This window comes from Kluyvera sp. NPDC087067 (assembly GCF_044745165.1).
GTDB lineage: Bacteria > Pseudomonadota > Gammaproteobacteria > Enterobacterales > Enterobacteriaceae > Kluyvera.
In genome coordinates, this window is sequence record NZ_JBIUZS010000008.1 from 113,971 (window position 1) to 229,313 (window position 115,343).

The 115,343-nt window shown below is 53.4% G+C and carries 91 protein-coding genes and 2 pseudogenes (2 of these 93 only partly in view); 25 read left to right on the forward strand and 68 right to left on the reverse strand.

Features of this window, described 5'->3' with window-relative positions; translation table 11 throughout:
• Positions 1–640: the 3' end of a leucyl aminopeptidase family protein gene (locus ACIPDS_RS18825; protein ID WP_400739051.1), read on the forward strand. 809 nt of this gene lie to the left of the window's left edge; only the last 640 of its 1,449 coding nucleotides appear in the window; the start codon falls outside the window, past its left edge; its stop codon occupies positions 638–640.
• A 97-nt stretch (positions 641–737) separates the two neighbouring features.
• Here ACIPDS_RS18825 and ACIPDS_RS18830 read toward each other — a convergent pair whose 3' ends face one another.
• From ACIPDS_RS18830 to bglK, 5 genes are all read right to left on the reverse strand, one after another.
• On the reverse strand, positions 738–1,439 hold the full coding sequence (locus ACIPDS_RS18830; RefSeq protein WP_166516218.1) for a DnaA inactivator Hda: 702 nt from the start codon (positions 1,437–1,439) through the stop codon (positions 738–740).
• Between the two features lie 95 nt (positions 1,440–1,534).
• Positions 1,535–2,824: a uracil permease gene (gene uraA, locus ACIPDS_RS18835; RefSeq protein ID WP_166516018.1), complete on the reverse strand. Its 1,290-nt coding sequence runs from the start codon at positions 2,822–2,824 to the stop codon at positions 1,535–1,537.
• 85 nt (positions 2,825–2,909) lie between these two features.
• Positions 2,910–3,536, reverse strand: a complete 627-nt coding sequence (gene upp / locus ACIPDS_RS18840; RefSeq protein ID WP_400739055.1) for a uracil phosphoribosyltransferase — start codon at positions 3,534–3,536, stop codon at positions 2,910–2,912.
• A gap of 186 nt (positions 3,537–3,722) precedes the next feature.
• Positions 3,723–5,153, reverse strand: coding sequence for a 6-phospho-beta-glucosidase (locus tag ACIPDS_RS18845; protein ID WP_400739058.1), 1,431 nt, complete (start codon positions 5,151–5,153; stop codon positions 3,723–3,725).
• A 24-nt stretch (positions 5,154–5,177) separates the two neighbouring features.
• Positions 5,178–6,059, reverse strand: a complete 882-nt coding sequence (bglK, locus tag ACIPDS_RS18850; protein ID WP_400739061.1) for a beta-glucoside kinase BglK — start codon at positions 6,057–6,059, stop codon at positions 5,178–5,180.
• Between the two features lie 285 nt (positions 6,060–6,344).
• Here bglK and purM point away from each other — a divergent pair, with 285 nt between their 5' ends.
• The 4 genes from purM to ppx all read left to right on the forward strand — a co-directional run bounded on the left by purM (position 6,345) and on the right by ppx (position 11,886).
• Positions 6,345–7,382: a phosphoribosylformylglycinamidine cyclo-ligase gene (purM, locus tag ACIPDS_RS18855; RefSeq protein ID WP_400739064.1), complete on the forward strand. Its 1,038-nt coding sequence runs from the start codon at positions 6,345–6,347 to the stop codon at positions 7,380–7,382.
• Positions 7,383–8,024: a phosphoribosylglycinamide formyltransferase gene (gene purN / locus ACIPDS_RS18860; RefSeq protein ID WP_400739067.1), complete on the forward strand. Its 642-nt coding sequence runs from the start codon at positions 7,383–7,385 to the stop codon at positions 8,022–8,024.
• Between the two features lie 250 nt (positions 8,025–8,274).
• A complete protein-coding gene (gene ppk1, locus ACIPDS_RS18865) occupies positions 8,275–10,335 on the forward strand; it encodes a polyphosphate kinase 1 (protein WP_166516012.1) in 2,061 nt (686 codons plus the stop codon).
• Positions 10,336–10,338: 3 nt separating this feature from the next.
• Entirely contained in the window at positions 10,339–11,886 is a 1,548-nt protein-coding gene (ppx, locus tag ACIPDS_RS18870) for an exopolyphosphatase (protein WP_400739071.1), read from the forward strand.
• On the opposite strand, the gene ACIPDS_RS18875 is transcribed toward ppx, so the two are convergent.
• Positions 11,839–14,121, reverse strand: coding sequence for an EAL domain-containing protein (locus tag ACIPDS_RS18875; protein WP_400739074.1), 2,283 nt, complete (start codon positions 14,119–14,121; stop codon positions 11,839–11,841). The two genes, ppx and ACIPDS_RS18875, sit on opposite strands and share 48 nt — an antisense overlap.
• A 352-nt stretch (positions 14,122–14,473) precedes the next feature.
• Here ACIPDS_RS18875 and ACIPDS_RS18880 point away from each other — a divergent pair, with 352 nt between their 5' ends.
• The 4 genes from ACIPDS_RS18880 to ACIPDS_RS18895 all read left to right on the forward strand — a co-directional run bounded on the left by ACIPDS_RS18880 (position 14,474) and on the right by ACIPDS_RS18895 (position 17,259).
• Positions 14,474–14,674: a DUF2633 family protein gene (locus ACIPDS_RS18880; protein ID WP_166516009.1), complete on the forward strand. Its 201-nt coding sequence runs from the start codon at positions 14,474–14,476 to the stop codon at positions 14,672–14,674.
• Between the two features lie 353 nt (positions 14,675–15,027).
• Positions 15,028–15,906, forward strand: a complete 879-nt coding sequence (gene mscS / locus ACIPDS_RS18885) for a small-conductance mechanosensitive channel MscS (protein ID WP_400739078.1) — start codon at positions 15,028–15,030, stop codon at positions 15,904–15,906.
• 282 nt (positions 15,907–16,188) lie between these two features.
• On the forward strand, positions 16,189–16,704 hold the full coding sequence (locus tag ACIPDS_RS18890; protein ID WP_400739081.1) for a glycine zipper 2TM domain-containing protein: 516 nt from the start codon (positions 16,189–16,191) through the stop codon (positions 16,702–16,704).
• 15 nt (positions 16,705–16,719) lie between these two features.
• A complete protein-coding gene (locus ACIPDS_RS18895) occupies positions 16,720–17,259 on the forward strand; it encodes a DUF5384 family protein (protein WP_400739085.1) in 540 nt (179 codons plus the stop codon).
• 95 nt (positions 17,260–17,354) lie between these two features.
• On the opposite strand, the gene guaA is transcribed toward ACIPDS_RS18895, so the two are convergent.
• Positions 17,355–18,932: a glutamine-hydrolyzing GMP synthase gene (gene guaA / locus ACIPDS_RS18900; RefSeq protein ID WP_166516005.1), complete on the reverse strand. Its 1,578-nt coding sequence runs from the start codon at positions 18,930–18,932 to the stop codon at positions 17,355–17,357.
• A gap of 68 nt (positions 18,933–19,000) precedes the next feature.
• Complete coding sequence (gene guaB, locus ACIPDS_RS18905) at positions 19,001–20,467, reverse strand: IMP dehydrogenase (RefSeq protein WP_400739089.1); 1,467 nt, start codon at positions 20,465–20,467, stop codon at positions 19,001–19,003.
• A gap of 160 nt (positions 20,468–20,627) precedes the next feature.
• Here guaB and xseA point away from each other — a divergent pair, with 160 nt between their 5' ends.
• Positions 20,628–22,001 carry an exodeoxyribonuclease VII large subunit gene (gene xseA / locus ACIPDS_RS18910; protein WP_400739092.1) on the forward strand — a complete coding sequence of 458 codons (1,374 nt, stop codon included), beginning with the start codon at positions 20,628–20,630 and terminating at the stop codon, positions 21,999–22,001.
• 7 nt (positions 22,002–22,008) lie between these two features.
• Here xseA and ACIPDS_RS18915 read toward each other — a convergent pair whose 3' ends face one another.
• From ACIPDS_RS18915 to ACIPDS_RS19020, 22 genes and pseudogenes are all read right to left on the reverse strand, one after another.
• Positions 22,009–30,153: an adhesion domain-containing protein gene (locus ACIPDS_RS18915; protein WP_400739284.1), complete on the reverse strand. Its 8,145-nt coding sequence runs from the start codon at positions 30,151–30,153 to the stop codon at positions 22,009–22,011.
• A gap of 120 nt (positions 30,154–30,273) precedes the next feature.
• Positions 30,274–31,239 carry a SinI family autotransporter-associated protein gene (locus ACIPDS_RS18920; protein WP_400739095.1) on the reverse strand — a complete coding sequence of 322 codons (966 nt, stop codon included), beginning with the start codon at positions 31,237–31,239 and terminating at the stop codon, positions 30,274–30,276.
• Between the two features lie 57 nt (positions 31,240–31,296).
• A complete protein-coding gene (gene sinH, locus ACIPDS_RS18925; protein ID WP_400739098.1) occupies positions 31,297–33,498 on the reverse strand; it encodes an intimin-like inverse autotransporter SinH in 2,202 nt (733 codons plus the stop codon).
• A 194-nt stretch (positions 33,499–33,692) separates the two neighbouring features.
• Positions 33,693–33,911 carry a zinc ribbon domain-containing protein gene (locus tag ACIPDS_RS18930; protein WP_400739101.1) on the reverse strand — a complete coding sequence of 73 codons (219 nt, stop codon included), beginning with the start codon at positions 33,909–33,911 and terminating at the stop codon, positions 33,693–33,695.
• A gap of 51 nt (positions 33,912–33,962) precedes the next feature.
• On the reverse strand, positions 33,963–35,051 hold the full coding sequence (locus ACIPDS_RS18935; protein ID WP_400739287.1) for a Gfo/Idh/MocA family oxidoreductase: 1,089 nt from the start codon (positions 35,049–35,051) through the stop codon (positions 33,963–33,965).
• An 89-nt stretch (positions 35,052–35,140) separates the two neighbouring features.
• Positions 35,141–36,322: a cystathionine beta-lyase gene (gene metC, locus ACIPDS_RS18940; RefSeq protein WP_400739104.1), complete on the reverse strand. Its 1,182-nt coding sequence runs from the start codon at positions 36,320–36,322 to the stop codon at positions 35,141–35,143.
• An 18-nt stretch (positions 36,323–36,340) separates the two neighbouring features.
• Positions 36,341–36,586 (reverse strand): YmjA family protein, encoded by a 246-nt coding sequence (locus tag ACIPDS_RS18945; RefSeq protein ID WP_166515998.1) that lies wholly within the window; start codon positions 36,584–36,586, stop codon positions 36,341–36,343.
• Positions 36,587–36,693: 107 nt separating this feature from the next.
• Positions 36,694–38,172, reverse strand: a complete 1,479-nt coding sequence (gene der / locus ACIPDS_RS18950; RefSeq protein WP_166515997.1) for a ribosome biogenesis GTPase Der — start codon at positions 38,170–38,172, stop codon at positions 36,694–36,696.
• Positions 38,173–38,268: 96 nt separating this feature from the next.
• Positions 38,269–39,447 (reverse strand): outer membrane protein assembly factor BamB, encoded by a 1,179-nt coding sequence (gene bamB / locus ACIPDS_RS18955; protein ID WP_400739109.1) that lies wholly within the window; start codon positions 39,445–39,447, stop codon positions 38,269–38,271.
• A gap of 10 nt (positions 39,448–39,457) precedes the next feature.
• Positions 39,458–40,078 carry a YfgM family protein gene (locus ACIPDS_RS18960; RefSeq protein ID WP_166515995.1) on the reverse strand — a complete coding sequence of 207 codons (621 nt, stop codon included), beginning with the start codon at positions 40,076–40,078 and terminating at the stop codon, positions 39,458–39,460.
• A 33-nt stretch (positions 40,079–40,111) separates the two neighbouring features.
• Positions 40,112–41,386: a histidine--tRNA ligase gene (hisS, locus tag ACIPDS_RS18965; protein WP_400739113.1), complete on the reverse strand. Its 1,275-nt coding sequence runs from the start codon at positions 41,384–41,386 to the stop codon at positions 40,112–40,114.
• Between the two features lie 91 nt (positions 41,387–41,477).
• On the reverse strand, positions 41,478–42,596 hold the full coding sequence (gene ispG, locus ACIPDS_RS18970) for a flavodoxin-dependent (E)-4-hydroxy-3-methylbut-2-enyl-diphosphate synthase (protein ID WP_166515993.1): 1,119 nt from the start codon (positions 42,594–42,596) through the stop codon (positions 41,478–41,480).
• A gap of 26 nt (positions 42,597–42,622) precedes the next feature.
• Entirely contained in the window at positions 42,623–43,627 is a 1,005-nt protein-coding gene (rodZ, locus tag ACIPDS_RS18975) for a cytoskeleton protein RodZ (RefSeq protein ID WP_400739117.1), read from the reverse strand.
• A 274-nt stretch (positions 43,628–43,901) separates the two neighbouring features.
• Entirely contained in the window at positions 43,902–45,071 is a 1,170-nt protein-coding gene (locus ACIPDS_RS18980; RefSeq protein WP_166515991.1) for a bifunctional tRNA (adenosine(37)-C2)-methyltransferase TrmG/ribosomal RNA large subunit methyltransferase RlmN, read from the reverse strand.
• Between the two features lie 172 nt (positions 45,072–45,243).
• Positions 45,244–45,675: a nucleoside-diphosphate kinase gene (ndk, locus tag ACIPDS_RS18985; RefSeq protein ID WP_166515990.1), complete on the reverse strand. Its 432-nt coding sequence runs from the start codon at positions 45,673–45,675 to the stop codon at positions 45,244–45,246.
• A 1,337-nt stretch (positions 45,676–47,012) separates the two neighbouring features.
• Positions 47,013–47,318 (reverse strand): annotated as a pseudogene (locus tag ACIPDS_RS18990) (RHS repeat-associated core domain-containing protein); the annotation flags it as partial.
• Positions 47,319–47,374: 56 nt separating this feature from the next.
• On the reverse strand, positions 47,375–47,686 hold the full coding sequence (locus ACIPDS_RS18995) for an ankyrin repeat domain-containing protein (RefSeq protein ID WP_400739122.1): 312 nt from the start codon (positions 47,684–47,686) through the stop codon (positions 47,375–47,377).
• 421 nt (positions 47,687–48,107) lie between these two features.
• Positions 48,108–49,067, reverse strand: coding sequence for a tetratricopeptide repeat protein (locus tag ACIPDS_RS19000; protein ID WP_400739125.1), 960 nt, complete (start codon positions 49,065–49,067; stop codon positions 48,108–48,110).
• A 16-nt stretch (positions 49,068–49,083) separates the two neighbouring features.
• Positions 49,084–53,220: an RHS repeat-associated core domain-containing protein gene (locus ACIPDS_RS19005; RefSeq protein WP_400739128.1), complete on the reverse strand. Its 4,137-nt coding sequence runs from the start codon at positions 53,218–53,220 to the stop codon at positions 49,084–49,086.
• A gap of 46 nt (positions 53,221–53,266) precedes the next feature.
• Positions 53,267–55,375, reverse strand: coding sequence for a type VI secretion system tip protein TssI/VgrG (gene tssI / locus ACIPDS_RS19010; protein ID WP_400739131.1), 2,109 nt, complete (start codon positions 55,373–55,375; stop codon positions 53,267–53,269).
• 391 nt (positions 55,376–55,766) lie between these two features.
• Positions 55,767–58,085: a peptidoglycan glycosyltransferase PbpC gene (gene pbpC, locus ACIPDS_RS19015; RefSeq protein WP_400739134.1), complete on the reverse strand. Its 2,319-nt coding sequence runs from the start codon at positions 58,083–58,085 to the stop codon at positions 55,767–55,769.
• A gap of 1 nt (position 58,086) precedes the next feature.
• On the reverse strand, positions 58,087–63,033 hold the full coding sequence (locus tag ACIPDS_RS19020) for an alpha-2-macroglobulin family protein (protein WP_400739137.1): 4,947 nt from the start codon (positions 63,031–63,033) through the stop codon (positions 58,087–58,089).
• Between the two features lie 241 nt (positions 63,034–63,274).
• Here ACIPDS_RS19020 and sseA point away from each other — a divergent pair, with 241 nt between their 5' ends.
• Positions 63,275–64,120, forward strand: coding sequence for a 3-mercaptopyruvate sulfurtransferase (sseA, locus tag ACIPDS_RS19025; protein WP_400739140.1), 846 nt, complete (start codon positions 63,275–63,277; stop codon positions 64,118–64,120).
• Between the two features lie 115 nt (positions 64,121–64,235).
• On the opposite strand, the gene sseB is transcribed toward sseA, so the two are convergent.
• The 11 genes from sseB to trmJ all read right to left on the reverse strand — a co-directional run bounded on the left by sseB (position 64,236) and on the right by trmJ (position 73,154).
• Complete coding sequence (sseB, locus tag ACIPDS_RS19030) at positions 64,236–65,012, reverse strand: enhanced serine sensitivity protein SseB (protein ID WP_400739142.1); 777 nt, start codon at positions 65,010–65,012, stop codon at positions 64,236–64,238.
• 153 nt (positions 65,013–65,165) lie between these two features.
• Complete coding sequence (gene pepB, locus ACIPDS_RS19035) at positions 65,166–66,452, reverse strand: aminopeptidase PepB (protein ID WP_400739145.1); 1,287 nt, start codon at positions 66,450–66,452, stop codon at positions 65,166–65,168.
• A gap of 106 nt (positions 66,453–66,558) precedes the next feature.
• Positions 66,559–66,759, reverse strand: coding sequence for a Fe-S cluster assembly protein IscX (iscX, locus tag ACIPDS_RS19040; RefSeq protein ID WP_400739149.1), 201 nt, complete (start codon positions 66,757–66,759; stop codon positions 66,559–66,561).
• An 11-nt stretch (positions 66,760–66,770) separates the two neighbouring features.
• Entirely contained in the window at positions 66,771–67,106 is a 336-nt protein-coding gene (fdx, locus tag ACIPDS_RS19045) for an ISC system 2Fe-2S type ferredoxin (protein WP_166515984.1), read from the reverse strand.
• 1 nt (position 67,107) lies between these two features.
• On the reverse strand, positions 67,108–68,958 hold the full coding sequence (gene hscA / locus ACIPDS_RS19050; RefSeq protein ID WP_400739154.1) for a Fe-S protein assembly chaperone HscA: 1,851 nt from the start codon (positions 68,956–68,958) through the stop codon (positions 67,108–67,110).
• 15 nt (positions 68,959–68,973) lie between these two features.
• On the reverse strand, positions 68,974–69,489 hold the full coding sequence (gene hscB / locus ACIPDS_RS19055) for a co-chaperone HscB (RefSeq protein WP_400739157.1): 516 nt from the start codon (positions 69,487–69,489) through the stop codon (positions 68,974–68,976).
• Positions 69,490–69,567: 78 nt separating this feature from the next.
• Positions 69,568–69,891 carry an iron-sulfur cluster assembly protein IscA gene (iscA, locus tag ACIPDS_RS19060; protein ID WP_166515981.1) on the reverse strand — a complete coding sequence of 108 codons (324 nt, stop codon included), beginning with the start codon at positions 69,889–69,891 and terminating at the stop codon, positions 69,568–69,570.
• 18 nt (positions 69,892–69,909) lie between these two features.
• Positions 69,910–70,296 (reverse strand): Fe-S cluster assembly scaffold IscU, encoded by a 387-nt coding sequence (gene iscU / locus ACIPDS_RS19065; RefSeq protein ID WP_005120408.1) that lies wholly within the window; start codon positions 70,294–70,296, stop codon positions 69,910–69,912.
• 26 nt (positions 70,297–70,322) lie between these two features.
• Complete coding sequence (gene iscS / locus ACIPDS_RS19070) at positions 70,323–71,537, reverse strand: cysteine desulfurase (protein ID WP_166515980.1); 1,215 nt, start codon at positions 71,535–71,537, stop codon at positions 70,323–70,325.
• 149 nt (positions 71,538–71,686) lie between these two features.
• Entirely contained in the window at positions 71,687–72,178 is a 492-nt protein-coding gene (gene iscR, locus ACIPDS_RS19075; protein ID WP_062774545.1) for a Fe-S cluster assembly transcriptional regulator IscR, read from the reverse strand.
• A 241-nt stretch (positions 72,179–72,419) separates the two neighbouring features.
• Positions 72,420–73,154 (reverse strand): tRNA (cytosine(32)/uridine(32)-2'-O)-methyltransferase TrmJ, encoded by a 735-nt coding sequence (gene trmJ, locus ACIPDS_RS19080; protein WP_279216204.1) that lies wholly within the window; start codon positions 73,152–73,154, stop codon positions 72,420–72,422.
• A 118-nt stretch (positions 73,155–73,272) separates the two neighbouring features.
• Between trmJ and suhB the strand changes: the two genes are divergently transcribed.
• A complete protein-coding gene (gene suhB / locus ACIPDS_RS19085; RefSeq protein WP_400739164.1) occupies positions 73,273–74,076 on the forward strand; it encodes an inositol-1-monophosphatase in 804 nt (267 codons plus the stop codon).
• A 136-nt stretch (positions 74,077–74,212) separates the two neighbouring features.
• The gene (locus ACIPDS_RS19090; protein ID WP_400739167.1) at positions 74,213–74,641 is read left to right on the forward strand and encodes an OsmC family protein; all 429 of its coding nucleotides are present in this window, start codon (positions 74,213–74,215) and stop codon (positions 74,639–74,641) included.
• A 62-nt stretch (positions 74,642–74,703) separates the two neighbouring features.
• On the opposite strand, the gene ACIPDS_RS19095 is transcribed toward ACIPDS_RS19090, so the two are convergent.
• A complete protein-coding gene (locus ACIPDS_RS19095; protein ID WP_400739170.1) occupies positions 74,704–75,684 on the reverse strand; it encodes a nickel/cobalt transporter in 981 nt (326 codons plus the stop codon).
• A complete protein-coding gene (locus tag ACIPDS_RS19100; protein ID WP_400739173.1) occupies positions 75,675–76,313 on the reverse strand; it encodes a DUF1007 family protein in 639 nt (212 codons plus the stop codon). Before ACIPDS_RS19100 ends, ACIPDS_RS19095 begins: the two co-directional genes overlap by 10 nt.
• 116 nt (positions 76,314–76,429) lie before the next feature.
• Here ACIPDS_RS19100 and csiE point away from each other — a divergent pair, with 116 nt between their 5' ends.
• Positions 76,430–77,707, forward strand: coding sequence for a stationary phase inducible protein CsiE (csiE, locus tag ACIPDS_RS19105; protein ID WP_400739175.1), 1,278 nt, complete (start codon positions 76,430–76,432; stop codon positions 77,705–77,707).
• On the opposite strand, the gene ACIPDS_RS19110 is transcribed toward csiE, so the two are convergent.
• Entirely contained in the window at positions 77,704–78,840 is a 1,137-nt protein-coding gene (locus ACIPDS_RS19110; protein ID WP_400739178.1) for a 3-phenylpropionate MFS transporter, read from the reverse strand. The two genes, csiE and ACIPDS_RS19110, sit on opposite strands and share 4 nt — an antisense overlap.
• A 201-nt stretch (positions 78,841–79,041) precedes the next feature.
• Between ACIPDS_RS19110 and chiQ the strand changes: the two genes are divergently transcribed.
• Positions 79,042–79,236 (forward strand): ChiQ/YbfN family lipoprotein, encoded by a 195-nt coding sequence (gene chiQ, locus ACIPDS_RS19115; RefSeq protein ID WP_166515973.1) that lies wholly within the window; start codon positions 79,042–79,044, stop codon positions 79,234–79,236.
• On the opposite strand, the pseudogene ACIPDS_RS19120 reads toward chiQ, so the two are convergent.
• Positions 79,236–79,316, reverse strand: a pseudogene (locus tag ACIPDS_RS19120) (hypothetical protein); the annotation flags it as partial. The gene chiQ and the pseudogene ACIPDS_RS19120 sit on opposite strands and share 1 nt — an antisense overlap.
• 86 nt (positions 79,317–79,402) lie before the next feature.
• Here ACIPDS_RS19120 and ACIPDS_RS19125 point away from each other — a divergent pair.
• Positions 79,403–79,825: a DoxX family protein gene (locus ACIPDS_RS19125; RefSeq protein WP_400739182.1), complete on the forward strand. Its 423-nt coding sequence runs from the start codon at positions 79,403–79,405 to the stop codon at positions 79,823–79,825.
• A gap of 137 nt (positions 79,826–79,962) precedes the next feature.
• Here ACIPDS_RS19125 and glyA read toward each other — a convergent pair whose 3' ends face one another.
• Positions 79,963–81,216, reverse strand: a complete 1,254-nt coding sequence (gene glyA / locus ACIPDS_RS19130) for a serine hydroxymethyltransferase (protein ID WP_166515971.1) — start codon at positions 81,214–81,216, stop codon at positions 79,963–79,965.
• Positions 81,217–81,541: 325 nt separating this feature from the next.
• Between glyA and hmpA the strand changes: the two genes are divergently transcribed.
• Complete coding sequence (gene hmpA, locus ACIPDS_RS19135) at positions 81,542–82,732, forward strand: NO-inducible flavohemoprotein (protein ID WP_400739186.1); 1,191 nt, start codon at positions 81,542–81,544, stop codon at positions 82,730–82,732.
• A gap of 53 nt (positions 82,733–82,785) precedes the next feature.
• Here hmpA and glnB read toward each other — a convergent pair whose 3' ends face one another.
• The 5 genes from glnB to purL form a co-directional block, all read right to left on the reverse strand.
• Positions 82,786–83,124: a nitrogen regulatory protein P-II gene (gene glnB / locus ACIPDS_RS19140; protein WP_058913214.1), complete on the reverse strand. Its 339-nt coding sequence runs from the start codon at positions 83,122–83,124 to the stop codon at positions 82,786–82,788.
• A gap of 69 nt (positions 83,125–83,193) precedes the next feature.
• Positions 83,194–84,531, reverse strand: coding sequence for a two-component system response regulator GlrR (glrR, locus tag ACIPDS_RS19145; RefSeq protein WP_166515969.1), 1,338 nt, complete (start codon positions 84,529–84,531; stop codon positions 83,194–83,196).
• A complete protein-coding gene (gene qseG / locus ACIPDS_RS19150) occupies positions 84,518–85,216 on the reverse strand; it encodes a two-component system QseEF-associated lipoprotein QseG (protein WP_400739190.1) in 699 nt (232 codons plus the stop codon). Before qseG ends, glrR begins: the two co-directional genes overlap by 14 nt.
• Before the next feature lie 17 nt (positions 85,217–85,233).
• Positions 85,234–86,670 carry a sensor histidine kinase gene (locus ACIPDS_RS19155; protein WP_400739193.1) on the reverse strand — a complete coding sequence of 479 codons (1,437 nt, stop codon included), beginning with the start codon at positions 86,668–86,670 and terminating at the stop codon, positions 85,234–85,236.
• Positions 86,671–87,340: 670 nt separating this feature from the next.
• On the reverse strand, positions 87,341–91,228 hold the full coding sequence (gene purL / locus ACIPDS_RS19160; protein ID WP_400739196.1) for a phosphoribosylformylglycinamidine synthase: 3,888 nt from the start codon (positions 91,226–91,228) through the stop codon (positions 87,341–87,343).
• A gap of 246 nt (positions 91,229–91,474) precedes the next feature.
• Here purL and mltF point away from each other — a divergent pair, with 246 nt between their 5' ends.
• On the forward strand, positions 91,475–93,013 hold the full coding sequence (gene mltF, locus ACIPDS_RS19165) for a membrane-bound lytic murein transglycosylase MltF (RefSeq protein ID WP_400739199.1): 1,539 nt from the start codon (positions 91,475–91,477) through the stop codon (positions 93,011–93,013).
• Positions 93,014–93,202: 189 nt separating this feature from the next.
• On the opposite strand, the gene tadA is transcribed toward mltF, so the two are convergent.
• A complete protein-coding gene (gene tadA, locus ACIPDS_RS19170) occupies positions 93,203–93,703 on the reverse strand; it encodes a tRNA adenosine(34) deaminase TadA (protein ID WP_400739202.1) in 501 nt (166 codons plus the stop codon).
• 66 nt (positions 93,704–93,769) lie between these two features.
• Positions 93,770–94,405 (reverse strand): phosphatidylglycerophosphatase C, encoded by a 636-nt coding sequence (yfhb, locus tag ACIPDS_RS19175; RefSeq protein WP_400739205.1) that lies wholly within the window; start codon positions 94,403–94,405, stop codon positions 93,770–93,772.
• A 224-nt stretch (positions 94,406–94,629) separates the two neighbouring features.
• On the opposite strand from yfhb, the gene ACIPDS_RS19180 reads away from it, so the two are divergent.
• Together ACIPDS_RS19180 and ACIPDS_RS19185 are read left to right on the forward strand one after the other, a co-directional pair.
• Positions 94,630–95,478, forward strand: a complete 849-nt coding sequence (locus tag ACIPDS_RS19180; protein ID WP_400739208.1) for a MurR/RpiR family transcriptional regulator — start codon at positions 94,630–94,632, stop codon at positions 95,476–95,478.
• Between the two features lie 94 nt (positions 95,479–95,572).
• The gene (locus ACIPDS_RS19185) at positions 95,573–95,833 is read left to right on the forward strand and encodes a YfhL family 4Fe-4S dicluster ferredoxin (RefSeq protein ID WP_153742357.1); all 261 of its coding nucleotides are present in this window, start codon (positions 95,573–95,575) and stop codon (positions 95,831–95,833) included.
• On the opposite strand, the gene acpS is transcribed toward ACIPDS_RS19185, so the two are convergent.
• The 11 genes from acpS to rpoE form a co-directional block, all read right to left on the reverse strand.
• Positions 95,830–96,210 (reverse strand): holo-ACP synthase, encoded by a 381-nt coding sequence (gene acpS, locus ACIPDS_RS19190; RefSeq protein WP_400739211.1) that lies wholly within the window; start codon positions 96,208–96,210, stop codon positions 95,830–95,832. The genes ACIPDS_RS19185 and acpS overlap by 4 nt on opposite strands.
• The gene (gene pdxJ / locus ACIPDS_RS19195) at positions 96,210–96,941 is read right to left on the reverse strand and encodes a pyridoxine 5'-phosphate synthase (RefSeq protein ID WP_400739214.1); all 732 of its coding nucleotides are present in this window, start codon (positions 96,939–96,941) and stop codon (positions 96,210–96,212) included. The genes acpS and pdxJ overlap by 1 nt, the downstream gene beginning before the upstream one ends.
• Positions 96,942–97,029: 88 nt before the next feature.
• On the reverse strand, positions 97,030–97,737 hold the full coding sequence (recO, locus tag ACIPDS_RS19200) for a DNA repair protein RecO (protein WP_400739217.1): 708 nt from the start codon (positions 97,735–97,737) through the stop codon (positions 97,030–97,032).
• An 11-nt stretch (positions 97,738–97,748) separates the two neighbouring features.
• Positions 97,749–98,654, reverse strand: coding sequence for a GTPase Era (gene era / locus ACIPDS_RS19205; protein ID WP_166515956.1), 906 nt, complete (start codon positions 98,652–98,654; stop codon positions 97,749–97,751).
• Positions 98,651–99,331 (reverse strand): ribonuclease III, encoded by a 681-nt coding sequence (rnc, locus tag ACIPDS_RS19210; protein ID WP_062774586.1) that lies wholly within the window; start codon positions 99,329–99,331, stop codon positions 98,651–98,653. Before rnc ends, era begins: the two co-directional genes overlap by 4 nt.
• 221 nt (positions 99,332–99,552) lie before the next feature.
• On the reverse strand, positions 99,553–100,527 hold the full coding sequence (gene lepB / locus ACIPDS_RS19215; protein ID WP_400739222.1) for a signal peptidase I: 975 nt from the start codon (positions 100,525–100,527) through the stop codon (positions 99,553–99,555).
• A gap of 15 nt (positions 100,528–100,542) precedes the next feature.
• Positions 100,543–102,342 (reverse strand): translation elongation factor 4, encoded by a 1,800-nt coding sequence (gene lepA, locus ACIPDS_RS19220; RefSeq protein ID WP_400739225.1) that lies wholly within the window; start codon positions 102,340–102,342, stop codon positions 100,543–100,545.
• Between the two features lie 174 nt (positions 102,343–102,516).
• Entirely contained in the window at positions 102,517–102,993 is a 477-nt protein-coding gene (gene rseC / locus ACIPDS_RS19225; protein ID WP_400739228.1) for a SoxR-reducing system protein RseC, read from the reverse strand.
• The gene (rseB, locus tag ACIPDS_RS19230; RefSeq protein WP_166515952.1) at positions 102,990–103,943 is read right to left on the reverse strand and encodes a sigma-E factor regulatory protein RseB; all 954 of its coding nucleotides are present in this window, start codon (positions 103,941–103,943) and stop codon (positions 102,990–102,992) included. Before rseB ends, rseC begins: the two co-directional genes overlap by 4 nt.
• Positions 103,943–104,590 (reverse strand): anti-sigma-E factor RseA, encoded by a 648-nt coding sequence (gene rseA / locus ACIPDS_RS19235; RefSeq protein WP_166515951.1) that lies wholly within the window; start codon positions 104,588–104,590, stop codon positions 103,943–103,945. Before rseA ends, rseB begins: the two co-directional genes overlap by 1 nt.
• Positions 104,591–104,621: 31 nt before the next feature.
• A complete protein-coding gene (rpoE, locus tag ACIPDS_RS19240; protein WP_052282240.1) occupies positions 104,622–105,197 on the reverse strand; it encodes an RNA polymerase sigma factor RpoE in 576 nt (191 codons plus the stop codon).
• Positions 105,198–105,605: 408 nt separating this feature from the next.
• Between rpoE and nadB the strand changes: the two genes are divergently transcribed.
• The gene (nadB, locus tag ACIPDS_RS19245) at positions 105,606–107,225 is read left to right on the forward strand and encodes an L-aspartate oxidase (protein ID WP_400739292.1); all 1,620 of its coding nucleotides are present in this window, start codon (positions 105,606–105,608) and stop codon (positions 107,223–107,225) included.
• Here nadB and trmN read toward each other — a convergent pair.
• Positions 107,210–107,950 (reverse strand): tRNA(1)(Val) (adenine(37)-N(6))-methyltransferase TrmN, encoded by a 741-nt coding sequence (trmN, locus tag ACIPDS_RS19250; RefSeq protein ID WP_400739233.1) that lies wholly within the window; start codon positions 107,948–107,950, stop codon positions 107,210–107,212. The two genes, nadB and trmN, sit on opposite strands and share 16 nt — an antisense overlap.
• 127 nt (positions 107,951–108,077) lie before the next feature.
• On the opposite strand from trmN, the gene srmB reads away from it, so the two are divergent.
• The gene (gene srmB, locus ACIPDS_RS19255) at positions 108,078–109,409 is read left to right on the forward strand and encodes an ATP-dependent RNA helicase SrmB (RefSeq protein ID WP_400739235.1); all 1,332 of its coding nucleotides are present in this window, start codon (positions 108,078–108,080) and stop codon (positions 109,407–109,409) included.
• Positions 109,410–109,467: 58 nt separating this feature from the next.
• Positions 109,468–110,187, forward strand: a complete 720-nt coding sequence (locus tag ACIPDS_RS19260) for a GntR family transcriptional regulator (RefSeq protein ID WP_400739237.1) — start codon at positions 109,468–109,470, stop codon at positions 110,185–110,187.
• A 1-nt stretch (position 110,188) separates the two neighbouring features.
• On the opposite strand, the gene ACIPDS_RS19265 is transcribed toward ACIPDS_RS19260, so the two are convergent.
• Positions 110,189–111,388 carry an enolase C-terminal domain-like protein gene (locus tag ACIPDS_RS19265; protein WP_400739240.1) on the reverse strand — a complete coding sequence of 400 codons (1,200 nt, stop codon included), beginning with the start codon at positions 111,386–111,388 and terminating at the stop codon, positions 110,189–110,191.
• A 273-nt stretch (positions 111,389–111,661) separates the two neighbouring features.
• Between ACIPDS_RS19265 and ACIPDS_RS19270 the strand changes: the two genes are divergently transcribed.
• Positions 111,662–113,029 carry a PTS transporter subunit EIIC gene (locus ACIPDS_RS19270; protein ID WP_400739243.1) on the forward strand — a complete coding sequence of 456 codons (1,368 nt, stop codon included), beginning with the start codon at positions 111,662–111,664 and terminating at the stop codon, positions 113,027–113,029.
• 86 nt (positions 113,030–113,115) lie between these two features.
• Here ACIPDS_RS19270 and grcA read toward each other — a convergent pair whose 3' ends face one another.
• Positions 113,116–113,499 (reverse strand): autonomous glycyl radical cofactor GrcA, encoded by a 384-nt coding sequence (gene grcA / locus ACIPDS_RS19275; RefSeq protein ID WP_166515944.1) that lies wholly within the window; start codon positions 113,497–113,499, stop codon positions 113,116–113,118.
• A 318-nt stretch (positions 113,500–113,817) separates the two neighbouring features.
• Here grcA and ung point away from each other — a divergent pair, with 318 nt between their 5' ends.
• Positions 113,818–114,498, forward strand: a complete 681-nt coding sequence (gene ung / locus ACIPDS_RS19280; RefSeq protein ID WP_400739247.1) for a uracil-DNA glycosylase — start codon at positions 113,818–113,820, stop codon at positions 114,496–114,498.
• A 172-nt stretch (positions 114,499–114,670) separates the two neighbouring features.
• On the opposite strand, the gene ACIPDS_RS19285 is transcribed toward ung, so the two are convergent.
• Positions 114,671–115,343, reverse strand: partial view of a tRNA/rRNA methyltransferase gene (locus ACIPDS_RS19285; protein WP_400739250.1) — the 3' portion only. The gene runs 428 nt beyond the window's last position; the window shows 673 of its 1,101 coding nt (coding positions 429–1,101); its start codon lies beyond the right edge, outside the window; its stop codon occupies positions 114,671–114,673.

The following is a 115,343-nucleotide window of genomic DNA, read 5'->3' on the forward strand; positions in this document are numbered from 1 at the left end:
ATATGACATGTGCGGCGCGGCAAACGTTTTGGGGTTAATGCTCAGCATTGCCGAGCTTGACCTGCCGGTACGCGTGATGGGCGTACTGGCGCTGGCGGAAAATGCCATCGGCCCCGAAGCCATGCAGCCCGGCAGCGTGGCGCGCGCCTGTAACGGTATGACGGTGGAAATCAATAATACCGATGCCGAAGGTCGCCTGGTGCTCTCCGACGCTATCGCCTGGGCCAGCCAGCGCCACCCGGAAACCCGCTATATCATTGATTTGGCGACGCTGACCGGTGCAGTAGTGAAAGCGCTGGGCTATGAATTGAGCGGGTTAATGACCCAGGATACGCCTCTGCGTCACGCATTGACTGCCGCAGGCGAGCAAAGCGGTGATGAGGTGTGGTCGCTACCGCTGGATGCGCGTTTCACCAAACAGACGGAAAGCGCGATTGCCGATTTATGTAACACGCCGACCAATAATGCCGCCATCAGTGCGTCTGCGGCATGGCTGCTGCATCATTTTTGTCCGGCGAACATTCCCTGGGCGCATCTCGACGTGAGCGGTACGGCATTGTGGCGTGAAGGTGGCAAAAGCGTGGCATCGGGAAGGCCGATTCCGCTGCTGATGCAGCATCTGTTAAACGATTTGGGTTAGCGCCGGAGATTTCCCGGAGTCGGTGCTTCGCACCTCGTCCGGGCTACATTTATACAGGTAGCCCGGCCAAGCGCAGCGCCGCCGGGAGAGAGAGGCCCTAAAGCTTGAGGATTTCTTTCACAAACGGAATGGTCAACTTGCGCTGAGCGGTGATCGAGGCGTGATCAAGCTGATCGAGCGTTAAAAACAGCGTACGCATTTCGCGATCCAGGCGCTTTAGCAAGAAGCGGCAAACATCTTCCGGCATCTCGAACCCGCGCAGGCGCGCGCGCAGCTGTAACGCCAGCAGCTTATCTTCGTCGGACAGTGGCTGAAGCTTGTAGATTTGTCCCCAATCCAGCCGCGAGGCCAGATCCGGCAGCCCCAGATTAAGCTGGCGTGGCGGACGATCGCCGGTTATCAGCAGCCGCGTATTGCCTGACTCCAGAATGCGGTTATAGAGATTAAAGATCGCCATTTCCCACTCTTCATCACCGGCCACGCACTCGATATTGTCGATGCAGACCAGCGAAAGTTGCTCCATCCCTTCCAGCACATCCGGCACAAACCAGGTGCGCTTATCCAGCGGAACGTAACCTACCGCGTCACCGCGCTGGGAAAGCTCAGCACAGGCAGCATGCAGTAAATGACTGCGCCCGGCGCCTTCACGTGACCAGATATAGATGTATCCGCTGTGATCCTGCCGCAGTACGTTTTGCACCGCTGCAAGTAAAGAAGGGTTATCACCCGGCCAGAAACTCGCGAAAGTTTCATCATCGGGAAGATACAGTGGCAAAGAGAGCTGTGCCGGTGCGTTCAGAGAGACCTCAACATGGGCTTACGAAAAATCGAAAAGAGTTTACCACAGAAATTAGCGAGGAGAGAACCGGGCGGCGATCCCGCCCGGTGAGAGGATCAATGGGAAGTTTGATCGCTTTCTTCAGCGTCCAGAACGTCCTCTTCAGGGCGCAGCACGCTTATCAGTTTAAACACCAGAGACAAACAGATACCGACGATCGTCGCTAATGCCATCCCTTTAAGTTCAGCAGCACCAATGTGCACTTTCGCGCCGCTCACGCCGATAATCAGGATAACGGATGTCAGGATCAGGTTCTGCGCTTTGCTGTAATCCACTTTCGATTCGATCAGCACGCGAATACCGGATGCGCCAATGACGCCGTACAGCAGCAGAGAAACACCGCCCATTACCGGCAATGGGATAATCTGGATCGCCGCTGCCAGCTTGCCGACGCAAGACAAAAGGATCGCGATAATTGCCGCACCGCCGATAACCCAGGTGCTGTACACGCGGGTAATCGCCATGACGCCGATGTTTTCACCATAGGTGGTGTTTGGCGTTGAACCAAAGAACCCGGAAATCACGGTAGAAAGACCGTTGGCAAACATTGAACGATGCAGGCCCGGGTCGCGAATCAAATCTTTCTTCACGATGTTGGCCGTCACCACCAGGTGACCTACGTGCTCGGCAATCACCACCAGCGCCGCAGGCAGGATGGTGAAGATAGCAAACCATTCAAAACGCGGCGTGTAGAAGGTTGGCAGCGCGAACCAGTGCGCCTCGGCAATTGGCGAGGTATCAACAACGCCCATCACGAAGGAAAGCGCATAGCCAACCAGCACACCGATAAGAATCGGGATAATGGCCAGGAAGCCGCGGAACAGTACGGAACCGAAGACGGTAACGCCCAGCGTAACCAGCGAAATGATGATGGTCTTGGTATCCGCAGACTGACCGTCAGGTGGTAGCAGACCGGCCATATTCGCCGCTACGCCCGCCAGTTCCAGACCAATAACGGCAACGATTGCGCCCATTGCCGCCGGTGGGAACATCACGTCAAGCCAGCCGGTACCCGCTTTCTTCACAATGAAAGAGACTAGGCAGAACAGTACGCCGCACATAATAAAACCGCCCAGCGCCACTTCATAGCCTAACGGCAGCAGCAGCAGAACCGGGGAGATAAAAGCAAAGCTTGAGCCCAGATAAGCGGGGATTTTACCTTTACAGATGAAGAGGTACAGCAGCGTTCCCAAGCCGTTAAACAGCAGAACGGTTGCCGGGTTAATATGGAACAGAACCGGTACCAGCACGGTTGCGCCAAACATGGCGAATAAATGCTGCAAGCTAAGCGGGATAGTCTGTAAAAGCGGCGGTCTTTCACTGACCCCAATGGCACGGCGCGTCATGTTGTTTTCCTCTATGGTGTTGTTAGCCCAGTTTTTATTCAAAAAAAAGCCGACTTCTCAAAGTCGGCTCTTTTTATTTTTTCGTTTACTTGGTACCAAAAATCTTATCGCCAGCATCGCCGAGGCCCGGAATAATGTATCCGTGCTCGTTCAGGCCCTGGTCAATTGACGCCGTGTACAGCTCAATGTCAGGGTGCGCTTTTTCCAGCGCCGCGATACCTTCCGGTGCCGCCACCAGAACCAGCACCTTAATGCTGGTGCAGCCCGCTTTTTTCAGCAGGTCGATGGTTGCGATAACGGAGCCGCCGGTAGCCAGCATCGGGTCGACGATAAGCGCCATGCGCTCATCAATGTTGGAAACCAGTTTCTGGAAGTACGGTACCGGCTCAAATGTTTCTTCGTCACGGTACATACCGACGACGCTGATACGCGCGCTTGGCACGTTTTCCAGTACGCCGTCCATCATGCCCAGGCCCGCACGCAGGATTGGCACAACGGTAATTTTCTTGCCTTTGATCTGGTCGATTTCTACCGGGCCGTTCCAGCCTTCGATAGTGACTTTTTCGGTTTCCAGATCGGCGGTGGCTTCATACGTCAGCAAGCTGCCAACTTCGGAGGCGAGTTCACGGAAGCGTTTGGTGCTGATGTCATTTTCGCGCATCAGGCCCAGCTTGTGTTTGACGAGTGGGTGCTTAACTTCCACAATCTTCATTCTCTTTCTCCTTTGAATGGGGCAGCCACAAAAAAAATCGCCGGATTATACCGCTTTTTTTCGGCTGCGCCATACCCATGTTGATTGACCAGGATCAAGCAAAGCGGTGAACGGCACTGCAATCAGTATAAGTCAGTATAAAAATAAACCCCGGCAAGCGGGGTTTTATTTTAACTATTCAGCGAGTTACAGTTCACTTCCGTTGGTCGCAATCACCTTTTGATACCAGGCAAAAGATTTTTTGCGGCTGCGAGCGAGCGTACCGTTGCCTTCGTTGTCTTTATCAACGTAAATAAAGCCGTAGCGTTTTTTCATCTCGCCGGTACCGGCAGACACCAGGTCAATACAGCCCCATGGGGTGTAGCCCATCAGATCGACACCGTCTTCTACTACCGCTTTTTTCATTTCAGCAATGTGCGCCGCAAGATAATCGATACGGTACTGATCGTTCACCGTACCGTCACTTTCCTGCACATCAATCGCGCCAAAACCGTTTTCAACGATAAACAGCGGCAGCTGATAATGGTCATAGAACCAGTTCAGGGAATAGCGCAGGCCAACCGGGTCAATCTGCCATCCCCAGTCAGATTTCTCGACATACGGATTGGAGACGAGGCTGGTGGTTTCATCATAATCGAGCTGCGGGTTGTCCGGCGTGGCTTTCGTGGCAAACGACATGTAGTAGCTAAAACCGATATAGTCGACGCAACCCTCGGCCAGCGCCTGACGATCTTCTTCAGTGATATCAAGCTCGAAGCCACGGCGTTCGAAGTAGTTCAGCAGATGCTGCGGATATTTGCCGCGCACATGAACATCCGTGAACCAGTAACGGCGATGCATCGCATTCATCGCCATCATCATATCGTTTGGCGCGCAGCTCAGAGGATAAATCGGGCACATGGCGATCATGCAGCCAATCTGCAAATCCGGGTTGATTTGATGGCCGATTTTCACCGCCAGAGCGCTCGCCACCAGCTCGTAGTGCGCGGCCTGGTACATCACCGGTTCACGGTCTTCACCCGGCTGATACTTAAGCCCGGAGTTGGTAAACGGCGCGAAATCTTCGTGGAAGTTAGCCTGGTTGTTAATCTCGTTAAATGTCATCCAGTACTTCACTTTGTGCTGATAGCGGGTAAATACCACTTCAGCGAAACGTACAAAGAAATCAATCAGCTTGCGGTTACGCCAGCCGCCATATTCGGTGACCAGATGATAAGGCATTTCGAAGTGAGACAGCGTAATAACCGGCTCAATTCCCAGCTTCAGACACTCGTCGAACAGATCGTCATAGAATTGCAGCCCGGCTTCATTCGGGGTTAGCTCATCACCGTTGGGGAAAATACGCGTCCAGGCAATCGAGGTGCGGAAGCATTTATAGCCCATCTCAGCAAACAGCTTCAGATCGTCTTTGTAACGATGGTAGAAATCGATGGCTTCATGGTTCGGGTAGTTTTTCCCAGGCAATACCCCGTCGGTAATTTCACGCGGAACACCATGCGCGCCAGCGGTCATCACGTCCGCCACGCTTATGCCCTTTCCTCCTTCCTGCCAACCGCCTTCGAGTTGATGTGCTGCTACCGCGCCGCCCCAGAGAAATCCAGCTTTAAATCCAGTCATATCTTTCCCTCGTTAATCAGTTAGTTATCGCTGCGAGTACTGCTGATTGAAATGGTAAACTGCGCCAATCAGCCCGGCATCGTTGCCGTGGCTGACCGTATCGATGTAATCGGCGATGCCGAACCAGGCCAAATGTTGGCGCATTAGCGCCAGAAAGCCGGGGCGCTCAACGATGCCGCCGCCAATAAGAATGTTTTGTGGATCAAACAGATTGACCAGGTTATACAGCCCGGTGCCCAGACCGTTGAAAAACTCTTCAACCAGCCGCTGACAGACAACGTCTCCGGCGTCGAAGCGGTCAAAAATCTCTTCACCGGTGACTTCCTCAAACGCTTTACCCAGATGCTGCGCGTAACGATGACGGAGTACCCGTAGCGTGCAATTTTTTTCATTCATGGTGTAACGGCGCACATCGCGGGTGCCGGGGCGGGAAGTGAGCATATAGCCGAACTCACCGGCGCGAAAACGCGCGCCATGCACCAGCTGGTTGTTGCAGAAAATGGCTCCGCCAATGCCGGTGCCGATGGTCAGGACCAGAAAATCGGACAGGTTGATCCCTTTCCCCTGCCAGCGCTCAGCCAGCAGTACGCAGTTGGCATCGTTTTCGATAGCAACCGGCAGGCCACAACGCGATTCAAGCCACGCTTTAATCGCAAAGTTGTCAAAACGACGAATCGCGCCGCCCATTTCGATAAAGCCGGTGTGAGGATTCACATAGCCCGGCGCGCTGATTGCCACCCCCGTGCACTCTGGGTTCGCGGTTATCCATGATTCGATTGCCGCAAGAATTTGCTCGCCGTCACTCTCGCTGATGGGCTGCTTTACTTTCTTCAGTATTTCGCCACTGGCGGTGACGACGCCCATTTTTAGCGCCGTTCCGCCAATATCAAAGGCCGCAATCTTCATCCCTTTTGTCCCTTATGGCCGTTTTTGTCTCGTTCATTGGGCCTCTGCCACGAAAACAGAAACCGGTTTCAGTAACATGATGTGGATTCAGCGGGGCGGATGCAAGGACAAGGGTGTACCCGGTTTCATTTTCGTGAGCAGTATCATATTTGACCGATTTAAGAACTGAGAAGCGGCAAAAAATCGGTCTTAAAAATTGGATGTAGAATAGGCTCGCAAACGTTTGCCTGGACTGGTAGAATTGCGCCGATTTTTCTTGCTATCGCAAACGCGTGGAGACTTGCAGTGACCGACAAAACCTCTCTCAGCTACAAAGATGCCGGTGTTGATATTGACGCAGGAAACGCTCTGGTTGACCGTATCAAAGGGGTGGTGAAGAAAACTCGCCGTCCTGAAGTGATGGGTGGATTAGGGGGGTTTGGCGCATTGTGCGCGCTGCCGCAAAAATATCGTGAACCGGTGCTGGTTTCTGGCACTGACGGTGTGGGTACGAAATTACGTTTAGCGATGGATTTAAAACGTCATGACACCATCGGTATCGACCTGGTGGCGATGTGCGTGAACGATTTAGTGGTTCAGGGCGCTGAGCCTCTGTTCTTCCTCGACTACTACGCAACCGGCAAACTGGACGTCGACACCGCGGCAAGCGTTATCAGCGGGATCGCCGAAGGCTGTCTGCAATCAGGCTGTGCGCTGGTGGGCGGTGAAACGGCTGAAATGCCGGGCATGTATCACGGTGAAGATTACGACGTGGCCGGTTTCTGCGTCGGCGTCGTTGAGAAATCAGAAATCATCGACGGCAGTAAAGTGACCGACGGCGACGTGCTTATCGCGCTTGGCTCGAGCGGCCCGCACTCCAACGGCTACTCGCTGGTGCGTAAAATTGTCGAAGTTAGCGGCTGCAACCCGGATACCACGCAGCTTGAAGGCAAAACGCTTGCCGATCACCTGCTGGCACCGACCCGCATCTATGTGAAATCCATTCTGGAACTGATCGAAAGCGTTGACGTTCACGCCATTGCTCACCTGACCGGCGGCGGCTTCTGGGAAAATATCCCGCGCGTACTGCCGGACAACACTCAGGCCATCATTGATGAATCCTCCTGGCAGTGGCCGGCGGTATTCAACTGGTTGCAGGATGCCGGTAACGTCAGTCAGCATGAGATGTATCGTACCTTCAACTGCGGCGTCGGCATGGTCATTGCTCTGGCAGCAGACGAGGCGGATAAGGCGATTGCGCTGATGAACGAAAAAGGTGAAAACGCGTGGAAAATCGGCTATATCAAAGCCTCTGATTCCGAACAGCGTGTGGTCATCAAATAAATGAAAAACATCGTGGTGCTGATTTCCGGTAACGGCAGCAACTTACAGGCCATTATTGACGCCTGTGAGCAGAAAAGAATTAATGGCACCATTCGAGCGGTTTTCAGTAACAAGGCCGAGGCGTTCGGCCTTGTTCGCGCACGCGATGCGGGGATCCCAGCGCATGCATTGGCCGCCAGTCAGTTTGCCAGCCGGGAAGCGTTTGATCGCGAATTGATGCAGGAAATTGATGCCTATGCCCCCGACGTAGTCGTGCTGGCAGGCTATATGCGCATTCTGAGTGCCGATTTCGTCGCCCACTATCAGGGGCGACTGCTGAATATCCACCCTTCCCTGCTGCCGAAATATCCAGGCCTGCATACTCATCGTCAAGCGCTGGACAACGGCGATGCAGAGCACGGCACTTCTGTGCATTTCGTCACCGAGGAATTAGACGGTGGGCCCGTTATCTTACAGGCTAAAGTGCCGGTTTTTGACGGTGACGACGAAGAAGAAATCACCGCTCGCGTGCAGGTACAAGAACACGCCATCTATCCGCTGGTCGTCGGCTGGTTCCTCGATGGTCGCCTGAAAATGCAGGATAATCATGCCTGGATTGACGGCGTTAAGCTGCCGCCTGCGGGCTATGCGGCAGAAGAGTGAATCACGACTCGCAAATTCTTCATAGAGGGCCTTCATGGCCCTCTTTTTTTATGCCAGCAAGAGCCCAACGGCATGCGTAAAAATAGTGAAAAAGACTTAGATATCAAAAAGAATAGCGACTATTTTCTTATACAAACCAGGATAACTGTCATACTTAGCTGACACAGTTGGACATAGCCCGGCAAAGCTAGCAATATAACGGTAAGACGTCTTTGCCGCGTCCCGTGAACAAACCGGAGTGTAAGTAGTAATGGGTCAGGAAAAACTGTACATCGAAAAAGAGCTGAGCTGGTTGTCCTTCAACGAGCGCGTCCTTCAGGAAGCGGCAGATAAAAGCAACCCGCTGATTGAGCGTATGCGTTTTTTGGGTATTTACTCCAACAACCTTGATGAGTTCTATAAGGTTCGCTTCGCAGAGTTAAAGCGCCGTATCATCATCAGCGAAGAACAAGGCGTGACCACGCATTCTCGTCACCTGCTGAGCCGGATTCAGGCGCGGGTGTTGAAAGCCGATCAGGAGTTTGATGGCTTGTACAACGAGCTGCTGCTGGAGATGGCGCGTAACCAAATCTTCCTGATAAACGAACGTCAGCTTTCGGTGAACCAACAAAGCTGGCTGCGTCATTACTTTAAACATTATCTGCGTCAGCATATCACCCCGATTCTGCTAAACCGGGAAACCGATTTGGTGCAGTTCCTGAAAGATGACTACACCTATCTGGCGGTGGAAATTATTCGCGGCGATGAGTTTAATTACGCGCTGCTGGAGATCCCATCAGATAAAGTACCGCGCTTCGTCAATCTGCCGCCGGAGACCCCACGCCGTCGCAAACCCATGATCCTGCTGGATAACATTTTGCGCTACTGCCTAGATGATATCTTCAAAGGCTTCTTCGATTACGATGCGCTAAACGCCTACTCGATGAAAATGACGCGTGATGCCGAGTACGATCTGGTGCACGAGATGGAGTCGAGCCTGATGGAGCTGATGTCTTCAAGCCTCAAGCAGCGCCTGACCGCCGAACCTGTGCGTTTCGTTTATCAGCGTGATATGCCGGATGCCATGGTCGAGATGCTGCGTAAGAAGCTCAATATCTCGCGTTATGATTCCATCGTGCCGGGCGGCCGCTACCACAATTTTAAAGACTTTATTGGTTTCCCGAATGTCGGCAAAGCCAATCTGGTTAATAAGCCCATGCCACGGTTACGCCACGTCTGGTTCGATAAATTCCGCAACGGCTTTGATGCTATTCGCGAACGAGACGTGCTGCTCTATTATCCGTATCACACCTTTGAGCACGTGCTCGAGCTGCTGCGACAAGCGTCGTTTGACCCGAGCGTGCTGGCGATCAAAATCAATATTTATCGCGTCGCAAAAGACTCACGCATTATTGATGCCATGATCCACGCCGCGCACAACGGCAAAAAAGTGACGGTGGTGGTTGAGCTACAGGCCCGGTTTGACGAAGCGGCGAACATTCACTGGGCGAAACGCCTGACTGAAGCGGGCGTACACGTTATCTTCTCGGCGCCAGGCTTGAAAATCCACGCCAAGCTGTTCCTGATTTCGCGTAAAGAGGGTGAGGAAGTTGTGCGCTATGCGCATATCGGTACCGGGAACTTTAACGAGAAAACCGCGCGTATTTATACCGACTATTCGCTGCTGACCGCCGACGCTCGCATCACTAACGAAGTGCGCCGGGTGTTTAACTTTATCGAAAACCCATACCGTCCGGTCACTTTCGACTATTTGCTGGTGTCGCCGCAGAACTCGCGTCGCCTGCTTTACAAAATGATCGACCAGGAAATTGCTAACGCCCAGAATGGCTTATCGTCAGGCATCACGCTCAAACTTAATAACCTGGTGGATAAGGGGCTGGTTGACCGCCTGTATGCGGCATCCGGTTCCGGCGTTCAGGTGAATCTGCTGATCCGTGGCATGTGCTCCCTGATTCCAGAGTTACCCGGGATCAGCGATAATATTCGTGTGATCAGCATCGTTGACCGTTTCCTTGAGCACGACAGGATCTATATTTTTGATAACGCCGGCGATAAACGCGTCTATCTCTCCTCCGCGGATTGGATGACCCGTAATATCGACTACCGTATTGAAGTCGCAGCACCCCTGCTGGACCCGCGCCTGAAACAACGGATCCTCGATATCATCGAGATTCTGTTCAGCGACACGGTAAAAGCCCGTTATGTTGATAAAGAACTGAGTAATCGCTATGTTCCACGCGGCAACCGACGTAAGGTTCGCGCGCAACAGGCGATCTACGATTATATCAAATCACTTGAACAGCCTGACTAACCTATGCCAATAAAAAGCAAAGCACCCCGGCCGCAAGAATTTGCGGCGGTCGATCTTGGTTCGAACAGTTTTCATATGGTCATCGCGCGCGTCGTTGATGGCGCGATGCAGATTATTGGCCGCTTGAAGCAGCGCGTTCACCTGGCCGACGGTCTGGATGAAAACAATATGCTGAGCGAAGAAGCGATGGAGCGTGGGCTCAGCTGTTTGTCGCTGTTTGCCGAACGTCTGCAAGGTTTCTCCCCTGCCAGCGTGTGTATCGTGGGTACGCACTCACTGCGTCAGGCTGCGAACGCGACCGAGTTCTTAACGCGTGCGGAAAAAGTTATCCCCTACCCGATTGAAATTATCTCCGGGAATGAAGAAGCGCGTCTGATCTTTATGGGCGTCGAGCATACGCAGCCGGAGAAAGGCCGCAAGCTGGTGATTGATATCGGCGGTGGTTCGACGGAGCTTGTTATCGGTGAAGACTTCGAACCCATTCTGGTCGAAAGCCGCCGTATGGGTTGCGTAAGCTTCGGCCAGCAATTTTTCCTCGCTGGCACCATCAACCGGGAAAACTTCCAGCGCGCGCGTCTTGCCGCGGTACAGAAGCTGGAAACGCTGGCCTGGCAATATCGCATTCAGGGCTGGAATGTGGCAATGGGTGCTTCTGGCACCATCAAGGCAGCTCATGAAGTTCTGCTGGAGATGGGGGAAAAAGACGGTTTTATCACCCCTGACCGCCTGGACCTGCTGGTTGACGAGGTGCTGAAAAGCAAAAACTTTAGCTCCCTTAGCCTGCCAGGACTGTCTGAGGAGCGTAAAAACGTTTTTGTACCCGGTCTTGCCATTCTCTGCGGCGTGTTTGATGCGCTGGGGATAAAAGAGCTACGTCTTTCCGATGGCGCACTGCGTGAGGGCGTGCTGTATGAAATGGAAGGCCGCTTCCGTCATCAGGATGTCCGCAGCCGCACCGCACAGAGTCTGGCGAATCAGTACAATATCGATCGTGAGCAGGCGCAGCGGGTGCTGGAAACCACGATGCAGATTTACGATCAGTGGCTTGAGCAAAACCCGAAGCTGGGAAATCCGCAGCTGACTGCGCTGCTGAAGTGGGCGTCTATGCTGCATGAGGTCGGGCTCAATATTAACCATAGCGGTATGCATCGCCACTCGGCCTATATTTTGCAAAACAGCGACCTGCCGGGGTTCAATCAGGAACAGCAGTATTTGATGGCGACGCTGGTACGCTTCCACCGTAAAGCCATCAAGCTAGATGAGCTGCCGCGCTTCACGCTATTTAAGAAGAAGCAGTTCCTGCCCATGATTCAGCTTCTGCGTCTTGGGGTGCTGTTAAATAATCAGCGTCAAGCAACCACTACGCCGCCGACGCTGAAGCTGACAACCGAGGCCAATCACTGGACGCTCTGTTTCCCGCATGACTGGTTTACGCAAAATGCGCTGGTGCTGCTCGATCTGGAGAAAGAGCAGCAGTACTGGGAAAGCGTAACCGGCTGGTTATTAAAAATTACCGAGGAGCGGGCGATCGGCGAGAATGCCGTCATCTGATTGCTCGGTATGCTCTGAAGCACCGGCCAGCTCCTGCAAAGGGGCTGGCTTACCAATGCAATACCCCTGCAGATAATCAATCCCTAACGCAATCGCGGCCGTGCGGATCTCTTCATTTTCAACATACTCAGCCACAACGCGCATTTTCTTCATTCGCGCCAGATGACAGATGGATGAAACAATCTGATAGTCCAGGCTACTGGTCGCAATATTGCGAATAAAGCTACCGTCAATTTTGAGGATATCCGCACGAATATGTTTCAAACGCGCGTAGCTTGCATAGCCGGTGCCAAAGTCATCAATCGCCACCCGACAGCCTAAATCCTGAAGCTCACCCAACGTGCGTCTTGCCTGCTCAGGGTTCACCAGCGAGTGGCTTTCGGTGATTTCAAACACCAGTTGCCACGCCTGAATGTCATACTCTTCAAGCAACGCCGCGACCTGCTCTGCAAAACCCAGTCCGCTTGCCGTGGAAGGCGACAGGTTTATGGCCAGCCGCATCCCAGGATGGCGACTTCGACAATCAGCCATAAAGCGCAGCGTATTTTTCAGAACCCACAGGTCAATACGTGACGCCAGGCCAAATTCGTGGGCCACCGGCAAGAAGAGTAACGGTGAGATGAGTTCATCATCATCACCCAACATGCGCAGCAGCACCTCGTGATAGTTATCACCACGAATGCCGACGATAGGCTGCGCCATCAGGCAGAAGCGATCGTTCTCCAGCGCCTGTTGAACGCGAACCATCATGGCAATTTTATCTTTCAGCTCCTGCTGCGCATATTGCGCTCCACGACGCTGTAAGTTCTCCGGGCGCTTGCTCGACAGCGACAGTTCAGCCACCGTGCTTAACTCACCTAACATCAGGGGAAGGTGAGAAATTGGCGAGTGGATATAGCAATAGCTCATACCAATCTGCGGCTGTAACGGCATACCGTTCCAGCAATAACGGAAGCGTTGAAGATGTTCGTAGAGCGAATTTACGCGATCTTTATACGACTCTGTATGCAGTAACACCGCTAAATCGCTGCCGGTGAGCTGATACACCCCTTCACCTTCAGTCAGGATATGCCCTAATGACTCTGCCAGATTCTGCTTGTAGTTAATGCGCAGCATGATGCCGTAGTGGCGTGTCAGCACCTCAAGGTCCGGCATGCGCAGGAAACACAGCACGGACCAGGGCATATGGTCAATCGCCCGGCTTAGCGCGCGCATATTGGGCAGACTCACCACCGGATCGATAAAGGCAATCCGCCGCACCCGTTCATGAATGGAGCGCTGACGGCTTGAGAGCATCGCCATGTAGGCAATAATAAACGAGAAAATCAGATAGCTAGAGGAGGTAATCGCCAGCTGTACGCTATAGCCGGTACTTCTTGGCACATAGTGGTAGTGATAGTGAATAGCGACAATGAGGATGAGCGTCCAGATGACCGAAATAAAGCGATAGCCAAATCGCATTGAGCCCCAGAGCATCACCGGCAGTAACAATGAGAGGGTGTAGTTGGTGCTGAAAATGGTGCTGGCTTTGGTCATCGGCTTCATCAGCATCGTCATGATGCCCACCACCACGGCCCCCCATGCCAACATTTCCGTCCAGGTCACTTTTGGATCAAAATCACGACGAACCTGTGAGATAAAGCTGCGTAAATAATAGGGATTGCGGATTAAGCGAATCAATAAATAGCATAGCGGGACCCCGGTCAGGTAGCCCATCAGCAGTGACTGATAATTAATTAAGTTACGCTGCGTCAGAGGCGATATCCAGCGGGTATCGCCCAAACTGGGGTATAAGCCAATATAGAGCGAGAACTGTATCAGGACTAAAAATAAGGTTGCAGGAATAAACATCTGCCAGAAAAGCCGATGCGCCATGAGGCGAGTATCGCCATGGGAAATCATTTTCCGCTGTTCATTGAAAAACTGATAGCCACCCCAGGCCACAATCGTCGGAATAATAAACTGTAATGTAATGCCTATTTTTTCGACAAAATGTAAATCCCGCGTCATATAACAGCTCATGGCCGCGATCAAACCCGGCAATGTTTTCCAGCCAAAAAACAGCATCATGCACAGCATAAAGGGCAACGGCAGAAAATAAAGATAGGTTTTACCACCTTCGACATAAGTATATGTATTAGCAATTTTAATAATTGGTAACACCAGAAGGGGTAATATCAGGGGTAAGCCCCACCAGCGATCGCGATATTGTTTATACAGCTTACAGAATTTCATAGATGCTCAACGGATACCCCAATTCCTGCTGGGTATTTGTAGACAGGCATCCAACCTGGCTTGTAAGGGCCGCGAGGTAAGATTATACGCGGGTCAGGTGGAAGATTTTAGTTATCAGCGCCGAATCAGGCTTGATGTGAGTCAAAAAATACATGCCTAAAAATATTAAATAACAATTTTTAGGGCTACTGCAGATTTAGCATGTTTGTTTGTGAATACGTATAATATCTTATATAACATTAATTAATGTTTTATCTGACGTTTTTTTACATTCAGCGCAATTGACCCCTTGCTGACTCTGTGCCTTAATGTAGCAATCGCCCGTGCATGGGCATTCCTTAAGGACCCCTTTGTGAGCCAGGTTACCAGTTTACGAAAGCGACACCGATTTAACAGTCGAATGATCCGTATCGTACTCCTCATCAGCTTTCTCTTCTTCTTTGGACGCTTCGTCTACTCCGCTATCGGTGCGTGGCATCACCATCAGGATAAAAAAGAATCCCAGCAAAGCAGCCAGCAGCAAGCCCCCTCAGCGCAAACCGACGCGCGTTAATCGTAAGCTTTTTTCCCTTGTTCCAAGATTCCTTACCGGATGGCTAATCGCACACCGTTTAACCATCCGGTAAGGGATTTACATTATCCCGCGCCCGCCCCATCTTTACCAACCTCATCGTGAGATGTTTGTATCCATCACCCATCTGCCGCACAATTTCACAAACTTTTCTTTTATCTTCGCCGCACCATTCGCGCTGTTTTTTATAAGCCGGTCAATTGGATGCATTTAAAGCAATTTTTGTTTGAAGCATCGCCAATAAATAACGCATGAAAATATAAGCGATATATACATAAATATTTTATATGCACTGATTCAAATTTATTTGAATTTTAACGCTACAGGGTAATGTCATGAAGCATTTCACACTATTTCCTAAAATAAGAAGCGGTTTAGAGTGGATGGCCGGTCACAGTGATGCGGTCATTCAATTTGGCTGGAATATTCTCGCCGCTGTTATTTTATTGTTTATCGGTAAATCGGTCTCCCGCCTGCTCTCCCATGGGCTGGAAAAGCTGCTAAAAAAACGCAACGTCGATGTTACCATCGTCCAGTTCTTTACCGCCCTGGTCCGCTACATCACCCTGGCCTTCTTCATCGTCGCTGCACTGGGGCGTATTGGTATTGAAACCTCATCGATTATCGCCATTATCGGTGCTGCTGGCTTAGCCGTTGGTCTGGCACTACAGGGTTCGCTATCGAACTTTGCCGCTGGCGTATTGCTGGTCTCGTTGCGTCCGTTTCGTGCAGGAGAAGTTGTACAAATTGGCGCTGTCACCGGGACGGTAGAAAAGGTTCATATCTTCTCAACCACCTTGCTGACCGCCGACAGTAAAGAAGTGGTGATCCCAAACGGTAAAATCATCGCTGACAACATTATCAACTACTCTCGCCACCCTTTCCGCCGAATCGATCTGGTTATCGGTGTCGGCTATCGAAGCCGCATTGCCGATGTGAAGAAAGTGATCCTCGATATTATTGAACAGGATAAGCGTATCGACAAAAATCGCTCAGTGACGGTAAGACTCGGCGAGCTTGCCGCCTCATCGCTGAATTTTTATGTGCGAGTGTGGGTACCTAACGCCGAATACTGGAACACCTACTACGATTTGCTGGAAAATATTAAGGAAGCGATGGACGCGAATCATATCGATTTGCCGTATCCACAAATGGATATCAGAGTCGAGAACGTGACCTCATCCGCACAACCTCAACTTCAGCTGGTCGATTAACATACAATTCCCTCTGCGTTTGCAGAGGGATTATTGATGCCATCATCGTTACTGCTAAAAAAATCGCTATTTCCCTCGCCTTTAGCAATATTTCATTCAACGCAATTATAAAATAATAACAGTAATATAAAACGCCTTTTACCCCAGCAAACATCAATTATATATCTTATTGTTATCAAACAAAAAATTACGGTAAAAACAGTAAAAATCAATAGGTTTACTTTTAATTATGGCTGTTTTTAAATGACTTGTTTTTTTCAATGTGATTAACAAGGAATCGTAATGAACTTTAAAAAATGCGCCCTCTCTTTAGCTTTAATTGCCAGCTTCACACTGGCGGGTTGTCAGTCAAACGCTGACGAACATGCGGCTGATGTCTACCAGACTGACCAGCTCAATTCAAAGCAAGAAACTAAAACGGTCAACATCATTTCCGTTCTGCCAGCAAAAGTGGCTGTCGACAATACACAAAATAAACGTGCAGCACAGGCTACAGGCGCAATTCTTGGTGCGGTAGCCGGTGGGGTGATTGGCCGTAACGTGGGTTCACGTAGTAACACGAACACTACCGTTGGCGCAGTTGCTGGCGGCACCGCAGGCGCAGCAGCAGGCTCACTGGTCAGCGATAAAACGATGGTAGAAGGCGTGTCGTTAACCTACAAAGAAGGTACTAAGGTTTATACCTCAACGCAGGTTGGCAAAGCTTGTCAATTCAGTACCGGTCTGGCGGTGGTCATTACCACGACCTACAACGAAACGCGTATTCAGCCAAACGCAAAATGCCCTGAAAAAGGTTAATCACCAGGGGGACTCATGAAAAAAATCGTTCTGGCCGTTTTTCTCGCAACGTTAAGTCATGCCGCTTTTTCATCATCTTTGCAGGATCAGCTCTCTGCGGTCGCGCAGGCTGAACAACAGGGCAAAAGTGAAGAGAAAAAGCAGCATGATGACTGGGTAGCCGAACGTAACAGGCGCATTCAGCAGGAAAATCAGCGACGTGCGAACGCGCAGGCCGCAGCGAATAAAAAAGCGGCTGAAGCCGCCGCTGCACGTCAGGCGCGGCAGGATAAGCTTGATGCTGAAGCCTCTCAGGATAAGAAAAGAGACCAGGGTTATGAGGATGAACTTCGTAGTTTAGAAATTCAGAAACAGAAACTGGCGCTCGCCAAAGAGGAAGCGCGCGTAAAACGAGAAAATGATTTCATCGATCAGGAACTGAAAAGTAAAGCGGCACAAACTGACGTGACACAATCAGAAGCTGATGCCAATCGAAATATCTCTGAAGGCGGACGCGACCTCATGCAGAGCGTGGGCAAAGCTGAAGAGAAAAAGCAAAGTAGCTGGTTTGATTAGCGTTTGATTTTTATCGCCCATAACGAAATAAGGCAACCCGATTCAAATGGGTTGCCTTATTTTTTACAGCTTATTTAAGCGCAGGAATTATTAACTTATTCCCACTCAATCGTCGCTGGCGGCTTACCGCTGATGTCATACACCACGCGGGAAATACCGTTAACTTCATTGATGATGCGGTTGGACACGCGGCCTAAGAAGTCATATGGCAGATGTGCCCAGTGCGCGGTCATAAAGTCGATGGTTTCGACGGCGCGCAGGGAAACAACCCAGTCGTACTTACGGCCATCGCCCATGACACCAACGGAACGAACCGGCAAGAACACGGTAAATGCCTGGCTGACTTTGTTGTACAGATCGGCTTTATGCAGTTCTTCGATAAAGATAGCGTCCGCACGGCGCAGCAGGTCGCAGTACTCTTTCTTCACTTCGCCCAGCACGCGTACACCGAGGCCAGGGCCTGGGAACGGGTGACGGTACAGCATGTCGTACGGCAGGCCCAGCTCCAGACCAATTTTACGTACTTCATCTTTGAACAGCTCGCGCAGCGGTTCAACCAGGCCCATCTTCATCTCTTTCGGCAGGCCGCCCACGTTGTGGTGAGATTTGATGACGTGCGCTTTACCGGTGGCGGAAGCCGCAGATTCGATAACATCAGGATAGATCGTACCCTGCGCCAGCCATTTCACGTCTTCCAGCTTCAGCGCTTCTTCATCGAAGACTTCAACGAATACGCGGCCGATAATTTTACGCTTGGCTTCAGGGTCGTTTTCACCCGCTAACGCGGCCAGGAAACGCTGCTCACCTTCTACATGGACGATATTCAGACCGAAATGGTCGCCGAACATGTCCATCACCTGCGCGGCTTCGTTCAAACGCAGTAAGCCGTTGTCAACGAATACGCAGGTCAGGTTCTTACCAATGGCGCGGTGCAGAAGCATCGCGGTAACGGAAGAATCGACGCCACCGGACAGGCCGAGGATCACTTTGTCGTCGCCAACCTGTTCACGGATGCGAACAATGGCATCTTCGATAATTTTGTCTGCGGTCCACAGCGCTTCGCACTGGCAGATATCGCGAACAAAACGCTCCAGCATACGCAGGCCCTGACGAGTGTGTGTCACTTCAGGGTGGAACTGTACGCCGTAGAAACGTTTTTCTTCGTTAGCCATAATGGCGAACGGGCAGGTCTCAGTACTGGCTACGGTCACGAAATCGGACGGGATAGCCGTTACTTTATCGCCGTGGCTCATCCACACGTCCAGCAGAGGTTTGCCGTCTGCGGTCAGGGAATCTTCGATACCGCGGGTCAGCGCGCTGTCGGTTTGTACTTCAACCTGCGCATAACCGAATTCGCGTTCGTTTGAGCTTTCAACGTGGCCACCCAGCTGCATTGCCATGGTCTGCATGCCATAACATACGCCGAAGACCGGAACGCCTGCTTCAAACACATACTGTGGTGCGCGCGGGCTGTTGTCTTCGGTGGTGCTTTCCGGGCCGCCGGAGAGGATGATACCGCTCGGATTGAACTCACGGATTTGTGCTTCAGTAACATCCCATGCCCACAGTTCACAATAGACGCCCAGTTCACGCACGCGACGTGCCACCAGCTGCGTATACTGCGAGCCGAAATCAAGGATGAGAATGCGATGTTTATGAATATTGGCTGTCATTTGACATTAATTCCGAGGCAAGTGAAACAATAACAAAACGCCCGGTATTAACCGGGCGCGTAAACTTATCAGGAGCCCATGCGGTAGTTCGGGGACTCTTTGGTGATGGTCACGTCGTGAACGTGGCTTTCCTGGATACCCGCACCGCTGATACGTACGAATTCAGCCTTCGTACGCAGCTCGTCGATGGTACCACAACCGGTCAGACCCATACAGGAACGCAGGCCGCCCATCTGCTGGTGAATGATCTCTTTTAAACGACCTTTATACGCTACGCGGCCTTCGATACCTTCCGGCACCAGTTTGTCAGCGGCGTTATCGCTTTGGAAGTAACGGTCGGAGGAACCTTTAGACATCGCGCCCAGAGAGCCCATACCACGGTAGGACTTGTAAGAACGGCCTTGGTAAAGTTCGATTTCACCCGGGGATTCTTCAGTACCTGCGAGCATTGAGCCCACCATAACAGCCGCAGCGCCAGCAGCGATGGCTTTTGCGATATCACCAGAGAAGCGGATACCGCCGTCGGCGATAACTGGAATGCCGGTACCTTCAAGCGCTTCAACGGCGTCAGAAACCGCGGTGATCTGCGGAACACCAACACCGGTCACAATACGCGTCGTACAGATAGAGCCAGGGCCGATACCCACTTTCACTGCGCTACAGCCAGCTTCCGCCAGTGCACGAGCGCCAGCGCCCGTTGCGACGTTGCCGCCAATGATTTGCAGATCCGGGTATTTAGCGCGCGTTTCGCGAATACGCTGCAACACGCCTTCAGAATGGCCGTGGGAGGAGTCAATCAGCAGGACGTCAACGCCCGCCGCAACCAGCGCATCAACACGCTCTTCATTGCCCGCACCCGCGCCAACCGCAGCACCGACGCGCAGACGACCTTTGTCATCTTTACAGGCGTTAGGTTTACGTTCTGCTTTTTTGAAGTCTTTAACGGTGATCATGCCCAGCAGGTGGAAGCTGTCATCAACAACCAGCGCTTTCTCGACGCGGCGTTCGTGCATTTTCGCAAACACCACATCACGCGCTTCACCTTCACGGACGGTGACCAGGCGATCTTTTGGCGTCATATAAACGCTGACCGGCTGGCTAAGATCGGTTACGAAACGGACATCACGACCGGTGATAATACCCACCAGCTCATTTTCCTCGGTCACTACAGGATAACCAGCAAAGCCGTTGCGTTCAGTCAGCGCTTTCACTTCTTCCAGCGTGGTCGTTGGCAGTACGGTCTGCGGGTCGGTGACGACGCCAGATTCGTGTTTTTTCACGCGTTTGACTTCTTCAGCCTGGCGCTCGATTGACATGTTTTTGTGGATAAAACCGATGCCACCTTCCTGTGCCAATGCGATTGCAAGGCGCGCTTCAGTCACGGTGTCCATGGCTGCTGAGAGCATAGGAATGTTCAGACGAATAGTCTTAGTTAACTGGGTGCCAAGGTCGGCAGTGTTCGGCAGAACGGTAGAATGAGCGGGAACGAGGAGGACGTCGTCAAACGTCAGGGCTTCTTTTGCGATACGGAGCATGGGCAATATCTCACCTGGGAGGTTAATAAATATTGCCGTGGCATTATACAGAGCGTAAGCGATTGCATCTACATTTTTTTGAAAAAAATACTTGCGATCACCTTCAGTCAGGTTACTATCGACTGAATAACCTGCTGATTTAGAATTTGATCCCGCTCACATGTTAGCCTCTCAAAGCCCCTCAATTTTTACCGTTAGCCGCCTGAATCAGACGGTGCGTCTGCTGCTTGAGCAAGAAATGGGGCAGGTGTGGATTAGCGGCGAGATCTCCAACTTCTCCCAGCCCTCTTCCGGTCACTGGTACTTCACCTTAAAAGACGATAACGCCCAGGTGCGCTGCGCGATGTTCCGCAACAGCAACCGTCGCGTCACGTTTCGCCCCCAGCATGGGCAGCAGGTGCTGGTGCGCGCCAACATTACGTTGTATGAACCGCGCGGTGATTACCAGATTATCGTCGAAAGCATGCAGCCTGCGGGTGAAGGTTTATTACAGCAGAAGTATGAACAGCTAAAAGCCAAATTACAGGCTGAAGGGCTATTCGATCAGCAGTTTAAGCAGCCGCTGCCCTCCCCTGCACACTGTATTGGCGTAATCACGTCGAAAACCGGGGCAGCATTGCACGATATTCTCCATGTACTCAAACGTCGCGATCCTTCCCTGCCGGTAATTATCTATCCGACCGCGGTACAGGGGGATGATGCGCCAGGGCAAATCGTTCGCGCCATTGAACTGGCGAACACCCGTAACGAATGTGATGTGCTGATTGTTGGCCGTGGCGGCGGTTCGCTGGAAGATCTGTGGAGCTTTAATGATGAGCGCGTGGCGCGGGCTATTTTTGCCAGCCGCATTCCGGTCGTCAGCGCCGTCGGTCATGAAACCGATGTCACCATCGCCGATTTTGTCGGCGATCTGCGAGCGCCTACGCCATCTGCGGCGGCGGAGATAGTGAGTCGCAACCAGCAGGAGCTACTGCGCCAGATTCAGTCCGTCCAGCAGCGTCTGGGCATGGCGATGGATTACTATCTTGCAAACCGCAGTCGTCGTTTTACGCAGACCTTCCACCGCTTACAGCAACAGCATCCGCAGCTCCGTTTAGCACGCCAGCAAACCGCACTGGAACGGCTGCGTCAGCGGATGAGCTTTGCCCTGGAAAACCAGATTAAGCAGACCCATCAGCGTCAGCAGCGTATGCTGCAAAGGCTTAATCAGCACAACCCTCAATCGCGTATTCATCGCGCACAAAGCCGCATCCAGCAACTTGAATATCGAATGGCAGAAAACATTCGCGCGCGCCTGAGCGAACAGCGCGAACGTTTCGGCAATGCCGTTACGCATCTGGAAGCGGTCAGCCCGCTGGCGACCCTGGCACGTGGCTATAGCATTTCAACCACCACCGGCGGGGGCGTGTTGAAAAAGGTTAAGCAGGTGAAAGCCGGCGATCTCATCACCACACGCCTGGAAGACGGCTGGGTAGAGAGCGAGATCACGACCGTGACCCCGCAGAAAAAAACGCGCAAGCGTAAAGCTCAGTAGCGAAAAGCTACTCTACGCAAGCCGCAAACCCATTCGTTTTAGCCGGATCAATATTGCAGTTATCATCGCCATCCGACTCATTGAATCCACAATAATATCGGGTGCCTTTCGTGTTTGAAAGATAAGAATAGCTCGGCGAGCTCGGCCACCCCGTGGTGCCGAAGATGCGATACAGCGATGTTAAATCCTCCGATGATGGCGCCTTCTGCAAGCTGCCACACTGGCTTGCCAGATCCCAGGTATTCGCATCGCTGACGCGTGCCATCGCCCATTCTTCCTTATTCAGAATGACATGCAGAGGTGGCGTGACGCCGGACGGCAATTCCGCGACCAGTAACGGACGCGTCATGGTGACACCATTTGTTCTGACGGTGTCCTTCATGTGCCCCCAGAATTTCGCCTTATCCGTATCCGGACTCGTTTTAACCGTAAAAATATTATCCAGCGTCGCGCTGACCTGCGGGTTACTGACTAATGCCGCCGTTAGCGTCGTTTTCAAACCGAGACTCTTATTTTGCGCTACGGTGAACGTTGCGGTGCCATCAGAGCCCGTAGTTCCGGTAAATACGCTGGCCGCCGTCGTCATATCGCTGGTTGCAGTGGAAGGGGTAACCTCATGCAGAATGATATCATCCGCCCCCATCTCCGCTTCAACATCACCATCGGTAATTATCACGCCAGCCCGGTTTATCGAATCACCCCGGGAAAGGGTGAAGCCTGCGTTGGCTACCGGGTTTCCACTGCCGTCTTTTACGGTTACGGTCAACGGGATCGTGTCACCCGTCTCGGCGACTGCCGCCGCTTTCGCCGTATCCATTGCGGTAGAGGTGAGCGTGATGACGGAGTCCAGTTCACGAGGCTCAACTAAACAAACCTGTCCAGCAGTTGCGCTTGCCTGGCTAGTAGAGCCGCCACCACCGGTGCTCAGTATAATGAACTGGTAGTTGCCGCTGCTCGCTTTGTCAGCCGCCCACCATGGTTGGTTTGAACCCGTTGGCCAGCCATATTTCGCACCAATACCACCGGTCACGCTGAGGTTATCTATAAACAACGTTTCTAAATCACTCTTCAGCGGCTGATAAGCTTTATCGCAACCTGTCGCACCGGCTTTATCGGTGTTTCCGGCAGTCACCAACGGCCAGACTTCGTTGTTATAGGTATAAGTAGTGCCGTAAGACGACATCTCTGCCGCCAGCAGCGGTCGCCGGAAGGTAACGCCAGCGCTGTTTTTCGCCGTTTCCGGCATATGCCCCCAGAATGTGGCTTTGTCGGTATCCGGGCTGGTGATGACGGTAAATATGGTATCCATAGCGGACGTTAAGCCAGGATATGCATCCATTTTCGCCGTAAGCGTGGTTTTAAGTCCCAGGGCATCATCCTGACGCAAATTAAAGGTTGCGCTGCCATCAGCCCCTGTCACCCCGCTATACACACTGCTCTTACTCTCCAGCACCGTGGTTGCTGGCGTTGGCGTTAGCGCCTCCAGGACAAGATCGTCCGTCGCCCCTTTACTATCCGCGGTCTTAACCTCACCATTACGCGCGATGCCGTCGCCTCGCGAAATCGTGAAGCTTGCGTTGGCGACTGGTATGCCACTGGCATCTTTAATCGTGACGGTCAGGGGTATGATTTCGCCTTTTTTCACCTTAGCGTACTGATTTTGCTCGTCATAAACGCTGGACGTCATCTCGATGGTTGCCGGTAACGCCGCATGAGCATCGGTTCGGCAGGTCTGCATCGCCAATGTACTCGACGACGTTGTGGCATTGCTCACGCCCGTACTCAGGTTAAGGCTTTGATATTGACCAGTATTTGATAAGTCCGCCGCCCACCAGTTTCTGCCGGACGACAGCGGCCAGCCGTAGGTCGTTTCCAGTTCGCCGGCGGGATATTTTTGGTACAACGCCTGCAGGTCACTCAGCAGAGGTTGGTATTGTGGATCGCAGCCTGTCGCGCCCGCCGTTTGTGCCTGAGCCGCCGTTGGGTGCGCCCAGTATTCATTGTTTTTGTTATAGAAACCTACACCAGCGGGCATCTCCGACTGTAATTTTGGACGAAGATAGGTTACGCCATCGGCCCCAGAGACCGTCTCAGGCATATGCCCCCAGCGGAACGCCGTGTCCACATCAGGGCTTGTCACCACCGTAAAGATAACGTTCGCCACTGCCGAGTTAAGACCGGTGTCGCTAAGCTGCGCGTACAGGCCGGTTTTCAGGCCAGTAGAGTCATCCTGGCTAACGTTGACCACCACTTTGCCGTCATCCCCCGTGGTGCCATACCAGATGGTCGACGTGCCCAGAATCATGGAATCTGATGCCGGTGCAATCGGCTCAAGCGTGATATTAGAGGCCGATGTTGTATCGTTAATCGGTGCGCCAGATGTGCCATAGCGCGTGGTAGATACGTTACGCACCAGTTTAACGGCTACGCCAGATTGCGGCTGTCCCGCATCATTTTTCACGGTGATCGTTAACGGGATTTTTTCCCCTTTTTTGGCAACATAACCCGCCTTATGTGTATCCAGTTCATTAGTGGAATCAACGGTGATATTCAGCGTTCTCGGATGGACGCGGCAAAGTTGCATAACAGAGAGATTGCCGGTCGTCTGCGTTATTTTTCCCGTATACAAGTTAGCGCTCTGTTTGACCAAAGCCGAATGTGAGGTCGTCACCGCAAAATCAGATGCGATCCAATCTTTGGATGAACTCGTTACCGGCAACCCAAAACTCTCCATCAACCCACCCTGCGGATAGTCCCTTTGCAGCGTGACCAAATCGCTTAACGAAGCCGTACTCAATCTGTCACACGGACTCGCGCTGGAACTGAGGAAATCCGTACCCGGAATGGAATACCATTTTTCATTATTCAGCGTGTAATATGTCGCCCCCGACGTTGAAGAAAGCTCATCATATAGGCGCGGCCGTTGGAACTCGGTGCCTTCACTATTTGTAAACGTTTCCGGCATGTGTCCCCAATAGGTGGCTTTATCCGAATCAGGGCTGGTAATTACCGTAAATACGGCCTGCTTGCTGTCAGATTTGGTGCTGTCGTCCAACGACGTGGCGGTGATGGACGTTTTCAACCCCACGGTCTTATCCTGCGATAGCATAAACGTTGCCTGCCCCTGAGCATCCGTCTGTATGTACAGATAACTGCTGGAGCTATTCATCAGGTACGAGGCCGGGCCTGAAGGGAGGATATCACTCAGGGTAATATCATCTGCGGAAGCAGAAGTATATGTAACCCCAGCTCGGGTCTTCGCATCACCACGGTTGATTTTCACCAGCGCACCGCTCACCGGCTGCCCGCTACTGTCTTTTACCGTCACGGTAGCCGCTAATTTTTCACCTTTTTTTGCCTTTGCGTCCCCGGTGGCATCATCCTGCCCAGCCAATGTCAACGTCACGCTGGCAACGGCAAGACGTGGCGTTGCCAGGCAGGTTTGCATATATTCGTTACCTGCACTGGTCGTGGTGGTAATTCCTCCACCGCGCAGTAAATTCACCACCGCATATTCGTATTTGGTGCTGTCTTTTGATAAAACATAGTTACCCGCGTGCCAATATTGGCTGGTACTGGCTGAACTGTTAGCTGTCACCGGCCATCCGATAAGGGTGCGTATTGCGCCATCAGGATACTTACCATAGAGATTCTGTAGATTATCCGTCGTGGGCAAATAATCCTTACCACATCCCCCACTCGTCCCATTCCTGGCATCGCTCACGCTCAGGAGCCCCCAGGTTTCGCCTTTGTCGTAACTGCCGTTGGCGATTGTCACCGATGTCCGCGGCGTGGCGCTAAACTCACTCAATAGCCGGGGGCGTTGATACACGACGCCTGCGCTGTCGGTTACGGTTTCCGCCATATGCCCCCAATAGTTGGCTTTGTCCGTATCCGGGCTGGTCACCACGGTAAAGACCGCAGTCAGGGACTGAAGAGTGTTACTGGTATTTTCAATCGACGCCTGTAAGGGAGTGCTGAAACCCGCACCGTCATCCTGATTTATCTCCAGCGTCACCGTGCCGTCATCGCCGGTGGCGGTGTAGTATTCAGCGCCGCGATTAAGAGCAACATTCTGGTTAACCTGTATGGTTGCCGCCTCCGTCGCGTTAATCTCCTGGTTGGCGCGCCCCACGCTGTCGCCGCGCGTAAAGACCACCGGCGTGTTGCCCACCGGACGGCCGCTGTCGTCAAGCGTGGTAATAACCACCGGTATGGTTTCACCGACTTTCGCTTTCGCAAAACCTTCGCTTTCCTTGAATAGCGTCGAGGTCAGCGACAGATGCGTGGCTAAAGAACGCGCATTCTTCAGACAGGAGAAATAGAGCTTTTCGCTCCACAATTGCGACGTGATGCTGTTATCACGCAGATTGAGCGATTTGACATAACGGTTATCGGTTGCGCGGCTGGTGTCTGGCGTCCCGTTTTGATAGTTTTTGCCATCGACAGGCCAGCCTTGCTGCGTAGTAACAGCACCGCTCGGCCAGGCTGAATACAACGATTGCAAATCAGCCAGCGTAGGCACATAAGCGGCGCCGCAGGCCGTAGATTGCGCGTTGAAATCTACGGTTGCCCATGTTTCGTTGTTTTCCTTTTCGCTGCCAGCGGTGACGCCGCTGGCGATTTCAGCAAACAGTTGCGGGCGCTTAAACACCTCGCCGTTCGCCGCCGTGACGGTTTCCGGCATATGTCCCCACATGGCCGCCTTATCGCTATCGGGGCTGGTCACCACGGTGAAAATAGTATCGAGGCTGTCGCTTATGCTGGCGTTATCATACAGCGCGGCGATTATCGCCACTTTGGTGCCGTGGGTGTCCGGGCGAGTGACGTTAATGGTTTTGCTGCCATCAACGCCGGTGATGCCACCAATTTTTGTCGCCGTATCATTAAGTGATTCACCGTCAATAACGACAGGCGACACGATGCTATCCCCACTGCCAGCGATGTGTTTGGTTCCCTGACGCGTATAACCATCGCCACGGCTTAGCACGAACGGCACATCCTGCAGCGGATTGCCGCTGGCATCTTTCACCGTGACCTTGAGCGCCAACGTTTCGCCTTTTTTCACCTTCGCCGCCTGCAGGGCATCGCTCCACTGTGCCGGGTTAACCGGCTCGACGGTGATTGTTGTTGCAACAGGGTTAGCGCTGGCAAGACAGCTGGTATAAACCGAGTCGCTGCCGCCGGTACTTTCGGCGCCGCTGGCAAGCGAGAGCATTTTCCACGAGGTGGCGCTGGTAAACGTCGCCGACCAGTATGACTGGGTCACCGGCCATCCCTGCGCTGCGTGCATTGCACCGTTGCTGTTCGCGTTATACAGTGCGTTGAGCTGATCGGCGCGCGGCAGGCGGTTGACCGCACATCCCCCCGCGTCCGTATTCCCTGCCGCATCGGTGTGGGTAACACGCGCCCAGGTTTCGTTATCTTCGACCTGGGTACGGGTTGCGGCAACCTCTGTCGCCAGTTTCGGGCGCTCAAAGGTTAAGCCGTTTACGGTTACCGTATCCGCCATATGCCCCCACATTTCGGCATCCGGCGTATCCGGGCTAGTCGGCACCGTAAATCTCACGCTGCGGGTCAATGGTCTTGCGATAAGCGAGTTGACGGGAGTAATGGTCAATTGCGTGAGCAACCCTACGCCCTGCGGTTGCTCGATGATGATCGTCGCATTGCCGCTGGCATCGGTCATTCCCTGATAGGTCATTGAGGCCTGGGATGGGCCAAAGGAAGTGCCTCCTATCACCAGCGTGCCATCGGTTGGATCGGTATACCCCGTCGTCAGGCCACTGCGGTTTTTACCGTGCGCCATGGTGATGGTAAACGCGGCATTCGGGACGGCAAGTCCGTTCAGCGCATTGGCAGAATGCACCGTCATGGTTACCTGCTCGCCCACCTTCGCAACGGCGGGACTGAGGAGGGGATCCCCGTTTAACGACACATCCAACTGCGTGACCAGTTCATTGCCCGAGCAGGTGAGATAGTTAGCTTCTGTACCGCTAAACATCGCATCGGCGCCATTCGCCAGATTGACGTGCGCAGTTTGCGTGCCGTCAGTATCGGCGGAGATATAGCTATAGCTGGCGGTTGGCCAGCCGTTATCGGTGAGCATGGCGTTGCCGGGATGGGCCAAATAGAGCGCATCCAGAATCACCTGCCCCGGCACTTGTCCCACGCCACACTGCGCGGTCGCCGCCGTGACGGAATTAAAGGTTGCCCAGTCTTCATGATTTTCCACGGTGGAACCGGTGTTTGCCGTGGCCTCGCTTGCCAACAGCGGTCGCTTGTAGAGATTGCCCGCGTCTATGACGCCCTGCATATGCCCCCACATGCGCGCCTGTGCAACGTCCGGGCTAGTCACCACGGTGAAGATAACGTTCACCGTTGTTTCTGTCCCATCACCCAGCACCACCCGCAGCGGTGTCATCACCCCGGCGCCGTCGTTATGGGTTAATTCAATAGAGAGTCGGCCATTGCCATCGGTAATACCATGGTAGTGATTAGGCGTACCAGAACCCTCAATGCCCACCAGCACCGGATTGTCATTCCAGCCGTATTTTGCCCCTTCAGCCTGTGCCTGCGCATTGGTTTGCCCTTTACGGTTCGTCTCATCGCCAACATAGAGGTCAAAATAGCGGTATGGGAGTGCAGCGCCGGTGTCTTTATCCGTTACCGAAATGATCATGCTGATGGCGTCGCCTACCTCAGCTTTTGCCGCATTTAGCTCGCTATCCATGTTATCCAGCGTGACCTTCAGCACTGGTGTAACGTCCGGCGAGGCTTTATCCACGCAGCTCACCACCGACGTTGTGGTATCAGGCTCTTCAACCACCCGCCTGCTGAGCATATTCACACCGAGGTGATTAGTCGCCAGCGTGCCTGCCGACGATGACCAGTATTCATTGGTGCCAGCTACCGGCCAGCCCAGCTGACTCACCAGATCGCCCCGCGCGATTTTGAGCCCCATCAACTGACGCGAATCGGGCAAGATGTCACAATGCTTGTCGGCACCACTCCAGTTAAACAGTGCCCAGCTTTCATTGTTGGTAGTCACCGTGCCGCTTTCACCTTCGGCTTCTGCCGCGAGTTTCGGTCGGCTAAAGGTGTACGTCTCTCCTTCCACATCCGCGCTTGAGCTTTCTGGCATGTGGCCCCACATATTCGCGCTGGCGCTATCCGGGCTGGTAAGGGTGGTGAAAATCACATCTATACTGGCTTTTAACGTTGAGGCATTCGCTGGAGATACCGTCAGCCGCGTTTTGACACCAGGGCCATCAGCCTGAGTCACCACGACCGTCGCGTTACCGTTCGCATCAGTTGTGCCGTGATATTCGGTGGCCGTGGTCGTGAGTTCAGTGTTGCCCACATGCACAGGTGCCGTGTTATTCACTATATTCTGACGGTTTTGCGCATCACCACGGGTTATCACGAATGCGGTATTGCCTACCGCGTTTCCCTGGCAGTCCTGCGTGGTAATGGTCAGCGTGATGCTTTCGCCAACTTTAACCCTGGCGGCTTTTAGCGTTTCGTTGAAGTTATCGGCTGTCACCTTCACCGGCTCGCCCACGGCGGCGGCAATGGCCACCGGGATCTTCTGTTCTAACAGCGTGGTCGTGTTGCTAAAAGGAGTCCCGGTAATGGTCTGGAGGTACAAAGCGGCTGGCGCAGATGAGGCGTCGCTTTCGAGTTGCGGCCAGATAACGTAGTTTTTCCCGGCCATATTCTGCGCACAGAAGGTTTGGTTAGCGACAGGTTGCGGGTTGAGCGGCTCGTCCGGCGTCTCAGCATTAGCCCACATCAGTGTTACTACGGGTGCTTTGTCTGCCCAGCGAATGGGTGGCGCTGCAAAAATATCCCCTTCCGTATCAATAGGATTAACGAGCTGCAGCGCGCTGGCGCTATCGTCCGTACTGAAATCGTGCGGCATGGCGCTAAAATTAACGGCGTGAGTTTCATCAGGATTGAGCAGAATACTGCCCTGGTAAACGGGAATTCTGACGCCGTCAGCCAGCGGCACGGTTCCGTTGATGGCATCGGTTGAGGTGTTCATTTCCTGCCAGGTGCCGCTTTTCAACGCGGCGGACACCGGCGCAGAAAGGCTGCCGATCGCCAGTAGCATGATCGCGATAAAGTGGGAGATCCTATCCCTGCGCAGACTGCCATCCATAAGCTATATCCACCTGTATTTTCTGTGTATTCAACATCTTTTGCTTAGGCTTTGGCTAAGCAAAAGACGCGGAAAAGACCATCCCAATAAAGGGATGGTCTGCGCGTGTTATTTGCGTTGATAATCGATAGACAGCCCGTAACCCTGGACGCCGTCGTTGCCGAGGGTAACGCCGCCGCTTTCGCCATTGTCGAAGGCAGCCTTCGCTTCGGCGTTGGTAACCGGAACCACCAGATCGGAGTTGTTGTAGGTACTGCTGACAAGACCGCCAGCGGTGCCCAGTTGCTTACTGGTACCCGTGAATTTCCAGCGGTAGTTGTAGTCGCTGGTAACGTCTTCACCGGTATCGTACTTGCCGTTGCTGTTTTTATCTTTCCACAGCAGGACTTGATAGGTGGTATTCGTTTTAAGCTTGGCGTCGGTGCCCAACAGGTTGGTATTCACACCGGACTCATGAATCACCACTTTCACGTTTTCATCAACTACCGGACCTTCCGGGATATCGTCGTCATCCGCACCACCGCCCGCGTTGGTGGACAGGTCGGCTAACAGAAGTACCGGGGCAATGTTCGGATCGCCGGTGGTGGTGGTTGGGGTAATTTTGATCCCCAGATAATAGTCGGCATCATCGGCCTGAATGGTGTAGCTGTCCTGGCCGATTGTTCCGCTAATTTCTACCGCATCCGAACCATCCTGGTTCTTCGAACGAATCCAAACCATCGTCGCTTTGGTGGCGGTATTATTGGTGTCAAGGTCACCTTCGGTATCGCCAATCGCCCAGTTAACGGTCACCTTATCACCGACGTGGAACTGCTTGTCACCTTCGCTTGCACTACTACGGGTGCCACGGTCAACGGTCACCGCCACGTGGGCTTTGTCGGTTTCCGCCACTTTATCCGCCGCGCGAGTGATCCACGGCACCGTACCCTGAATGGTCCCTGTGCTATCAGTGACAAATTGCCATTGACCGCTTTTGAGATTGCCATTGGCTGCGATTGCCGGAACGGAACAATATCCTGCGACCACAAGTGCCAGGGCGACCCTGGTCAATCGCCGTTTGACGTTATTTTTCATTAAGACTCTCCTTTTCTTTATGTTTCAACGTTTGGCCGCTCAGCCACGACGTTGCCGCTATTTCTGGCTATACGAAACCCGTATGCCATATCCCTGAACGCCATCCTGAGCATTAGCGCCAAACTTCTGCGCGGCCTCTTTGTTGGTTGCAGGAAGTATCAGATCTTCATTACTGGTATTTGACTGCGCCCCGGTATGACCCTGGGTGCTCTGCCCGGTAAATTCCCATTGGTAGTCGTACTGCGCCATTTCATCTGCCGTCAGTTGCTCTGACATCTGGAAGGCACCGTCTTTGTTTTTATCGCGCCAAAGAAGGAAACGATAGGTGTTGTTCAACGTCGGATGGGTTTCTTTATTGTTGATAAGGTTGATAGGCTTCGAAATTTTTGTCTGGTAAATCAGCCCATTAAGCTCCTCACCTGATATACCAACAAAAGTGATATCGACAAGATTACTGTCGCCGTAAACCGCTTCCTTCGCCTTCCAGTGAAAGGTGCCCGGCAGCGTACTGGAGAGCGTAATCGTCCCCGCCTTTTCATTGCGCTCTGCAATGAAGACACACGGTTTATCCGTGGTGCATGGCGCATTCGATAAGGAGACTTTTTTATCGTTGCTGTCATATAACTCAGGTGACATTTTTTCGTCGACCAGCGTATTGCCATTACGATCGGTGCTTTCGCCAAAGGCATCCGTCAGCAGCAGCTCCATCACCACACCATCTTCACCATCGGCTTGGGCGCTGGCCGCATGGCTATGATCGCTACGATCGGTATCGGCGATATTATCGACAATAAGCTCAATGCTACGATCCTGCTGAACGACGATCTCCACCACGCCCGAGTTCTGGCGATTGCCCTTCTCATCCTCAAGGGTCATCCGCACCTTCCAGCTATTAAGCGCGGTACGTTCGGCTTCGGTCTCTGCGTTAACCCACGCCGGTAGCACCAGATTCCAGGTGTTGTTATTGCCTTCTGTCAGCATGTTGGCTTGCACTACCGGCATGACCAGCGTGCGGTTGGCGTTATTCTTCGCCTGCCACGATGCGGCAATAATTTTGTAGTGGTGGTTTATTAGCGCGTTGACGGTCCACTTACATTTTTCCAGCCCGATTGCAGATTCAGGGGTGTCCTGGATAACGCATTCGGGGTGCGTATTCGCTGCGTCAGCCTTGAGCCAAAGCGTGACGTCGAGGGGATCCTTTTCGCGATATTCGAGAACAATAAAATTGTTACGTTCCACAAAATCATGACGGCTGCCCATCAGTGAGCGCTGAACCTTCACATTTTCAGGATCAAGCTGAGCGGCAATCGGCGCGCCAAACTGGTAGGTTAAGGTCGCATTAACGCTGAGATCGCGGTTATCGCCCGTACCCGCTTTGTAATCGGCCCCCACCGTAACCATCGGTACGGGCGTATAGTTCACCCCTAGCGTTACAGCCTGAGGATTTTTTTGCAGGTTATCGCTACCAAATAGCGCAACCTCGTCGCCATAGTATTGTTCGTAAACTAATTTTCCGCCCAGCTGAGGATAAAATGGCAGCCAGCTCTCCGCGCGAATATCCCAGCCGCGGGCAGGACGTTCTTCATAGAATTCAAAATCCGGGGAATCCTTCCAACTGGAAAGCGGATGATAATAATTACCGGATAACTTTAAATAATCAGCCCATGCTTCTACGCCTAATCCTAAACGACGATGACCGCGGGTAAAATCGTAATCATAAAAGGCGTTACTTCCTAATAACCAGCTATTAATATTCTGACGAAAACCAAAGCCTATATTTCCTATTGTGCGGTCATCTTTTCGCTGAGTAGATAACTGACTAAAAAACAATGTTTTCTGGTTATCATATAAAGGAACAAAATAATCCAGCGATGAACCATCCAAATCGCCACGTTCACCAATAGAAAGATTGGTGCGCAATTTTCCGTAGGGCGAAAGTACGTTATCAAGATAGGTTTGAGCCGATGAGGTTACCTGGTTTTGCAAGTAACTCTGGGCCTGTGACTTAAGGGCTTCTGGAGTTAAGTTACTGAAACTTTGGGTGGCAGAGTTAACAAGATAGTTTCCGCCAGACTCCGCTAATGCTTGTTTGTCGCTTTTCTTTGCCTGTTGGGCATTTTTATCACTGCCCAATTCCGGGAGGTTATCTTCTGACGATGACGAAACATCATCCACAGAATCTTCGCCGGTTGCGCCGCATGCGGGCCCAGCAATAATATTGCTTAATAGTAATATTATACAAACAATCCATTCACGCACGCTATATCCTTATAGCAAACACCCATTAACGCAGTCTTTTTTATGGATTATAGAGCGGCAAATAATAGATACCAGATCAGGTAACCTAAATAAATTCCTAAAAATTCAAATTCAAGACACCGATACATAAAATGTTATTAGTAGACATATTAAGAAAAACAATATGGGGTGCCGAAATAAAACACCCCTATTAATTAGTTTATATTAATGATTTCAACCCGCTTCTTAGAAATAAGTCCGTGCCCGGACTGACAAAAATAATCTACCGCACCACAGGCTTTTAAAATTTCCAGTGGTTTATGGCATTCAGGGCAGCGCATCTCAAGCTTGAAGTCTTTCTGACAGCGGCCACAATACGCGTGATCGCCTTGTACTTCGAGTAAGTCCTGGCAGGTTGGACAAGTGAATTCCATGATGGCTCCTTAGCTTAGTCTGATGCTGTTATTTTACCACGACCTCAGACTTCAGTGCGGCCCGCGTAGTGCCTGCTGAAGCTGTAACAATTGTTCCACCTCAGCAATCCGCCGCTGGGTGAGTTTAGCCACTTCCTGTGGTGCCCTGACAAACAAGCTATGAGGGCCAAAAATATGTTCCCCAAGGCAATGGTCGTAAATCGCCCCACTGCGCGTCCAACTGAGCGCTTTTTCACCAGTCAAAAGCTCCACACGCTCGCCACCTGGAGCACGGCTCTGACGAATTATGCGTCCATCACGCAAGTGGATACTGATCCCTTTGCGTTCAACACCTGGGCCTGCGTACTTATTCAGCCACAGATTCACCGGGATGCCGCTGAGATTTCCCTGTAAATGCGCCTCCCCTTCTGCGGTTTGCGTATCTCCATAAGCAATTGGCGTTCCCAGACGATCTTTTGCCGTTATCAGCTGCAACTCGAGGCTATCATCGCCCCCAAGATAGCGTACGGTTTCACGCATCATCGCCAATACGTGTGTTCCAATATCAAGAATAACGCCATCCGGGTGGCGTAGCTGGCGGGTATCCGGTTCGCCGGTGGCAAAATTAAGGGCAGTCGGTTCACCTGCACGGTTAAACCCGCTAGGTTCCAGCAAGAAGCCCTCGATACCAACAATATCGTCAACGGATATGGTCAGGGGAGCAGCCTCTTTAGAATGCTCGGGGTGCCAGCGGGTATCCATTTTCCCCAGCGCCAGGCATAGCGCGCCATCTCGTGCCATCCAGTGATCCAGCGCCAATACCCGTTTTGCATGTTCTGGAAGGGTCAAAAGCTCACGCAGATGCGTCAACTGGGCCAACGTCGCGGCAACCGGTTTTTCTACAACAATCCGGGGAACGGTGGATGCCAGCGCGGCTTCCAGTACCGGTAAATGCTGGAGTGACGTGGTGGTGATACATAGCGTATCAAGGGGACGCGCCAGTATCGCCTGGAGGGATTCGCAACGGGTAACTCCCGGCAGCATTCGCTGCGGGTTGCTATCGTATCCCCAGCAGGAGGTCATCGGTAACGACAGTCGCTTAAGGGCGGGAAGCCAGGCAGTTTCAACCACCGCCCCCAGGCCGACAAATCCAATATTCATCATCTCTGACTCACAGGTAGGTAAAGAGTATCAGAGAAGATTATGCGTGAAGCGCCATCATAAAGTCTTGCAGACAATGGCGCCCACCCTTAAAGCACCGAACGTAAGCGGTCGAATCCTTCTGCCAGGTCGGTTTTCAGGTCGTCCATATCTTCCAGACCAATTTGCACCCGAAGCGTTAGGCCACCGGGCTGCCAGTCCGTTACGGTACGATACTCTGCGCAGTTAAACGGAATAATCAGGCTTTCGAAGCCACCCCATGAGTATCCCATGCCAAAGATGCCCATGTTATCGAGCATTTTTGCTAATCCGGCTTTCGTATATTCAGGTTTCAGGACGAGTGAAAACAGCCCCGACGACCCTTTAAAATCGCGCTTCCAGATATCATGCCCCGGAGTTTCAGGCAGCGCTGGATGCAGCACTTTCAATACTTCCGGGCGCTTTTGTAACCAGCGTGCCATCTCCAGCCCACGCTTTTCGGCCTCTTTAAGCCGCAGATGCAGAGTACGCAGGCCGCGCAACGCCAGGAAACAGTCCTCGGCACCGGGCAGCATCGCCATCAGATCGTAAGCCTCACGCAGCTTTGGCCACCAGGCCTCATTTGCGGAAACCAGTCCCATCAGAAGATCGGAATGGCCGCCGAGGTATTTGGTTCCAGCCTCAAGCGCCAGATCGCAACCGTGCTCATGGGCGCGGAAGAAAATTGGCGTGGCCCAGGTATTATCGATAATCGTTGTGACGCCATGCGCTTTCGCCACCTGCGTCATCGCCGGGACATCCTGAATTTCAAAGCTTTGCGAGCCAGGCGATTCAAGGAACAGCGTGGTGGTGTTGGGGCGAAACAGCGATTCAATCTCTGCGCCAATACGGGGATCGTAATAGGTGGTCTCGATGCCCATTTTCGCCAGCATACCGGCGCAAAAATTGCGGGTTGGCCGATACACGCTGTCGGGCATCAGCAGGTGGTCGCCCGCTTTTAAGGTGGTAAGCAGAGAAAGCGCAATCGCTCCGAGCCCGGACGGCGATAGTACCGTACCCGCCGCCCCTGCCAGCGCACTCCACGCATTTTCCAGACTCGCAATGGTGGGCGTTCCCTTCGTGCCATAGTTGAACTCCGCACGATTGTGTTCCAGATCGTTGACCGTCGGAAAAAGCACCGTGGAACCACGATAAACCGGCGCATTCACAAAACCTGCCTGTCTGGAGGCATCGCGGCCAAGCTGGGTAATTTGGGTACTGATATTAAAATCGGACGTGGAACGCTTGCTCATGACTTACCTCATAAAAAGCTACTCATTACCCCATTGATTGAGGAACTCAGCGATATCATCAATCCGCTGCGCGTTGATACCCGCTTCTACCGCCATCTCTTGCTGCGCTTCTTCGCTGATTTCTTCGTTGTTCATCAAACGAGTAATCAACAACTGGAAATAAAGCGCCAGCGCGTCACGCTCTGACTCATCAACCGGCTTGGCTGACTCTGTCGCGTACTCATCAGCGATGTCATAGTATTTGATTGGAACTTCGTTGCTCATCTGTTACTCCCAGCGTTAAGGTCAATATCAGCCAGATAATAACATTAAAAAGCCCGCTGGATGCGGGCTTGAAAGGAAATACAATATTAGCGAACCATACCGATTCGTTATTTGCTTTTCTTAATATGGCGAATCAAACGCTGGCGTTTACGCATCTGCGTTGGCGTCAGGGTATTGCGTTTGTTCGCATACGGGTTCTCACCTTCCTTGAACTGAATGCGGATAGGCGTACCCATCACGTCCAGTGATTTACGGAAGTAGTTCATCAGATAGCGCTTGTAAGAATCCGGCAGGTCTTTCACCTGGTTGCCGTGGATAACCACAATTGGCGGATTATAACCACCGGCGTGGGCATATTTCAGCTTCACGCGACGACCGCGCACCAGAGGTGGCTGGTGATCTTCGGTTGCCATGGTCATGATACGGGTCAACATCGCCGTACCGACACGACGGGTGGAGCTATCGTAAGCTTCACGGATAGATTCGAACAGATTACCTACGCCGCTGCCGTGCAGCGCGGAGATAAAGTGCACGCGAGCAAAATCGATAAAGCCCAGACGGTAGTCGAGGGTCTCTTTGACCTGCTCTCTCACTTCTGAACTCAGGCCATCCCACTTGTTGACGACGATAACAAGTGAGCGCCCACTATTGAGGATAAAGCCCAGCAGTGACAGATCCTGATCGGAGATACCTTCGCGCGCATCAATCACCAGCAGGCAGACGTTAGAGTCCTCGATAGCCTGTAGAGTTTTGATAACGGAGAACTTCTCTACCGTCTCAGTCACTTTACCGCGCTTACGCACACCCGCGGTATCAATGAGAACGTATTCACGCTCATCGCGTTCCATCGGAATGTAGATGCTGTCACGCGTCGTGCCCGGCATATCAAAGACCACAACGCGATCTTCGCCAAGAATACGGTTAGTTAGCGTTGACTTACCCACGTTCGGACGGCCGACGATAGCGATTTTAATCGGCAAATCCTGCGGGTTGAAGTCATCTTCTGGCTCTTCAACTTCACCACCGTTCTGCTCGGCTTCAAACTTCGCCCAATATTCGGCGTCTTCATCCACTTCTTCCGGCGGGTTAATGTCATCAACAAACGGCAGCAAAGCGGTTTCCAGCAGCGTAGTCACGCCGCGACCGTGAGAGGCAGCAATCGGGTGAATTTCCCCCATGCCCAGCGACCAGAAATCAGCCACAGCCTGATCCGGGTCGATACCGTCAGTTTTGTTCGCCACCAGGAAGGTTGGCTTTTCACGCGCGCGAAGATGCTTAGCGATACCTTCATCCGCAGGCATCAACCCCGCACGTGCATCCACCATAAACAGAACGACATCGGCTTCTTCAATCGCCAGCAGCGACTGTTCCGCCATGCGTGTTTCCACGCCTTCTTCTGTGCCATCGATACCGCCGGTATCGATACAGATAAACTCACGCCCTTCAACTTCAGCACGACCGTACTTACGGTCACGAGTCAGACCCGGGAAATCCGCAACCAGCGCATCACGAGTGCGCGTCAGGCGGTTAAAAAGCGTGGATTTTCCGACATTAGGGCGCCCGACAAGCGCGACCACAGGTACCATGTTAAAGCCTCATATACTCAAAATTTTGACAAAATACAGAAATAGCAAACGGCCCCTGCTTAACAGGAGCCGTTCATTGCAAAGACATTGTGTCCGTTAACGCGTAATCGCGTAAACCGTACCGTCTTTCGCCTGAATCAGCAGTTTACCGTCAGCCACTACGGGCTCGGTCAGGAAGCCTGAGCTATCCACCTTCTGCTGGGCCACAAAACGCCCATCATCAGGATTAACCCAGTGCATGTAGCCTTCGCTATCACCCACAACCAGACTGCCATTATACAGCACCGGCGCGGTCAGCAGGCGGTGCAACAGATCGCTTTGCGTCCAGAGCGTAACGCCACCGTCGGTGGTCAACGCCAGAATACGGTCATTTTGATCGACGATGTAGATACGGTTGCCGTCTACGATGAAGTCATTCACCGAGCCCAGTTCGCGTTTCCACATGATCTGGCCGCTGCGAAGATCCAGCGCCGTCAGGTTACCATTGTAGGCCAATGCGTAAACAACGCCATTCACGATAACCGGCGTGGTATCCACGTCACTCAGACGGTCAATTTCAGTGGTGCCGGTAGCCTGAGAAATACGCTGCTGCCAGATAAGCTGGCCTTGCTGCATCAGGACTGCGCTCACACGACCGTTATCACCGCCAACAACCGCCGCACCGTAAGCAACCGCGGGAGCTGACTCGCCGCGCAGAGAAAGCGCTGGCATATCCAGGTTCACCGTCCACTTCACGACGCCGCTGTTTTCGTCCAGCGCCTGGAGCTGGCCATTACTGGTGTGAACCAGAACCAGACCATCGCTCGAGGTTGGGCGAGACAAGACTTCACCGGCTGCGGTCGTCTGCCAGACAATGGAACCATCGCCCGCATCCAGCGCGTAAACCTGCGCCTTTTCACTACCGACATACACGTGACCGCCGGCAATCGTCAGGCCGCCAGAAAGCAGCGCTGATTTACGACCAAACCAACCGTCTTTTTCCGCCAGATTCACCGACCAGATTTCTTTCCCATCATCGGCGTTAACCGCCTTCACGGTGCCTTTACGGTCAGCCGCGTAAACCACGCTATCCGCATAAGCCGGATGCAGGTTGGAGTAGAAATCGCCGATACCGCTACCGACCGAAACATCCCACGCGGTTGATGGCGTGAACTGATTTTCCACCGTTGGCAGCGGGGACATTTTCACAACGTCTTCTTCACCGCTAAACAGCGAGCAACCACTCAAAAGAGTGACAGAAAGCAGTCCAGGCAAAAGTAATTTACGCAATTGCATCGGGTCCCTCTCAGATGGACAAATTATTAATTTTCATGCGCATCATTTCGCTCAGCGCCGGTGATGCATCGCTCTTAGCGCCAGCTTCCCACGCTGCACGAGCACCCTGTTTGTCACCTTTACTGAGCAGGATTTCCCCGCGTAAATCAGCAACAATAGCCGTCCAGCCTTCGCCTTTCACGCCTTCGAGCGTTTTCAGCGCCGCGTCAGCCTGCTTCATTTGCAGCTGAACGCGCGCCAGACGCAGACTCAGTACGGATTTTAAATTTTCATCAGACGCCGCGGTCAGCCCTTGCTGCAGCTGTTTTTCGGCCTGCGCCAGGTCATTTTTATCCACAAAAGCCTGTGCCAGTTCCAGAGATGCAAACGCCCCGTAGGTGTTTTTCGTCTCGGCTGCAAATTTCTGTGCAGAGGCCAGCGCTTCGGGTTTCCCTGAACTAAGAGAGGAAACGGCGGTTTCATAAGCCGCGGACGATTCCCGGGCTGTGTCTAGCTGATGAGAATTCCAGTAACGCCAGCCAACCAGCGCACCAATCCCCAAAATTACCCCAACGGCCAGTGCTTTACCATTTTCGGCAAAGAAGCGTTTAATCGCGTCAACCTGTTCGTCTTCGTTATTGTAAATTTCCACGCAGCCCTTCTCCTGATAATAATGTTCTGGCGCTTAATCCAGAATAGTGCGCAAATGCGCGGCAACGCCTTCCTGCGTTACGGTTGTCTGCTCACCAGAGCGCAAGTCCTTCACGACAACAGTGGCTTGTTCAACCTCTGACTCACCCAATACCAGGGCAACGCGAGCGCCCCATTTATCAGCGCGTGCAAACTGCTTCTTAAAGTTGCCGCCGCCGTGGTTAGTCATCAGCTTCACGCCTGGTAATGCATCACGCACCTGCTCTGCCAGACGCATTGCGGCTGACTGAGTATCGGTACCTGAAGCGACCAGGTATATATCGACAACAGGATCAGCTTTAAATTCCGGATTCACTGCCTGAACGAGCAAAACAAGTCGTTCCAGACCCATAGCAAAACCGACGGCTGGGGTTGCGCGACCGCCTAGTTGTTCAACCAGACCATCATAACGACCGCCTGCGCACACGGTGCCCTGAGAGCCGAGGCTGCTGGTCACCCATTCGAAAACGGTGCGGTTGTAGTAGTCCAGACCACGAACCAGACGCTGGTTAACGGTATAAGCAATACCGGCGGCATCAAGCTGTGCACACAGGCCAGCAAAGTGCTCGCGGGACTCTTCGTCCAGATAATCACCGAGCGTCGGGGCATCGTTCAGTAATGCCTGAACGTCAGGATTTTTGGAGTCCAGCACGCGCAGCGGGTTGCTGTACATACGACGTTTGCAGTCTTCATCCAGCACTTCAACGTGCTGTTCAAGGAAGGCCACCAGCGCATCGCGATAGTTAGCGCGAGCTTCGAGAGAACCGATCGAGTTCAGCTCTAAATTAACGTGTTCCGCCATACCCAGCGCGCGCCACCAGCGAGCGGTGAGCATAATCAGTTCGGCATCAATATCCGGCCCTTGCAGACCAAATACTTCGACACCCAGCTGATGAAACTGGCGATAACGCCCTTTCTGCGGACGCTCGTGGCGGAACATCGGCCCGATGTACCACAGACGCTGCTCCTGATTGTACAGAAGACCATGTTCGATGCCGGCGCGTACGCAGCCCGCGGTACCTTCAGGACGCAGCGTCAGGCTGTCACCGTTGCGGTCTTCAAAGGTATACATCTCTTTTTCAACCACGTCGGTGACTTCACCGATAGCGCGCTTGAATAACGGGGTCTGCTCTACAATCGGCAAACGAATTTCGCTGTAACCGTAGCTGCCGAGCACGTTTTTGAGTGTGCTTTCAATGCGCTGCCAGATGGCGGTTTCGCCAGGCAGATAATCGTTCATGCCGCGAATGGCTTGAATGTTTTTTGCCACGTTAATTCTCTTTATATATAAAAATGAACCCTCGACACCAGAGTGCCAGCGGGTTCAATCATACACGGGAAGCACGCCGCTTCCCATCTCGTTATTTTTCAAGCTGCTGAACGTCGATACGCCGCGCTTCATCCAGTACCGAGGCTTTCGCCCGGATCCTCGCTTCAAGCTGGCTAATCATATCGTCATTGTCCAGACGGTCTTTACGCACGCCATCTTCGTACAGGCCGCTTTTTTTGTTACCACCGGTAACGCCAAGCGTCGATACTAACGCTTCGCCAGGGCCGTTCACCACGCATCCGATGATCGAAACGTCCATCGGCGTGATGATGTCTTCCAGACGCTGTTCCAGCGCATTAACGGTGCTGATAACGTCAAACTCCTGACGAGAACAGGTTGGACAGGCAATGAAGTTGATGCCGCGTGCGCGAATACGCAGCGATTTCAGAATATCAAAACCAACTTTGATCTCTTCGACCGGATCCGCGGCCAACGACACGCGAAGTGTATCGCCGATCCCTTCAGAAAGCAGCAGGCCAAGGCCGATTGCGGACTTAACGGAGCCACTGCGCAGGCCACCTGCTTCGGTGATCCCCAAATGCAACGGCTGATCAATTTTGGCCGCCAGCAGACGGTAGGATTCAACCGCCAGGAAAACATCGGAGGCTTTCACGCTGACCTTGAATTGATCGAAGTTCAGGCGATCGAGATGATCGACATGACGCATGGCTGATTCCAGCAGCGCCTGCGGCGTCGGCTCACCGTATTTTTCCTGCAAATCTTTCTCAAGCGATCCGGCGTTTACGCCGATACGGATGGGAATATTTTTGTCGCGAGCGCAGTCAACAACCATGCGAATACGCTCTTCACTGCCGATATTACCCGGGTTAATACGCAGGCAATCCACGCCGTATTCCGCCACTTTCAGCGCAATACGGTAATCAAAGTGGATATCGGCAACCAGCGGGACATTCACCTGCTGCTTGATAAGCTTAAAGGCTTCGGCGGCGTCCATGGTAGGGACAGATACGCGTACAATATCGGCCCCTACGCGTTCTAACGCTTTGATTTGATTAACCGTCGCTTCGACATCCGTTGTTCGCGTGTTAGTCATTGACTGTACGGCGATAGGAGCGCCATCGCCAATCGGCACGTTCCCAACGTAAATGCGTGTGGATTTTCTACGTTGAATAGGAGCCTGGTTATGCATGAAAAATCTCCCGCATTACGCGTCTGTTATTGTGCTGGTGATTGTTCAGCACTTACCGTCAGGCGCGCAACCTGGTTAGTTCTGATAAAACGACTCAGGTCGACAGGTTTACCCTGATATTCGATCTGTACTGCAGCCGGCGCACCAATTTTCAGTTTATAAGGTGCCTGACCGCTCAGGTTCAGATTACCACCTTTACGCTGCAGGCCGCTGAACAGTTTCTTGCCGGTTGCGTCTGTGACTTCCAGCCAGCAGTCGGCGGAGAAGTTCATTACCAGCGCGTTAGCGTCAGCAACAGGTGCGGCAGTCTGCGCAGGATCGGTTGGCAGCGCGCCAGGAGCCGCAGTTTGCGAAGCTGGGGTGGTTTGCGCGGCGGTATTGTCAACGTTAGCTTGTGACGGTGATACCACGGCGGCATTATTCTGTGCAGTTTCTGCAGGTGCAGAGGTCGCGACGGGTGCTTCAGTACTGGTCTGTGCGGAAACAGCCGGGTCGGTGGCAGCCGGGGTCGACGTGGCGTCAGTTCCGGTATTCAGCGGGACGTTTTGCGCATCGTTGCCGTTCGCCTTCAGCTCAACGGAAGACTGATCGGCCATGGTGGATATTTCTTCCTGCTGCGCTTTGTGGTTTTGCCACCACCAGGCGACGGTTAGACCGACCACCACGAACAGCACAAGCCAGGTAAAGCTCATCAGCCAACCATCGCGTTTCTTACGACGTTTACCTAAAGAGAAGCTCTGCATCGGCGCGACTTTTGCCGCTCGTACCGGTGCCTGCTTTTCCATCATCGGCAGCAGTTCTTCTTCCGGGATATGAACGAGGCGAGCATAGGAACGGATATAACCACGCAAGAATGTTGAAGCGAGTTCAGCCGGCGCCTTATCTTCTTCAATATCACGAACGGTGGAAACCTTCAGGCACAAGCGTTCTGCAACGGCTTGCTGACTGAGTCCGAGTTGTTCACGGGCATTACGCAAACGGATACCCGTAGTTTGTGCTGCTGATTGGTCGTGATTGGTTTCAGTATTCATTCGCTACAACTGCTGATTCGTGAAATTTAAGATTCTGATGCGAAACGATGTTCACACCGCGAAACATCCGGTCCTGTGATAATACAGACAGCCTCTGCCTGGTCATACCCTACACCAAAACAGCGCTAAAGGCCGTATTTACCCTGTTCTGGCAACGCTACATACTGCCTCAATACGTGAGGAAACGCACCGTAATTATTAACCAGATCAGTACGTTTCGCCTAATCCTTAAGCACTTAACGCTGCGCGCGCCAATTCCGGCGCGCGCAATACATCATGACAACTCTTTGACCGAGATAGATTCACCCTGCATACGTTTACGCAGAGTACGCTTGGTGCGGTCAATAACATCCCCGGCCAGCTGCCCACAGGCGGCATCGATATCATCACCGCGTGTTTTGCGCACGATGGTGGTGAAACCATAGCTCATCAACACTTTGGAGAAACGGTCGATACGGCTATTGGAGCTACGACCATACGGTGCGCCCGGGAACGGGTTCCATGGGATCAGGTTAATCTTACACGGCGTATCTTTTAGCAGTTCAGCCAGTTCATGCGCGTGTTCGGTACCGTCATTGACGTGGTCAAGCATCACGTATTCGATAGTGACGCGGCCCTGGTTGGCATTGGACTTAGAAATATAGCCGCGCACGGATTCCAGGAAGGTGGCGATGTTGTACTTTTTGTTGATCGGTACAATTTCGTCACGGATGGTATCGTTCGGCGCATGCAAGGAGATGGCTAGCGCAACGTCAATCATGTCGCCCAGCTTATCAAGCGCAGGCACAACGCCTGAAGTTGATAAGGTCACGCGACGTTTTGACAGCCCAAAACCAAAATCATCCAGCATGATTTCCATCGCCGGAACGACGTTTGTCATGTTAAGCAGCGGTTCACCCATGCCCATCATAACGACGTTGGTAATTGGGCGGACGCCGGTTGCTTTCACCGCGCCGACAATTTTCGCCGCGCGCCAGACCTGGCCGATAATTTCCGAGACGCGCAGATTACGGTTAAAGCCCTGCTGCGCCGTAGAGCAGAATTTACACTCTAAAGCACAACCAACCTGTGATGAGACACACAGGGTCGCGCGATCGTCTTCCGGGATATATACGGTTTCAACGCGCTGATCGCCTACGGCAATCGCCCATTTGATGGTGCCGTCGGTTGAACGTTGCTCTTCCACCACTTCCGGGGCGCGAATTTCAGCGACTTCTTTTAACTTACCGCGCAGCACTTTGTTGATGTCGGTCATCTCATCAAAGTCGTCGCAGCAATAGTGGTACATCCACTTCATCACCTGATCGGCGCGGAAGGGTTTTTCGCCTAAGTCTTTAAAAAACTCGCGCATCTGCGGACGGCTAAGATCCAGCAGGTTAATTTTTCCATCTTTATTGGGAACCGCCGGGATGGCGCTCTCAGGCGTGACAATTTGTTCAGACATTTTTTTATTCCGGCCTCGTTGTTACACGTTATGGCCCCTGGAGGGTGGATTGATAAAAAGAAGCGCCCCAGGAAAGCGTTCTGCTCGTCCGGGGGCGCTGCATTGTACAAATTCTGGCGCATGGATGCCACGTCTGCACGCGGCATTCATTAAATAAAGTGTAAACGTGCCCTTAGCGGGTACGTGGGCACACTTCACCTTCAGCGAAGAAGAAGGCGATTTCACGGGCAGCAGATTCAACGGAATCAGAGCCATGGGTGCCGTTTTCGGTGAAGCTATCCGCGTAGTCAGCACGCAGAGTGCCTGCCAGCGCGTTTTCTGGGTTGGTTGCGCCCAGCAGGTCGCGGTGACGCTGAACGGCGTTTTCGCCTTCCAGTACGGAAACCACGATTGGGCCAGAGGTCATGAACTCAACCAGACCGTCGAAGAATGGACGACCATCGTGCTCAGCGTAGAAACCACGAGCCTGTTCAACGGTCAGATGCAGCATTTTGGTGCCGACGATTTTAAACCCTGCTGCTTCAAAGCGAGCAAAGATGCTACCAATAACGTTTTTTGCCACCGCGTTTGGCTTGATGATGGAAAAAGTACGTTCAATTGCCATGATTACCTCTAATAATAAAATTTATTCTGTTGTCGTGCTTACAGGTGTTGAGCATACAGATAGTAAAGTTGTATGACCTGGCGCGGATTATAATGACCGATAGCGCCGTTGCCTATGGATGAAGGTAACATTTCTTTAAAATAAGACACTTTTAAGCAACACAATATGTAACAAATCAGTTTTTGCCAACGAGCATCGGTTTCTGCCTGAGCAACCGCTCCCTTGCACCTTCACTTTAGCGACTAGTACACGGGCGATGAGCTATGTAATAGCCAGGATTTTCAGCAAGAGAGATGATTCAAAAGTGAGATATCGCAATCGAATAGGTTGGTCTCGTTCTCTGGTACAAATTCCGGCGCTACCACACCTCCGGGCTCAACCCATACTAGGTAAGCTGCTGTTGATTGGCTTCGCTGATTTCGCCAACACCCTAACTTCTGCTCGTACAACATCACTACCTGTGTGTAGTCTACCGTTTTTGCCTTAAAAGCCTATAATCCATGTATATCAAAAATAATAAATTCGAATGATAATTAAAGAGATATATTTTGGTGTTTTATTATTTTTAAATAATCACTATATACTCGCATTCTTCTATCCACTGAAAGTAACAGCAATTTAAATCACCAATAACATATAAACCGGTGGTAAAAAAGAAAGAAGGAGCATAGTGCCCCCATATGAATACAAAAAAATATATTTTCATTGATATAGCACTACTAATTACTCCAACAACGGATAGCCTCTTCCAACAATCATCGCAATTGAATAAAAAACCTATGAACCATAAGTATTTAAAATAGCAAACCCGATCAAGAAAAATGTAATTAGAGAAGTAAAAACGCCATAGATAAGACTGCCGCTTTTATTAACATGGATAAAATAGGCACTAAACACCCCACTACCCAAAATACTTAATATAAAAAACAATCTAATATAACCAAAGTGTATATCCGTCCCCCATAAAGCAATAGAAACGGCATAAACAATTACAGTTCCAACGCTGAAAGTTATACTTGTCAGTAAAACCACGAAAAAAATTTTCATCGTTAATATGGGTATCCAGACATACATGTTTTCGGTGGAAATGGAGATGCGCCTCATTTATTACTAGTACAAATGGCCATCGCTTTATACAATAGTTTGTTTGTTTCCTACTTACAATTCCTCGTGATGAATAAATTAAAATGTTCGTTTTCTTTTTTATTTAATTCAGCATACGCTTGCTCTACACAATGACTTGTTGCCAAAGTGGGTTGAGCCTGACTTATTGCTCCTGCTCCGAAAAGGAAAGATAAAAGTGTACTACCTTCACTTATACATAAATCCTCTACGAACAAACCTAGTGAATCTGTATATTGAATTGGGCTAAGTGGGTATTGATACGGATTCCACCCACCCTCTAGTCCAATCGAGCCCTGCGTAATATACAGCCCCTGCATCGCATCATAATATCGATAACGTTTATAATTCAGCCCCGTCTCCTGAGCATACTGCTGCCCCGGTAACCATATCAGCTGTTGCAGATTTTGCGGATTATCCTCCATCAGCTGATTGCCCTACTCATCATATTCCGCACGCCAAACCGAGTTACCTTCGCGGTTTATCAGCGCCCGCATCGGGTGGTCGCTGTGGTTCAGGTTGTTATCACTATCCAGAAGATGTTTTTTACTTCACTAATTATGCGTTTTATTCTTTGTCATTTGCGATATTTGGCTAGTAAATTAATTATTTCTTTATTTCCATTTCTTTTGGCCATCTCATAGATGGTTTCTCCTGATTCATTTTTTATATTCGCATTTATATTGTAATTTAACAATAACTTTACAGATTCTATTTTTTCAAATAATATAGCTTGATGTAAAGGTGTATTTCCTAAATCACCGATTGAGTTAATGTCGGCACCCACTAAAATCAATTTCTCAATATCTTCTACACATCCATTCCATGCTGCAATATGTAGCATTGTATCACCAGACATACCATGCTGATTCACATCAATTATACGCATGCCAAAAAATTCACTATTTCTCTAAAACTTATGGTATAAATCTTTAACATTTATTTCTGCCGCTTTATTCTTTAGCGTTATTAATTTTTGAAAAGTCCTATTCCTCATTGTTCACTCTCTATTATTTTATTTTGTCTGTACATATTTTCATACATTCTTCTTTCAAATTATTCTTTCGATTCTCCCAAGAAAGTAATTTGGAGTCATGACGACCAGGAAACCACTTAAAATCCCAATATTCATATAAATCAATGCATTTTTGTGCATGATTAATATTATTGGACAAAAATGCACACTTGTTCTCATTGCGTTTTGTATTTGGGTCTGGTTGTTTGTTATCACAAAATACTCTGCCTTCCTGTATTCTCGATCCTTTTGAGTTTCTACTAAAAAACTCAACCTGCCTTACAGGAACATTATTTTATATTTCACCTCGTTGTAATAAGATCTTGCATTCTTTATCTTTAGCATTCCACTCAGCATTTGATGAGTATTTCTTGATGTATTCATCAGCGATATAAATTGCTTTTTTCATTTCATTCCCTTCAATTTTTTCGACCGTTTTAGCCCTCATTGATTTTGCATCATAATATCCATTATGAATGGCCACCGATAACCAAGCATAGGCTTTAATGTAATCTAAAGATATATCCCCAGTATTCCCAGAGTAGAGCATACCTAAATTAACCTGAGCTATTGAATATCCCTGACAAGCTGAGAGTTTTAGTAGATTTAATGCCTTAGTTCGATTGATATGCACCCCACCTAAACCCTGAGCATAATACAGCGCGAGCGAATTTCGTGCTTTCCAGGACCCACGGTCAGCAGCTTTAATATACCATTCAGCAGCCGTAGTATCATCTTTTGGTATGCCCAATCCATTTTCATACATATAACCTAAATCATACATTGCAACCGAGCTGCCTACTTCCGCAGCTTTTTTAAAAAGTTCATGAGCCTGATTATAATCAATATCACCACCTTTACCATCAAGTAGTAATTTTCCTAAATTCACTTGGGCAAGAGCAAAGCCCTGTCTCGCAGAACGACTATAGTACTCCCTTGCTACACGAGGATCTTTATTCACCCCTATGCCATTCTCATAATATCGCCCAAGATTATATAGTGCTGGGGCAAATTCTTGTTCAGCTGATTTTTTATACCAATAAAATGACTTATTGTAATCAACCTCTATCTCATTGCCAACTTCATAGATGAGGCCAAGATCATTTTGAGCCCTCATATCCCCTTGCTCTGCAGCCATTTGCAGATTAGATCTTTTCTGCAATAGTTTATTATCCCACGTACCAATCCATTTGCTTAGCCCATATAAAAGGAATAAAAAAATTAAAAATAAAGCTATTCTTTTATTTATAATCATTGTAGCTCCAGTATGACTACTGCTTCTGTTTATAGGTGGAAAGCATATCAATGAGTTGATCTGACACTTTACTTTGAAAATCAGTGCCACCTTTATTTATGAATGCTTTTCCACATGTTAATGCTAAAGTCCCCGCCTCTCTCTCTCCATCAACTATTATGGCATTGACTGTATCGTTAATACATGCACTCCCTCTATCCATGAGGGAAACTGTACTAACACCCAGATTTAACCCTCCCAGACCCGCAACTGCTGACACTGTTGAGAGCCCAAAAACATACTCAGACAAAGGATTATATACGTTATGCATAGTTTCCATATTATGAATTACTGACTTCGCTTCATCCTGTGGTAGATATAACATCGCAGAGCCCACACCTTCACAGTAATTCTCACCGCCCTTACTCCCAATAAGGTTCCATCCAGATAATCCTAGGGGATCGATAAACGCTATAGAATTTAGCGGATATTGGTACTGGTTCCACCCCCCTCTCAACCCTATCGGATCCTGCGTAATATACCGCCGCTGCATCGCATCATAATATCGATAACGGTTATAATACAGCCCCGTCTCCTGATCATACTGCTGCCCCGGTAACCGTATCAGCTGTTGCAGATTTTCCGGGTTATCCTCCATCAGCTGATTGCCCCACTCATCATATTCCGCACGCCAGACCGCGTTGCCTTCACGGTTTATCAGCGCCAGCGGTAACCCCCGGTGGTCACAGTGGTAGAGGTGGATTTTCCTCTCCGGTTCAGACTCCGGCTCCACCAGACCCTGCAGTTGCTCCGGGTTCAGCCCGCACTGACTCAGCCATTGCTGGCTGGCTTCGCTGATGACGCCGTGTTTCAGCTCCGTTTCCAGCCCGTTCAGTAATGTCACCAGCTCTGCCGGAAACGCTATACCTGAGTCCTGTTGTAGTTTTTCTGCCAGGCTTCTGCGCTGCGCTTTCGCCAGTGCGGCGGTCTCCGTCTCAATCCGGAGCAGCGGCGTAAAGCTCCCCGGCTGATAAACTGTCTGGATACGTACTGCCTGCGTCTGCGTGGTGACCAGACGGTCGCCATCCCAGCCGTACCAGGTTACCTCCGGCTGGTGCGGCATTGCGCCATATTCCTCGTGGAGCGTATTTGTCATCTTGCGCGGACACTGCCAGACCATTCTGCCCACCCGTCTTCCCATGGCATCGTAGAGATACCGGCTCCGGGTAATCTCCTCATTGGCGAAGCCGTGGGTCAGACGGTAATGCACCAGGCGGTGCTGGCGGTCATAACCATAATGGTGTGTTTTTTCATTCCCGCTACGGATAGCTCCTGCCGGAACATGGGTACTTTTCCCGGTAAGATTGCCGGACGCATCATAGCGGTACAGGTAGCGGGTATCACTAGCGATGCGGTTATCCGGGCTCGACTCAGGCAGTCTGAGCGCCTCGCGCAGGACTTTTTCCTCCACCCGGTTGCCTGCGGCGTCCATGTCATACGGTATGTCCAGGTGGACAGCGCCGCGGGTCAGGGTGGTGCTCGTCAGCCTGCCGCTGCCGCTATAGGCATATTCCCGGGTCTGGTGCGCTTCGCGGATGCTGACCAGCCGCCCGGCGCAGTCGTAACCATAGTCGCGGTTAAATGGCGTCAGGGTCAGGTGCTGGCTCTGAAGCTGGCCCGCTGCCGTGTAGGTTGTGGTCTGTCCGTAAGCGCTGAACTGCCGCAGCGTCTCCCGGTGCAGGCGGTCACGTGTGAAGTCAATCAGCGGCGTGTCGCCAAGCTTCACGCCTGCCAGATGGCCGCTGCCATAGGTCAGCCATTCCACCGGCGAAAGATTATCCGGTTTTATCCGGTTCACCCGCCCCTGTTCGTTCCAGGCCTGCTTTGTTTCGTGCTGCCACAGCAGTTCATCCGTTTCAGGATGATGCACGGTCTGACGTTCACTGATAAGCCGACCTTTGCGATCATAGCGGTAGTCGAGGGTAACACGGTGGCCCTCGCTGAGATGACTGAGTTCTGCCAGCCAGCCGTGGTCGTCATAGCGCCACTGCTCTGCACGTTCGCCGTCCACCGTGCGGTGGATGATTCTGTCGGATGCATCGTAATACCACAGGGTAACCCGTCCCTCATCTTCACTGCGGACAAGCTGGCCGGTGGCGCTGTAGTCATAGCGCTGCGTCCTGCCATCGAAGCCGGTCTGCTGCACCATTCTGTCCAGCGCATCCCAGACAAACCTGCTGTGGCTGCCGTTCTCGTTGGTCAGCGTCGTAACCCGCCCGGCGGCGTCGTAAGCCATCTCCCGGATCAGTCCAGCCTGAGTGACGCGCAGGGCGTTTCCCCAGGCGTCATACTGCATGTCACTGCGGCTGCCGTCCGGCCACAGCGTGGCAGTCAGGTCGCCTGCGGGGTTGTACTCATAGCGGGTTTCATGGCCCTGTGCATCCCTGCGGCTGATCTGCCTGCCCCGGACGTCGTAGGTCTGGTAAACGCTCAGCCCTTCTTCTGCGTACGTCGCCGTGACCTGGCCAAAAAGGTTATATTCATAACGGGTTTCATAGCCCGAGCAGTCGATGTAACTCAGCAACTGGCCATAACGGCTCCACGACAGCTGTTTTTTTGCTCCGGTGGCATCCTGCACGGCACAGGGATATTCATCCGTTAGTGCCTCGTACAGATAGCGGGTTACGACGCCGCTGCGGGCGGTCTCCTGTACCAGCCTCCCCCGCTCATCATAGCGCAGGCGGCTTTCCAGCCCGTCAGAATAGATGGAGTCAGTTAACTGCTGATAGCGGTTGTAGTAATACTGCGTCATGCTGTCGTCGGGTAACGTAACCGCGTCGACGCTGCCGGAAGCGGGATTCAGCCGGTAGGTGGTTTTGCGTCCGGCGGCATCGGTCTGTGCGGTCAGCCTGCCCGCGTTGTCGAATTCACGGTACAGCAGACTGCCATCGGGACGTTCTTCACGCACAATCCGTTTCAGACCACCTTCACCTTCCGTGTGCAGTACCTCACGCCGGTTCAGGCTGTCGGTGATGGTGACGCGATTTTTCTCATAGCGGTAGGTGTAGCTGAGCCCCTCCGGGTTATGCTGTTCCACCACGCGGCCAGCCACATCATAACGATAACGGGTGGCCGGGCGTCCTGCGTAGCGGTGCGCGATCATCCGGCCAGGCGACTGCGGGTCATAGCCAAAACTGCGCACCGCTGTATCGCTTCGGTCATAAACCGTCATAAGCTCCCCGCGCGGGGTGTAGTCGTACCGCACGAGCGGCGAAGCGGGAAGATCCTCCGGGTATACCGGGTCGTGCGTCAGCCATACTTCCGAAAGCCTGATGCCTTTATCCGTGCCGTAACCGGTGGCGGGAAGCTCATCCGGGAAGGGAGAGCGCGTTTTGCGGTGCGGGGCAGCCCGCTGTGCCTGGGTCGTCAGAACCAGCCGGAAGCGACGGCCAGCGCCGTCAGTGACGCTGGTGACCTGCCCGCTGAACTCACCCACCGCCTCACGGTGGTACGTCAGCGTGCGCCCGAATTTATCCGTCAGCCCGTTCAGTACCCGGTATGGCGGCAGGGGAGCGGGAAGCGCCTCATCGGCCTGCGGCACCCGCTCATGCCATCCCAGCAGCCACCACGGCCCCAGCACACTGTTTGTGGCCAGATAGAGGTGTTCGCTGAGACGTATAGCTTCCGGTAACGCCTGCCATAGCGTATGCAGCGGATTGCTTTCGTGCAGCGCTGTCACCCCGCCGCGTGCAAGCCAGAGTGCCTCACTGCGGCTGTATGCGGTCTCTCCCGGCAACAAGGGGTCAAAGTAGATACTGCGCCCGCCGTTATCGTTGAGCACCAGTGCATTTTCATGAATTTGTAAGCGGATATCGGACGGTGATTTCCAGCCCGGACCAAAGAGCCCCACGGGGCCCGGAGTACGGGTCTGGTAGCTGCTGTAGGCCCGGGAAAACACCAGCGGGAGCGGCCCTGGCAGCGCAAAATCGGTCTCACCAGGCAGGACCTTCGCCCCCAGCAGCGGGTTGACCGGGCTCCCTGATGTTCGCCCGCCGGGACAGACCGAGCAGGCTACGCCAGTAGGCGCCCCAATCAGCACACCGGCTGACCCCTGTACAATGTCTGCGCCATAGCGTGTCATATCCCCCTGACGTGCAGCCGGTTTCCCGCTCATGAAAAGTCCTTATTTTTGAGTCTGTTATTATTTATCGTTTTGTTAGTCAGAATAGCGGCAGATCCGGGCTGTCATTTTGCTGTTCCGGCATTTTGGGCGGATTTTCTGTCGCGCCACAGTTCCAGTTAATCAGGGCTGAATCACCGCTTAACGTCTGAACGGCCTGCAGATTGATTGCTGTACCGTTAAGAAATATTTTACCGTCCTGTGTCAGCACCAGCCGGGCCTTTCCGCAGCACAGTTCAAGATGCTCACCGGCGGAATAGACCGCCACTTTTCCGGCACTTTCCCGGAGACTTTTACCCGCCGTAAAGGTGACGTTTTCCCCCACGTCCACGTTGTAACCTTTTCCTACCAGCAGGGATTTATGAACACCCACCTGTGAGGACTGCATCAGTGCAACGGAGGTATTCATCACACCTAATACGGTGGTCTGATACGCCACTCCTACGGTCAGGGCACGGGCGACACCGACCGTTTCGGCCTGATTCAGGCCCACAGTCAGGCTCTGGTTCTGGCCTATTGTTTCGTTCTGATTCTGTACCACCGTCTGTACCTGATTGCCCTTCACGGTGATAACCTGGTTGCTACCGATGGTCTCGGTATGATTTGCTTTAACATCCGTTGTACGGTTGTTCAGTACCTCGGTATCCATATTCTTTTGCGCATGGATATAGACCTGCTCTTTTCCGGTCGCATCATCAAACTTCAGTTCATTAAACCCGCTGCCCATATAGGTTTTTGAGCGGATAGTCATCTGAGTTTTCGTCCCCGGCAGCCCACCCGGTGGGGTATTTTCGGCGTGATAGGTTCGACCCATGATGATCGGCTGATCCGGGTCGCCGTTCAGAAAATCGACGATCACCTCCTGGCCCACGCGCGGTATGGCTATGTTTCCGAAACCTGGCCCCGCCCACGCCTGCGCCACCCGGATCCAGCATGAGCTGTCCTGATTGGCCGGGTTATAGCGGTCCCAGTTGAATTTCACCCGTACGCGACCGTGCTCGTCGCAAAAAATTTCCTCACCTTCCGGGCCGGTGACGACCGCCGACTGTGGGCCGTCCACCGACGGCTTGGGCTGGGGTACCGGCCGCCACGTTCTGTCTGCCGGGATCACCGTAAAATCATTCTCAAGGGTGGTGCCTGCGCCGGAACGTCCTGCCACTGCCTGCGGCTGGCTCCCCTGCAAATCACTGCTCACCACCTGCCATTCCCGGTTCAGACTCGCCTGCGGATGCTCCGTCAGCGTGATACGCCGTCCCGGCCATATGGCCGGGGAACGGCTTTTTCCCTGGGCCTCTTCGGCATTATTGCGCCATCCCTCCATCTGCCAGCGGGTGAAGTTCTGCCCGTGTGCGTCCTTGAAGCGCCCCGGATAGTCAAACACCTCGTACTGCGTGCGCTGGTAATCCTGATGTTCACCCTGGTGCTCAAAGCGGCCCGCCCAGCCCGGACGTTTGAAGGTGTAGTCCTTGCCGATAACGGAAGAGGGGCGTATCTGCGCACTGTGACGGAACTGGCTGATGCACGGCGTACTCACTTCGCTGCGGGTATTCGGGTTCCACGGGATGTCAAACGCCTTCGGCAGAAAGCGCACCGTGTCGCACAGCACCAGGCTCTGGTCATCGCTGTCCGGTGAGTGCTCTTCGTAAAAGAACAGCCCTTCCTCCGCGGCCATCCGCGCCAGAAAGTCATAATCGGTTTCACCATACTGCACGCAGAATTCCCTTGCCGGATGCGCCTCGCTGAACAGCGGACTCCAGTCCGTGACCCCGTTTTCCTGCAGTATCGTCCCGAGGATGCTTTTAATGTCCTCATTCTGGAAAATTCGGGAATTCTGGCGCAGCTGGGCGCGCCACAGCGGCGGGCGGATTCTCATGTTGTACAGCATCTGGTGCCCATCGTTTTCCCCCTGCTCAAACCAGGTGACAATGCCGTTCACCCGGCGCTGAATCTCCGTGCCCTGCCAGATTTTGAGGTGCGCCGGTTTTTCCAGTACCTGAGAGAAATCGATACTGAGAAGTTGCTGGCTTACCAGCGAGATATCGAGGGAGAAAAGTTCGGAGAAGGACTGACTCAGATGAAAGGACGTCACAACCAGCGAGTCCGATGGCAGACCGTCCACTTCCAGTGTGAAACGTAATCCTGATGACATAAATGCCTTCCTGAATAAATACAAAGAGTATTTCCGGAGACATCACAATATGATTTATCTATTCATATTATCGGTGAATATCCGGTTGAATGATTAGTGGCACTGATGACTAAAAACCCTTTAAAAACTGATAATTGCACAACTCTTTGGATTGTAGCTGAATTAAGAATGGTTGATTTTTTATTTATTTTAAAATCACACTTTATATTTTCTTAAGTAATGCAGTACAAACAGCGAGAAGTGCAGGATGAATATTGAGAAAGTTGCGGGGATGGTTTGTTAATTTTATTAAATATTCCCCCTGTCATACTTAACGTTGCTTGCTTTTGATAATGCCGTGTACAACGCACTGGAGTTTTTATCTTTTCTAAACCGTTCAACGACCATCCGCTCATTGCAACGTAAAGTTAACCACCGCCGTCTGCCCCGCATCATCCATCACCACCAGTTGGTAAACGCCCGGTTTGTCTAACTTCAACGTCAAATTCTCTCCTGCACCGTTTTGCGGCTCGCCGTTCAGGAACCACCAGCGTCGGCCATCGCCTCCGTTGGCCTGAAGTACGATCGTCGCGCCAGATTCCCCCGGCAGTCGCCGGATAACGGCGTTATCGCGAATACCTGAAATCATTAAAGGCGCGGTATTCTGGAACTGTCTTGGGGGACAAACCGCCGAGACCGCGGGCAAGCGTGCTGACCGGCGCTCGCCCGTAGGAAGCCATGGTTCAAGCGGCAGCGGCCAAACGTCAATCATCGCTTCACGGGCATCCGGGCAATCTGCGGCGACGCGCTTTCCGGCGCTATCAAGCCAAATCGGGAAGCGGATCCCTCGCATACCTTCTTGCTCCGGCAACAGCAGAGTGGGCGGCAGCGTATTATCCAGCACCCAGGTTGCCAGTCGACGGCGGCAGTTGCTGTCACCTGCGGCCAAAGGCTGACCGCCAGGCCAGCATATCTCGGCACGACTCACCGAGGCAGGACGCGGATCCCGGTCTTCTTGCTGACGCGTGTTCCTTGAAAGCAGCAGGTTATTGACCTGATTTAAAAGCGGTATCGCGCTGGCAAAACCAAACTGCCCGGCCACCGGCGTGCCGTCGGGGCGGCCCACCCAAATACCGATACTGTAACGGGCGTTAACGCCCATTGCCAGGGCATCGCGATAGCCATAGCTGGTGCCCGTTTTCCATGCCAGCGGCACCACCTGAGACAATGCGGCATCCGGCAGCGGCTGGGCTTCTCCCGCCAGAATACGGCGGATAATCCATGCTGAACCCGGCGAAAGCAGCGGTCTTTCGATCAGAGGATCGCTTGCCAGCATGCGAAGTTTCCCGACTTTACCGTGACGCGCCAATGCGCTGTAAGCGCCGGTGATATCGGCCAGGCGTGCGCCTGCGCCGCCCAGAATCAGAGACAAATTAGGCTCCGCACCGGCCGGCAGAATCAGCGGCAACCCTGCATTGCGCAGGCGAGCAGCAAATTGTTTTGGCCCATAGGCATCCAGCACCTGTACTGCCGGTAGATTCAGCGAGCGTACCAGCGCTTCACTCATGCTCACCGGCCCGTGGAAACCGCTGTCAAAGTTGCCGGGACGATAATCACCCACCCGGCGCGGCACATCCTGCAGGAGCGACGCCGGATGAATTAACGCGCTATCCAGCGCCATGCCGTACAGGAACGGTTTTAATACCGAACCCGGCGAGCGAACAGCGGTCACCATATCGACATGACCAAATCGGCTGTCATCGGCGATATCCACCGACCCTACCCATCCACGCACCTTCATATCGCGGTTGTCGACGACCACCATCGCCAGCGAGGTTCGCGGCGGCAGCCGTGATTTCCAGTTCATCGCCAGATCTTCAAGCTGGCGCTGCAACCCGGCATCCAGCGTGGTCACGATTTTCTCATCCTTGCTGCGCGCCAGCATCTGTCGTGAAAACAGCGGTGCTAGCTGCGGCATTTGACGCGGGAATAACCACACCGCTTCCTCTTTGGCCTCTTTTACCGCACCCGCAGGCCAGACATGCTGGGTAAGCATCCGATCGAGAACTTTATTACGTGCCGCCTGCGCTCTGGCAGGCCAGCGGTCGGGCCGTAAACGACTAGGGGCCTGCGGTAATACCGCCAGCAAGGCCGCGTCGGCATAGCTCAGCTGTGCCGGAGGCTTGCCAAGATAGGCCCAGCTTGCAGCGCCGATCCCCTGCAATGTGCCGCCAAACGGTGCTCGGTTGAGGTAGAGGGTGAGGATGTCGCGTTTAGAAAGATGCCATTCCAGCTGGAAAGCGCGCCAAAGCTGGCGCACTTTACCTGCGAAAGTACGGGAGTGCGGGTCCAGCAGGCGTGCTACCTGCATAGTAAGCGTACTGCCGCCCGACACCACGCGACCGGCGGTTAAATCCTGCCAGGCAGCGCGGGCGATAGCAAATGGGTTAACCCCGGGGTGATCCCAGAACCAGCGATCTTCATACTGGATCAGGGCTTCCAGGTAGCGTGGTGAAACCTCTTCGATAGTCACCGGATAGCGCCAGATGCCCTGAGCATCGGCAAAACGCCACAGCGGACTGCCGTCCTGCGCCACCACCACACGCGCCGGTGTCACCTCGTGCAGGGGCAATGGCCAGAGTTTATCGGCAAGCGTTATCCCGCCGAACAAAATAACAATAGCCCCGGCCAGCCAGCGCCAGCAGGGGCGTATTCGCCTGCAAAAATGCATCTTACGGAACAACAATCAGCATTTCGCCCGACGCACTCGTTGCTCGCCAGCTCGGTACATACATTGATTCAACCTGTGACGGCGGCACCTGGTAGGCGCCCGGCATCACCGCACGCGCCAGATACACCAAGGTCACCGGTTGGTTGGCGTTCAATGCCACCGCAGCAACAAAGCGATCGTCGCGGAACTCCATGTGCTGAATATCCGCCTGCTGCATTTGGTTAAGCCACTCTTGTACTTCACCGCCGTTGTCTTGCAGATTGGCGCTGCTGTTCGCCAGATTCTGGTTTTCAAGCTCCAGTCCTGCGGGCAGCATATCCACCACCAGCGCATCCGGCACGTTCTGGCTGGCTTTTACGTCCAGCTTCACCAGTACCAGCTCACCGCTGCGCAGTGACGAGAGCGATTTACTTTCGCCATCGGTGCCCAGGAACTGCCGTTCAATTTGCAGTACGTTGCTGGTTGCTGCCGGGGCATTTGCAGGATAACCGCTGCTATCCAGACGCAGCCACAGCGGGTGTTCGCCCGTATTGGTCACGTTTAATGCCGCAAGTTGTTCACCGTCCAGATTTCGCGTCAGGGCTTTATTACCCTGCAACGGCTGGCTTGCAAGCGTGGTCTGCGCCGTCCAGTTACCCGGCAGACTGAGAACGCTTTTCGCTGCGAGGAACAGCGCATTATTTTCCTGCGTTGACAGCCAGCGTTCCCCAAAGGCTTCTTCGGAGAGCGTTTGCAGCAGCGAATTCTGCACATCTGGCAGGAGTTTGTTTTCTTCCAGCAGCGACAGCATCAGGGCATGGTCACGCAAATCGCTTCCGTAGTCCGCCAGCCAGCGCGTTTGGTTTGCACGCTTCGTAGTCAGCGCCAGTTGAAGCGCTTGCTCGCTACGAGGGGCATCACCCATCGCTTTCAGCGCAATACCCAACTGCATTAGCGGCAATCCTGACTGCGCTTGCGTACGACGCTCCCACAGTTCACGCAGCGCACCTAACGGCGCTTTTTGCTGGCGCGCCAGCACCAGGCCGGCATAGGCCTGAATGGCGAAGCGGCTGGCCGCCGTGTCATCGGTATAGCGCACGCTCATCAATCCCGGCTCTTGCAGATAGCGCAGCATCCGATTGTTGCCTTTGTTAATCGCATCAGTTGGAACGCTGTAGCCCTGTTCCCCGGCTCGCACCAGGAAGTCCATGACGTAAGCGGTCAGCCAATACTCTTCTGAACCGTCTTTGTCCCACAGAGCAAAACCGCCGTTATCTTTTTGCATTTGCAGCAGGCGCGAGATGCCGATATCCACCGCCGCACGACGTTTATCATCGGTATCGCCCGTGATGCCCATGGCTTTAAGCTGCTCAGCGTTGGTATAAAGCTGCGGGAACAAGCCGCTCGCCGTTTGCTCCAGACAGCCGTACGGATAGGCTTTCAGTTCGCGAATATAGCGCGCCAGATTAAGCGGCGGCTTGCCGCTTAACAGCAACTGCCCTTGCAGCGTCGCCGGTGAGAATGCCGCATTTTGATTTTGCGGAACGCTCCAGCTTTCGCCCGGCTGTAGCACTGCGCCGTTATTCACCGTCTGCGCCGGGAAGGCCGGACGGACGCCGATTTTCCACGACTTTTGCATTTCTGCCAGCGTTTCACCCGGCAAAGTCATGCCTGAAACGGTGACATGAATACTGCCATCGCCATACCCATCACCTGCGCTTACCGGCACAAACAGAGTGCTCCGTACACCCGGCTCCAGTTTTAGCGGCGCGGGCTGCGCGCTTTTCAGCTCAATCAGACCCTCGGTTGCAATCTGCACGTTCAGGGTTTGCGGTTGATCGGTCAGATTGGTGACATCCAGCGTCAGGCGGGCGCTGTCACCGCTGGCCATAAAGCGCGGCATATTCAGTTCTGCCACAACCGGAGCGGCGACAATCACTTTTGATTCCGCGCTGCCGAAGTCTTGTGCCGTCCACGCCTGCGCCATTACGCGCAGCTCGCCGTTAAAGTCGCCGATAGGCATGGTAATGGTGCCTTCACCGTTGTCATTAAGCACCACCGGCTGCGCCTGTTGGGCGATAATGGTGACGTGGTTCACCGGCGGTTTGCCTCCGCGATTAAGCTCATCGCCATCACCGCCAAAGCGCAGACTGGCTAAACGCCCCTGCCCTTCAATCACCTGACCATAAATATCGTAGATATCCGCACCGTAGCGTTTCTGGCCAAAGAAGGCTTCCCACGGATCCGGCGTGGTGTAATCGGTAATATTCAGCACCCCGCTATCCACCGCCGAGAGCAGAACGTTGACATGTTTTGGTGCCGCCCCCTCTTTGCGGTTGACCTTCACTTTGACGGTCAGCGGCTGATTCGGACGCATTTTCTGCGGGCTCTCCAGCGCGATATTCAACCGGCGCTGTTCATCACCCAGCGGCAGATGCAGTACCCCTACCGCCCGTTTTGGCGTAGCCGAGCGGGATTTATCGCCCGGACGCACCACCAGCGTGCTCAGATAAAGGTCATGGCGGTTCCAGCTTTTATCCACCGGGATGGAGAGATCCATCCCCTGTGCCGGCACGTCAATTTCCTGCCACCACAGCGGCCCATCGCTGGACTCTACCATCGCATAGCCTTTACCGGCTGCGGGTGCCGCCACATGCAGTTTGATGGTGTCGCCCGGCTGATAATTTGGTTTATCGAGTTTTAAGGTCACACGGTCAGGGCGCGCAGCCCCGGTGCCGTCGCTGTTATCCTGCCAGCTGTAACCCGCCCAGAAACGCACGCTGCTGACCGCCTCGTTTGGCGCTTTCACTTCCAGACGATAAGCGCCCCACTCCACCGGGAAGCTGACTTTTCCGGTCTCATCCGCTTTCAGATCCAGCGATTCTTCTCCCTCAACCAGATCTTTTTGATCAAAGCGAGATTGCCAACCGTCGCCTTCCGACCAGTTCCAGTAGTAGTCACGGCGTTCACGGATGAGTTTGACCTGCAAACCTGAAACCGCTTTTTTCTCGCCCTGCGCGTTGCTGTAAACAATATCAAACGCTGCCTGGCTGTTTTCTTCGACAATAGGTTGATTGACCGTGGTATCGGTACGGTAGTCATAGACCGCTTTGCTGGCGAACTGCGGACGCACGCCCGGTAACTCGCTGGCAGGCCAGATAGCCTGAACCGCACGGCGCGTCACCGGTCGGCCGCCGGACTCCAGCAGACTCGCCTGGAGAATCACCTGTAACGGCGAATGGGTTTCCTGCCACTGGCTCTCGGTAGTAACCTCGGCACGGCCTTTTGCGTCCAGCTTCAGGTCCATTTCATCGAGGCTGCGGGAAATATTTTCCTGGGCGATATCACCAAACTGGAAGCCCGGCAGCGCAGGTACGGCCTCGCGCAGCGGACGCAAGAACAGTTTCCCTTGTAGGCTGTTGCCGTTGGCCGGTGCGCCGTAGAGGTAGTAGCCCACCACATCGAATTTTACATCCGCATCCGGTGCCAGCGGCGTCGTCTGAGGCGTCAGATTAAGCGCCATCCGCTCGGGCATAAAATCTTCGACCTGGAAGTCCCATTCCTGCGGCTGGTCATCGCCGGTGTTAGCACGAATGTGCCACATGCCGGTTGCCGCGCCGCTGTCCAGCGGGTAGGTCAGCTGATACAAACCGTTCACCGGCTGGCTAACCACGCTGCGGATAACCGTACCGTCCGGCTTAACAACCTCAAGCTTCACCGGTTGTTCAGCCAGCGGCTTGCCGTCGCGGTCGCGTAGCAGGCCGTTGAGAATCACCGTTTCCCCGGGACGATAGAGATCGCGCGGGCCGAACATAAAGAACTGCTTGCTGTAGCCCGGCGAACCGGCGATATCAAACTCGGCCAGATCCAGCGCAGGCTGTTTCAGATCGAGCAACGTCGTCTGCCCATCTTTGCGCGCCAGCAGCAGTGCGGCTTCTTTATCCGTTTGCAAAGTAGTATGCCCTTTCGCATCGCTGGTAGCCTGCGCCAGGGTTTGCCCTTTGCTGTTGATGAGCGTCAGCTCCACCGCCGACTGCGCCGCGCCGTTTTCAAGGCTCTGGGTAAACACATCCAGCTGGTTATGATAACGGTGCAGCGACACCCCGACGTCACTGAGGGTAAACAGGGTCGCGGCATTGCTGTAGCTGTACTGCCCCGCCGGGTTCATCACGGCGATGTAGACGCCGGATTGCTGCAACGGCGTAATGTCTTTTAGCGGTAACAGCAATTTTTCGCGGGTGTTACGTGCCGGGTTAAGGTCAAAGCGCCCGGTATAGACCAGGTCCGCCATTTTCAGCAGTTCGTCCGATTCCCAGTTGCTTAGCGAACTGCGGTATTCCCATTGGCTGACAAATGACGCCAGCGCTTCAGGCTTCACGCGGAAGAAATTGACGTCCACGTGCGGGACGTTTTGCACCATCACCGGCAGCCCTTCAATCACCTTGCCCGGCAACAGCGAGCCGCGGCTGGCAAAGCCCACGCTCGGTGCGATATCACGGGTGGTCAGCGTTTTTTCAACGCTGGTGCCGAAGGTCGCTTTATTGAGCGCCAGCAATGCGGGATCCACGGTCACAATCAGATCACGTTTGGGTTCAAGATGTCGCAAGCGCAGCTCTTTCAGATTCGGTGCCAGTTCCCAGGCGCCATCCACCTTGCCGCTTTTTTTATCCACCAGATGGACGCTTTTACTGAAGTCTTGTTCAGGATCGAGCGGAATGGAGAAGGTCAGTACCAGCGTGGCCGCGCCGTCCAGCTGGACTTCCGAGGCATCGAGCAAAGAGAGGGTTTTGCCCTGACTTTGCTGGGCGAGTTTTTGCAGCCGGGCGGGATCCGCTTTGGGCGCAGCGCTGTCCGTCTTGCTCGGCGTTGCGGGCACGGCGGGCTTGTCATCGTTATTATTGTCGCATCCAGCCAGCGTGAACGTCATCGCCAGCGCGAGAGCAAGCGTTGCTAAACGAAAGGGTTTCATCCTGTAACCTCTGAAGGGGAAGTCTGATTGTGTCGTCAACACAGTATTATGCCTCAACTCGCGCTTTGCCAGTAGTTGGCAGATTCTCAGTTTTCACACGCTCTTTTCGTCGCTCTCGCGGCGAGTGCCGTTTATGCCGTCGTTAAAAAGGGTGAAGCAACGCGCTAATAAAAAGGTGGCAGCTTGTCGGTATGGGCAAAAACACCGACAATCTTCTTATGATTCATCATGGGAGGGTACTATGACCACTTCATTTTTTGTTGCCGCCGACTGGCTGGCTGAGCACGTTGATGACCCGCAGGTGCAAATTATTGACGCGCGGATGGCACCGCCGGGACAGGAACACCGTGACCTGAACGCGGAATTTAAGGCCGGGCATCTGCCGGGAGCTGTATTTTTTGATATCGAAGCCCTGAGTGACCACACGTCTCCCCTGCCGCATATGTTGCCGCGCCCGGCAGCGTTTGCCGTCGCCATGCGTGAGTTGGGCATCAGCCGGGATAAGCATCTGGTTATCTATGATGAAGGTAATTTGTTCTCAGCCCCGCGCGCGTGGTGGATGCTACGCATTTTCGGCGCCCAAAAGGTGTCGATTCTGGCGGGTGGACTGGCAGGCTGGCAGCGCGATGAACTGCTGCTGGAACAGGGTCTGGCGGATACCCGGGAAGGGGAATTTGAAGCGCAATTCAGCCCCGAGTCGGTCAAATCGTTGACGGAAGTTCTTCTTGCCAGCCACGAGGGAACCGCTCAACTCGTAGATGCCCGCCCCGCGCCACGTTTTAATGCGCAGGTAGACGAGCCTCGCCCAGGATTGCGTCGCGGCCATATTCCGGGCGCGCATAATGTGCCATGGGGAGATTTGGTGGTCGACGGTGAATTGAAAACCACCGATGAGCTGGAGGAGATCTTTACGCGTCAGGGTGTGGATTTAAATCAGCCGATTATTGTCAGCTGCGGTTCCGGCGTAACGGCTGCGGTCGTCGCCCTGGCGCTGGCGACCCTCGATGCACCTGACGTCAACTTGTACGACGGTTCCTGGAGTGAATGGGGCGCGCGCGATGACCTGCCAATCGAGCCTGCACAATAATAGAGGCTCGGTGTGATCCCGGCGGCGCGCAGCGAAGCCGGGCTACAAATGTGCGAAATTGTAGCCCGGACGAGGAGCGCTAGCGACGACTCCGGGAAATATCGTGCAGCCGAGTTTAAATAATCCGGTTCTGCTTAAAGTCGCGCAGGAAACTGCCCCAGCGCTTTTCATAAAACGGGGTGATATGCGCCAGCATAAAGTGGCTGATGCCCTTCTCGCCTTCTACGACCTGACAGATATCTATTGGCTCATCGCCCGGCAAGGTGTCGGTGGCAACGCTGCCCGCGGCGTGAATAATCTCTTCGATATCCCCTTCCGCTTCGATACCAATCAGCAGGTTTGGCTGCTCGTCGGCGTGCTCTTTAATGGAGCACAGAAACGCGCGCTTCACCGTTTTCAGGGTTTTAAACAGCGTGGTCAGAGATTCGACCATCTGCGCTGGCGGTTCAGCCACTTCGGAAAGTAGCAGCGCGCTGCCGCCTTCCAGCACTTCCTGCGTGCTGAGCGGATTGCCTTCTTCACCAATCAAATGGCTGATTTCACGCGGCGTAAACTCTTTACCGGTTGGCAGTTTAGCGTTGAGAAACAGAGTCTCGCCCAGCGTCATTTCAAACAGGGTGCGCACCGGCATCACCACAAACGCCTGTTCGGTGGTAACGGCCTGTTGCAGGGCTTCAAGCGAGGTAAAGAACGGAACAACCGAGGTGCCGTCATCTTTTTCCCAATGCTGGATATCTAATGCGCTGTCATCGGCAACCTGCTTATCGTCAGCGGCACTTCCGGGTACCCAAACGGTAGATTCCAGTAAGGTACGGAAAAAAGCCGGGCGATGCGCGGGTTCGGTTGCCGCCTGCTCCAGCAGCGTTTCAAGTTCGTTTTTGGTTTCGGACATAATAGTTCCAGTTCTGTGGTTCCCCCTCACCCCGGCCCTCTTCCCACAGGGGCGAGGGAGAAAACCGAGTGAAACTTCAAGCCAAAGCTTAAGGGAGAACGCCTTTCGATCCCCTCTCCCCTGTGGGGAGAGGGTTAGGGTGAGGGGAACGGGTTAATCAGCGGTCAACAAATTCGCAATAGTGCGCACGCCCAACCCGGTTGCGCCCGCCGACCATTGCTCGACGGCTGATTTGCGGTAAGTTGCCGAGCAGTCAATATGCAGCCAACCTTCGTGGTAGTTTTCCACGAAGTGGGACAGGAAGCCCGCCGCCGTGCTTGCGCCAGCCGGATAGGCCGCGCTGCCGGTATTGTTCAGTTCAGCAAAGTTAGACGGCAGCTGGTTGCGGTGGAACTCCGCCAGCGGCAGACGCCAGAAGGCTTCGTTTTCCGCCTGAGCGCTTGCCAGCAGGCGGTTTGCCAACTGGTCGTCGAAGCTGAACAGCGCGTGGTAGTCGTTACCCAGCGCCGTTTTCGCCGCGCCGGTCAGGGTCGCCGCATCAATGATAAGCTCTGGTTTCTGCGCGCTAGCATCAATCAGGCCATCGGCCAGCACCAGACGCCCTTCCGCATCGGTGTTCATCACTTCCACGGTTTTGCCGTTACGGTAGTGGATGATATCGCCCAGCTTGAACGCATTGCCGCTGACCATGTTATCCGCACAGCACAGGAACAGTTTTACGCGTTTGTTCAGACCACGGGTGATCGCCAGCGCCAGCGCGCCTGTCACCGTTGCCGCTCCGCCCATATCGGACTTCATGGAGTCCATAAAGGCGCTCTGCTTGAGGCTATAACCGCCGGAATCGAAGGTAATGCCTTTCCCTACCAGACACGCATAAACCGGGGCGTCTTTATCGCCGGTCGGATTATAGTCCAGCGCCAGCAGCACCGGTGGACGCTCAGAACCACGGCCGACGGTGTGCAGGCCCATATAGTTCTGCTCGCGCAGGTCTTCACCTTTGGTGATGCGATATGTGACATCGTTGTACGCCACGCCACAAAGCAGATCAACCGCACGCTGTGCAAGCTGTTCAGGCCCAAGAGCTTCTGCCGGTGCATTAATGGTGTCGCGCACCCAGTCGATGTAGGTCAGACGGTTACCCAGTTCCTTCTGCTGCGCATCGTCGAGTTCAGGCCATTCAACCTGACGCGTGCCTTTCGGCCCTTTGTAACCCGACCAGAAGGCCCAGGCGTTATCAACGTTCCAACCTTCGCCGCTTAACGCAACGTGCTTAATGCCCATGCCGTCGATTTTACGCGCCACGCGCTGAATCAAACCCGCGTCGTCGCGGCCGGTCAGGTGCAGGACAATACCTTCATCATTAATACTGTGGGTGGCTTTATTCCCCCAGCGCGCATCGGCTGGCTGGGTAGAAAGGGTCACTTTCATGGCTTCTGTCATTATTTTTATCCTTATTAGCAAACGGGCCGCCGAATGGCAGCCCGTTAGTTTTTTGCTGAATGATTCGGGTCGCCAACGTATCTGCAGCGTGAATCATGATGCAAAATTAGTCTGCTTCATCCAACCAGACTAGCAGAATTGCCTCAAGAACTTTTTCATTTGATGCCTGAGGGTCATCATTAAAATCTTCGAGGTCGCAAATCCACTGGTGCAGATCGGTAAAACGTACGGTCATCGGATCGGTATCCGGGAAGGCGTCGTACAGCGCTTCGCCGATTTCGCGGCTGTCAGTCCACTTCAGTCCCATACTATCTCCTGTTAATGCTCGCGCGCGTGGTTAATTGTGTAACGCGGAATTTCGACCACCAGATCTTCATCGGTGACGCGCGCCTGACAGCCTAAACGGCTTTCCGGCTCCAGACCCCATGCTTTATCCAGCATGTCGTCTTCGTCTTCCGTACTTTCCGCCAGGGAGTCAAACCCCTCGCGCACGATGCAGTGGCAGGTGGTGCATGCACAGGATTTTTCACAGGCGTGTTCAATCTCGATACCGTTACGCAGCGCAACGTCGAGAATAGTTTCACCGGTATCCGCTTCCAGAACCGCGCCATCCGGACACAGGTCCTGATGAGGCAAAATTACAATCTTTGGCATATTAAACCTCGTCCACGGATTGGCCTTTCAGCGCCATACGGACGGATTGGTCCATACGACGAGCGGCGAATTCCTGGGTTTGTTTGTCAACGTTTTTAATGGCTTGTTCGATGGCGTCAGTGTCATTATCCGCAGCCGCTGCGCTTAATTCGGCGGCGGCGTTGTCAATCTCCTGACGCTCTGCGGCGCTTAACAGCGCGGCATCTGCGGCAAGCGCGCTGTGCAGGCTTTCCAGCACGCGAGCTGCTTCCACTTTCTGCTCCGCCAGCATGCGTGCTTTCACGTCCTGCTCGGCGTAGCTCATGGAATCTTTAATCATGGTGGCGATTTCACCATCGGTCAGACCGTAGGACGGTTTCACCTGAATGGAGGATTCAACGCCGGTGGATTTCTCCATCGCCGTCACGCTCAGCAGACCGTCCGCATCGACCTGGAAGGTCACGCGAATGTGCGCGCCGCCCGCCGGTAATGCCGGAATACCGCGCAGCGCAAAACGTGCCAGCGAGCGGCAGTCCTGCACAAGTTCGCGTTCGCCCTGCATTACGTGGATAGACATCGCGGTCTGTCCGTCTTTGAAGGTCGTGAACTCCTGAGCGCGCGCCACCGGAATCGTGGTATTACGCGGGATCACTTTCTCCACCAGGCCGCCCATGGTTTCGAGGCCGAGAGAGAGCGGAATCACGTCCAGCAGCAGCATTTCGCTGTCCGGCTTGTTGCCGACCAGGATATCCGCCTGCACGGCGGCGCCAATAGCCACCACTTTGTCCGGGTCGATGGAGGTCAGCGGAGTACGACCAAAGAATTCGCCGACGCGCTCACGCACCAGCGGAACGCGGGTTGAACCGCCGACCATCACCACTTCCAGCACTTCATCCGCTTCCACGCCCGCGTCTTTCAGCGCGCGGCGGCAGGCCAGTAACGTGCGCTTAACCAGCGCGGAAATGAGGTCGTTAAACTGTTCACGGGTGATTTCGCCTTTCCAGCCCGCAACGTCAACGTTCACGCTATCCGCATCGCTCAAGGCGATTTTGGCGGCGATAGCGGCATCCAGCAGTTCACGCTGAACGCGGTTGTCGCTGCGATCGGCTATACCCGCTTGCTCACGGATATGGTCGGCCAGAAGGTGGTCGAAGTCATCGCCGCCCAGCGCGGAATCGCCGCCGGTCGCCAGCACTTCAAACACGCCGCGGCTTAAGCGCAGAATGGAGATATCGAAGGTGCCGCCGCCTAAGTCATAAACGGCGATAACCCCTTCCTGACCGGAATCCAGACCGTAGGCAATCGCCGCTGCGGTCGGTTCGTTCAGCAGACGCAATACGTGCAGGCCCGCCAGACGCGCGGCGTCTTTGGTGCCCTGACGCTGTGCATCGTCAAAATAGGCTGGTACGGTTATCACCACGCCGTCCAGTTCACCGGCAAGCGATTCGGTTGCCCGCGCCGCCAGCGTTTTCAAAATGTCCGCAGACACGCGAATCGGGTTCAGCACGCCAGCACTGGTGACCAGCATGGGCAGACCATTTTCGCTTGCTTCAAATTGATAAGGCAGATGCGGATAGCGCGCCTGAATGTCCGCCAGCGAGCGGCCCATCATGCGTTTCACCGAGCTTATGGTGTTGGCAGGATCAAGCGCGGCGTTGGCGCGCGCGTCATAACCGACAACCTGACCCTGCGCCTGGTAATGCACCACGGAAGGCAGCAGGTGGCGACCTTGATCGTCTGCCAGCGTTTCGGCCTGGCCGCTACGTACGGTGGCAACCAGAGAATTGGTGGTGCCTAAGTCAATACCCACCGCCAGTCGACGCTGGTGCGGTGCGGCACTTAAGCCAGGCTCACTAATTTGTAATAAGGCCATGTTAAGCTTCCAAAATCAGAAATCGAGCAGCTTTTCTTCGAGTAATTCAGCACTGCTTTGGAGTTTATCGAGAAAGCGCAGTTTACGCACGGTATCCGCCGCCGCGTCCCACGTTTCATCGTCTAATTGCGCCACCATCTGCTGCTGGCGCTGGGTATACATTGCTTTAACGCGTTTTTGCAGGGCTTCCAGACGCGCGGTGTCTTTCGCCTGCTCGATTTCGTCAAGCTCTTCACGCAGTTCCAGCTGTTCCATCAGGAACGCGGTGTCGCGCACGGTGTGCTGTTCAGAAGAGAGGTCGAAACCGTGTAAGGAGAGCAGGTATTCTGCGCGAGTCAGCGGGTGACGCAAGGTTTGCCATGCCTGATTGATATTGGCGGAGCGCTGCACCGCAGCAAGCTGTTCGGCTTCGCTGGCGCTGGCAAAACGGTCGGGATGGTTCTGACGCTGCAGGTCCTGGAAACGTGCCGCGAGGGCCTGAGTGTCTACGTGATAACCGGCTGACAATCCAAAGAGAGTGAAGTAATCCATGACAGTCTCAGGGTTAACTAATTAAAACAAACCCCACGCACAGTACGAAAACCATGGTGGGGTTGGCAGGACTCAAAACTAGACGTTAAAGCTTTCGCCGCAACCGCACTCATCTTTCACGTTAGGGTTGGTGAATTTAAACCCTTCGTTCAGACCTTCTTTCACGAAGTCGAGCTGCGTGCCGTCAAGAAATTGCAGGCTCTTACCGTCGATGACAACTTTCACGCCTTTGTCTTCGAATACGGTGTCTTCTGCCGCCGGCTCGTCAACAAATTCCAGTACATAAGCCATACCTGAACAACCGGACGTTCTCACGCCCAGACGCAGGCCAAACCCTTTACCGCGGTTTGCCAGGAAGGTATTGACTCGCGCTGCCGCACTGTCGCTTAAGGAAATCGACATAATGACCTCAACTCTTAATTATTTTGCTTCACGTTTGCTTTTGTAATCCGCAATGGCGGCTTTAATCGCGTCTTCTGCCAGGATAGAACAGTGAATTTTCACCGGTGGCAGTTCAAGCTCGTCTGCGATATCGGTGTTTTTAATCGCCTGTGCTTCGTCCAGAGATTTCCCTTTCACCCATTCGGTGACCAGAGAGCTGGAGGCAATGGCGGAACCGCAGCCGTAAGTCTTGAAACGCGCGTCTTCAATGATACCTTCATTGTTGACTTTAATCTGCAACTTCATCACATCGCCGCATGCCGGTGCACCGACCATGCCGCTACCGACGCTTTCGTCGCTGTTGTCGAAAGAACCCACGTTACGTGGATTTTCGTAGTGATCGATTACTTTTTCGCTGTAAGCCATGATGAATTCTCCTTATTGGTGCCGAATTAGTGATGTGACCATTCGATGCTGTTGATATCCACGCCCTGTTTGAACATTTCCCACAGTGGAGAAAGCTCGCGCAGACGGCCGATGGAGTTACGAACCAGCTTGATGGTGTAGTCAATCTCTTCTTCGGTAGTAAAACGACCTAAAGAGAAACGGATAGAACTGTGTGCCAGCTCATCGGTCATGCCCAGTGCGCGCAGCACATAGGATGGCTCAAGGCTTGCAGACGTACAGGCCGAACCCGAGGAAACCGCCAGGTCTTTGAGCGCCATAATCAGCGATTCGCCTTCAACATAGTTGAAGCTGACGTTGAGAATGTTTGGCGCGCCCTGCTCGAGGTCACCGTTGAGGTAAACCTCTTCCATATCTTTCACGCCGTCCCACAGACGGTTACGCAGACCGCGCAGACGCGCCATCTCGGTTTCCATCTCTTCTTTCGCGATACGGTAAGCTTCACCCATACCGACGATCTGGTGAACAGGCAGGGTGCCAGAACGCATGCCGCGCTCGTGACCGCCGCCGTGCATCTGCGCTTCGATACGGATACGTGGTTTACGACGCACGTACAGCGCGCCGATGCCTTTCGGGCCGTAAATTTTGTGACCAGAGAAGGACATCAGGTCAACTTTCAGTTGGCTCAGATCGATAGGCAGTTTGCCCACGCTCTGAGTCGCATCAACGTGATAGATGATGCCGCGCGCACGGCACAGTTCGCCGATAGTCGCGATATCCTGCACCACGCCGATTTCGTTATTCACGTGCATGATAGAAACGAGGATGGTGTCGTCACGCATCGCCGCTTCAAGCTCTTTCAGGTCGATGATGCCGTTGCGCTGAGGCGCCAGATAGGTAATTTCAAAACCTTCACGCTCAAGCTGACGACAGGTGTCGAGCACGGCTTTGTGTTCGGTTTTGCTGGTGATGATGTGCTTGCCTTTTTTCTGATAAAAATTAGCTGCACCTTTGATCGCCAGGTTATCGGACTCAGTCGCACCGGAGGTAAAGACGATTTCACGCGGGTCAGCGCCCACGAGGTCGGCAATCTGATTACGGGCGATATCTACCGCTTCTTCAGCATGCCAGCCGAAACGGTGTGAACGGGAAGCGGGGTTACCAAAGTTTCCGTCCAGGGTCAGACACTGCATCATTTTCTCGGCAACACGCGGGTCCACCGGCGTGGTTGCGGAGTAGTCGAGATAGATCGGTAATTTCATTGCTCTTAAACTCCGTACATCACTCAATGCAAGGAATCAGGCAACCGGCTGGATGTACGACCGTGTTGACGGGGCTTTGGGCCCCGGCCTGACTCTGAAATCTCATTTTTATTTAACCAGCCCTGTCTTATTACGACAGGACGGCTAGATTATGCGCGTAACTTAACGTCGATTGCGTCTTGTACGCGGGTATTGCGGGAGGTGTCTTGCGTGTGCTGACGGCCTGATACATCGAGAACTTCCTGGTTATTCACCAGTTCACCTAAGGTGATATTGTTCAGGAAACCGGTCAGACGGTCGCTCAGGTCGCGCCACAGTGCGTGGGTTAAACATTTGTCGCCGCCCTGGCAGCCACCTTTCCCCTGACAGCGGGTGGCGTCAACGGATTCGTCCACCGCGCTAATCACTTCACCCACTGCGATGTGGATAGCTTCTTTACCGAGCAGATAACCGCCGCCTGGACCACGTACGCTGGACACCAGTCCATTTTTACGCAGACGGGAAAACAGCTGCTCCAGATAGGAGAGTGAAATTCCCTGACGCTCAGAAATATCGGCCAGTGGTACCGGGCCCGATTCGGAGTTGAGTGCAACGTCCAGCATCGCGGTCACGGCGTAACGCCCTTTAGATGTCAGTCTCATGTCTTACTTAACCTCAAACTCGCCCCTGCCCGGGGTTTTTAATATAATAATGGGGGTATTGCATAGCAGGGCCAAGTCTGACATTCCCGACTAAAACAGTCAACTATTTACTTGACTAAATTAGTCAGGTATTTGGCGTTCCGTGCGATATGGGTTTGCCGGATGGCGCTTTGCTTATCCGGCCTACAAATCGCGTGGCCCGTAGGCCGGATAAGCAAAGCGCCGTCCGGCATTAACGCGGTTACTTGCCTTTATTCTGCTGCTCAATCGACGCCAGAATCCCACGCAGGATATTCAGCTCCTGGCTTTCCGGGCGCGCGCGGGTGAACATGCGGCGCAGCTTGCTCATAACATGTCCCGGGTGGTTTTCACGGATGAAGCCGGTAGACAGCAGCGTCTGCTCAAGATGGCCGTAGAAACGTTCCAGATCGTCCACCAGCGGATACGGGGTTTCTTCTTGCTCAACCACCGGCGCATCGCTTTCCTGCGTTGCCAGCCAGGCCATCCGCACTTCATAAGCAATCACCTGCACCGCCATCGCCAGGTTCAGCGAGCTGTATTCAGGGTTGGCGGCAATCGCCACATGGTAGTGGCACTTCTGCAATTCATCGTTGGTCAGGCCTACGCGCTCGCGACCAAATACCAGCGCAACCGGCGCATGAGCACCTTCTGAAACGCTTTTCAGGCCGCATTCGCGCGGATCGAGCATCGGCCACGGCAGCGTGCGAGAACGCGCGCTGGTGCCGACCACCAAACTACATCCGGCCAGCGCTTCGTCGAGTGTGTCGACGATTTGCGCATTACCAATCACATCACTGGCGCCCGCCGCCAGCGCGATGGCCTGCGAGTCGGGTTTGACCAGTGGATTAACCAGCCACAGGTTAGTTAAGCCCATGGTTTTCATAGCGCGGGCAACGGAGCCCATGTTGCCGGTGTGAGAGGTTTCAACCAGCACGATTCGAATATTTTGCAGCATTGTCTGTCTTCGTCTAAAGATTATTCAGCCATATTATCATAAAACGGAGACATGTTCTGTTCTCGCTGCTATACTCTGCGCCGTTTTCCCGTTCTTTAACATCCAGTGAGAGAGACCGATGCATCCGATGCTGACCATCGCCGTGCGCGCAGCGCGCAAGGCGGGTAATGTAATTGCCAAACACTATGAAACGCCTGACTCTGTTGAAACGAGCCAGAAAGGCAGTAACGATTTCGTGACTAACGTCGATAAAGCCGCCGAAGCGATTATTATCGAAACAATCCGCAAATCTTACCCGCAACACACCATTATCACCGAAGAAAGCGGTGAACATGTTGGCGAAGATCAGGATGTTCAATGGGTTATCGATCCACTGGATGGCACCACCAACTTTATCAAACGCCTGCCGCACTTCGCGGTATCTATCGCAGTACGCATTAAAGGCCGTACTGAAGTCGCCGTTGTTTACGATCCGATGCGTAACGAACTGTTCACCGCCACTCGCGGTCAGGGCGCACAGCTTAACGGTTACCGTCTGCGTGGCAGCATCGCTCGCGACCTCGATGGCACCATTATCGCCACCGGCTTCCCGTTCAAAGCGAAGCAACACGCTCCTGCTTATATGAAAATGCTCGGCAATATGTTTACCGAATGCGCGGACTTCCGCCGTTCAGGTTCTGCTGCGCTGGATCTGGCCTACGTGGCTGCCGCACGCGTTGACGGTTATTTCGAAATTGGCCTGAAACCTTGGGATTTCGCCGCAGGCGAACTGATCGCTCGTGAAGCTGGCGCACTGGTATGCGACTTTACCGGCGGCCACAACTACATGATGACCGGCAACATCGTTGCAGGTAACCCACGTGTCGTGAAATCCATGCTGGCAAACATGCGTGATGAACTGAGCGAAGCGCTCAAGCGCTAAGTCCAGACAACAGATCACAAAGAGGCTCGTTCACGAGCCTCTTTTTTTTGCCCCTTCCCCAGAATTATCTCGATTCGCGTTACGCCTGAATCCGTCGTCTATACTTAACCTTTTGTAAGCCAAAAGGAGAACGAGGATGACAATTCATAAGCACGGTTCAGCGCACTGGTCAGGCGATATCAAACACGGAAAAGGAACGGTCTCTACCGAAAGTGGCGTTCTTAACCAGCAACCTTACGGCTTTAACACCCGTTTTGAAGGCGCGAAGGGTACCAACCCGGAGGAGCTTATCGGTGCGGCTCATGCGGCTTGTTTCTCAATGGCGCTGTCATTGATGCTGGGCGAGGCGGGTTACACCGCCGATACCATTGATACCACCGCGGATGTTTCGCTCGATAAGAAAGATGGCGGTTTTGCTATCACCAAAATTGCGCTGCAAAGCCAGGTCAAAGTCCCGGGTATTGATCCAAAACAGTTCGATGGCATTATCCAGAAAGCGAAAGCGGGTTGCCCTGTATCGCAGCTATTGAAAGCAGAAATCACCCTGGACTATAAGCTGAATTAATTCATTCCAGGCGCTCTATTGCGGGCCACTTTCGGTGTCCCGCAATCACTTTTAGCCCGACGTCAGAATGCCCTGAGTCCTCGAGACACAGGCACCGCACTGCCCCACATTACCACTGCCGCCACCACTAAAATCACGCCCCCGGCTAAAGCCAGCGTACTCCAGCCAATCTGTCGCCACAGTACCGGCGTTTTTTGACCACCGAGTTTTACCGCAAGCGTTCGGAACGTATGTACCAGCAGCGCCAGAGAGGTAATGGTCAATGATGTTCCCGCTGCCATCGCCAGCGCCGAAACGACTCCCCAGGTAAAGACGCCAATCACTTTACTAAACAACAACACCATAATTGCCCCGGAGCACGGGCGCATTCCCATCGACAGTACGACAATCGTTCTGGCACGCCAGTCGTCGCCTTCTCGCAACTGCTCAGGATTGGGCATGTGCTGGTGTCCACAACCACAGCCATAATGATGAACATGGTGCGGCGTAAACGCGGTGAATTTTGGTTTGCGTAATAGCGCGCGCAATCTTTTCACCGCTCGCCAGCACAGCAGTAACCCAAGTACGCCCACCAGCGCGTAACTCCCCTTCTCTAACCAGAAGCTGCTTAAATGCAGCTGACGCGCGGGAAGTTGCAAAAGGGTAAGCACCACAACCACCAGACCGATGGCGACGAGTCCTTGTAATAAAGAGGCCGCCAGCGTCAAAGCAATGCTCGATTTTAATTTTGAGGGATGAGTCGCAAGCCAGGTGGCGATGACCACTTTACCATGTCCTGGCCCCAGCGCGTGCAGCACGCCATAGACGAAACTAAACAGTAATAGTGCGCCGCCCGCCTGCCCGGGATTTTCCGCCACCGCCTGTAACAGGCCGCTCATCTGCTGGTTGACTTCACGCTGCCAGATAACGCTTTTAATCATCACCTGCGGCCAGAATTGCCAAAGCCACAGCAGACCGACCAGCGCGGCAACAAAAAACAGCACCAGCGGCCACAGCTGTAACCAACGGCGTGAAGGGCGTCTGCTCACGGAAATCACTGACATTGTACGGTCACCTTCTGGGCAAACTGTTTACCCAGCTCCATATCTTCTTCCGGCGCATCTTCTTTATCGAGCGACTGCGCGTAGGAGAGCATATCTTCATTAGGTTTTGGCGTATGAACGCTGACTTTACATGCGCCGGTAAAATCAGGAGCAAAGGCAACATCGTCTTCCTTCTCGTAGCTCATATCGACATAGTAGGTTGGATCGAAGGTCGAGAACGTGAAGGTTTGCCCGGCAAGCGTTTGCGGCGTCGCCAGCGGTAAGGTAAAGGTTAATACCGCCTGATGCCCCTGCCGCGCGAGACCATAGGCCGTTGGCAAATTCTCAAACTTCACTTTTTTACCGTTATGCCAGAATTCGGTGAAATAATGCTGCCCCAGAACGTTGGCCATCACTTCTGCCGCCAGCTTCTTCCACACTTCATCGCCCGGCTTCGCATTACCCGCGTCATACAACAGATCGGCTGAGGTTAATTCGTCCATCACCCAGCGCATTTTCATGCTGGTGAGTTGACCGTCGCTGACCACCAGTTGGTTGGTGATGGTGATAAAACTGTGCGGGTGAGCGCGGACACTTAGCGATAAAACCGCAAGAAACACCAGAACCACGCATTGTTTCACTCTCTTCATCCGTTCCTCAGTGAAAAATTCTGTGACCGCCGCCAGCATTCCTTAGCGAAAGCCCATTTGCTGTCGTTATCTTTTGTCTACGCTTATTGCTACTACCTGCTACTGGATGACATCAGATGATGAGCGTACTTGAAACCCCATCTGTGCTTTCCAGTCCGCAGCGCCGCTGCCAGGCGCTGCTGATGCTGTATCTCCCAGGACATTCCATTACGCCGGAATACATTGGCAAAGTGAATAATGTCGATGTTTCAACCGTCCGGCAAGATCTCGTTGATGCCGGCCTGGAGATCGAGCGTTACCATCGTCTGGCGATCGCCACCCTGGCGAATGGCTGCTATCGGATTGAAGGCACCCACCTCGACCAGCGTCTGTGCTTACTGCACTGGCTGCGCCGCGCGTTGCGCCTGTGCCCGCATTTCGTCGCCCATCATTTTACACCGGCCATCAAAACGCAGCTCAAACAGCTCAAAATTGCCCGGACACTGTATGACGAAACCAATCTGGAGGCGCTGGTCAATCGCTGCGCGCGTGGGTTACAGCGCGAGTTTGAGTCCCGGGACGGGCAATTTTTACGCCTCTACCTCCAGTATTGTCTTTTGCAGCATCATCAGGGTCTAAGCCCAGAGTTCAGCGTGCTGCAAAGTGCCTGGACCCAATCGACGATGGAGTATCAGATATCGGCCGATATCGTCCGTCACTGGCAGCGACGCGTGATGCAGACGCCAAATCCCAACGAGCAGCATTTTCTTGCGTTGCTCTTTATGCTGCTCAGGATACCCAACCCGCACTATGACGGCCGCGACCAGGACCGGCAGCTCCATCTGGCGGTTTCACGTCTTGTTGACCATTTTGGCGAGCGCGCAGGCTGCCGCTTTACCGACGAGCAGAGCCTGCATAATCATCTTTATGTCCATCTCTCGCAGGCGCTCAATCGCTGTGTTTTTAACATCGGGATTGATAACAACCTGCCGGAGGAGATCCACCATCTCTATCCCCGCCTGATCCGTACCACCCGTGAGGCGCTTACCGATTTTGAGGCCCGATTTGCCCTGCGCTTTAGCGATAACGAGGTGGCCTTGATTGCGGTGATTTTTGGCGCCGGTCTTATGCGGGAGAGTGAATTACATGAAAAACAGGTGGTGTTATTGACCGGTGATAATCCCGCCCTTGAGCAAGAAATTGAGCAGCAGCTGCGGGAGCTGACCCTGCTGCCGCTTAACGTGAAGTATCTGGCGGCACAAACGTTTCAGACAGAGGGTGCGCCGAAAGACAGCACGCTCATCATTTCGCCCTATGCCATCGCCCTGCCGCTGTTCTCGCCGCCGCTGATCCATGCCGAACAGCCGCTCAGCGAGCATCAACAGCAGCATATTTGCAAAATACTGGAGACTTAACTCGTCACCGCTTTCGGCCGCAATACCACCGCCGGAAGCGCCACCAGCGCCATCACCCAGAACAGCCCCTGATGCAGATGCTGGTAGAGGAAACCGGAGAACATGGTCATCACCGCGATACTGCCGCCCATTGCCACCGCCGAGTAGACGGCCTGAAGGCGGATCACCTCACTGCCCTGACGCGCCGCAATATAGCGCATCGCCGCCAGATGGCAGACGGTGAAGGTTCCGCAGTGAAGAATCTGGATCAGTATCAGCCACGGCAGGCTTGTACTCCAGCCCATCAGCCCCCAGCGAATCACGCCACAAACCGCCGACAGTAAGAGCAGGTCGCGGGCGCTGAAGCGGCGGAAAACTTTTTTGCTGAGCGCAAACGTCACCACTTCCGCCACGACGCCTAACGACCATAAATAACCAATCGCTGACGCCGAATATCCTGCCCCCTCCCAATAAATGGCGCTGAAGCCATAATAGGCGGCGTGCGCGCCTTGCAACAGACTGACGCAGGCCAGAAAACGCCAGTTGAGCGAGACCAGGCGACGCCAGGCCAACCAACCGACGGACTCCTGATGGCGAGATTCCCCCAGCGGCATCACCGACGGTTTTAGCAACATGCCCAACAGCATAGAGGCGATACCGAGGCTTAGCATCAGCAAAATCGCCTGATAGCCGTAGAGGCTCACCAGTTTGCCGGTCAGCGCGGAACCTATCACAAAAGCGATGGAGCCCCACAGCCGCACCCGACCATAGTCCATGGTTATCTGTTTTTGCCAGGTATTTGCCAGCGCATCCGTTAGCGGTACGAGCGGCGAGAAGAAAAGGTTGAAGCCAATCATCACCACCATCAGCCAGGCCACGTGGGTTCCGGCCCAGAACATCAGCGCGAACAGTAAGGTCATCAGCGCCAGAATGCGCAGCACGCGAATGAGCCTGGAGGGGTCGCTGACACGCGGCGCGATAAGCAGACTGCCGAGAAAACGGGCCACCAGCCCTGCGCCTAATAACATTCCGATGGTTTCAGGTGTTAGCCCCGCGCCTTTGAGCCAGACGCTCCAGAAAGGCAGAAAAATACCGTAGCTAAAGAAGTAGGTAAAATAGCTGAGCGCCAGCCAGCGCGTGGAGTGCAAAACCATGGGTCCTCCCGTTATGGAGACGATAGTTTACTGACTCACACCATACTCTGATGAGCATTAACCTTCTGGCTTAGCAAATAAATGTGATGTACATCACCTTTACTCAGCCGACCACGTCGATTCATAGGCACAATTGGTTACTGCCCATTATTGGGCGTCGGGGCACACTGTCAGCACGAATATCCCTAATCAGGAATAAGCATGAAATCTTTGTTCTCTCTCATCGTTATTTTTACGCTGGCAGGTTGCGCGAATAACCCGCCGTCGCCGCAGACGCACAATGGCAATGAAACCGTCTCATCGCTGGATTATCAGGAATGTATTCAGGCGTCCATCAGCGGTAACGGTCAGGCCAGCAGCGCAAAGTGCGATCCGATCCTCAAAGCCTCGCGCTGAGCGTCTGGCCGAAAAACCACCTGCCCGGTATTAAAATTATTCATATAACCGGGCATCAAAGTTAAGCCATGCGCCCATCCCGAAAACGGAATTATTTGCCTGGTGTGGCGGTTCGTAAAATTGTGTATTACGTTTAAATCACACGTACTTACCCAATGGCATTCACATGAACTCAATCCGTTATTTTGATTTTGGCGCATCACGCGACCTCATGTTGCTCATCGCGCGTATCGCCCTCGTGCTGCTGTTTATCCTCTCCGGCTATCCCAAAATGCTCAACTTCGACGGGACGGTGCAATATATGGCATCAACGGGCGCGCCGATGCCTTCGCTGGCAGCGATTATTGCCATTGTGATGGAGGTTCCGGCGGTGATTCTGATAATCCTCGGCTTCTTTACGCGTCCGCTGGCGGTGATTTTTGTTTTCTACACCCTGGGGACGGCCGTTATCGGGCACCATTACTGGGATATGACCGGTGATGCGGTGATGCCGAATATGATTAACTTCTATAAAAACATCAGTATTGCAGGCGGTTTCCTGCTGCTGGCGATTGTCGGGCCGGGAAGAATTTCGCTGGATAGACGTTAAAACAAAAAGTAGCCCGGCCGAGCGCAGCGACGCCGGGAACAGCCCCGGGGGCGGCGTAAACGCCTTGCCCGGGCTACATTTTACAAGCCATAAAAAAGGCCGCTTTCGCGGCCTTTTTTGCATCTTACGGTTAGCGATTACGCGTAAACCGGGAAGCGTGCGCAGATATCCAGCACTTTCGCTTTGATACGCTCAATGTTGGCTTCATCATTGATGTTGTCCAGCACGTCGCACATCCAGCCAGCCAGCTCTTTCACTTCCGCTTCTTTAAAGCCACGACGTGTTACCGCAGGCGATCCGATACGGATCCCGGAGGTGACAAACGGGCTCTTAGGATCGTTTGGTACGCTGTTTTTGTTGACGGTAATGTTTGCGCGGCCCAGTGCGGCATCGGCCTCTTTACCGGTCAGGTTTTTGTCGACCAGATCCAGCAAGAACAGGTGGTTTTCAGTACCGCCAGAAACCACTTTGTAACCACGGTTCAGGAACACTTCTACCATCGCTTTGGCGTTTTTCGCTACCTGCTGCTGGTAAACTTTGAACTCTGGCTCCATCGCTTCTTTCAGCGCCACCGCTTTTGCCGCGATAACGTGCATCAGTGGGCCACCCTGCGCGCTTGGGAACACGGCGGAGTTCAGTTTTTTGTACAGCTCTTCATCGCCACCTTTTGCCAAGATCAGGCCACCGCGTGGGCCCGCCAGGGTTTTGTGAGTGGTGGTGGTCACAACGTGAGCGTGTGGAACTGGGTTCGGGTAGACGCCTGCGGCAATCAGACCGGCAACGTGTGCCATATCCACGAACAGATATGCGCCGATGCTGTCAGCGATTTCACGCATTTTTGCCCAATCAACCACGCCGGAATAAGCAGAGAAACCACCGATGATCATTTTCGGCTTGTGTTCCTGCGCCTGCTTAGCCATGTCTTCGTAGTCAATCTTACCGGATTCATCGATACCGTAAGGCACGATGTTATACAGCTTACCGGAGAAGTTAACCGGGGAACCGTGGGTCAGGTGACCGCCCTGCGCCAGGTTCATCCCCAGAACGGTATCGCCCGGCTGCAGCAGCGCGGTGTAAACCGCGAAGTTAGCCTGGGAACCGGAGTGTGGCTGGACGTTAGCGTAGTCTGCGCCAAACAGTTCTTTGGCACGATCAATAGCCAGTTGCTCAACGATATCAACGTATTCGCAACCACCGTAGTAGCGCTTGCCTGGGTAACCTTCAGCATATTTGTTGGTCAGCTGAGAGCCCTGCGCCTGCATGACGCGCGGGCTGGTGTAGTTCTCGGAGGCGATCAGTTCAATGTGCTCTTCCTGACGTACTTTTTCTTGCTCCATAGCCTGCCATAACTCGGCATCATAATCGGCAATGTTCATTTCACGCTTTAACATCCGCATCTCCTGACTCAGCTAACAATAAAATTTGACCTGAAAAAGGCAGTCCTGTGGGACAACGGCGAACAGTATAACTGATTAGTTGTGCGATAACAGGTCTTGACAAACGAAATTACGCAAACGTTTACCTCCAAGCCATACAAGGGGTTGAGGAATAAAGACCTTCCACAGGCATACGGATTTCTTTTCAGGATTGTGATGTGAATAATTCATGTTGTAACTGCATTAACGCAATATGACAAAGAACCATTTACAAAGCGGGGGTATTTTTATAAGATGCATTTAACATGCAACAATAGATAACATTTAAAGGATGCCTGCCATGCTAGATGCTCAAACCATCGCCACCGTAAAAGCCACCATTCCACTTCTGGTCGAAACCGGCCCAAAACTTACCGCCCACTTTTATGACCGGATGTTTGCCCATAACCCGGAACTGAAAGAGATTTTCAATATGAGCAACCAGCGCAACGGCGACCAGCGTGAAGCGCTGTTCAACGCCATTGCCGCTTACGCCAGCAATATTGAAAACCTGCCAGCCCTGCTGCCAGCGGTCGAAAAAATTGCCCAGAAGCACACCAGCTTCCAGATTAAACCTGAGCAATACGACATCGTAGGCGCTCACCTGCTGGCGACGCTGGATGAGATGTTCAGCCCGGGCCAGGAAGTGCTGGATGCATGGGGCAAAGCGTACGGCGTACTAGCGGGCGTGTTTATTAATCGTGAAGCGCAGATTTATCAGGAAAGCGCCAGTAAAACGGGCGGTTGGGAAGGCACCAGAGCGTTCCACATAGTGAAGAAAACGCCGCGTAGCGCGCTGATTACCAGCTTCGAGATGGAGCCGGTCGACGGTCAGCCGGTTGCTGACTATCGTCCCGGACAATATCTGGCCGTCTGGTTGAAGCCAGAAGATTTTGAATTCCAGGAAATCCGTCAATACTCGTTGACCCGCAAGCCAGACGGCAAAGGCTACCGCATTGCGGTGAAACGTGAAGATGGCGGCCAGGTCTCCAGCTGGCTGCATAATCACGCGCGCGAAGGCGATACCGTCCATCTGGCGGCACCAGCCGGTGATTTCTTTATGGATGTGGCAGACCAAACGCCGGTTACGCTGATTTCCGCAGGCGTGGGCCAGACGCCGATGCTGGCAATGCTCGATACGCTGGCGAAGAATCACCACACCGCTCAGGTTAACTGGTTCCACGCGGCAGAGAACGGTGATGTACATGCGTTTGCCGATGAAGTCAGCGAGCTGGGGCGTTCATTGCCTCACTTCACCGCGCACACCTGGTATCGAGAACCTACCGCGGTCGATAAGGCAAAAGGCGCGTTCGAGAGTACAGGTCTGATGGATTTGAATCGGGTGGAAGGTGCAATCAGCGATCCGGCAATGCAGTTTTATCTGTGCGGCCCGGTAGGCTTTATGCAATTTGCCGCCAAACAGCTGGTGGGATTAGGGGTGAAGAACGAGAACATTCATTACGAGTGTTTTGGCCCGCATAAAGTCCTGTAATTGTGATGCCGGATGGCGCTGCGCTTATCCGGCCTACACACGCACGACGCGGATTAGATAGCCGCGTCGTCTTCTTCGCCGGTACGAATACGGACTACGCGCGCGACGTCAAAGACAAAGATTTTGCCATCGCCGATTTTACCGGTCTGCGCGGTGCGGATAATGGTGTCGACGCAGGTATCGACGATATCGTCGCTCACCACGATTTCAATTTTTACCTTCGGCAGGAAGTCGACCATGTACTCCGCGCCACGATACAGTTCGGTGTGACCTTTCTGACGACCAAAGCCTTTCACTTCCGTTACCGTCATCCCCGTTATACCTACTTCCGCCAGCGCTTCACGGACGTCATCAAGTTTGAAGGGTTTAATAATCGCATCAATTTTTTTCATGGTGTTCCTGTCGTTTTTTTTCGCGTAACCGGTTGCTCACCGTATCATAAATCAGTCGTATGTACGGTGCTACTCTTTAAAATCATTAGCGTCCAGTTCATGGCGCGAGAGCAATTTATAGAATTCGGTACGGTTACGTCCGGCCATTCTGGCGGCATGAGTGACATTGCCTTTGGTGATTTGCAGTAGCTTGCGCAGATAGTTGAGCTCAAACTGATTGCGCGCTTCAACGAAGGTCGGCAGCGCCGTATTTTCCCCTTCTAGCGCTTGTTCAACCAGCGCGTCGCTGATCACCGGCGACGAGGTCAGCGCCACGCATTGTTCGATAACGTTAACTAACTGACGCACGTTACCCGGCCAGTTTGCCGCCATCAGCCGCTTCATGGCATCGGTGGAAAACGCGCGAACGAACGGCTTGTGGCGATCGGCCGCCTGACGCAGCAAGTAGTTTGCCAGCAGCGGGATATCTTCGGTTCGTTCGGCAAGCGTTGGGATCTTGAGGTTTACAACATTCAGACGGTAAAAAAGATCCTCACGAAACTCGCCGCGCGCCATCGCCTTAGGCAAGTCACGGTGGGTTGCGGAGACAATACGAACGTTTATATCCAGGTCACGATTACTGCCCAGCGGACGCACTTTACGCTCCTGTAACACGCGCAGCAGTTTCACCTGCAACGGTGCGGGCATATCGCCAATTTCATCGAGAAACAGCGTGCCGCCTTCCGCGGCCTGAAATAGCCCTTCGCGCTGGCTTACCGCGCCGGTAAACGCCCCACGGGCATGACCAAACAGTTCAGACTCCAGCAATTGTTCCGGCAGCGCGCCGCAGTTGATAGCCACAAATGGCTTGGCGTGGCGCGGGCTGGCGTTGTGGATGGCCTGTGCCAGAATCTCTTTACCGGTGCCGCTCTGACCGTTTATCAATATGCTCACGTCAGACTGGGCCACCATCTGCGCTTGTTCCAGCAGCCTTAGCATCAGCGGGCTGCGGGTGACAATCGCTTCTCGCCACTGTTCGTCCATCGCCGGAGAGGAGCGTTCCAATGCTTCATCAATCGCTTTATACAGCGCGTCTTTATCAACCGGTTTAGTCAGGAAACTAAACACGCCCTGCTGAGTCGCGGCGACCGCATCGGGTATTGAGCCGTGAGCGGTGAGGATGATAACCGGCATACCCGGCTGCGCTTTTTGAATTTCGCTAAACAGCTGGAGGCCGTCCATCTCATCCATGCGCAGGTCGCTAATCACCAGATCGATGCGCTCTTTCGCCAGCACCCGAAGCCCCTGCTGACCGCTTTCCGCCGTCACGACCCGGTAGCCTTCGCTAGAAAGGCGCATTCCCAGCAGTTTTAGCAAGCCGGGATCATCATCGACCAATAACAGGTGCGCGGGTTTACGGTTCGTCATGCTTATCCTCGTCAGATGAACTGCCGTGGGACATATCTGCTCCCGGTTTTCGGCTGGAGAGCTGGCGTTCAATGTCCGTCAGATTTTGCAGCTTCCGGGTGGTCAGATCCAATTCGCCCTGTAATTCCTGCTGCTGCAAGCGTAGCGCATCAAGCTGCGCATCCTGGGTTTCCTGTAATTTGGTGTAGCGCTGACGTTCTTCAGCCAGCGAGAGCTGTAGCCCCTGCCCGTCGCGCCAGACCTGGTAGAGGGGGCGAATTCGCAGCGGGATTTGCGCGCTGAGCGTGTCCATCTCGTTCACCATCCGCCGACGCTCGCCGGGGGTGATTTTGGCATTTGCCAGTAGAATGCCGCGCTTGAAGGCCTGCTGCCAGGTCGCAGCCGTCAGTTGGTTGGCGCGCGCTCGGGCCTCAGCTGCCGCCAGGCGGTCACCGCAATCCATGCCGCGTAGCCAATAGAGCGGATTATTTTCCGCCGCGTCGCCGCCAAACGACCAGATATCGTCGCAGTCGGTCGACAAATAATCGGCCACCTGCTGGTGAGGTTCATTTTCACCCGCGCCGGAATCGGCATTGTGTGGCGTCGACGTGGTGTTGCAGCCGGACAGCACCAGACAGGCAAGGCCAAATAATCCGCCGCGCCACGGCCGCTGTCGCAGACCTGTTCGTGCTAAAAATTGCCGCATAGTCACTCGATATTGATTCATGTGATTGTTTTTTCGAGCACAGGGGCCGGAAGTTCGATGCGAAAACAGACGTTGCCGTCCGGGGTATCGACAAGCACGAGCTCGCCATGCATTTTGCGCACAGAGTCACGCGCCAGACTTAGCCCAAGACCACTTCCCTTCACCGCACCTTTGCGTTGATGGCTGCCCTGATAAAAAGGCTCAAAAATCATTAATTTTTCTGCGTCCGGGATAGCCTTTCCGGTATTGATAACCTCAATGATCACCCTGGCACCTTCCCGGGTGCTACGAAAATAAATGTTACCGGATTCAGTGCCATAGTGCACCGCATTCGAGTAAAGATTATCCAGCGCATTCATCAGTAGCGTCGGCTCTGCCAGGCAGGCGGGCGCCTGTAAATCGGTCCGCGTGTGCATCATTTTAGCCCGTGCAGGGAGGCTGTGCGCGGAAATCACCATTTCAACCAGCGGCGCTAACGTCACCGGCTCCATTCGGATAGCGGTTTCGCTCAATTTACGATTGTAGTCCAACAGTTGTTCAATCAGCGTTTGCAGGTTGCGGCTGCTGCTATCGAGAATCGCCACCACCTCTTTTTGTTCCGCGTTGAGCGGCCCAACCACCTGATCGGCCAGCAGTTCAGTACCTTCACGCATACTGGCAAGGGGCGTTTTAAGTTCATGAGAGAGATGGCGCAAGAACTGGTGGCGCTGAGACTCCAGCCACGAGAGTCGTTCGCTGAGCCAGATAATACGCTGCCCCACCGAGCGCAGTTCGCGCGGCCCCCGGAACATCAACTCCCCCTCCAACGTTTGCCCTTCTCCCAGCCGGTTAATCATTCGTTCAATGCCTTTCACCGGGCCGATAATCATGCGGGTAAACAGTAACATCATCACAAAGCTTACCAGGAACAGCACCAGCGCCTGCCAGCCGAAGAATTGACCGCGCTCGGCAATCGCCTGCTGAAGCTGCTGCCCACGCGAAAACACCACGGTGCGCGTCGCCTGTACCAGCTCACCGTTTGCGCTGGAGAAGGCCGCCAGATTTTCCGCGACCGCTTTTTGCGGGCCGCTATTGGTACAATCCAGATTCGCCAGTTCCTGCAAATTTTGCCGTAACCGCTGATAAAGCGCGTCATCGGGCAGAACACCGGCGTGCGCCTCCAGCATTTCACCATAACGCTTACGTTGATTTTGATACACCTTCGCTAGCGTCGGGTCATCAAGGACGCAGTACTGACGATAACTCCGTTCCATATCCAGCGCGACGTTGGCCATCGCTTCGCTGCGGCGGGAGTCGATAAGCGTGGTGCGGTTAGTCTGCTCGGCCTGCGCGCTCAGTATGTTGAGACTTTGCCAGGCCTGCCAGGCCAGCACCAACAGCGGCAGCAGAATTAACAGGAAGGCCAGCGTAACCAGTTGCCGTAGCGAACGAGGAAAAAGGGAGAGGCGTTTCAAAGGAGGTGTCTCTTTAAAGCAACATACTGGAATGCTAACTGAGGATATCTTCGAGGGAAAGGCCAGAAAGCATAAAGCCGGGCAGAAGCCCGGCTTTATGCTGGAATAAGGCGGTGCCTAACTCAACGTTTCGCCCGATGGTTGATAAAGCAGCGCTATTATCATTTGCTGGACGGCAGGCACCTTGTTGTGCGTCATTCGAAGTTTATGTAGCACGTCCCGAAGGGGCTGACATAAGGAGGTGAATGAGCCACTGATTAATATTATGCACAATGCGTGCCACTCTGCAAAACAATAAATTAACATAATGAAAAATATAGGAAATATACCTATTACCAACCATGTTGTATTTGAGCGTTTTTTGTTCTTTGTGTCGCTAAATAGCAACATCTCTTTTACCTAAAAATAAATACCTTTTAAATCATGCGATTAAATGTCTCTTATTGGAGACACTCTAAAACGGTGTTGTCGGGATTTGCCGACACCTGAGCGATCCCGGGGTCACTGCGTTCGCCCGGGCTACCGATTGTGTAGGCCGGATAAGGCGTAGCCGCCATCCGGCAATCTGCACGAGCGTGCCTGATGGCGCGCAGCGTTCAGATCTTCAGAGGAATACACGATAAAAAAAGCCCCTTGCGAGAAGAGGCTTTTGGCGTGGGAGATAAACGGATTAGCCGAGCTGTTTACGCGCATTGCGGAAGATGCGCATCCACGGGCTGTCCTCGCCCCAGTTTTCTGGGTGCCAGGAGTTAGCCACCGTGCGGAATACACGTTCCGGGTGCGGCATCATGATGGTCACGCGACCACTTTCGCTGGTGACCGCGGTAATACCGTTCGGCGAACCGTTCGGGTTAGCCGGATAGGTTTCGGTCACCTTGCCAAAGTTATCGACAAAGCGCAGGGCCACCAGACCTTTGCTTTCCAGCGCGGCCAGATGAGCGGCGTCACGGACTTCAACATGGCCTTCACCGTGGGAAACGGCGATTGGCATGCGCGAACCTTCCATGCCGGAAAGCAGCAACGATGGGCTGGAAGCCACTTCAACCAGGCTAAAGCGCGCTTCAAAGCGGTCAGAATGGTTGCGCACAAAGCGCGGCCACAGATCGCTGCCCGGGATCAGTTCACGCAGATTAGACATCATCTGACAACCGTTACACACGCCCAATGCCAGCGTCTGCGGACGATGGAAGAAGGTGGCAAACTCATCACGTACGCGGTTGTTGAACAGAATCGATTTCGCCCAACCTTCCCCCGCGCCCAGGACGTCGCCGTAGGAGAAGCCGCCGCACGCCACCAGCGCATCAAAGGCATCAAGGCCGATACGCCCCGCTAACAGGTCGCTCATATGCACGTCGATAGCGTCAAAGCCTGCACGGTGGAACGCTGCCGCCATCTCGACGTGGGAGTTAACGCCCTGCTCGCGCAGAACAGCCACTTTAGGACGCGCACCGGTCGCGATATACGGCGCTGCAACGTCAGCGTTGATATCGAAGGTCAGCTTCACGTTGAGGCCTGGGTCGTTATCGTTAGCTTTTGCCTGATGTTCCTGGTCGGCACATTCCGGGTTGTCACGCAGACGCTGCATCTGCCAGGTGGTTTCTGCCCACCACATACGAAGCGTGGTGCGGCTTTCGCTGAACACCGGCTGACCGTTGGCGGTCAACGTGAAGCGGTCGCCCGCCACCGCCTGACCAAGATAATGTACACAGTCGGCCAGGCCGTGGGCGACCAGAATCGCCTCGACGGCTTCACGATCCGCTGCGCGAACCTGAATCACCGCACCCAGTTCTTCGGTAAACAGCGCCGCCAGACGATCGTCGCCCAAAGCAGCGATATCAGCGTCGACGCCACAGTGACCGGCAAACGCCATCTCTGCCAGGGTGACCAGCAGGCCACCGTCAGAGCGGTCGTGGTAGGCCAGCAGCTTACGCTCGGCCACCAGCGCCTGAATGGCATCATAGAAACCTTTCAACTGCGCAACGTCACGCACATCTGCTGGCTTGTCGCCCAACTGGCGATAAACCTGCGCCAGCGCAGTCGCACCGAGCGTGTTGTGACCTTTACCAAGGTCGATAAGCAGCAGGGCGTTATCTTCGGTTGAGAGCTCCGGCGTGATGGTGTGGCGAACGTCTTCGACACGCGCAAAGGCGGTGATCACCAGCGACAGCGGTGAGGTCATCTCGCGCTGTTCGTTGCCTTCCTGCCAACGGGTTTTCATCGACATGGAGTCTTTGCCAACCGGAATAGTCAGGCCCAGCTCAGGGCACAACTCTTCACCAATCGCTTTGACCGCTTCATACAGGCCAGCATCTTCGCCAGGGTGTCCTGCGGCGGACATCCAGTTGGCGGAGAGTTTAATCTGTTTAATATCGCCAATCTGGGTGGCGGCAATGTTGGTTAACGCTTCGCCAACCGCCAGGCGGGCGGAAGCCGCGAAGTCCAGCAGAGCGACCGGCGCACGTTCGCCAATCGCCATCGCTTCGCCGTAGTAGCTGTCGAGGCTGGCGGTAGTGACCGCACAGTTAGCCACCGGAATCTGCCACGGACCAACCATCTGGTCACGCGCAACCATACCGGTAACGGTACGGTCGCCGATGGTGACAAGGAAGGTTTTCTCCGCCACGGTTGGCAGGTGCAATACGCGGTTCACCGCATCGGCCAGCGAAATATTTTCACGCGCCAGCTGCTCGCCTTTGGCTTTCAGCGTCTGCACGTCGCGGGTCATTTTCGGCGTTTTGCCCAGCAGCACGTCCAGCGGCAGGTCAATTGGCTGATTGTCGAAATGACGGTCGTTCATGGAAAGGTGAAGCTCTTCGGTCGCTTCACCAATCACCGCATAAGGTGCACGTTCGCGCTTGCACAGTTCATCAAATAACGGCAACTGGTCAGCGGACACCGCCAGTACGTAGCGCTCCTGGGATTCGTTACACCAGATTTCCAGCGGGCTCATGCCCGGCTCATCGCTTAAGATATCGCGCAGTTCAAACTTACCGCCGCGCCCACCATCGCTCACCAGCTCCGGCATGGCGTTTGAGAGGCCGCCTGCGCCAACGTCATGGATAAACAGAATCGGGTTGGCATCGCCCAACTGCCAGCAGCGGTCGATAACTTCCTGGCAGCGGCGTTCCATTTCCGGGTTATCGCGTTGTACTGAGGCAAAATCGAGGTCAGCGTCAGACTGACCGGAGGCCATTGAAGAGGCCGCACCGCCGCCCAGTCCGATATTCATCGCCGGGCCACCGAGGACGATCAGTTTTGCGCCAACGACGATCTCGCCTTTCTGCACATGATCGGCGCGGATGTTGCCGATCCCGCCCGCCAGCATAATCGGCTTGTGATAGCCGCGCAGTTCTTCACCGTTGTGGCTGTTCACTTTCTCTTCATAGGTACGGAAGTAGCCGGTTAAGGCCGGACGGCCAAATTCGTTGTTGAACGCCGCGCCGCCCAGCGGGCCGTCGGTCATGATATCCAGCGCGGTGACGATACGATCCGGCTTGCCGAAATCTTCTTCCCACGGCTGTTCAAAGCCTGGAATTCGCAGGTTGGATACGGAGAAACCTACCAGACCGGCTTTCGGCTTCGCTCCGCGCCCGGTGGCACCTTCGTCACGAATTTCACCGCCAGAACCGGTTGCCGCACCCGGCCACGGCGAGATAGCCGTCGGGTGGTTGTGGGTTTCCACTTTCATCAGGATATGGGTCGGCTCCTGATGGAAATCGTAGCGACCGGTGGCGTGGTCGGCAAAGTAGCGCCCTACCTCGGAACCTTCCATCACGGCGGCGTTATCTTTGTAAGCTGACAGCACGTGATCCGGCGTGGTTTCGAAGGTGTTTTTGATCATTTTAAACAGCGATTTCGGCTGTTGTTGACCGTCGATAATCCAGTCGGCGTTGAAAATTTTATGACGGCAGTGTTCGGAGTTCGCCTGCGCGAACATGTACAGCTCAATGTCGTTCGGGTTGCGCCCCAGTTTGTTAAACGCATCTTGCAGGTAATCAATTTCATCATCAGCCAGCGCCAGGCCAAGGCGGATGTTGGCGTCAATCAGCGCCTGACGTCCCTGCCCTAGCAGGTCAACGCAGCCAACCGGTGCGGGCGTATGATGAGCAAACAGTTTTTGTGCATCTTCGAGAGAGTCGAATACGCTCTCCATCATTCGGTCATGCAGTTCTGTGGCAACGGCTTGTACCTGCTCAGCGGTCAGGCTGGCCGCGTCAAGATAGTATGCGACGCCGCGTTCTAAACGCAGAACCTGCGGTAGGCCACAGTTGTGGGCGATGTCGGTAGCTTTTGAAGACCAGGGAGAGATAGTGCCAGGGCGGGGAGTGACGAGCAGCAGTTTTCCGCTCGGCGTATGGCTGCTTAGGCTTGGGCCATACTGCAACAGTCGCACAAGCCTGGCCCGCTCTTCTTCATTAAGCGGCGCTTCCAGGTCGGCAAAATGGACATACTCAGCGTATATATTGCTTACCGGGAGGTTGGCTGCCTGAAAACGCGTCAGCAGTTTGTTAATGCGAAATGCAGACAGTGCAGGCGAACCACGCAGAATTTCCATCATAAGTCTCTCGTCTTCTCAGCTTTCAGTGTGCGCAATGGGGGGAGAACGGGCGCTATTATAGAGAATCCTGCGCCGCGACGAAACCGTTTGCGTCGAAATAAAATCAGCGGCGCGCTTTACCAATAGGTGTGACCTACTTCTCGAATCAGTTGCCAACTGGCGTAATGTTAAGCAAAATGCCGCTCAATCTATAGCAAACCGTAACGTCGTCAGGGATTTATACTTACATCTGGGCGAATTAACTATTTGAAAAAACTTAAGATTAATTATCTGCTCATCGGCGTTGTCACGCTGTTGCTGGCAGCGGCCCTATGGCCCTCCATTCCCTGGTTTGGTAAACCAGAAAACCGAATCGCCGCGATCCAGGAGCGGGGGGAGCTGCGCGTCAGTACCGTGCATTCTCCGCTGACCTACAGTACCTATAATGATAAAGATATCGGCCTCGATTATGAGCTGGCGCAGCAGTTTGCGGATTACCTTGGCGTAAAGCTAAAAATCACCGTGCGTCAGAACATCAGCCAGCTTTTTGATGACCTCGACCATAACAATGTCGATATGCTGGCGGCGGGGCTGGTCTATAACAGCGAACGGGTCAAAGACTATCAGCCAGGCCCGACCTACTACTCCGTATCGCAGCAGCTGGTTTATCGCGTGGGCAACACGCGGCCACGAAGCCTGAGTGACATCGGCGCAAACCAACTCACCGTCGCACCCGGGCAGGTTGTGATTAGCGATCTGCACAATTTAAAACAAAAGAAGTATCCCGACCTGTCATGGACCGTGGATGATAAGCGCGCGTCGGTCGATCTAATGCAGGCCGTTATCGATGGCAAGCTGGATTACACCATTGCGGATTCAGTAGCTATCGGTCTGTTCCAGCGCGTGCATCCTGAACTGGCGGTCGCGCTTGATATCACCGATGAGCAGCCGGTCACCTGGTTTAGCCTGCAGGATGATGACAATACGCTTTCTGCGGCGATGCTCGACTTCTTCAATAATATTAACGATGACGGTACGCTCGCGCGTCTTGAAGAAAAGTATCTCGGGCATGGCGATGATTTTGACTATGTCGATACGCGCTCATTCCTGCGCGCGGTCGATAACGTGTTGCCCGATTTGCAGCCGTTGTTTGAAAAGTATGCCAGCGAGATTGACTGGCGTTTGCTGGCAGCGATTTCCTATCAGGAGTCGCACTGGGATCCCCTCGCCACCTCCCCGACCGGCGTGCGTGGTCTGATGATGCTGACGAAAAATACGGCCCAAAGTCTTGGGTTAACCGATCGCACCGACGCTGAGCAGAGCATCAGCGGTGGGATGCGTTACATTAAAGATATGATGGACAAAGTTCCAGATACCGTACCGCAAGGCGAACGCATCTGGTTTGCGTTGGCGGCGTATAATCTTGGCTATGCCCATATGCTCGATGCCCGGGCGCTTACGGCTAAGCAAAAAGGCAATCCTGATAGCTGGGCCGACGTAAAGCAACGTCTGCCTTTATTGAGCCAGAAACCGTGGTATAGCAAGCTCACCTACGGCTATGCCCGTGGACATGAAGCTTACGCCTACGTCGAAAATATTCGTAAGTACCAGATAAGCCTCGTCGGCTATTTGCAGGAAAAAGAGAAACGCGAAATGGACGAGAAGGCGATTGCCGAGGCCTACCCGTCGGTGTCGCCAGATGAGCTGCATCAGGGCGACAATGCCTTTGGCCTGTTCTCGTTTTTACGCCGCAGCGATTACAGCAACGGCGACCCGTCGCTGCTGAGATTCTCGCCGAACAAATAAATGGTCTTTTAAAAATGCCTGATGCTCAGCATCGCCGGTGAGTGTTTTAGTTGGCGGAGAGGGGGCTACGGAAACCTCCCGGCGGCGCTGCGCTTGGCCGGGCTACAAAGGAATGTCATTCGGTGCCGCAGGATTCAACTTGTAGCCCGGGCGAGGCGTTTACGCCGACCCCGGGATTGGCCCCGTCGATTAATCGTTTTTTGCCGCCTGCTTTAACGCTTTTTGCTGCTGACGACGGTGGCGGAAGAAATCGCTCAGCATCGCTGAACATTCGTCCGCCAGCACGCCTTCGGCAATCTCCACCCGGTGGTTCATTCCAGGGTGATGTAAAACGTCAATTAACGAACCTGCGGCGCCGGTTTTAGCATCACGCGCGCCAAACACCAGATTACCAATACGACTGTGCACCATGGCGCCAGCACACATCACGCAAGGTTCCAGCGTTACATACAGCGTGGTATCGATAAGCCGATAGTTTTGCAACACCAGGCCGCCCTGGCGTAACGCCATGATTTCCGCATGCGCCGTGGGATCGTGTCGACCAATCGGGCGGTTCCAGCCCTCACCTATCACCTGGTTTTTATGCACCAGCACGGCGCCCACCGGCACCTCCCCTTCATCCCAGGCGCGTTTAGCCAGCATCAGCGCATGGCGCATCCAGTATTCATGATTGAGTTCAGTGTCAGACAACGTGGGGACTCCAGATGATAAAACGCCGCGCATTATACACAATATTCATCAAAGAGCAGCGCAGGCTTATTCAAGCTGCTCCAGCTCACCGCGTGGCGTGACGCGCCAGCGGTGCTCACAGAAATACAAAAGCGGGTTATCCTGCTTACTGTCGCTGTAACCGCTGTAAAGGCGTAGCGGCGTACCTAAGCGCTGTTCAAGCTGTACCACTTTCTCATGTCCCAGGCAGCGAACGGATAAAACACGCCCACCCAGGGCGCGACGCATCTGACTACCAATTAAGTTAACGCGCGACATCCACGGCGCATCGCCGTAAGCCCGTTCGACCAGCGTCTGCGGCGATCCGGTAATCAGCCAGACATCGGCATCCTGTCGGCTTAAGTAACTGTCTAAACGCTGCTGTACCACCGGGAACGGCGTAACCGTCGCGCGGAACCATATAATAAAGCTCGCTTCCAGTGCATTGAGCGTCGCTTCACGGCGCGCAAAAGTACAGCCCCACAGCAGCGCGCTCATTGGCCAGCGTGCGGCACGTCCCTTTATCAGCATAGCGACGCCGATAATCGGCAGCAACGGCAATACCAGCAGCATATTGAGCGGCAAGCGGCGCAGTAAATAACGGATAAATGCTCCGAAGAGATCCTGCTGATGTAATGTGCCATCAAGATCGAAAAATACCACATGGCGAGAATGGCTTGGCAAAAGAGACTCCTGTCATTCGTTATCAGTTCAGGTTATAGGTTAACAGATTGATGGTCGGCTTTCGCCCAACGGCAATTCGTCAGATAGTTAGCGAAAAATCAACGCTATTCACCTTAGATGGAATATTTAATTCGAATTATTCCGTTATAATAGAATACATAATTCTTTCAAACGCGTAGATTACTAACGGGCACGACGTTGCCATTTTTGCCCGAGAGGTGGTTATGAATTGTTTAATCAGTATACGTCAGCGTTATCCCCAACTGGCGCAAAGCGACAGAAAGCTGGCGGATTTTATTCTGGCGCAGCCGGATGCAGCACGTCACTTAAGCTCACAGCAGCTAGCAAGCCAGTCCGGGGTGAGCCAATCCAGCGTGGTGAAATTTGCTCAGAAGCTCGGTTTTAAAGGTTTTCCAGCCCTGAAACTGGCCTTAAGTGAAGCGCTGGCCAGCAACGTCAATCCGCACTCCGTGCCGGTGCATAACCAGATTTGCGGCGATGATCCCCTACGTCTGGTCGGCGAGAAACTGATTAAAGATAACGTGGCGGCCATGCACGCCTCGCTCGACGTTAACAGCGAAGACAAACTGGTGGAAACGGTCACGCTGCTGCGTAACGCTCGGCGCATTATTCTGACTGGAATCGGCGCATCAGGCCTGGTGGCGCGCAATTTTAGCTGGAAGCTGATGAAAATCGGCTTAAATGCGGTTTCTGAACTGGATATGCACGCCCTGTTGGCGACCGTTCAGGCCATGTCGAAGGACGATTTGCTGCTGGCTATTTCCTATTCCGGTGCCCGCCGCGAGATCAATCTGGCAGCGGATGAAACGCTACGGGTTGGCGGTAAAGTGCTCGCGATTACGGGATTCTCACCTAATACGCTGCAGCAGAAAGCAACACACTGCCTCTACACCATCGCCGAAGAACAGGCGACGCGCAGCGCGGCTATCTCGTCCACCAGCGCGCAGATGATGCTCACGGATTTACTGTTTATGGGGCTGGTGCAGCAGGATCTGGAAAATGCCCCGGAGCGCATTCGTCATAGCGAAGCGTTGGTGAAAAAGCTGGTTTGATCGACAGTGCTATCACCACATAAAAGATATGGCCTGAGTGGAAAATGAGCGTATAATGCGCGCCCTGTTTATTACGTTTGCTGAGAATTTCCTGATGGCGCTGTTAATCACCAAAAAATGTATCAACTGCGATATGTGTGAACCGGAATGTCCCAACGAGGCCATTTCGATGGGTGATAGCATCTATGAGATCAACAGCGATCGCTGTACTGAATGCATCGGCCATTACGAAACGCCGACCTGTCAGAAAGTGTGCCCGATCCCCAATACGATTTTAAAGGATCCGGCACATCTGGAAAGCGAAGAGCAGCTGTGGGACAAGTTTGTCCAGATGCATCACGCGGATAAAATCTAGCTTTCGACGATCACCGTCGCACAGGCGTAGTGGCGCTCATCGGCGAGCGTCACGTGCATATGAGCAACCCCCATCCGTTCAGCCAGCAGTTTCGCCTCTCCCCATAAACGCAGTTTCGGCTTGCCCAATTCATCGTTGTAAACTTCAAACTGATTAAAGGCCAGACCGTTGCGAATACCGGTGCCCAGTGCTTTGGATGCCGCTTCCTTGACCGCAAAGCGTTTTGCCAGGAAACGCACCGGCTGCTGATGCGTCTCCCAGATAGCCCATTCGTTATCGCTAAGCACACGACGTGCAAGGCGATCGCCACTGCGGGCAATCACGGCTTCAATACGGGCGATTTCGACGATGTCGGTACCTAACCCTAGAATGGCCATTAGCCGCGCGCTTCCAGCATCAGGCGCTTCATCTCAGCAACCGCTTCTTTCAAGCCGGTCATTACCGCACGGCCAATGATGGCGTGGCCAATATTCAGTTCATGCATTTCCGGTAATGCTGCCACGGCTTTGACGTTGTGATAGGTCAGCCCGTGTCCGGCATTCACCTTCAGGCCCAGGCTTGCGGCGTAGGTCGCGGCTTTCGCGATACGATCCAGCTCTTTTGCCTGTTCGGCGTCGGTGGTGGCATCCGCGTAGCAGCCGGTGTGAATTTCGATATAAGGAGCGCCAACGTCAGCGGCGGCTTTGATTTGGGCGTTATCGGCATCGATAAACAGCGATACCAGAATGCCCGCATCGGCCAGACGTTTGCAGGCATCGCGCATTTTATCTAGCTGTCCCGCTACATCCAGCCCGCCTTCGGTGGTCACTTCCTGGCGCTTTTCAGGCACCAGGCAGCAGAAATGCGGCTTGGTTTCACAGGCGATAGCCAGCATCTCTTCGGTGACCGCCATTTCCAGGTTCATACGGGTGTCCAGCGTCTGACGCAGAATGCGCACGTCGCGGTCGGTGATGTGGCGACGGTCTTCACGTAAATGCACGGTGATGCCATCCGCCCCGGCCTGTTCGGCGATAAAAGCGGCCTGAACGGGATCCGGGTATGCGGTGCCGCGTGCGTTACGCAGGGTGGCAATGTGGTCAATATTGACGCCTAACAGTAATTCAGCCATGACAATCCTCGAGTTTTATTTTTTTGTGTTCTTTCCTCTCACCCGGCCCTCTCCCCAAAGGGCGAGGGCCGGGTGAGCGTGATATCAGCTACCGCTTCGGTACAAACTGGCGAAATAATTCGCGGCTTTTTAACGGCTTGCCTCCAAGATAAGGCTTTAGCGCCATGCGGGTAAAGCGTTTCGCGGCGCGCAGTGAGTCAGCGTCCGGGAACTCGCGATTCGCCAGCGCCCGCAGGTGATGGCCGGTAAAGGTGTTATTATCCATCACCACACTGGCGATAAATCCTTTCTCTTCACGATAACGGTAGGTCATGGTCTCTTCGACCTCCTCCCCGCTGCCGGCGCAGTGCAGGAAATCGATGCCATAACCCAGATGCCCCAGCAGCGCCAGTTCAAAGCGGCGCAGCGCCGGTTCCGGCGAGCCAGTCACCCCAGCTAATGTCTGGATACAGTGCAAATAATCGAAAAAGAGTTCGGAGAAGCGGGTTTCGTGTTCAAGGACGCGGGAAACGAGTTCGTTAACGTACAGGCCGCTATAAAGCGTGATACCGCTTAATGGTAATGCCAGCGAGACGGCTTCCGCGCTGCGCAGCGTTTTGACTTCGCCGCGCCCGCCAAAGCGGACTAAAAGAGGGGTAAAGGGCTGAAGAGCGCCTTTGAGGTTGGAGCGTTTAGAACGTGCGCCTTTAGCCACAAGGCGCACGCGACCCGACTCTTCCGTGAAGACGTCCAGCATCAGGCTGGTTTCGCTCCAGGGGCGACTATGCAGGACAAATGCGCGCTGCCAGCCCTCCATCGGGGTTATTCTCAGAGATCGTCAGTATAACCGAGACTACGCAGCGCGCGTTCGTCGTCGGCCCAGCCAGATTTCACTTTCACCCACAGTTCCAGATGAACAGGCGCTTCGAACATTTCCTGCATATCTTTACGGGCTTCGATACCGATGGTTTTGATCTTGGAGCCTTTGTTACCAATGACCATTTTCTTCTGACCTTCGCGTTCCACGAGGATCAGGCCGTTGACGTCATAACCACCGCGTTCATTCGACACGAAGCGTTCGATTTCAACGGTTACTGAATACGGCAGCTCTGCGCCCAGGAAACGCATCAGTTTTTCACGGATGATTTCAGAAGCCATAAAGCGCTGTGAACGGTCAGTGATGTAATCTTCCGGGAAGTGGTGAATGGCTTCCGGCAGATGCTTACGCACGATACCCGCAACGGTGTCGACATTGAACCCGCTCTCCGCGGAGATAGGCACGATGTCGAGGAAGTCCATCTGGCTGCCGAGGAACTGCAGGTGCGGCAGCAGATCCGCTTTTTCCTGGACGTTATCGACTTTGTTGACCGCCAGAATAACCGGAGCTTTACCGCCACGCAGTTTGTTCAGCACCATTTCGTCGTCCGGCGTCCAGCGGGTGCCTTCAACCACGAAAATGATAAGCTCAACGTCACCGATGGAGCTACTCGCCGCCTTGTTCATCAGACGGTTGATAGCGCGTTTTTCTTCCATATGCAGGCCCGGGGTGTCGACGTAAATCGCCTGGTAGGCCCCTTCGGTATGGATGCCGACGATACGGTGACGTGTCGTCTGCGCTTTTCGGGAAGTAATCGAAATTTTCTGCCCGAGCAGTTTGTTCAGTAAGGTGGATTTGCCGACGTTCGGGCGACCGACGATGGCAATAAATCCGCAGTAGTTCTTTTCTTCGCTCATTCCAGCTCCAGCTTTTTCAGCGCCTCTTCGGCGGCAGCCTGTTCCGCCTTGCGACGGCTAGAACCTGTGCCGACCACCGGTTCACTCAGGCCGCTAACCTGGCAGTGGATAGTAAATTCTTGATCGTGTGCTTCCCCACGCACCTGTACCACCAGATAAGACGGCAGCGGCAGATGGCGGCCTTGCAGGTATTCCTGCAAGCGTGTTTTTGGATCTTTTTGCTTATCGCCCGGGCTAATTTCGTCCAGACGGGTCTGATACCAGGAGAGGATCAGACGTTCAACGTTTTGAATATCGCTGTCGAGGAATACCCCGCCAATCAATGCTTCAACCGTATCGGCTAAAATAGATTCACGACGGAAACCGCCGCTTTTCAGCTCACCCGGCCCTAAACGCAGACATTCGCCCAGTTCGAATTCACGGGCGATTTCCGCCAGCGTATTTCCGCGAACCAGCGTTGCACGCATCCGGCTCATATCCCCTTCATCCACGCGAGGGAAGCGGTGATAGAGTGCGTTAGCAATCACGTAGCTTAAAATTGAATCGCCCAGAAACTCTAAGCGTTCGTTGTGTTTGCTGCTAGCGCTACGGTGCGTTAACGCCTGCTGCAACAACTCCTGATGAACAAAAGTGTAGCCCAGCTTCCGTTGAAGCCGATTAATTACGATGGGATTCATGCGATACCAAATAAATGAATGCGTCAATAATGCAGCACACGAAACAGACCTGAGGAAAACCAATGCGGTTTCGTGTGCCGTGTCTCTCGTTTAGAGACATCCGAAACTTCGGGGGGATATTCTATACACAACGACGAGGGATGTCGTTAGTTTGAATGGATTTAAACATGAAATAATTCGCGCGGCAGCGATTTAACTGCCGCGCGAAATAAAAACAGGAATTAATGGATCCCGCCGATGCGGCTTAAACGCACGCCGGTAGGCCATTGACCTTCTTGTTTATCAAAACTCATCCAGATGGCCGTGGCTTTACCAACCAGATTGGCTTCCGGTACAAAGCCCCAATAACGGCTGTCCGCGCTGTTGTCACGGTTGTCGCCCATCATGAAGTAATGTCCAGGCGGCACAATCCAGGTCGCCAGCGGTAAACCGGACTGGTGGTAATACATCCCCACCTGATCCTGAGCGATTGGCACGGTCAAAATACGGTGATTAACCTCGCCCAACGTTTCCTGACGCTGGGTCAGACGTACGCCGTTTTCTTTGCTTTCGCCCTGCGGCACTTCAAAGAAGCCGCTGGTCGCCTCACCGCCGTTGCTGCGCGAGAAGGTCTGGACGAAATCGCTCGGCTCAACGTTTGAGTAAGTCACCGGCAGCGCGTTACCGCACGCCTGGCCTGAGCTGCATCCAGGCTGAATGGTTACCTGCTTAGCAACCGGATCGTAAGTAACTTTATCCCCTGGCAGACCCACGGCGCGCTTGATGTAGTCAAGGCGTGGATCTTCCGGGTATTTAAACACCACGATATCGCCGCGTTTCGGATGACCTGTTTCAATAATCGTCTTTTGATAGATTGGATCTTTAATCCCGTAGGCGAATTTCTCCACCAGGATAAAATCGCCTATCAGCAGAGTCGGCATCATCGAACCCGAAGGGATCTGGAACGGCTCATAGATAAATGAGCGCACAATTAACACGATCGCCAGTACCGGGAAAACCGACGCGCCCGTTTCCAGCCAACCTGGTTTTGCGCTCACTTTCTTCAGCGTTTTTTTATCTAACGATTCGCCGGTTGCAACCTGCGCCGCAGCCTGACGTTCCCGTCGTTTTGGCGCGAAGACAAATTTATCAACGCACCACAGCACGCCCGTGACCAGTGTGGCAATCACTAGAATCAGGGCAAACATGTTCGCCATGCCAACTCCTTAAGATTATTTGCTGTCTTTACCGACATGCAGAATGGCAAGGAAGGCTTCCTGTGGCAGTTCGACGTTACCGATCTGCTTCATTCGCTTTTTACCATCTTTCTGTTTTTGCAGCAGTTTTTTCTTACGACTGATATCACCGCCGTAGCATTTCGCCAGCACGTTTTTACGCAGCTGTTTCACCGTTGAACGCGCAATGATGTGCGTACCAATAGCCGCCTGAATCGCGATATCAAACTGCTGACGTGGAATGAGGTCTTTCATTTTCTCAACCAGGTCACGGCCGCGGCTCTGCGAGTTATCACGGTGGGTAATAAGCGCTAACGCATCAACACGATCGTTGTTGATGAGGACATCAACACGCACCATGTCAGACGCCTGGAAGCGTTTGAAGTTATAGTCCAGCGACGCATAGCCGCGGGAGGTTGACTTCAGACGGTCGAAGAAGTCGAGCACCACTTCTGCCATCGGGATTTCATAGGTCAGCGCAACCTGGTTACCGTGGTAAACCATGTTGGTCTGCACGCCACGCTTCTCGATACACAGAGTAATAACGTTACCCAGATAGGCCTGCGGCAGCAGCATGTGACATTCGGCTATCGGCTCGCGCAGTTCGTAAATGTTATTCAGCGGCGGCAGCTTAGACGGGCTATCGACGTAGATAGTCTCTTTGCTGGTCGTTTCCACTTCATACACTACGGTCGGTGCGGTGGTGATAAGATCCAGATCGTATTCACGCTCCAGACGCTCCTGAATGATCTCCATGTGCAGCAGACCGAGGAAGCCACAGCGGAAGCCGAAGCCCAGCGCGGTCGAGCTTTCTGGTTCATAGAACAAAGAAGCGTCGTTCAGGCTGAGTTTACCCAGCGCATCACGGAAACCTTCGTAATCATCAGAGCTCACCGGGAACAGACCGGCATATACCTGCGGTTTGACCTTTTTAAAGCCTGGCAGCGCTTTGTCTGCCGGATTACGTGCCTGCGTCAGCGTATCGCCAACCGGCGCGCCGAGGATGTCTTTAATAGCACAAACCAGCCAACCTACCTCGCCGCATTTCAGCTCGGTACGATCCACCTGTTTTGGCGTGAAAATACCCAGGCGGTCTGCGTTGTAGACCTGGCCGGTACTCATCACTTTAATTTTGTCGCCTTTACGCATGGTGCCGTTTTTAATACGCACCAGCGAGACAACGCCGAGGTAGTTATCGAACCAGGAGTCGATGATCAGCGCCTGTAATGGGCCTTCGGGATCGCCTTCCGGCGGCGGAATATCACGCACCAGACGTTCCAGCACGTCGGTAACACCCACGCCGGTTTTCGCCGAGCAGCGAACCGCGTCGGTTGCATCGATACCGACAATATCTTCAATCTCTTCCGCCACGCGCTCAGGATCGGCGGCCGGCAGGTCGATTTTATTCAGAACCGGCACCACTTCCAGATCCATTTCCAGTGCGGTATAGCAGTTCGCCAGCGTCTGTGCTTCTACGCCCTGCCCGGCGTCAACCACCAGCAGTGCGCCTTCACAGGCCGCCAGAGAACGAGAAACTTCATAAGAGAAGTCAACGTGGCCTGGGGTGTCGATAAAGTTAAGCTGATAGGTTTCCCCATCGGACGCTTTGAAATCCAGCGTCACGCTCTGTGCTTTGATGGTAATGCCACGTTCGCGTTCCAGATCCATTGAATCCAGAACCTGGGCTTCCATTTCACGATCGGAAAGGCCACCGCAAATCTGAATAATACGGTCAGACAGCGTTGATTTACCGTGGTCGATATGTGCAATGATGGAGAAGTTACGTATATTCTTCATATATTAATATATTTATGCCTTACGAATACTTTGAGGCCGCGGTACGGAGCCTGACATGATTGTCGTTCGAAAACGCCGCATTCTACACTACAACCGCGCAACCAGGAAATGCTCTTCCCGCCAAGCATAGCGCTTCCTGCGAGGAGTGTTCCAAAAATAATAAAGCCAGTGTTATCACTGGCTCATTTCAGAAGATGATGCGGTACGAATCAGGTCGGGAGGAAGGCCGACGCTGATAATTATTGGCTGCCAGGTCTCACGTGCGGCAAGGCGTGGGGAGAAACCTTTGGCAATAAGAAAACCGCCGACGCCGCCCAATACCGCACCGCATAATGCGGCGATATCTGAGCCAAAAAGCACCTGAAATAGCGTAGCGACGACAAACAGGCCGAATAGCGGAGACATATAGACCAGCATGGCGGATCCGAGCAGGCTGCTTTCGGTGATCCCTAACTCCACTTTTTGACCCGCCACCAGCGGTTGGGCGCTGGGCACGGAGATCGTATGGCTGGTTTGCGGCCCGAGCTTGTTTAATACCCGAGTCCCACAGCCAGCGCGTGAGGAGCAGCTATTGCAAGAGGTTTTCACGTCACAGCTAACCTGCGCCATACCGTTATCCCATGCGATAACGGTCGCCCACTCTTTAATCATTGTGCACCTTTAAATGAAATACCGTCGGCAACGCGTTTTGCGGTTGGCGGTGGCAGTTCACCGACGATGGTAATATCGGCTTGATTGCGAATGGTAGTGCTGACCGTGCGGCGACCGGTTCGCAGTATCTGCTCGCTGCTGTTGGCGTTTGCGCGACTGACGTTTATCGAGAAGCTGAAAAGACCGTCAGAGAAGAGGCGTGACTCGACCGGACCATCAATGCCCGGCAGCGTGCGGCGGCTCGTCGCTATTTCTTTGAACCCCTGCGGCAACCAGCCCGATGACCAGTTAAAGACGACATTCGTTCCGGTTGGCAACGACAGCTGCGGCGGCAGGCTCGCTTTAGCCAGATTCTGCATGCTGCTGTTCACCTCATCGCCCGTGGTAACAGCGATAACCCGGAACTGCTCCAGAGTTTCACCATCGCGGTCAAGGAGATCAACGCGCATAGGCAGCTTGCTCTGCGAGTCCATCCACACGATATAGCTATAGCGGGTGCCATCTCTTGCCACAACGCGAATCACATCGCACATGCGATCGGCAATGCGCGTGCGTCCGACGGAGATAAAATCGTAGTAAGGCGCCAGACGTTTGAAGTCGGTATAGACCAATGAAGGCAGGGAGTCGACGATGTAGTCGCCGTTGAGCGTAAAGGGATCAAGGCCCGGCTCAAAATAGCTGATTTCGCTTCCGCGCTGCACGACTTCACGGCGCGGGCCGTCCATCTGCAGGAGCTGCGCCAGGGGCTGTCCATTAAGACGCACGTGACGATAGCGTAACGATTCAACGCCGGATTTATTAATGCTGACGAACGACAGCTCGTAGTTGAGTGACTGACTGGCCAGATTCATCTCCTGCAACAACGCCCCGGACGATACATCTGCCGAGGCGTTTGCGGAGAAGAACAGGCTACCAGCCACAAGTGACATGGCACACCAAAGTTGCTTCATTACTGCGATTGCGTTCCTAGAGTTTGATAGCCTGGCACCTGAACAGCGGCTTGCTGAGTTTGTGCCTGCTCAAACTGCAGCTGCTCTGAGTGCAAGCGACGCTGCAATTCGTAATCCTGCAGCATAGCATTAACACGGCGACGCTGTTCCTGAACCTGCTGCTGACCCGTGCCGCTGGTCGCGTCCGAAGGGACACCCAGGCTAACCGGGCTTGCTTTGCCCATCATCGGCAATGTATTGAACACCGGCGATTCTGGTTGAGTGGTATCGGTCTTGCCATTGTACTGCTGAACGCCAACGATCACAGCAAGGGAAACGCACGCCGCTACGCCCATCTGGGTAAGCGAACTGGCCCATGGACGTACTTTTGTCCAGAACGGCATTTTCTGCCATTGATGAGGCGCTGGCTGGGCTTCAGGAATGAGCGGCGTTGTCGTCTGACGAACGGGCTCATTTTCGATGGCGGCCATCACGCGAGAAGAGATATCAAAGTGAAGCACTTCAGCCGTGTCGCCGCGCAGCGAATCACGAATGAGGTGATAGCTCTCCCAGGTTTCTTGCAACTCTGACGAGTGTGACAATTCCGTCAACAGCTCGTTATCCAGCGTTTCACCATCCATTAAGGCGGAAAGTTTTTCTTTCTGCATGCCTAATACCTTTTCCAGTATCCCGCTTTTGTCAACGCCTGATAAGCGGTTGAACTTTATTATCAATAGCTTCTCGTGCACGGAAGATACGCGAACGAACTGTACCTACCGGACAATCCATTATAGCCGCTATCTCTTCATAGCTTAGGCCATCGAGCTCCCGCAAGGTAATTGCCATGCGTAAATCTTCCGGAAGCGCATCAATGGTACGAAAAACTATCTGTCTCAGCTCTTCTGACAACATTAAGTTCTCAGGGTTCGAAATTTCTTTCAACGCGCCGCCGCTTTCAAAATTTTCAGCTTCGCTTGCGTCCACATCGCTAGACGGCGGACGACGTCCCTGAGCAACCAGGTAATTTTTGGCCGTATTCACTGCAATACGATACAGCCACGTATAGAAAGCACTATCCCCCCGGAAAGAATCCAGCGCGCGATAGGCCTTTATAAAAGACTCTTGTACGACATCCGGCACATCGCCAGATGGCACATAACGGGAGACCAGACTCGCAACCTTATGCTGATAGCGTACCACCAGTAGGTTAAAAGCTTTCTGATCTCCTTTCTGGACCCGTTCAACCAGGACCTGGTCCGTTAACTGCTCGCTCATCCGAGGTAATGTCTCCCCAAACCCTATTCCCATGCGTAATCAGAATGCCACTCTACTACTGTGCATTATGAGCAAGCAGATACTTAGAGTGTTCGAATATCGTAAAGTTCCGTCACGCTTTGTTTTTTGTTGAAAAGTAGACGCTTCATTGTCTGTCATTATATGTCTGCCAATCCAACTCGATACGTAAGTTGCGAAATAAAAACGCAAATCCAGTGAAGAGTAACGTAACCCGGCCTTTATTTCATCATAAATAGCTGTCCAGGATCGTAGTCTTGTCACAACAATCAGCCTGCTGTTTTGCATTCAATGTTTAGTCATTACAACCTTAGTGTAAAAAAACCCTGCCCACATGGCTTTTATAGTGCTACTCTGCCACAACCGTGTTTAGTAAATTAAACAAAGATGATGAACTCACTTCCAGAACTTTCCTGTGATGTCCTGATCGTCGGTAGCGGTGCTGCCGGTTTGTCGCTGGCGCTGCGTCTTGCCGAGCACAGTTCAGTTATCGTGTTAAGCAAAGGCCCCATTAGCGAAGGCTCGACCTTCTACGCTCAAGGGGGAATTGCTGCTGTTTTCGACGAAACCGACAGTATTGACTCGCATATTGAGGATACGTTGATTGCCGGGGCCGGTATTTGTGACAGACAAGCGGTTTCGTTTGTCGCCAGCAACGCCCGGCATTGCGTGCAGTGGCTTATCGACCAGGGAGTGCTGTTTGATACTCACGTGCAGGCAAACGGCGAAGAAAGCTATCATTTAACCCGCGAAGGCGGACACAGCCATCGCCGCATTTTACATGCCGCCGATGCCACCGGGCGTGAGGTGGAAAACACGCTGGTCACCAAAGCACTCAACCACCCGAACATTCGCGTGCTTGAGCGCAGTAATGCCGTTGATCTGATTGTCTCGGATAAAATAGGCTTGCCGGGGCCCCGCCGCGTGGTCGGCGCATGGATCTGGGATCGCAATAAAGAGAAGGTTGAAACCTGTGCGGCAAAATCGGTGGTGCTGGCGACCGGTGGCGCATCGAAGGTGTATCAATACACTACGAACCCGGATATTTCCTCCGGAGACGGTATTGCTATGGCCTGGCGCGCAGGTTGCCGGGTGGCGAACCTCGAGTTTAATCAATTCCACCCTACCGCCCTGTATCACCCGCAGGCGCGTAATTTCCTGCTGACAGAAGCCCTGCGTGGCGAAGGCGCACATTTAAAGCGTCCTGATGGTAGCCGTTTTATGCCCGATTTTGACGCCCGGGGTGAACTGGCTCCGCGTGATATCGTGGCCCGCGCAATTGACCATGAGATGAAGCGCCAGGGCGTTGACTGTATGTATCTGGACATCAGCCACAAGCCGGAAGCCTTTGTGCGTCAGCACTTCCCGATGATTTATGAAAAATTAATGGGGCTGGGCATCGATCTCACCAAAGAGCCAGTACCGATTGTGCCCGCAGCCCACTATACCTGCGGCGGCGTGATGGTCGACGACTATGGGCGCACCGACGTGGAAGGCCTGTATGCAATTGGTGAAGTGAGCTATACCGGGCTGCATGGCGCTAACCGGATGGCATCTAATTCGCTGCTGGAGTGTCTGGTTTATGGTTGGTCGGCAGCGGAGGATATTCATCAACGGATGCCTGACGGCCGCCCGGCAGAAAAACTGCCCGCGTGGGATGAAAGCCGGGTTGAACATTCCGATGAGTTGGTGGTGATACAGCATAACTGGCACGAGCTGCGGCTGTTTATGTGGGATTACGTCGGAATTGTGCGCTCCACCAAACGACTGGAGCGCGCTCTGCGCCGTATCACCCTATTGCAGCAGGAGCTCGACGAATACTATTCACGTTTTCGCGTCTCAAACAATCTGCTGGAGCTGCGTAATCTGGTGCAGGTGGCAGAGCTTATTGTTCGCTGTGCGATGATGCGTAAAGAGAGCCGCGGGCTGCATTACACGCTGGATTACCCCGATTTATTAGCGCAATCGGGCCCGTCCGTGCTCTCCCCACCCACTTACATAAATAAATAGAACGCCTGGGTCAGGGCAGTGTAACCTTCCGAATACTGCTGCTCTGGCCCGCGAATAACCAGCCTGTCGCTAAAACACTCCCCGGCTTTCGGCGAAAACGCCAGCAGAACCCGATGCGGCAGACGGACTTCCGTTTCCGCAACATCCGTGCGCAATCGCAAATGCCAGCCCATCGATAGCGCGGACTGGGTAAAACTTTGGCCGATATTTTCGGGTAAAACGACGCAGAAGAAACCATCTTCAGTAATGGCGTCCGCCGCACAGGTCAGCAGCGTCTGATGATCAAGCGTGGTCGTATAACGAGCCTGTTCTCGCTGCGGCGTCGAACATTCAACGCCCTGCTCGTAGTAAGGTGGATTGCTGACGATCAGGTTGTAGCGGGTCGTCAGCCCGGCGACCCAGCGCTGGATATCGGCAGTATGAACCTGGACTCTCGCCGCCCACGGAGATTCAGCGACGTTTTCGCGCGCCTGCTCTGCCGCGTCTTCATCAAGCTCAACGGCGTCTATTGTCACACTCTCATCGGTACGCTGCGCCAGCATTAATGCCAGCAGCCCACTCCCGGCACCAATATCCAGCACCCGCTTAACACGAGCAATCGGTGACCAGGCGCCAAGTAAAATGCCATCGGTGCCAACTTTCATTGCACAGCGATCGTGAGCCACAAAAAAATTTTTAAAGGTAAATCCGTTGCGGCGCAACACGGATTTAGAGTCAGACGTCATATGCGACCTTGCCGATAAAACCAGATAATATTTCGATGATGAACAATACCCGAGAACAGATAGCCATACAAACAGATGAAGATTAAAGCCGTAACGTCTATAATCACCGCCTCACACAGAGGTAATCATGACTGTAACGACTTTTTCCGAACTTGAACTTGACGAAAGCCTGCTGGAAGCCCTCCAGAGTAAAGGCTTTACGCGCCCAACTGCCATCCAGGCTGCCGCTATCCCGCCTGCGCTCGAAGGACGTGACGTTCTCGGTTCTGCGCCAACCGGCACCGGTAAAACAGCGGCGTATTTGCTGCCTGCGTTGCAGCACCTGCTCGACTTTCCGCGCAAAAAATCCGGCCCGCCGCGTATTTTGATCCTCACGCCAACGCGTGAACTGGCGATGCAGGTCGCCGATCATGCCCGCGAGCTGGCAAAAAATACAAAACTGGACATTGCGACCATCACCGGTGGCGTGGCGTATATGAACCACGCCGAAGTGTTCAGCGAAAACCAGGATATTGTCGTCGCGACCACCGGTCGTTTGATGCAATACATTAAAGAAGAAAACTTCGACTGCCGCGCCGTTGAAACGCTGATCCTTGATGAAGCGGACCGCATGCTGGATCTGGGCTTTGCTCAGGATATCGAGCATATCGCCGGTGAAACCCGCTGGCGTAAGCAGACGCTGCTGTTCTCCGCAACGCTTGAGGGCGATGCGATTAAGGACTTTGCTGAGCGTCTGTTAGAAGATCCGGTTGAGGTCTCCGCTGACCCGTCCACGCGCGAGCGTAAGAAGATTCATCAGTGGTACTACCGTGCTGATGACTTCGACCATAAATTCAAACTGCTTGAGCATCTGCTCAAACAAGAAGACGCTACGCGCACCATCGTATTTGTGCGTAAGCGTGAGCGCGTGCACGAGCTGGCTGATAAGCTGCGTTCGGTCGGTATCAACAACTGCTATCTCGAAGGTGAAATGGCACAGGTCAAGCGCACCGAAGGTATTAAGCGTCTGACCGAAGGCCGCGTTAACGTGCTGGTTGCAACAGACGTTGCCGCGCGCGGGATTGATATTCCTGACGTCAGCCACGTTATCAACTTCGATATGCCACGCAGCGGCGACACCTACCTGCACCGTATCGGCCGTACCGGTCGCGCGGGTCGTAAAGGTACCGCGATTTCGCTGGTAGAAGCTCACGACTACGTGCTGCTGATGAAAATTGGCCGCTACGTTGAAGAACCTTTAAAGGCTCGCGTGATTGAAGGACTGCGTCCTGTGACCCGTCCACCAAGCGAAAAAATGACCGGTAAGCCATCGAAGAAAGTGCTGGCAAAACGCGCCGAGCAAAAAGAGAAAGATAAAGAAAAACCGCGCGTGAAGAAACGTCACCGCGATGCCAAGAACGTTGGCAAACGCCGCAAGCCAAGCGGCAGCAATGCTGTAGAGCAGAGCAACAAAGAGTAATGCAAACGCCGGGATAAATTCCCGGCGTTTTCGTATTCAGGGATAAGAGCGGTCTGCCATGAAGAAAAAAGAGTTTGTCACTCAGGATCTCCTTAGCAAAATTTATCAGCAGCACAGCGACGGCGCGCAAAAGCTGCCACCTGAACGTCAGTTAGCTGAGGAATACGGCGTTTCACGTTTCACCATTCGTCAGGCGCTGGAAAAACTGGCCAGCATTGGCGTCGTGAGAATTGTGCAAGGGTCGGGGATCTGGATAAACGCGCAGACGCGCAGCAATCCCCTGGTCTATAACTCGATTACCGAAAAACGCTTCGATCAGATGCGGTATCGGATGATAAGCCTGCATAAAAAGCGTCCAGACCGAGAAGACCAGCAGATTTTTGGCCTGTCCGGGGATGACTTTATCTGGCAATTTTGCCGTCTGCGATTTGTCGATGAGGTTGCCACTCAAATTGAAATCTCGCGGATGCCAGCGGCCCTCTTCCGCGACCTCAATCAGGAGGTTATTGAGCGTTCAATACAGCAGTACGTCCTCGAGAAGGGGCATCCGATTTCCCATCTGTTGACCCGCTATCGCGCCGTGAGCGTGAACCGGGAGCAATCTATTTTACTGGGATGTAAAAAGGGCAGCCCAGCCATGCACATTAATAACCGTGGGATCCTCGACGGCGGACGGGTGTATGAAATTAGCGATATCATCGATATCAATTATTCCTGCACCTACGTGATCCCACATAACCGCGACAACCTCACCTTTCGTCAGCAATCACAAGATTAGCTTACGGCGTGTGAATAGTGCCGTCCGGTAGGCGGCTTTGCGTCCACTCATGGGGGCGATAAACCACCGGGTTCTTCCGTGCCAACGCTTCATCAAAACCGACGCCAATACCGGGAGCAGTCGGCGGGTAGATAAAGCCGTTTTTGACCACCGGCGCGCCCGGGAATATGGCATCGGTAGACGCCGAGCGTGGGATATACTCCTGAATAGCCGCGTTATGCAGATGAATATTCAGATGCGTGTTGACCGCAACGCCGATTGGCGTCATATCCCCCGGCCCATGCCACGCCAGACGGACGCCAAAAGCCTGACACAGCACCGCCAGCTTCAGGGCCGGAGTAATCCCGCCAATCTGTGAGATATGGCAGCGGATAAAATCAATCTGCCGGTTAACAATGAGATCGTGCCACTCTGCCGGGTTGTTAAACAGCTCGCCCATCGCCAGCGGGATGCTGCTTTGCTGACGAATCTGCGCCAGCCACGGGCTTTGCTGTGGTGACAAAATATCTTCAATAAACCACGGCTGATAAGGTTCAAGCTGCTTTGCCAGCTGCAAGGCCTGCTGTGGGAATAAGCGTTCATGAACATCATGCAGAATATGGAAACGATGGCCATAGCGCGCGCGGAGTAAGCGGAACATCTCAACGGTATTGCGAATATATTCATCCTGATCGAACCATGCCCCTGGCGTTGGATTTTCCGGCGTTTGCATCTCTCGCGCGGTACCGCCATAAAAGCCCAGCTGGCAGCGTATATGTCGATAGCCCTGCTCCAGCAATTTATCGACTGAGACAAACAGCTCTTCCGGCGTTTCCCCGCTGGCATGTGTGTAAGCCGCAATGGCGTCACGCGATTTCCCGCCCAGCAATTGATACAACGGCATCCCAGCAAGCTGCGCTTTAATATCCCATAGCGCCATATCCACGCCGGAGATCGCATTATTCATCAGCGGGCCGTTACGCCAGTATGCGTTGACGTTCATCATCTGCCAGAGGTCTTCGATGTTATTAGCATCGCGCCCCAGTAACAGAGGCTGCAGGTATTCATCCACCAGCGTTTTCACCGCCAGAGGGCGCTGCTGGAAGGTTGCACAGCCGAGCCCTACCGTTCCGTTATCGGTGGTCACTCTGACCGTGACCAGATTATGGCGATCGGGGCGGGTGATAAAGCAATCAACCGCAGTAATTAGCGAAGGTTTCACAGACGGCTCCCAGGAGAAAATAAAAATGAGAATGACATTATCTTCACCCTATTTTTAGTCGCCGGTAAACCTTTTTATTATTTAATTTTTTTGGTTCATTAATAGCGCTATTTATATTAAAAAAACGAACCAATTAATCAAAACACTAGTGGTGATGACCTTATATAGAGCAAAGTGTGACTATCATCATATTTTATTGGTTTGTTTTTATTGAGTGGCTTACTTACTATTCAGCGACACAAATAACACAACAAACTTGTCGCAGGAGCCGTTATGGGGACGCAAGAGGCTATCAGCAAGATTATTCATCTGGTGGGCGGGCCGGAGAATATTAATAAAGTCTGGCACTGTATGACCCGACTACGCTTTGATTTGGTTGATGATAATAAAATTGCCGCCGATGAAATTAAGCAGTTGCCCGGCGTATTGGGTGCACAGTTACAAAGCGATCAGTTTCAGATAATCATCGGCCCAAAGGTTAACGGATGGTATCAGTTACTCCAGGATGCGTTGGGCACGGGTTCCCAGACGGCCACCAGCGGAAAAACGAAAGAGCGCAAAAGCCTGGTGTCGCTGTTTATGGATACGGTCTCCGGCGTCTTTGGTCCAATTGTTCCGGCGATTGCCGGTGCTGGGATGATAAAAGGTTTGCTGGCGGGTCTCATCGCTCTCAAGCTGGTATCGACCAAAAGCGATACCGTGATGATTATCGACCTGATTGCCAGCGGCGTATTTTATTTTCTGCCGTTTTTCCTGGCGGTGTCGGCCGCAAAAATCTTCAAAACCAATGAATATCTGGCCGTGGCTGTCGCAGCTTGCCTGATGTATCCCACGCTGATTGACGCGGCAAAAGCGCTGGCGGCACATCAGGATGGCGCCGTCTCAGCGCTGTGGTTACTCAACGCCATTCCCGTTTCGGTATTTAACTATGCCTCAAGCGTGATACCGGTGATTTTCTCTATTCTTGCCTTAAAGTACATTCATCAGGCGGTGGACAGAGTCATGCCGGAGGTACTGAAAACAGTGTTCACCCCCACGCTGACGCTGTTTATTGGCGCATTAGCCGCACTGGTTATCATCGGTCCTATCGGCATCTGGCTTGGGAAAATGCTCGCGTGGTGTATTGAAGGGCTGTTTGGGATATCCGCAAGCTTTGCTGGATTAGTTGTCGGGGCGATTCGCCCGGTGGCCATTCTTACCGGCATGCACCATGCCATGACGCCTATCGCGCTGCAAAACTTCAGCGACCGCGGCTATGACATGCTCATGCCAATGATGTTTATGGCTAACATGGCCATCGCCGGAGCGACCTTTGCTATCTGGCGTCTGAATAAGGAAAATCGAACGGTCACCCTCTCCGCCGCTATCTCAGCATTGCTGGGGATCACCGAACCTGCGCTTTTCGGCGTGCTAACGCGGTATAAGAAAGCGTTTATTGCCGCCACCATAGCGAGTTCTCTCGCCTCGGCATTTATCGCGTTCTTCGGCGTGCGGCTGTATGGCTATATTTTGTCGAGCATCTTCAGTCTGCCCGCGTATATCGGCCCGTGGTTTATCTTCGCCCTTTCTGGCGTCGCCATTGCGCTAGTGCTGTCCTTCACGCTCACCACCCTGCTGGTTGGCCGCGAGCAGAAGCCATAAAAAAATCCCCTCGCAGAGATCCTGCGAGGGGATTTATTCACTGGCGTCAGCTTAATTTGACGCGTTAACGTCCCACCCCTGAGAAATTACAGACTTTCAGTGAAAGTACGAGCGATAACGTCGCGCTGCTGTTCTGGGGTCAGGGAGTTAAAGCGTACGGCATAGCCAGAAACGCGGATGGTCAGCTGCGGGTATTTTTCTGGGTGTTCAACCGCATCCATCAGAGTTTCGCGACGCAGAACGTTAACGTTCAGGTGCTGACCACCTTCAACGCGTACTTCTGGTTTTGCTTCAACCGGGATTTCACGGTATTCGATGTCGCCCAGCGCGCTCAGTGCAACCACGTCATCTTCTTTATAACCGCCTTTAGCACACAGGCAACGCGCTTCACCTTTCTCGCTGTCGAGCAGCCAGAATGAGTTCAGCAGGTCGTTGTTAGCCGTTTTAGTAATCTGGATACCTGTAATCATTTGATGCCTCCCTAGGCTCTTTATATTCGTTTTTAACCGACCGTCTCGCGGCCAATTGGTAAAACCATTGTTGCTTGAGTGTATATATACCCCTCAGCCACCCTTGATTCTTTGATTTAAATCAATAAAAACCACACCTAAAAAGTGGTCATGAGGGGAAATACTTGTTTTGCATCAAGTTACGCCATGCACGAAAAGCAAAAAACCTTGTAAATATTCAACTTTTTTTAAGCCTACTCCTTTCTAAGAGGCCATCCGATTTTGTGATGAGGAAAGAAGCAGTTAAGCTAGCATCATAGAAATTCGCAGGAGAGCGAGATGACAACCCCTTTAACCTGGCATGATGTGCTGGCGACTGAAAAACAACAACCTTACTTCGTTAACACGCTGGCTACCGTCGCCAGCGAGCGCCAGTCTGGTATCACTATCTATCCGCCGCAGAAAGATGTCTTTAACGCCTTTCGCTTCACCGAGTTAAACGACGTAAAAGTCGTGATCCTCGGGCAAGACCCGTATCACGGCCCGAATCAGGCGCACGGTCTGGCTTTCTCCGTGCAGCCGGGTATCGCAACGCCGCCATCCCTATTAAATATGTATAAAGAGCTTGAAGGAACCATCCCCGGTTTTACGCGCCCGAACCATGGTTATCTTGAGAGCTGGGCTCGCCAGGGCGTACTGCTGCTCAACACCGTGCTGACCGTTCGCGCAGGTCAAGCGCACTCGCACGCCAGCCTGGGCTGGGAAACCTTTACCGATAAAGTGATCGCGCTGATTAACGAGCATCGTGAAGGCGTGGTGTTCTTACTATGGGGAGCGCACGCGCAGAAAAAAGGCGCCATTATTGATACCCAGCGCCACTGCGTGCTGAAAGCCCCGCATCCATCGCCGCTCTCCGCACACCGCGGGTTCTTTGGCTGCAACCATTTTGTGAAAGCGAATGAGTGGCTGCAGCAGCGTGGGGAAGCGCCAATTGACTGGATGCCGGTGCTGCCGGAATAAGGCTTGCTGTAATTCAAATACCGACGCGTAGGCCGGATAAGCAAAGCGCCATCCGGCAGTTGGGAGCCGATGCCGGATGGCGCTTTGCTTATCCGGCCTACAATGAGTACCCAGCACACATAAAAAAACCGGTAGAGTCGCCTCCACCGGTTTTTTTCAACATCGCGCTTGCTTACGCTTTATGCTGACGCCACCATTCGCTCAGCAATACGCCGGTCGCCACGGAGACGTTCAGACCTTCTACCGCACGGGTGCCATCAATCGATACGCTCATATCCGCAATCGCGGCGGCAGCTGCGGAAACACCGTCACGATCCTGTCCTAAGGCCAGCACCATTTTCTTCGGCAGTTCCGCTTTAAACAGCGGTAAACCATTGCCGTTGCCGCTGGTCGTTACGATGGCGTAGCCCGCTTTGCGGAACTGCTCCAGCGCGTCGATGAAGCTATCGCCGGTGATAGGCTGTACGTGCTCAGCACCGCCTTCTGCGGTACGGATTGCCGCACCGGATTCCAGCAAAGCGGCATCCTGCAAGACAACGCCTTTCACACCAAAGTGTGCGCAGCTACGGATCATCGCGCCGAGGTTATGCGGATTACCTGCATCTTCTAATGCCAGCACGCAATCATCTTCACCGCTCTGGGCTACCCATTGCTGTACGGAGGTGCCGTTACGCTTTTTAATCAGGAAGCAGACGCCGCCGTGATGTTCAGTACCGGACGCTTTTGCCAGCTCTTCTTCATCAACCACGTGATAGGCTTTGCGGTTTGCAGCCATCCAGCGCAGCGCTTCTTTAAAGCGTGGGGTCACGCTTTGCACGAACCAGGCGCGAACAATCGCGTCTGGG

What these genes read in the sequence shown, in the direction of transcription:
- uraA (WP_166516018.1), bottom strand. Translation starts at nt 2,824, where the DNA reads ATGACGCGCCGTGCCATTGGGGTCAGTGAAAGACCGCCGCTTTTACAG.
- upp (WP_400739055.1), bottom strand. Translation starts at nt 3,536, where the DNA reads ATGAAGATTGTGGAAGTTAAGCACCCACTCGTCAAACACAAGCTGGGC.
- ACIPDS_RS18845 (WP_400739058.1), bottom strand. Translation starts at nt 5,153, where the DNA reads ATGACTGGATTTAAAGCTGGATTTCTCTGGGGCGGCGCGGTAGCAGCA.
- bglK (WP_400739061.1), bottom strand. Translation starts at nt 6,059, where the DNA reads ATGAAGATTGCGGCCTTTGATATTGGCGGAACGGCGCTAAAAATGGGC.
- purN (WP_400739067.1), top strand. Translation starts at nt 7,383, where the DNA reads ATGAAAAACATCGTGGTGCTGATTTCCGGTAACGGCAGCAACTTACAG.
- ppk1 (WP_166516012.1), top strand. Translation starts at nt 8,275, where the DNA reads ATGGGTCAGGAAAAACTGTACATCGAAAAAGAGCTGAGCTGGTTGTCC.
- ppx (WP_400739071.1), top strand. Translation starts at nt 10,339, where the DNA reads ATGCCAATAAAAAGCAAAGCACCCCGGCCGCAAGAATTTGCGGCGGTC.
- ACIPDS_RS18875 (WP_400739074.1), bottom strand. Translation starts at nt 14,121, where the DNA reads ATGAAATTCTGTAAGCTGTATAAACAATATCGCGATCGCTGGTGGGGC.
- mscS (WP_400739078.1), top strand. Translation starts at nt 15,028, where the DNA reads ATGAAGCATTTCACACTATTTCCTAAAATAAGAAGCGGTTTAGAGTGG.
- ACIPDS_RS18890 (WP_400739081.1), top strand. Translation starts at nt 16,189, where the DNA reads ATGAACTTTAAAAAATGCGCCCTCTCTTTAGCTTTAATTGCCAGCTTC.
- ACIPDS_RS18895 (WP_400739085.1), top strand. Translation starts at nt 16,720, where the DNA reads ATGAAAAAAATCGTTCTGGCCGTTTTTCTCGCAACGTTAAGTCATGCC.
- guaA (WP_166516005.1), bottom strand. Translation starts at nt 18,932, where the DNA reads ATGACAGCCAATATTCATAAACATCGCATTCTCATCCTTGATTTCGGC.
- guaB (WP_400739089.1), bottom strand. Translation starts at nt 20,467, where the DNA reads ATGCTCCGTATCGCAAAAGAAGCCCTGACGTTTGACGACGTCCTCCTC.
- xseA (WP_400739092.1), top strand. Translation starts at nt 20,628, where the DNA reads ATGTTAGCCTCTCAAAGCCCCTCAATTTTTACCGTTAGCCGCCTGAAT.
- ACIPDS_RS18920 (WP_400739095.1), bottom strand. Translation starts at nt 31,239, where the DNA reads ATGAAAAATAACGTCAAACGGCGATTGACCAGGGTCGCCCTGGCACTT.
- ACIPDS_RS18930 (WP_400739101.1), bottom strand. Translation starts at nt 33,911, where the DNA reads ATGGAATTCACTTGTCCAACCTGCCAGGACTTACTCGAAGTACAAGGC.
- ACIPDS_RS18935 (WP_400739287.1), bottom strand. Translation starts at nt 35,051, where the DNA reads ATGAATATTGGATTTGTCGGCCTGGGGGCGGTGGTTGAAACTGCCTGG.
- metC (WP_400739104.1), bottom strand. Translation starts at nt 36,322, where the DNA reads ATGAGCAAGCGTTCCACGTCCGATTTTAATATCAGTACCCAAATTACC.
- ACIPDS_RS18945 (WP_166515998.1), bottom strand. Translation starts at nt 36,586, where the DNA reads ATGAGCAACGAAGTTCCAATCAAATACTATGACATCGCTGATGAGTAC.
- der (WP_166515997.1), bottom strand. Translation starts at nt 38,172, where the DNA reads ATGGTACCTGTGGTCGCGCTTGTCGGGCGCCCTAATGTCGGAAAATCC.
- bamB (WP_400739109.1), bottom strand. Translation starts at nt 39,447, where the DNA reads ATGCAATTGCGTAAATTACTTTTGCCTGGACTGCTTTCTGTCACTCTT.
- ispG (WP_166515993.1), bottom strand. Translation starts at nt 42,596, where the DNA reads ATGCATAACCAGGCTCCTATTCAACGTAGAAAATCCACACGCATTTAC.
- rodZ (WP_400739117.1), bottom strand. Translation starts at nt 43,627, where the DNA reads ATGAATACTGAAACCAATCACGACCAATCAGCAGCACAAACTACGGGT.
- ACIPDS_RS18980 (WP_166515991.1), bottom strand. Translation starts at nt 45,071, where the DNA reads ATGTCTGAACAAATTGTCACGCCTGAGAGCGCCATCCCGGCGGTTCCC.
- ndk (WP_166515990.1), bottom strand. Translation starts at nt 45,675, where the DNA reads ATGGCAATTGAACGTACTTTTTCCATCATCAAGCCAAACGCGGTGGCA.
- ACIPDS_RS18995 (WP_400739122.1), bottom strand. Translation starts at nt 47,686, where the DNA reads ATGCGTATAATTGATGTGAATCAGCATGGTATGTCTGGTGATACAATG.
- ACIPDS_RS19000 (WP_400739125.1), bottom strand. Translation starts at nt 49,067, where the DNA reads ATGATTATAAATAAAAGAATAGCTTTATTTTTAATTTTTTTATTCCTT.
- ACIPDS_RS19005 (WP_400739128.1), bottom strand. Translation starts at nt 53,220, where the DNA reads ATGAGCGGGAAACCGGCTGCACGTCAGGGGGATATGACACGCTATGGC.
- tssI (WP_400739131.1), bottom strand. Translation starts at nt 55,375, where the DNA reads ATGTCATCAGGATTACGTTTCACACTGGAAGTGGACGGTCTGCCATCG.
- pbpC (WP_400739134.1), bottom strand. Translation starts at nt 58,085, where the DNA reads ATGCATTTTTGCAGGCGAATACGCCCCTGCTGGCGCTGGCTGGCCGGG.
- ACIPDS_RS19020 (WP_400739137.1), bottom strand. Translation starts at nt 63,033, where the DNA reads ATGAAACCCTTTCGTTTAGCAACGCTTGCTCTCGCGCTGGCGATGACG.
- sseA (WP_400739140.1), top strand. Translation starts at nt 63,275, where the DNA reads ATGACCACTTCATTTTTTGTTGCCGCCGACTGGCTGGCTGAGCACGTT.
- sseB (WP_400739142.1), bottom strand. Translation starts at nt 65,012, where the DNA reads ATGTCCGAAACCAAAAACGAACTTGAAACGCTGCTGGAGCAGGCGGCA.
- pepB (WP_400739145.1), bottom strand. Translation starts at nt 66,452, where the DNA reads ATGACAGAAGCCATGAAAGTGACCCTTTCTACCCAGCCAGCCGATGCG.
- iscX (WP_400739149.1), bottom strand. Translation starts at nt 66,759, where the DNA reads ATGGGACTGAAGTGGACTGACAGCCGCGAAATCGGCGAAGCGCTGTAC.
- fdx (WP_166515984.1), bottom strand. Translation starts at nt 67,106, where the DNA reads ATGCCAAAGATTGTAATTTTGCCTCATCAGGACCTGTGTCCGGATGGC.
- hscA (WP_400739154.1), bottom strand. Translation starts at nt 68,958, where the DNA reads ATGGCCTTATTACAAATTAGTGAGCCTGGCTTAAGTGCCGCACCGCAC.
- hscB (WP_400739157.1), bottom strand. Translation starts at nt 69,489, where the DNA reads ATGGATTACTTCACTCTCTTTGGATTGTCAGCCGGTTATCACGTAGAC.
- iscA (WP_166515981.1), bottom strand. Translation starts at nt 69,891, where the DNA reads ATGTCGATTTCCTTAAGCGACAGTGCGGCAGCGCGAGTCAATACCTTC.
- iscU (WP_005120408.1), bottom strand. Translation starts at nt 70,296, where the DNA reads ATGGCTTACAGCGAAAAAGTAATCGATCACTACGAAAATCCACGTAAC.
- iscS (WP_166515980.1), bottom strand. Translation starts at nt 71,537, where the DNA reads ATGAAATTACCGATCTATCTCGACTACTCCGCAACCACGCCGGTGGAC.
- iscR (WP_062774545.1), bottom strand. Translation starts at nt 72,178, where the DNA reads ATGAGACTGACATCTAAAGGGCGTTACGCCGTGACCGCGATGCTGGAC.
- trmJ (WP_279216204.1), bottom strand. Translation starts at nt 73,154, where the DNA reads ATGCTGCAAAATATTCGAATCGTGCTGGTTGAAACCTCTCACACCGGC.
- suhB (WP_400739164.1), top strand. Translation starts at nt 73,273, where the DNA reads ATGCATCCGATGCTGACCATCGCCGTGCGCGCAGCGCGCAAGGCGGGT.
- ACIPDS_RS19090 (WP_400739167.1), top strand. Translation starts at nt 74,213, where the DNA reads ATGACAATTCATAAGCACGGTTCAGCGCACTGGTCAGGCGATATCAAA.
- ACIPDS_RS19095 (WP_400739170.1), bottom strand. Translation starts at nt 75,684, where the DNA reads ATGTCAGTGATTTCCGTGAGCAGACGCCCTTCACGCCGTTGGTTACAG.
- ACIPDS_RS19100 (WP_400739173.1), bottom strand. Translation starts at nt 76,313, where the DNA reads ATGAAGAGAGTGAAACAATGCGTGGTTCTGGTGTTTCTTGCGGTTTTA.
- csiE (WP_400739175.1), top strand. Translation starts at nt 76,430, where the DNA reads ATGATGAGCGTACTTGAAACCCCATCTGTGCTTTCCAGTCCGCAGCGC.
- ACIPDS_RS19110 (WP_400739178.1), bottom strand. Translation starts at nt 78,840, where the DNA reads ATGGTTTTGCACTCCACGCGCTGGCTGGCGCTCAGCTATTTTACCTAC.
- chiQ (WP_166515973.1), top strand. Translation starts at nt 79,042, where the DNA reads ATGAAATCTTTGTTCTCTCTCATCGTTATTTTTACGCTGGCAGGTTGC.
- ACIPDS_RS19125 (WP_400739182.1), top strand. Translation starts at nt 79,403, where the DNA reads ATGAACTCAATCCGTTATTTTGATTTTGGCGCATCACGCGACCTCATG.
- glyA (WP_166515971.1), bottom strand. Translation starts at nt 81,216, where the DNA reads ATGTTAAAGCGTGAAATGAACATTGCCGATTATGATGCCGAGTTATGG.
- hmpA (WP_400739186.1), top strand. Translation starts at nt 81,542, where the DNA reads ATGCTAGATGCTCAAACCATCGCCACCGTAAAAGCCACCATTCCACTT.
- glnB (WP_058913214.1), bottom strand. Translation starts at nt 83,124, where the DNA reads ATGAAAAAAATTGATGCGATTATTAAACCCTTCAAACTTGATGACGTC.
- glrR (WP_166515969.1), bottom strand. Translation starts at nt 84,531, where the DNA reads ATGACGAACCGTAAACCCGCGCACCTGTTATTGGTCGATGATGATCCC.
- qseG (WP_400739190.1), bottom strand. Translation starts at nt 85,216, where the DNA reads ATGCGGCAATTTTTAGCACGAACAGGTCTGCGACAGCGGCCGTGGCGC.
- purL (WP_400739196.1), bottom strand. Translation starts at nt 91,228, where the DNA reads ATGATGGAAATTCTGCGTGGTTCGCCTGCACTGTCTGCATTTCGCATT.
- ACIPDS_RS19180 (WP_400739208.1), top strand. Translation starts at nt 94,630, where the DNA reads ATGAATTGTTTAATCAGTATACGTCAGCGTTATCCCCAACTGGCGCAA.
- ACIPDS_RS19185 (WP_153742357.1), top strand. Translation starts at nt 95,573, where the DNA reads ATGGCGCTGTTAATCACCAAAAAATGTATCAACTGCGATATGTGTGAA.
- acpS (WP_400739211.1), bottom strand. Translation starts at nt 96,210, where the DNA reads ATGGCCATTCTAGGGTTAGGTACCGACATCGTCGAAATCGCCCGTATT.
- pdxJ (WP_400739214.1), bottom strand. Translation starts at nt 96,941, where the DNA reads ATGGCTGAATTACTGTTAGGCGTCAATATTGACCACATTGCCACCCTG.
- recO (WP_400739217.1), bottom strand. Translation starts at nt 97,737, where the DNA reads ATGGAGGGCTGGCAGCGCGCATTTGTCCTGCATAGTCGCCCCTGGAGC.
- era (WP_166515956.1), bottom strand. Translation starts at nt 98,654, where the DNA reads ATGAGCGAAGAAAAGAACTACTGCGGATTTATTGCCATCGTCGGTCGC.
- rnc (WP_062774586.1), bottom strand. Translation starts at nt 99,331, where the DNA reads ATGAATCCCATCGTAATTAATCGGCTTCAACGGAAGCTGGGCTACACT.
- lepB (WP_400739222.1), bottom strand. Translation starts at nt 100,527, where the DNA reads ATGGCGAACATGTTTGCCCTGATTCTAGTGATTGCCACACTGGTCACG.
- lepA (WP_400739225.1), bottom strand. Translation starts at nt 102,342, where the DNA reads ATGAAGAATATACGTAACTTCTCCATCATTGCACATATCGACCACGGT.
- rseC (WP_400739228.1), bottom strand. Translation starts at nt 102,993, where the DNA reads ATGATTAAAGAGTGGGCGACCGTTATCGCATGGGATAACGGTATGGCG.
- rseB (WP_166515952.1), bottom strand. Translation starts at nt 103,943, where the DNA reads ATGAAGCAACTTTGGTGTGCCATGTCACTTGTGGCTGGTAGCCTGTTC.
- rseA (WP_166515951.1), bottom strand. Translation starts at nt 104,590, where the DNA reads ATGCAGAAAGAAAAACTTTCCGCCTTAATGGATGGTGAAACGCTGGAT.
- rpoE (WP_052282240.1), bottom strand. Translation starts at nt 105,197, where the DNA reads ATGAGCGAGCAGTTAACGGACCAGGTCCTGGTTGAACGGGTCCAGAAA.
- nadB (WP_400739292.1), top strand. Translation starts at nt 105,606, where the DNA reads ATGAACTCACTTCCAGAACTTTCCTGTGATGTCCTGATCGTCGGTAGC.
- trmN (WP_400739233.1), bottom strand. Translation starts at nt 107,950, where the DNA reads ATGACGTCTGACTCTAAATCCGTGTTGCGCCGCAACGGATTTACCTTT.
- srmB (WP_400739235.1), top strand. Translation starts at nt 108,078, where the DNA reads ATGACTGTAACGACTTTTTCCGAACTTGAACTTGACGAAAGCCTGCTG.
- ACIPDS_RS19260 (WP_400739237.1), top strand. Translation starts at nt 109,468, where the DNA reads ATGAAGAAAAAAGAGTTTGTCACTCAGGATCTCCTTAGCAAAATTTAT.
- ACIPDS_RS19270 (WP_400739243.1), top strand. Translation starts at nt 111,662, where the DNA reads ATGGGGACGCAAGAGGCTATCAGCAAGATTATTCATCTGGTGGGCGGG.
- grcA (WP_166515944.1), bottom strand. Translation starts at nt 113,499, where the DNA reads ATGATTACAGGTATCCAGATTACTAAAACGGCTAACAACGACCTGCTG.
- ung (WP_400739247.1), top strand. Translation starts at nt 113,818, where the DNA reads ATGACAACCCCTTTAACCTGGCATGATGTGCTGGCGACTGAAAAACAA.